The 115,011-nt window shown below is 60.7% G+C and carries 102 protein-coding genes, 9 tRNA genes, 2 pseudogenes and 1 riboswitch (1 of these 114 running past the window's edge); of the genes and pseudogenes, 33 read left to right on the forward strand and 80 right to left on the reverse strand.

Annotated elements, in window-relative coordinates:
* Positions 1-127: 127 nt before the first annotated feature.
* From gspD to NDJ82_RS01660, 12 genes are all read right to left on the reverse strand, one after another.
* The gene (gspD, locus tag NDJ82_RS01605; RefSeq protein WP_112196078.1) at positions 128-2,335 is read right to left on the reverse strand and encodes a type II secretion system secretin GspD; all 2,208 of its coding nucleotides are present in this window, start codon (positions 2,333-2,335) and stop codon (positions 128-130) included.
* Complete coding sequence (locus NDJ82_RS01610; protein ID WP_099586542.1) at positions 2,332-2,856, reverse strand: general secretion pathway protein GspN; 525 nt, start codon at positions 2,854-2,856, stop codon at positions 2,332-2,334. Before NDJ82_RS01610 ends, gspD begins: the two co-directional genes overlap by 4 nt.
* The gene (gene gspM, locus NDJ82_RS01615) at positions 2,853-3,464 is read right to left on the reverse strand and encodes a type II secretion system protein GspM (protein ID WP_112196079.1); all 612 of its coding nucleotides are present in this window, start codon (positions 3,462-3,464) and stop codon (positions 2,853-2,855) included. The genes NDJ82_RS01610 and gspM overlap by 4 nt, the downstream gene beginning before the upstream one ends.
* Positions 3,439-4,458, reverse strand: a complete 1,020-nt coding sequence (locus NDJ82_RS01620; protein WP_250924828.1) for a PilN domain-containing protein — start codon at positions 4,456-4,458, stop codon at positions 3,439-3,441. Before NDJ82_RS01620 ends, gspM begins: the two co-directional genes overlap by 26 nt.
* Complete coding sequence (locus NDJ82_RS01625; protein WP_112196081.1) at positions 4,455-5,180, reverse strand: general secretion pathway protein GspK; 726 nt, start codon at positions 5,178-5,180, stop codon at positions 4,455-4,457. Before NDJ82_RS01625 ends, NDJ82_RS01620 begins: the two co-directional genes overlap by 4 nt.
* Positions 5,177-5,806, reverse strand: a complete 630-nt coding sequence (locus NDJ82_RS01630; protein WP_099586539.1) for a prepilin-type N-terminal cleavage/methylation domain-containing protein — start codon at positions 5,804-5,806, stop codon at positions 5,177-5,179. The genes NDJ82_RS01625 and NDJ82_RS01630 overlap by 4 nt, the downstream gene beginning before the upstream one ends.
* Complete coding sequence (locus NDJ82_RS01635; protein ID WP_099586538.1) at positions 5,803-6,165, reverse strand: prepilin-type N-terminal cleavage/methylation domain-containing protein; 363 nt, start codon at positions 6,163-6,165, stop codon at positions 5,803-5,805. Before NDJ82_RS01635 ends, NDJ82_RS01630 begins: the two co-directional genes overlap by 4 nt.
* On the reverse strand, positions 6,162-6,593 hold the full coding sequence (locus tag NDJ82_RS01640) for a GspH/FimT family pseudopilin (RefSeq protein WP_099586537.1): 432 nt from the start codon (positions 6,591-6,593) through the stop codon (positions 6,162-6,164). The genes NDJ82_RS01635 and NDJ82_RS01640 overlap by 4 nt, the downstream gene beginning before the upstream one ends.
* Before the next feature lie 3 nt (positions 6,594-6,596).
* Entirely contained in the window at positions 6,597-7,013 is a 417-nt protein-coding gene (gspG, locus tag NDJ82_RS01645; protein WP_250924829.1) for a type II secretion system major pseudopilin GspG, read from the reverse strand.
* Between the two features lie 20 nt (positions 7,014-7,033).
* Positions 7,034-8,236, reverse strand: coding sequence for a type II secretion system inner membrane protein GspF (gene gspF / locus NDJ82_RS01650; protein WP_250924830.1), 1,203 nt, complete (start codon positions 8,234-8,236; stop codon positions 7,034-7,036).
* Positions 8,233-9,963 carry a type II secretion system ATPase GspE gene (gspE, locus tag NDJ82_RS01655; RefSeq protein ID WP_472978301.1) on the reverse strand — a complete coding sequence of 577 codons (1,731 nt, stop codon included), beginning with the start codon at positions 9,961-9,963 and terminating at the stop codon, positions 8,233-8,235. Before gspE ends, gspF begins: the two co-directional genes overlap by 4 nt.
* Before the next feature lie 156 nt (positions 9,964-10,119).
* Entirely contained in the window at positions 10,120-10,344 is a 225-nt protein-coding gene (locus NDJ82_RS01660; protein WP_099586534.1) for a hypothetical protein, read from the reverse strand.
* A 487-nt stretch (positions 10,345-10,831) separates the two neighbouring features.
* Here NDJ82_RS01660 and NDJ82_RS01665 point away from each other — a divergent pair, with 487 nt between their 5' ends.
* A complete protein-coding gene (locus NDJ82_RS01665; RefSeq protein WP_250924832.1) occupies positions 10,832-13,582 on the forward strand; it encodes a beta-glucosidase in 2,751 nt (916 codons plus the stop codon).
* 66 nt (positions 13,583-13,648) lie between these two features.
* On the opposite strand, the gene NDJ82_RS01670 is transcribed toward NDJ82_RS01665, so the two are convergent.
* Together NDJ82_RS01670 and NDJ82_RS01675 are read right to left on the reverse strand one after the other, a co-directional pair.
* A complete protein-coding gene (locus NDJ82_RS01670) occupies positions 13,649-14,263 on the reverse strand; it encodes a TetR/AcrR family transcriptional regulator (RefSeq protein WP_250924833.1) in 615 nt (204 codons plus the stop codon).
* A 29-nt stretch (positions 14,264-14,292) separates the two neighbouring features.
* A complete protein-coding gene (locus tag NDJ82_RS01675) occupies positions 14,293-15,315 on the reverse strand; it encodes a LacI family DNA-binding transcriptional regulator (protein ID WP_158878745.1) in 1,023 nt (340 codons plus the stop codon).
* A 208-nt stretch (positions 15,316-15,523) separates the two neighbouring features.
* On the opposite strand from NDJ82_RS01675, the gene NDJ82_RS01680 reads away from it, so the two are divergent.
* The 3 genes from NDJ82_RS01680 to NDJ82_RS01690 are packed head-to-tail and all read left to right on the forward strand — an operon-like array spanning position 15,524 to position 19,966.
* Positions 15,524-17,707 (forward strand): TonB-dependent receptor, encoded by a 2,184-nt coding sequence (locus NDJ82_RS01680; protein ID WP_250924834.1) that lies wholly within the window; start codon positions 15,524-15,526, stop codon positions 17,705-17,707.
* A gap of 1 nt (position 17,708) precedes the next feature.
* A complete protein-coding gene (locus NDJ82_RS01685) occupies positions 17,709-19,040 on the forward strand; it encodes an LLM class flavin-dependent oxidoreductase (protein ID WP_250924835.1) in 1,332 nt (443 codons plus the stop codon).
* Complete coding sequence (locus NDJ82_RS01690) at positions 19,037-19,966, forward strand: sulfonate ABC transporter substrate-binding protein (RefSeq protein WP_191960324.1); 930 nt, start codon at positions 19,037-19,039, stop codon at positions 19,964-19,966. The genes NDJ82_RS01685 and NDJ82_RS01690 overlap by 4 nt, the downstream gene beginning before the upstream one ends.
* Before the next feature lie 66 nt (positions 19,967-20,032).
* Here NDJ82_RS01690 and fecE read toward each other — a convergent pair whose 3' ends face one another.
* The 5 genes from fecE to NDJ82_RS01715 all read right to left on the reverse strand — a co-directional run bounded on the left by fecE (position 20,033) and on the right by NDJ82_RS01715 (position 26,289).
* Positions 20,033-20,824: a Fe(3+) dicitrate ABC transporter ATP-binding protein FecE gene (gene fecE / locus NDJ82_RS01695; protein WP_112196091.1), complete on the reverse strand. Its 792-nt coding sequence runs from the start codon at positions 20,822-20,824 to the stop codon at positions 20,033-20,035.
* Positions 20,825-20,828: 4 nt separating this feature from the next.
* The gene (locus NDJ82_RS01700; protein WP_250924836.1) at positions 20,829-21,797 is read right to left on the reverse strand and encodes an iron chelate uptake ABC transporter family permease subunit; all 969 of its coding nucleotides are present in this window, start codon (positions 21,795-21,797) and stop codon (positions 20,829-20,831) included.
* The gene (gene fecC, locus NDJ82_RS01705; RefSeq protein WP_250924837.1) at positions 21,794-22,783 is read right to left on the reverse strand and encodes an iron-dicitrate ABC transporter permease FecC; all 990 of its coding nucleotides are present in this window, start codon (positions 22,781-22,783) and stop codon (positions 21,794-21,796) included. Before fecC ends, NDJ82_RS01700 begins: the two co-directional genes overlap by 4 nt.
* 2 nt (positions 22,784-22,785) lie before the next feature.
* Positions 22,786-23,700: a Fe(3+) dicitrate ABC transporter substrate-binding protein FecB gene (locus NDJ82_RS01710; RefSeq protein ID WP_099586705.1), complete on the reverse strand. Its 915-nt coding sequence runs from the start codon at positions 23,698-23,700 to the stop codon at positions 22,786-22,788.
* A gap of 183 nt (positions 23,701-23,883) precedes the next feature.
* Positions 23,884-26,289 carry a TonB-dependent receptor gene (locus NDJ82_RS01715; RefSeq protein WP_250924838.1) on the reverse strand — a complete coding sequence of 802 codons (2,406 nt, stop codon included), beginning with the start codon at positions 26,287-26,289 and terminating at the stop codon, positions 23,884-23,886.
* 458 nt (positions 26,290-26,747) lie between these two features.
* On the opposite strand from NDJ82_RS01715, the gene NDJ82_RS01720 reads away from it, so the two are divergent.
* From NDJ82_RS01720 to NDJ82_RS01755, 8 genes are all read left to right on the forward strand, one after another.
* Positions 26,748-29,432 (forward strand): winged helix-turn-helix domain-containing protein, encoded by a 2,685-nt coding sequence (locus NDJ82_RS01720; RefSeq protein ID WP_250924839.1) that lies wholly within the window; start codon positions 26,748-26,750, stop codon positions 29,430-29,432.
* A 104-nt stretch (positions 29,433-29,536) separates the two neighbouring features.
* A complete protein-coding gene (locus NDJ82_RS01725) occupies positions 29,537-31,621 on the forward strand; it encodes a hydantoinase/oxoprolinase family protein (RefSeq protein WP_112196095.1) in 2,085 nt (694 codons plus the stop codon).
* Between the two features lie 13 nt (positions 31,622-31,634).
* On the forward strand, positions 31,635-33,293 hold the full coding sequence (locus tag NDJ82_RS01730) for a hydantoinase B/oxoprolinase family protein (protein ID WP_112196096.1): 1,659 nt from the start codon (positions 31,635-31,637) through the stop codon (positions 33,291-33,293).
* Between the two features lie 64 nt (positions 33,294-33,357).
* Positions 33,358-34,248, forward strand: a complete 891-nt coding sequence (locus NDJ82_RS01735) for a hypothetical protein (protein ID WP_250924840.1) — start codon at positions 33,358-33,360, stop codon at positions 34,246-34,248.
* A gap of 34 nt (positions 34,249-34,282) precedes the next feature.
* Positions 34,283-35,107 (forward strand): aspartate/glutamate racemase family protein, encoded by an 825-nt coding sequence (locus NDJ82_RS01740; RefSeq protein WP_158878737.1) that lies wholly within the window; start codon positions 34,283-34,285, stop codon positions 35,105-35,107.
* Between the two features lie 55 nt (positions 35,108-35,162).
* Complete coding sequence (locus NDJ82_RS01745) at positions 35,163-36,503, forward strand: MFS transporter (protein WP_099586519.1); 1,341 nt, start codon at positions 35,163-35,165, stop codon at positions 36,501-36,503.
* A 166-nt stretch (positions 36,504-36,669) separates the two neighbouring features.
* Complete coding sequence (locus NDJ82_RS01750; RefSeq protein WP_250924841.1) at positions 36,670-38,643, forward strand: avidin/streptavidin family protein; 1,974 nt, start codon at positions 36,670-36,672, stop codon at positions 38,641-38,643.
* Positions 38,644-38,831: 188 nt separating this feature from the next.
* A complete protein-coding gene (locus NDJ82_RS01755; protein WP_250924842.1) occupies positions 38,832-39,155 on the forward strand; it encodes a DUF2388 domain-containing protein in 324 nt (107 codons plus the stop codon).
* A gap of 257 nt (positions 39,156-39,412) precedes the next feature.
* On the opposite strand, the gene NDJ82_RS01760 is transcribed toward NDJ82_RS01755, so the two are convergent.
* The gene (locus tag NDJ82_RS01760) at positions 39,413-40,045 is read right to left on the reverse strand and encodes a hypothetical protein (protein WP_250924843.1); all 633 of its coding nucleotides are present in this window, start codon (positions 40,043-40,045) and stop codon (positions 39,413-39,415) included.
* Between the two features lie 215 nt (positions 40,046-40,260).
* Here NDJ82_RS01760 and NDJ82_RS01765 point away from each other — a divergent pair, with 215 nt between their 5' ends.
* Both NDJ82_RS01765 and NDJ82_RS01770 read left to right on the forward strand, forming a co-directional pair.
* Complete coding sequence (locus NDJ82_RS01765; RefSeq protein WP_250924844.1) at positions 40,261-40,683, forward strand: hypothetical protein; 423 nt, start codon at positions 40,261-40,263, stop codon at positions 40,681-40,683.
* A gap of 1,130 nt (positions 40,684-41,813) precedes the next feature.
* The gene (locus tag NDJ82_RS01770) at positions 41,814-41,990 is read left to right on the forward strand and encodes a hypothetical protein (RefSeq protein WP_250924845.1); all 177 of its coding nucleotides are present in this window, start codon (positions 41,814-41,816) and stop codon (positions 41,988-41,990) included.
* Here NDJ82_RS01770 and NDJ82_RS01775 read toward each other — a convergent pair.
* A complete protein-coding gene (locus NDJ82_RS01775) occupies positions 41,983-42,417 on the reverse strand; it encodes a hypothetical protein (RefSeq protein ID WP_158878631.1) in 435 nt (144 codons plus the stop codon). The genes NDJ82_RS01770 and NDJ82_RS01775 overlap by 8 nt on opposite strands.
* Before the next feature lie 73 nt (positions 42,418-42,490).
* Here NDJ82_RS01775 and yejK point away from each other — a divergent pair.
* Positions 42,491-43,543, forward strand: a pseudogene (gene yejK, locus NDJ82_RS01780) (nucleoid-associated protein YejK).
* A 358-nt stretch (positions 43,544-43,901) separates the two neighbouring features.
* Here the strand turns inward: yejK and NDJ82_RS01785 are convergent.
* Together NDJ82_RS01785 and NDJ82_RS01790 are read right to left on the reverse strand one after the other, a co-directional pair.
* A complete protein-coding gene (locus tag NDJ82_RS01785) occupies positions 43,902-44,462 on the reverse strand; it encodes a hypothetical protein (protein WP_250924846.1) in 561 nt (186 codons plus the stop codon).
* 7 nt (positions 44,463-44,469) lie between these two features.
* Positions 44,470-45,009 carry a PIN domain-containing protein gene (locus tag NDJ82_RS01790; RefSeq protein ID WP_158878629.1) on the reverse strand — a complete coding sequence of 180 codons (540 nt, stop codon included), beginning with the start codon at positions 45,007-45,009 and terminating at the stop codon, positions 44,470-44,472.
* A gap of 99 nt (positions 45,010-45,108) precedes the next feature.
* On the opposite strand from NDJ82_RS01790, the pseudogene NDJ82_RS01795 reads away from it, so the two are divergent.
* A pseudogene (locus NDJ82_RS01795) lies at positions 45,109-46,059 on the forward strand (tyrosine-type recombinase/integrase); the annotation flags it as partial.
* Positions 46,060-46,141: 82 nt separating this feature from the next.
* Here NDJ82_RS01795 and NDJ82_RS01800 read toward each other — a convergent pair.
* The 9 genes from NDJ82_RS01800 to thrS form a co-directional block, all read right to left on the reverse strand.
* Positions 46,142-46,218 (reverse strand) — tRNA-Pro (locus tag NDJ82_RS01800).
* Between the two features lie 90 nt (positions 46,219-46,308).
* Positions 46,309-46,665, reverse strand: a complete 357-nt coding sequence (locus NDJ82_RS01805) for a MerR family transcriptional regulator (protein WP_003219935.1) — start codon at positions 46,663-46,665, stop codon at positions 46,309-46,311.
* Entirely contained in the window at positions 46,646-46,948 is a 303-nt protein-coding gene (ihfA, locus tag NDJ82_RS01810) for an integration host factor subunit alpha (RefSeq protein WP_002553164.1), read from the reverse strand. The genes NDJ82_RS01805 and ihfA overlap by 20 nt, the downstream gene beginning before the upstream one ends.
* Before the next feature lie 3 nt (positions 46,949-46,951).
* Positions 46,952-49,330, reverse strand: a complete 2,379-nt coding sequence (gene pheT / locus NDJ82_RS01815) for a phenylalanine--tRNA ligase subunit beta (RefSeq protein ID WP_112196232.1) — start codon at positions 49,328-49,330, stop codon at positions 46,952-46,954.
* A gap of 26 nt (positions 49,331-49,356) precedes the next feature.
* On the reverse strand, positions 49,357-50,373 hold the full coding sequence (gene pheS / locus NDJ82_RS01820) for a phenylalanine--tRNA ligase subunit alpha (protein WP_250924847.1): 1,017 nt from the start codon (positions 50,371-50,373) through the stop codon (positions 49,357-49,359).
* 109 nt (positions 50,374-50,482) lie between these two features.
* Entirely contained in the window at positions 50,483-50,839 is a 357-nt protein-coding gene (gene rplT / locus NDJ82_RS01825) for a 50S ribosomal protein L20 (RefSeq protein ID WP_003234252.1), read from the reverse strand.
* A 30-nt stretch (positions 50,840-50,869) separates the two neighbouring features.
* Positions 50,870-51,064: a 50S ribosomal protein L35 gene (rpmI, locus tag NDJ82_RS01830; protein WP_002553160.1), complete on the reverse strand. Its 195-nt coding sequence runs from the start codon at positions 51,062-51,064 to the stop codon at positions 50,870-50,872.
* Between the two features lie 60 nt (positions 51,065-51,124).
* Positions 51,125-51,676, reverse strand: a complete 552-nt coding sequence (gene infC / locus NDJ82_RS01835) for a translation initiation factor IF-3 (RefSeq protein ID WP_015884933.1) — start codon at positions 51,674-51,676, stop codon at positions 51,125-51,127.
* Positions 51,676-53,598 carry a threonine--tRNA ligase gene (thrS, locus tag NDJ82_RS01840; protein WP_158878627.1) on the reverse strand — a complete coding sequence of 641 codons (1,923 nt, stop codon included), beginning with the start codon at positions 53,596-53,598 and terminating at the stop codon, positions 51,676-51,678. The genes infC and thrS overlap by 1 nt, the downstream gene beginning before the upstream one ends.
* A gap of 356 nt (positions 53,599-53,954) precedes the next feature.
* On the opposite strand from thrS, the gene NDJ82_RS01845 reads away from it, so the two are divergent.
* Together NDJ82_RS01845 and NDJ82_RS01850 are read left to right on the forward strand one after the other, a co-directional pair.
* The gene (locus NDJ82_RS01845; RefSeq protein WP_078825416.1) at positions 53,955-54,269 is read left to right on the forward strand and encodes a hypothetical protein; all 315 of its coding nucleotides are present in this window, start codon (positions 53,955-53,957) and stop codon (positions 54,267-54,269) included.
* A 289-nt stretch (positions 54,270-54,558) separates the two neighbouring features.
* Positions 54,559-54,771 (forward strand): cold-shock protein, encoded by a 213-nt coding sequence (locus tag NDJ82_RS01850; protein ID WP_003179963.1) that lies wholly within the window; start codon positions 54,559-54,561, stop codon positions 54,769-54,771.
* 68 nt (positions 54,772-54,839) lie between these two features.
* On the opposite strand, the gene NDJ82_RS01855 is transcribed toward NDJ82_RS01850, so the two are convergent.
* Positions 54,840-55,160, reverse strand: coding sequence for an I78 family peptidase inhibitor (locus NDJ82_RS01855; RefSeq protein ID WP_099586514.1), 321 nt, complete (start codon positions 55,158-55,160; stop codon positions 54,840-54,842).
* A 145-nt stretch (positions 55,161-55,305) separates the two neighbouring features.
* Positions 55,306-55,611, reverse strand: a complete 306-nt coding sequence (locus NDJ82_RS01860; protein ID WP_099586513.1) for a hypothetical protein — start codon at positions 55,609-55,611, stop codon at positions 55,306-55,308.
* Positions 55,612-55,764: 153 nt separating this feature from the next.
* Between NDJ82_RS01860 and NDJ82_RS01865 the strand changes: the two genes are divergently transcribed.
* Positions 55,765-55,977 carry a hypothetical protein gene (locus NDJ82_RS01865; RefSeq protein WP_032886978.1) on the forward strand — a complete coding sequence of 71 codons (213 nt, stop codon included), beginning with the start codon at positions 55,765-55,767 and terminating at the stop codon, positions 55,975-55,977.
* A 33-nt stretch (positions 55,978-56,010) separates the two neighbouring features.
* On the opposite strand, the gene NDJ82_RS01870 is transcribed toward NDJ82_RS01865, so the two are convergent.
* The 7 genes from NDJ82_RS01870 to NDJ82_RS01900 are packed head-to-tail and all read right to left on the reverse strand — an operon-like array spanning position 56,011 to position 62,975.
* Positions 56,011-57,039, reverse strand: a complete 1,029-nt coding sequence (locus tag NDJ82_RS01870; protein ID WP_158878626.1) for a nucleoside hydrolase — start codon at positions 57,037-57,039, stop codon at positions 56,011-56,013.
* A 26-nt stretch (positions 57,040-57,065) separates the two neighbouring features.
* The gene (gene rbsD, locus NDJ82_RS01875) at positions 57,066-57,470 is read right to left on the reverse strand and encodes a D-ribose pyranase (protein ID WP_250924848.1); all 405 of its coding nucleotides are present in this window, start codon (positions 57,468-57,470) and stop codon (positions 57,066-57,068) included.
* Positions 57,467-58,384 carry a ribokinase gene (gene rbsK, locus NDJ82_RS01880; protein WP_250924849.1) on the reverse strand — a complete coding sequence of 306 codons (918 nt, stop codon included), beginning with the start codon at positions 58,382-58,384 and terminating at the stop codon, positions 57,467-57,469. Before rbsK ends, rbsD begins: the two co-directional genes overlap by 4 nt.
* A 23-nt stretch (positions 58,385-58,407) precedes the next feature.
* Positions 58,408-59,430: a LacI family DNA-binding transcriptional regulator gene (locus NDJ82_RS01885; protein ID WP_099586509.1), complete on the reverse strand. Its 1,023-nt coding sequence runs from the start codon at positions 59,428-59,430 to the stop codon at positions 58,408-58,410.
* 3 nt (positions 59,431-59,433) lie between these two features.
* Positions 59,434-60,411, reverse strand: coding sequence for an ABC transporter permease (locus tag NDJ82_RS01890; protein WP_099586508.1), 978 nt, complete (start codon positions 60,409-60,411; stop codon positions 59,434-59,436).
* A complete protein-coding gene (locus NDJ82_RS01895) occupies positions 60,408-61,961 on the reverse strand; it encodes a sugar ABC transporter ATP-binding protein (RefSeq protein WP_250924850.1) in 1,554 nt (517 codons plus the stop codon). Before NDJ82_RS01895 ends, NDJ82_RS01890 begins: the two co-directional genes overlap by 4 nt.
* A gap of 57 nt (positions 61,962-62,018) precedes the next feature.
* The gene (locus tag NDJ82_RS01900) at positions 62,019-62,975 is read right to left on the reverse strand and encodes a sugar ABC transporter substrate-binding protein (RefSeq protein WP_250924851.1); all 957 of its coding nucleotides are present in this window, start codon (positions 62,973-62,975) and stop codon (positions 62,019-62,021) included.
* Positions 62,976-63,528: 553 nt separating this feature from the next.
* Between NDJ82_RS01900 and NDJ82_RS01905 the strand changes: the two genes are divergently transcribed.
* The 3 genes from NDJ82_RS01905 (at position 63,529) to NDJ82_RS01915 (ending at position 65,747) form a co-directional block, all read left to right on the forward strand.
* On the forward strand, positions 63,529-64,617 hold the full coding sequence (locus NDJ82_RS01905) for an asparaginase (protein ID WP_112196238.1): 1,089 nt from the start codon (positions 63,529-63,531) through the stop codon (positions 64,615-64,617).
* 184 nt (positions 64,618-64,801) lie between these two features.
* On the forward strand, positions 64,802-65,053 hold the full coding sequence (locus NDJ82_RS01910; protein ID WP_099586504.1) for a DUF1654 domain-containing protein: 252 nt from the start codon (positions 64,802-64,804) through the stop codon (positions 65,051-65,053).
* Between the two features lie 4 nt (positions 65,054-65,057).
* A complete protein-coding gene (locus NDJ82_RS01915; protein ID WP_191959853.1) occupies positions 65,058-65,747 on the forward strand; it encodes an endonuclease in 690 nt (229 codons plus the stop codon).
* A 31-nt stretch (positions 65,748-65,778) separates the two neighbouring features.
* On the opposite strand, the gene NDJ82_RS01920 is transcribed toward NDJ82_RS01915, so the two are convergent.
* Positions 65,779-66,159, reverse strand: coding sequence for an SPOR domain-containing protein (locus NDJ82_RS01920; protein ID WP_099586454.1), 381 nt, complete (start codon positions 66,157-66,159; stop codon positions 65,779-65,781).
* Positions 66,160-66,405: 246 nt separating this feature from the next.
* Between NDJ82_RS01920 and csrA the strand changes: the two genes are divergently transcribed.
* Positions 66,406-66,600: a carbon storage regulator CsrA gene (gene csrA / locus NDJ82_RS01925; protein WP_003192511.1), complete on the forward strand. Its 195-nt coding sequence runs from the start codon at positions 66,406-66,408 to the stop codon at positions 66,598-66,600.
* 95 nt (positions 66,601-66,695) lie between these two features.
* On the opposite strand, the gene NDJ82_RS01930 is transcribed toward csrA, so the two are convergent.
* Positions 66,696-67,373 carry an HAD-IA family hydrolase gene (locus NDJ82_RS01930; protein ID WP_158878622.1) on the reverse strand — a complete coding sequence of 226 codons (678 nt, stop codon included), beginning with the start codon at positions 67,371-67,373 and terminating at the stop codon, positions 66,696-66,698.
* A gap of 235 nt (positions 67,374-67,608) precedes the next feature.
* Between NDJ82_RS01930 and NDJ82_RS01935 the strand changes: the two genes are divergently transcribed.
* Complete coding sequence (locus NDJ82_RS01935) at positions 67,609-68,280, forward strand: heavy metal response regulator transcription factor (RefSeq protein WP_158878621.1); 672 nt, start codon at positions 67,609-67,611, stop codon at positions 68,278-68,280.
* Positions 68,277-69,692: a heavy metal sensor histidine kinase gene (locus NDJ82_RS01940; protein ID WP_191946497.1), complete on the forward strand. Its 1,416-nt coding sequence runs from the start codon at positions 68,277-68,279 to the stop codon at positions 69,690-69,692. The genes NDJ82_RS01935 and NDJ82_RS01940 overlap by 4 nt, the downstream gene beginning before the upstream one ends.
* On the opposite strand, the gene NDJ82_RS01945 is transcribed toward NDJ82_RS01940, so the two are convergent.
* The 3 genes from NDJ82_RS01945 to NDJ82_RS01955 form a co-directional block, all read right to left on the reverse strand.
* On the reverse strand, positions 69,673-70,119 hold the full coding sequence (locus tag NDJ82_RS01945) for an anti-virulence regulator CigR family protein (protein WP_158878619.1): 447 nt from the start codon (positions 70,117-70,119) through the stop codon (positions 69,673-69,675). The genes NDJ82_RS01940 and NDJ82_RS01945 overlap by 20 nt on opposite strands.
* A 224-nt stretch (positions 70,120-70,343) precedes the next feature.
* Positions 70,344-70,778: a hypothetical protein gene (locus NDJ82_RS01950; RefSeq protein ID WP_250924852.1), complete on the reverse strand. Its 435-nt coding sequence runs from the start codon at positions 70,776-70,778 to the stop codon at positions 70,344-70,346.
* 230 nt (positions 70,779-71,008) lie between these two features.
* Positions 71,009-71,085: transfer RNA gene (locus NDJ82_RS01955), tRNA-Val, on the reverse strand.
* A gap of 184 nt (positions 71,086-71,269) precedes the next feature.
* Between NDJ82_RS01955 and NDJ82_RS01960 the strand changes: the two genes are divergently transcribed.
* Entirely contained in the window at positions 71,270-72,553 is a 1,284-nt protein-coding gene (locus NDJ82_RS01960; protein WP_250924853.1) for an NAD(P)/FAD-dependent oxidoreductase, read from the forward strand.
* A 157-nt stretch (positions 72,554-72,710) separates the two neighbouring features.
* Here NDJ82_RS01960 and NDJ82_RS01965 read toward each other — a convergent pair.
* From NDJ82_RS01965 to leuC, 19 genes are all read right to left on the reverse strand, one after another.
* Positions 72,711-72,787: transfer RNA gene (locus tag NDJ82_RS01965), tRNA-Asp, on the reverse strand.
* A 106-nt stretch (positions 72,788-72,893) separates the two neighbouring features.
* Positions 72,894-72,970, reverse strand: a tRNA-Asp gene (locus tag NDJ82_RS01970).
* A 55-nt stretch (positions 72,971-73,025) separates the two neighbouring features.
* A tRNA-Val gene (locus NDJ82_RS01975) sits at positions 73,026-73,101 on the reverse strand.
* 100 nt (positions 73,102-73,201) lie between these two features.
* On the reverse strand, positions 73,202-73,966 hold the full coding sequence (locus NDJ82_RS01980) for an SDR family oxidoreductase (protein WP_099583997.1): 765 nt from the start codon (positions 73,964-73,966) through the stop codon (positions 73,202-73,204).
* Positions 73,967-73,977: 11 nt separating this feature from the next.
* Positions 73,978-75,189 (reverse strand): O-succinylhomoserine sulfhydrylase, encoded by a 1,212-nt coding sequence (locus NDJ82_RS01985; protein ID WP_099583998.1) that lies wholly within the window; start codon positions 75,187-75,189, stop codon positions 73,978-73,980.
* A 65-nt stretch (positions 75,190-75,254) separates the two neighbouring features.
* Positions 75,255-76,760 carry an amidophosphoribosyltransferase gene (gene purF, locus NDJ82_RS01990; protein WP_099583999.1) on the reverse strand — a complete coding sequence of 502 codons (1,506 nt, stop codon included), beginning with the start codon at positions 76,758-76,760 and terminating at the stop codon, positions 75,255-75,257.
* A gap of 41 nt (positions 76,761-76,801) precedes the next feature.
* Entirely contained in the window at positions 76,802-77,359 is a 558-nt protein-coding gene (locus tag NDJ82_RS01995; RefSeq protein WP_003192538.1) for a CvpA family protein, read from the reverse strand.
* Between the two features lie 195 nt (positions 77,360-77,554).
* Complete coding sequence (locus NDJ82_RS02000) at positions 77,555-78,205, reverse strand: SPOR domain-containing protein (RefSeq protein WP_191946499.1); 651 nt, start codon at positions 78,203-78,205, stop codon at positions 77,555-77,557.
* On the reverse strand, positions 78,189-79,496 hold the full coding sequence (gene folC / locus NDJ82_RS02005) for a bifunctional tetrahydrofolate synthase/dihydrofolate synthase (RefSeq protein WP_112196247.1): 1,308 nt from the start codon (positions 79,494-79,496) through the stop codon (positions 78,189-78,191). The genes NDJ82_RS02000 and folC overlap by 17 nt, the downstream gene beginning before the upstream one ends.
* Positions 79,493-80,413, reverse strand: coding sequence for an acetyl-CoA carboxylase, carboxyltransferase subunit beta (gene accD, locus NDJ82_RS02010; protein WP_099584002.1), 921 nt, complete (start codon positions 80,411-80,413; stop codon positions 79,493-79,495). Before accD ends, folC begins: the two co-directional genes overlap by 4 nt.
* Positions 80,414-80,656: 243 nt before the next feature.
* Positions 80,657-81,277 carry a phosphoribosylanthranilate isomerase gene (locus NDJ82_RS02015; protein WP_250924854.1) on the reverse strand — a complete coding sequence of 207 codons (621 nt, stop codon included), beginning with the start codon at positions 81,275-81,277 and terminating at the stop codon, positions 80,657-80,659.
* A gap of 63 nt (positions 81,278-81,340) precedes the next feature.
* Positions 81,341-82,165 (reverse strand): tRNA pseudouridine(38-40) synthase TruA, encoded by an 825-nt coding sequence (truA, locus tag NDJ82_RS02020; protein WP_099584004.1) that lies wholly within the window; start codon positions 82,163-82,165, stop codon positions 81,341-81,343.
* Positions 82,166-82,397: 232 nt separating this feature from the next.
* The gene (locus NDJ82_RS02025) at positions 82,398-84,968 is read right to left on the reverse strand and encodes a FimV/HubP family polar landmark protein (RefSeq protein ID WP_250924855.1); all 2,571 of its coding nucleotides are present in this window, start codon (positions 84,966-84,968) and stop codon (positions 82,398-82,400) included.
* A gap of 162 nt (positions 84,969-85,130) precedes the next feature.
* Positions 85,131-86,141, reverse strand: coding sequence for an aspartate-semialdehyde dehydrogenase (locus NDJ82_RS02030; protein WP_112196250.1), 1,011 nt, complete (start codon positions 86,139-86,141; stop codon positions 85,131-85,133).
* Positions 86,142-86,359: 218 nt separating this feature from the next.
* A complete protein-coding gene (gene asd, locus NDJ82_RS02035; protein WP_032888280.1) occupies positions 86,360-87,472 on the reverse strand; it encodes an aspartate-semialdehyde dehydrogenase in 1,113 nt (370 codons plus the stop codon).
* 64 nt (positions 87,473-87,536) lie between these two features.
* A complete protein-coding gene (gene leuB, locus NDJ82_RS02040; RefSeq protein ID WP_250924856.1) occupies positions 87,537-88,619 on the reverse strand; it encodes a 3-isopropylmalate dehydrogenase in 1,083 nt (360 codons plus the stop codon).
* A 52-nt stretch (positions 88,620-88,671) separates the two neighbouring features.
* The gene (locus NDJ82_RS02045; RefSeq protein WP_112196251.1) at positions 88,672-89,436 is read right to left on the reverse strand and encodes a class I SAM-dependent methyltransferase; all 765 of its coding nucleotides are present in this window, start codon (positions 89,434-89,436) and stop codon (positions 88,672-88,674) included.
* A 144-nt stretch (positions 89,437-89,580) separates the two neighbouring features.
* The gene (gene leuD, locus NDJ82_RS02050; RefSeq protein WP_032888286.1) at positions 89,581-90,225 is read right to left on the reverse strand and encodes a 3-isopropylmalate dehydratase small subunit; all 645 of its coding nucleotides are present in this window, start codon (positions 90,223-90,225) and stop codon (positions 89,581-89,583) included.
* Positions 90,226-90,235: 10 nt separating this feature from the next.
* On the reverse strand, positions 90,236-91,654 hold the full coding sequence (gene leuC, locus NDJ82_RS02055) for a 3-isopropylmalate dehydratase large subunit (RefSeq protein WP_112196252.1): 1,419 nt from the start codon (positions 91,652-91,654) through the stop codon (positions 90,236-90,238).
* Positions 91,655-91,793: 139 nt separating this feature from the next.
* Here leuC and NDJ82_RS02060 point away from each other — a divergent pair, with 139 nt between their 5' ends.
* On the forward strand, positions 91,794-92,684 hold the full coding sequence (locus tag NDJ82_RS02060; RefSeq protein ID WP_099584009.1) for a LysR family transcriptional regulator: 891 nt from the start codon (positions 91,794-91,796) through the stop codon (positions 92,682-92,684).
* Positions 92,685-92,749: 65 nt separating this feature from the next.
* Positions 92,750-96,028 carry a sensor domain-containing protein gene (locus tag NDJ82_RS02065; RefSeq protein WP_158878611.1) on the forward strand — a complete coding sequence of 1,093 codons (3,279 nt, stop codon included), beginning with the start codon at positions 92,750-92,752 and terminating at the stop codon, positions 96,026-96,028.
* Positions 96,029-96,031: 3 nt separating this feature from the next.
* Here NDJ82_RS02065 and NDJ82_RS02070 read toward each other — a convergent pair whose 3' ends face one another.
* The 12 genes from NDJ82_RS02070 to uvrB all read right to left on the reverse strand — a co-directional run bounded on the left by NDJ82_RS02070 (position 96,032) and on the right by uvrB (position 107,281).
* Positions 96,032-97,315, reverse strand: a complete 1,284-nt coding sequence (locus NDJ82_RS02070) for a hypothetical protein (RefSeq protein ID WP_250924857.1) — start codon at positions 97,313-97,315, stop codon at positions 96,032-96,034.
* Between the two features lie 114 nt (positions 97,316-97,429).
* A complete protein-coding gene (locus NDJ82_RS02075) occupies positions 97,430-98,389 on the reverse strand; it encodes a hypothetical protein (protein ID WP_250924858.1) in 960 nt (319 codons plus the stop codon).
* A 1,486-nt stretch (positions 98,390-99,875) separates the two neighbouring features.
* On the reverse strand, positions 99,876-100,835 hold the full coding sequence (locus NDJ82_RS02080; RefSeq protein WP_099584014.1) for a tRNA dihydrouridine synthase: 960 nt from the start codon (positions 100,833-100,835) through the stop codon (positions 99,876-99,878).
* 55 nt (positions 100,836-100,890) lie between these two features.
* On the reverse strand, positions 100,891-101,325 hold the full coding sequence (locus NDJ82_RS02085; RefSeq protein ID WP_033901813.1) for an acyl-CoA thioesterase: 435 nt from the start codon (positions 101,323-101,325) through the stop codon (positions 100,891-100,893).
* A 41-nt stretch (positions 101,326-101,366) separates the two neighbouring features.
* Positions 101,367-102,200 (reverse strand): alpha/beta hydrolase, encoded by an 834-nt coding sequence (locus tag NDJ82_RS02090; RefSeq protein ID WP_099584016.1) that lies wholly within the window; start codon positions 102,198-102,200, stop codon positions 101,367-101,369.
* Between the two features lie 16 nt (positions 102,201-102,216).
* On the reverse strand, positions 102,217-102,756 hold the full coding sequence (locus NDJ82_RS02095) for a TetR/AcrR family transcriptional regulator (protein WP_099584017.1): 540 nt from the start codon (positions 102,754-102,756) through the stop codon (positions 102,217-102,219).
* 183 nt (positions 102,757-102,939) lie between these two features.
* Positions 102,940-103,015 (reverse strand) — tRNA-Glu (locus tag NDJ82_RS02100).
* Between the two features lie 79 nt (positions 103,016-103,094).
* Positions 103,095-103,170: transfer RNA gene (locus NDJ82_RS02105), tRNA-Ala, on the reverse strand.
* Positions 103,171-103,220: 50 nt separating this feature from the next.
* Positions 103,221-103,296, reverse strand: a tRNA-Glu gene (locus NDJ82_RS02110).
* Positions 103,297-103,374: 78 nt separating this feature from the next.
* Positions 103,375-103,450, reverse strand: a tRNA-Ala gene (locus NDJ82_RS02115).
* 147 nt (positions 103,451-103,597) lie between these two features.
* Positions 103,598-105,079: a glutamate--tRNA ligase gene (gene gltX, locus NDJ82_RS02120; RefSeq protein ID WP_099586258.1), complete on the reverse strand. Its 1,482-nt coding sequence runs from the start codon at positions 105,077-105,079 to the stop codon at positions 103,598-103,600.
* 186 nt (positions 105,080-105,265) lie between these two features.
* Positions 105,266-107,281, reverse strand: a complete 2,016-nt coding sequence (gene uvrB / locus NDJ82_RS02125; protein WP_099586259.1) for an excinuclease ABC subunit UvrB — start codon at positions 107,279-107,281, stop codon at positions 105,266-105,268.
* A 342-nt stretch (positions 107,282-107,623) separates the two neighbouring features.
* Here uvrB and NDJ82_RS02130 point away from each other — a divergent pair, with 342 nt between their 5' ends.
* Both NDJ82_RS02130 and NDJ82_RS02135 read left to right on the forward strand, forming a co-directional pair.
* Positions 107,624-108,820: an amino acid aminotransferase gene (locus NDJ82_RS02130; protein ID WP_250924859.1), complete on the forward strand. Its 1,197-nt coding sequence runs from the start codon at positions 107,624-107,626 to the stop codon at positions 108,818-108,820.
* 100 nt (positions 108,821-108,920) lie between these two features.
* Complete coding sequence (locus NDJ82_RS02135) at positions 108,921-109,130, forward strand: hypothetical protein (RefSeq protein ID WP_016970937.1); 210 nt, start codon at positions 108,921-108,923, stop codon at positions 109,128-109,130.
* A 38-nt stretch (positions 109,131-109,168) separates the two neighbouring features.
* On the opposite strand, the gene ptrR is transcribed toward NDJ82_RS02135, so the two are convergent.
* Complete coding sequence (gene ptrR / locus NDJ82_RS02140; RefSeq protein WP_250924860.1) at positions 109,169-110,047, reverse strand: putrescine utilization regulator PtrR; 879 nt, start codon at positions 110,045-110,047, stop codon at positions 109,169-109,171.
* Positions 110,048-110,151: 104 nt separating this feature from the next.
* Between ptrR and NDJ82_RS02145 the strand changes: the two genes are divergently transcribed.
* On the forward strand, positions 110,152-111,534 hold the full coding sequence (locus NDJ82_RS02145) for an aldehyde dehydrogenase family protein (protein ID WP_112196259.1): 1,383 nt from the start codon (positions 110,152-110,154) through the stop codon (positions 111,532-111,534).
* Between the two features lie 11 nt (positions 111,535-111,545).
* Here the strand turns inward: NDJ82_RS02145 and NDJ82_RS02150 are convergent, their stop codons facing one another.
* A complete protein-coding gene (locus NDJ82_RS02150; RefSeq protein ID WP_112196260.1) occupies positions 111,546-111,851 on the reverse strand; it encodes a protealysin inhibitor emfourin in 306 nt (101 codons plus the stop codon).
* Between the two features lie 28 nt (positions 111,852-111,879).
* Complete coding sequence (locus tag NDJ82_RS02155; protein WP_158878603.1) at positions 111,880-112,944, reverse strand: M4 family metallopeptidase; 1,065 nt, start codon at positions 112,942-112,944, stop codon at positions 111,880-111,882.
* A gap of 133 nt (positions 112,945-113,077) precedes the next feature.
* On the opposite strand from NDJ82_RS02155, the gene NDJ82_RS02160 reads away from it, so the two are divergent.
* Positions 113,078-114,007, forward strand: a complete 930-nt coding sequence (locus tag NDJ82_RS02160) for a DNA/RNA non-specific endonuclease (protein ID WP_250924861.1) — start codon at positions 113,078-113,080, stop codon at positions 114,005-114,007.
* Positions 114,008-114,044: 37 nt separating this feature from the next.
* Positions 114,045-114,238, forward strand: a riboswitch (cobalamin riboswitch).
* Between the two features lie 115 nt (positions 114,239-114,353).
* Positions 114,354-115,011, forward strand: the 5' portion of a protein-coding gene (locus NDJ82_RS02165) for an ABC transporter substrate-binding protein (RefSeq protein WP_250924862.1). The gene runs 353 nt beyond the window's last position; 658 of the gene's 1,011 nt are visible here — the first part of the coding sequence; it begins with the start codon at positions 114,354-114,356; the stop codon falls past the right edge of the window.

Below are 115,011 nucleotides of genomic sequence, written 5' to 3' on the forward strand. Positions count from 1 at the left end.
CTGGTGTACTCGGTTAAAAATGTGGAAGGGGGCTTGCCCCCGATAGCGGTGGTTCAGTCACCGTCTGCATCAACTGACACACCGTTATCGGGGGCAAGCCCCCTCCCACACTTTTGACCACGTTCCTTCAGTTAGCCGGCTTCAACAGCTGCATCTGCTGCCGATAATCATCCGTCACCTGCCTGGCCTGGCTGCTGCTGGTAATCACCCTAGGTGTAATCAAAACGATCAGTTCGGTCCGATCCTTGGACTTGCTGGTATTCCCAAACAACCACCGCAACCCAGGAATCTTGCCCAGATACGGCACCGCACTCACCGACTCCGCGTTGTCCTGCTTGATCAACCCCCCCAACAACACCGTCTGCCCACTCTGCACCGCCACCTGGGTCGACACCGAGCGCGTGGAGATACGCGGGTTCGTCGGCGTATCGCTGCCAGTGGACGCCTGGTCCTGTGCATCACTGACCTGTTGTTGAATATCCATGTACACCAACCCACCCGGATTGATCCTCGGCACTACATCCAGGATCACCCCGGTCTGCACATATTCAACACTGCTCAACGTGGTGTCCGAGGTGCCCGTGTTGACCGTGGTCTGGCTGATGGGAATGTTGTCCCCCACCTGAATCTGCGCCGGCTGGTTGTTCATCACCACCAGCGACGGCGCAGACAGCACCTGGGTGCGGCCGTTGGTTTCCAGGGCATGCAGCGCCACTTGCAGGTTGGAGCTGACGAAGGAATAGAACAACGAATCCGCCGCCCCCAACCCGGCCCCGCCACCGCCCAGTGCACCTTGGCTGCCGGAGGCGTTGGCCACGGTGGTGCTGGTGGAATTGCCCGCCAGGCGTCCCAGGTACCACTGCACGCCGAGGTCCAGTTCACCGCTGAGTTTGACCTCAAGAATGCGCGTCTCGATCTGCACTTGCAGCGGCGGATTGTCGAGGCGTTTGATCGCCGATTCGATCTCTTTCCACTGCACCGGACGGGTGCGCACCAGCAGTTGGTTACTGCTTTTCTGCGCGGTAATGCGCGTGCCGGCGTCGAGGCTTTTGGCCGGGGCGCCTTCGGTGGTTTGCGGTTCGGCGCTGTCCTCGGCTTCGGGCTCCTGCGCTTCGTCATCGACCACCGGCTGGGTGGTGTTCAGCCCACCCGGTGTGCTGCCGGACGTGCTGTTGGTGCCCGGCGACGACAAGGTCGCGGTGCGCAAACCGGGGGCGACCTTGGCCGGGGTGTCGTCCTTGATCGCGCCGCTGCCGTAGATCTGCCGCAGGTACTTGGCGAGGTCGCTGGCCTTCATGTTGCGCACGTCGTACACGTACATTTGCGGCTCGTTGCCGCCGCCTTCGTCGATGGTGTGAATCCAGTCGCCGACTTCACTCAAGTATTGCGGTTGCGAAGAAATCGCTACCACCGAGTTGGTGCGCTCGATCGGCAGGAATCGCACCATGCCCGCCAACGGCATGCCGCTGTCGGGGCCGAACATCTTTTGCAGTTCGGGCATCAGCTCGGCCACCGAGGCCCGTTGCAGGCCGAACACGCCGACGGACATGCCTTTGAGCCAATCCACGTCAAAGGTGTCGATGGTGTCCTGGTAGTTGGCCAGTTCCTCGGGGGTACCGGCCAGGCTCAGCACATTGCGCGCCGGGTCCACCAGCAAGAATGCATTTTCCCGGGCGAACGGCTTGAGCAGTTTCTGCATTTCAGTGGCAGAGATGTAGCGCAGTGGAAACAGCCGCGCCGACAGGCCGCTGGACGGTTGCGACACACGCATTTCCGGCACCAGCTTGCCCGCCACCGCCTGGTTGGCCGGCAGGATCACATAACGACTGCCCTGCTTGATCATCGCGTTGTCGGTCCAGGACAGCAGGGTTTCCAGAATCGACAATGCCTGCTGTTTGTTCACCGGTTTGGAGGTGGAGAAGCTGACGTTGCCCTTCACGCCCTGGGCGATGCTGTAGTTCTCGTGCAGCAGATCGCCCATCACGCTGTTGATCACCGCTTCAATCGGCTGGTCGGCAAAGTTGAACACGATGTCGCCACCGCCCTCCTCCTTCGCAGACGCCGCCGCAACCGGTTGGCGCACGAACTGCTGGTTGCCGCGAATCAGTTGGCGCTGAGGCGGCGTTTTTGCCTGGGGCTGGCCGTTGTCGACCGGGGTTTGTTCACTGGCCGGGTCCACGGGCGGACGTTGTGAGCCGGTGCCCTGCATCGCTTCGTGCAACAGGGCGTCGTCCGGGTCGAGGTGCTCGGGGAATGTCCCGCAGCCACCGAGGGCGACGGCGGTGGCCAGGCAAAATGCGGTGGTGCGCAAGGCGCCAGGGAAAGTATCGATCAAGGGGTGGACTCGTGAGGAAGGGTAATCGGCGGTGTGCTGGACGGCGGCGGCAAACGCAGGGCCCGCAGGCTCAAGGTCTGGCTGCGGCCGTCAAGTACGAAACGGGCGTCGCGGGGGGTCAGGTGTTCCAGGCGCCAGCCGTTGGGCAGGGTCTGGTCCTGGTGGACTTTCAAGGGTGGGCCGTCGGCGCGCTTGAGCAACGCCACGCGCAGGTCACCGTCGAGGACGATACCGGTCAGCGTGAGGCTCGACAGGCTGGAGACAGCGCCTTGGCCCACCGCGCGGTCGGGGCTGCGGTCGGGGCTGAACAACGGCGCCTGCCACGTACCGGCCAGGCTGTCCAGGGTTGCGCTCGGGGCCACCAGCACCTTGGCCGAGGCATTGGCGCGGCTATCGGGCGCGGGCGGCGGTAACCACTGCGGCGCGTCGCCGAGGCTGCTGAGGATGCCGGCCATGAGCACACCCAACAGCCCGGCCACGCCGATCAAACCCCATTCCAGGGGACGCAAGGTGCTGATCATCGGCGCACCTGCGCGGCGGCGGCCGGTTGCAGGTAGCCGCGCACCAACAGGTGCACCACCAGCTTGCCGGCGCCGCCACTGGCGGGGGCGTTCGGGGCGCGGCGGATGCTCATTTCATCGACAAACAGAAACGGCCGCTGGTATTCCAGCTCATGCAGGATCGCGGTCAAGGGCTCGATGGCGCAGTTGAGGGTCAGGCTGACTTTGACTTGGCGATAGGGCTCGGCATCGTCTTGCTCAGGGGTGATGGGCATGCGCTGGGTCAGGCTGCAGCCGCCACCGAGGCCGGCGCGGCTGTTGATCAGGTCGGCGATGCGCTGCATCAAGTCGGCGGCCACGGCGCTGGGGTCATCGCCGGGCAACAGGCTGGTGCTGCTGGCCGGGTCCTGGCGCGCTTCTTCGAGTTGCTGGCGCAGGCTGTCGCCCTGGCGCAACACGCCGGCGTAGCGCTGTTGCTGTTCGCGCAGTTGCTCGGCCTGTTCGCCCAAGGTGCGCAACGGGCCGGCAAACCAGCTGTCGATCAACAGCCAATAGGCGGCGCCGAGCACCAGCGCGAGGGCGATCAACGCGGCGCCACGGCGTTCACGGGGTGTCAGTGGTCGGCGCATCGGCGGCCTCCTGGTGCAGGTGGGCGCGCAAGGAAAACTGATCCTTGCCGGTTTGCGCATCGGGTTGGATCACCCCTTCGAACTGGGCGTTTTCCAGGCTGCGGCAGTTCTTGATGCGGGTGATCAACGCGCTGGCCTTGGCGCTTTGCCCGGAGAAGGACACGTCGGCGCCGTCGTTGACTTCCAACTGGTCGATCCAGGTGTCGGGCGGCAGGCAGGCGGTCAGCTCGCTGAGCAGCGCGGCCAGGGGTGGCTGCGCGGCCTTGCGGCGGATCAAGTACTGCGCGGCGCCGCGGGTATTGAGCAGTTGCTGGCGCAGGGCCTGGACTTCGGCGACCTGGGCGCGCTGGGACTGCACGCTGTGTTGCATGGCGTCGAGTACGCGCTGGCGATCGTTGAGCCACAGCAGCATGGCGGCAATCAGCAAGGCGCCGCACAGCCACGGCAGGCTGCGTTGCAGGCCCTTGCCCGCCGGGCGCTGGCGCGGACGCAACGGCGCCGGCAGCAGGTCGATGCCCATGGGCACGCCCGCGCTGTCGTAGACATCCACGGCGTGGGGTTGCAAGCCAAGGGCCGCGCAGTCGTCGAGGATCTGGTCCAGGCGCTCGCGCAGGATTGCCACCAGCGTCACCTGCAGATGGGTGGTTGTGCGGCGTTCCTGGCGGGCGACAAAGTACAGCTGGGCGGCGTCGAACGGGGTGAAGCGGTCCAGTTCATAGCCGACCACCGTCGACAGGTTGCGCGCGGCGGCCACCGGCAATTGCAGGCTCTGCACCAGCACCGCGTCTGGTGCCAGCAACAACACCTGGCGTGCCTCGCCAGGGAGCTTTTGCACAGGCGCAGTGAGCGGCCACGGGTAGACGCGCTCGGGCATGTCATGGGGCAACAACCAGCCAGGCAGGCAGCCACGCAGCTCCTTGAGCCACAGGTCCCAGCCCTGTTGCAACAGGCTGCCTTGCCAACGCTGCACGGCGGGCTCCAGGTATTTATTCATTCTTGCCAACGTAGGACTCGATAAGGTTGTGCGCTGCCTTGCGCGGGGCTCAATAACACCGTGGCTTGCAGCTCGGCGTGGTAACCGCCGGGGCGTTGGGCGCGGCTGCTGACCACCAGCACATCACCGGGGTCGGCACCCACCGCGCTGGCGTGTGGCAGGTTGAGGGCGTGGCGCATCAACGGGCTGGCGAAGGCCGGGTCGGGCCGGTCCAGGCCACTCCACAGGCTGATTTCCGGCACCAGCGCGCTGTACAGCGCCTGGGTCATGCCCGGCAACTGCCGGACTTCTTCCACCACCCGAAACGGCGCCAGGCCTTGGTTGCGGCGCATCTCCAGGTCCCTGGCCAATTGCTTGGCCTGGGCCTGGGTGGCACCGCAGGCCAGGGCCAGGCGAGCAAAATCGCCCACCTCGGCGCTGTTGAGGTACAACTTGCCGCGCTCGCTGCGCAGGCTTACGTGCAACTGCGCGTCGTCAAACACCAGCGGGATTTCACGCCCGTCGGCAATCCATTGCTTGCGCTGCGACGGGTCGGCCACGGCTTGCATCGCCAGCGCCACGCCCGCCTCTGCCGCCAGCACCGCCTGGGTATGCTGGCGATGCCACGCGGCCTGGCGGGTTTCCAACTGCACCCAGCCGGCCAATCCGCCGAGCAACAGGCTGAGCAAGGCCAGCACCCACAGCACCAGCAACAGCGCCACACCGCGTTGATGCCTGATCATTCGGGCGCCCCGCCGGACAGGTTCAAGCGCAAGGCCACCACCTGGGTCACCCACGGCACCGGACCGTTGACCCGGGCGGCAATCCGCACCGCGTAGGGCAGGCGCTTGGGCCACGGCCACGCGCTGATCCAGCCGGTAGCCTGACCCTTGGGCGACAGGCCGCGATAGCTCAATTGCAGGTCTTCGACGCCCCTGAGCAACACCTGTGGCTCGCTGCGCGAGGCCGGTACGCTGACTTGCGCCAGGGACTCAAACCGGGCGAACGCCACCTGCAAATCACGCGGCGCCTCGGGCCCGGTCAGTTGCAGGGTGAAACGCTGAATGCCGCCGCCGAGCACACCGGGCAGGGTCGCGACAAACTGCATGCGCTGCGGCTCGCCTGTGAAAAAACCATCGACCTGGCTGTCGTCCTCGGTCACATCCAGCGGTAACGCCTCGCTGATGGCGGTGCGCAAAAACTGCTGGGCGGCACGCATTTCGTCCAGGCTGACCGTGTAACGCTGGGCCTTGAGCACCGCGCGATTGGCACCGAGCAACGCGCCGCCAACCAACGTCAGCAACACCCCCAGCAGGCTGAGCACAATCATGATTTCGAGCAGGGTAAAACCCTGCTGGCGAGGCTTCACAAACCGGCCCCGGCAGCACGCAGTTTCAAGGTGCTGAACTGCGCCTGGCGCGGGCCTTCGCTGACGCTCAGGTCCAGGCGAAACAGGTGCGCCTGACCGATGCGGCTCGGCTGTTGTGCAATGCGCAGTTGCCAGGCGACGCCGTCCATTTCGCCCTGGCGCGTGCCGCTCGCCAGCGGGCCCGTGCCCTCCTGATCCATCACGCTCAAGGCCGCATGGGTGAGGCGGTCGCTATGGGCCACCTGCAACAGCGAGCGCGCACTTTGGCCAAAGGCGACCAGCAGCACCGTGCTACAGATCGCCATCAGCGTCAGCGCGGCGAGCATTTCCAGCAGGGTGAAACCGCGCTGGTGCTTCATGGCAGGGCCCTGGACTGGACGCTGCCGGTCAGCCAGCCAATGTCGATGCGCCAACGCCGGCTGCCGTTGGCCAGTAGCAGGTTGCCGCCGGTGGAGCTGCCATCGGGATAGAAATCCACTGCCGAGCCCGCTTGCTCGGCGGTGTGCAGGGTCACTTGCAAACCGGCCGGCCAGTGCTGTTTCGGGCGACCGGGCGCCTGGACGCTCAAGTTGCGCAAATCGAAAACGGTACTTTCCGTGGTGCCACTGACAATCGCCCGCGCCCGCGTGCTGCGCAGCGCCTCGACGATCTGCCCCACCGCCTGGCGTTCTTTCGCTGCGCGCAGACCTTGTTGCAGGCCAAACCCGACCAACCCGGCCGCGATGCTGATCAAGACGACCACCACCAGCATCTCCAGCAGGGTAAAGCCGCGTTGGGCGCTGGCCACGGGTTATTCCCAGTTGCCCAGGTCGGCGCTGTAGCCTTCGCCGCCGGGTTGGCCGTCCTGGCCGTAGAAGATCAGGTCGAACGCGCCGTGCTCGCCGGGGAAGCGATAGCCGAAGGCATGGCCGAACGGGTCCTTGAGGTCCGACGGCTTGGCGTATGGCCCGGCCCAACCGGCGCCGTTGCCGGGTTTTTCGACCAGCTGCTGCAGGGTCTTGGGCGGTGAGCCGACATCCAGCCCGTAGCTTTCGATTTTCATCGACAGGCTGGCCAGTTGCGCTTTGCCCGCGCCGTATTTGCCCTTGTCGACGTTACCGCCGACCTGGCGCACCACAATGGTCGCGACGATGCCCAGCAGCACGATGACGGCAAGCATTTCCAACAGGGTGAAACCGCTTTGGCGGCGTGCAGGTTTTGAGCGCATGGGGGTGGGTCCTCGGGGGTTCATATATTGCTGGTCAGGCTCATCAGCGGCAGCATGATCGCCAGCATGATCACCGCCACCAGCACCGCCATGACCACGGTCAGGGACGGCACCAGCGCGGCGAGCAGGCGGTCGATGCCGCGTTTGGCTTCGACGTCGAACACGTCGGCGACCTTGAGCAGCATGCTGTCCAGTTCGCCGGCCTGTTCGCCGACTTCAATCATTTGCAGGGCCAGGTCCGGCAGCAGTGGCTGCGTGCCAAAGGCACTGGCCAGGGTGCCGCCGCCCTTGACCGACTCGGCGGCCTGGGCGACCTGCGCTTGCAGGGCACGGTTGGTGCAGACCTGGCGGGCAATGACCAGGGCTTGCAGCAGGGCCACGCCGTTACTGAGCAAGGTGCCGAGGGTGCGCGCCAGGCGGGCGGCTTCGACCCGTTGCAGCAGCGGGCCGATGAGGCGAATGCCCAGCACACGGCGGTCGTAGCGTTCACGCCGTTGGGGATCACGCAGGCGAGCGAGCAACCCCCAGATGCCGGCGATCAGCCCGGCCAACACCGCCAGGCCATAGGCGCCGAGGAACTGGCCCAGGCCGAGGATCACTTCGGTGATCAACGGGATCGGAACGCCTAGATCCTTGAAGATCGGCACGAACTGCGGCACGACATACGCCAGCAACAGCGCCAGGGAGCCGAGCACGCCGACCACCAGGAACGCCGGATAGATCAGCGCGTTGATCACCTCGCCCCTCAGCAGTTGGCTGCGTTCCAGGTAATCACTGAGCTGGCGCAACGTATTTTCCAACGCGCCACCCGCTTCCCCCGCACGCACCATGCTCAGGTACAGCGGCGAGAACTGGCTGCCCTCCTCTTCCAGGGCTTTGGACAAGGGCTGACCGGCCTTGACGTGTTCACGAATGCGCTCGATCAACGCACGGGTCTGGGGCTGGCCGGGCTGCTTGAGCAAGATGCCCAGGGAGCGTTCCAACGGCTGCCCGGCGCCCAGCAGCGTGGCCAGTTGCTGGGTAAAACTGACCAACGCCGCGCCGTTCAACTGCCCGCGCCCAAACGCGTTGCGCAGCCCTTGGGCGCCGGCCACATCAATGTGCAATAACAACAAGCCGCGCTTGTGCAGCGCGGCGACGGCGGCGTCCTGGTCCTTGGCTTCCAGGGTGCCGTTGTGCGGGGTGCCCTGGCTGTCGAGGGCGCGGTATTTGAACAGGCTCACGTGCCCTCCCCGCGTGTCACGCGCAGCACTTCTTCCAGGGACGTGACCCCGGCCACGGCCTGACGCAGGCCTTCTTCATGCAAGGTGCGCAGGCCACCACGACGGGCGGCCTGCTCCAGCGTGGCGGCGTCTGCCTGGCGCATCAGTAGGCTGCGCAGTTCCTCGTTCATCACCAGTAATTCGGTGATTGCACTGCGCCCGTGGTAGCCACCGCCCGGTGCGTCGGCGCGAGGGCGATAGAGCAGGATCGGACGCTGCTCGGTAAAGCGCTCCAGGCCGTGTTCGGCAATCAATTCCGCCGGCGCTTCGAAGGCTTCGCGGGTGGCCGGGTCGAGGCGGCGCACCAGGCGCTGGGCGAGGATGCCGTTGACGGTCGAGGCGATCAGGTAGCTCTCCACGCCCATGTCCAGCAGACGCGTGATACTCGCCGCCGCGCTGTTGGTGTGCAGGGTGGACAGCACCAGGTGGCCGGTGAGGGAGGACTGGATGGCGATGCGGCAGGTTTCCAGGTCGCGGATCTCGCCGATCATGATCACGTCCGGATCCTGACGCACGATCGAGCGCAGCGCGCCGGCAAAATCGAGTCCGATGGCGGGCTTGACCTGGATCTGGTTGATGCCTTCGAGCTGGTACTCCACCGGGTCTTCCACGGTGATGATCTTGCGCTCGGCGGTATTGAGCCGCGACAGCGCGGTGTACAGCGTAGTGGTCTTGCCCGAGCCGGTCGGGCCGGTGACCAGCAGGATGCCGTGGGGGCGTTCGAGTACTTCGAGGAAGGTTTCCAGGCGCTGCCCGTCGAAGCCCAGGCTCTGGAAATCGAACTGCACCGTCTGGCGATCCAGCAAACGCATCACCACCGATTCACCAAAACTGGTGGGCACCGTGGACACGCGCAAATCCAGTTCCTTGCCCTGGATGCGCAGCATGATCCGCCCGTCCTGGGGCAGGCGGCGTTCGGCGATGTCCAGCCGCGCCATGATCTTGACCCGCGAAATCACCGCCGCCGACGAGCTGGACGGCGGCGCCTCGGCCTCGTGCAGCACGCCGTCGATGCGGTAGCGCACCTTGAGCTGGTTTTCGAAAGGTTCGATATGAATGTCCGAGGCGCGATGTTCCACCGCGCGCTGCAGGATCAGATTGACCAGGCGAATCACCGGCGCTTCGGAGGCCATGTCCTTGAGGTGTTCGATGTCTTCCAGCGCACCGCCCTGCTCGTCGAGGTTTTCGATCAGGGTGCCCATGGCCGAGCGGCCCTGGCCGTAGTAGCGCTCGATCAGGCTGTCGACTTCGTTGCGCGGCCCCACCGCCAGCCACACCGGCACGCCGCAGGCATAGGCCATGGCCTGGAACGGATAGACCAGCGCCGGGTTGGCCGCCAGCACCCGCAAGCCGCCCTGGCTCCAGCCCACGGGCACCACCTGATAATGGCGCATGAAGCGCTCGGTCAAGGCAGGCAACGGGTCGAGCAACGGTGGCGCGGCGTCCGCCAGTAACAGCGGTGCGCCAAGCAGGTCGGCCCAGGCGCGGGCCAGTTCCACTTCAGAGACCAGCCCAAGCCGCGTGAGCAGGCCGAGCAATTCGGCGTCGTCCGACTCCTGGGACAGGCGCCGAGCGCGTTCCAGGTCAACGGTTTTCAAGCCGGCGTGCTGCATCAGCCATGCGCAGACCTGTTCGGTGTGCGGGATGTGCATGTCGCAGGCGTTTATGGGCGTTGAGGGGCTTGGCATGGGTGACTATCTGAGGGGCTATGTTCTGAAGGACTCTGGGAACCCCTGTGGGAGGGGGCTTGCCCCCGATAGCGGTGGACCAGCTGCCGCATACTCCGGCTGATACACCGCTATCGGGGGCAAGTCCCCTCCCACAAGGGGATGGCGTTTTTCCCGTTAGTTCGAGGTCTTCGGCGCGCTCTGGGTGCCATTCAACGGCCGCCCGCCTTTGGTGGTTTCGGCCTTCTGTTTTTTCGCGGCCTTGGCGTCATGGGTCTGGGTCAGCACGGTGGAATCGGCGGTGCCGGACTTGGCATCCGCGTCCGTGGCTTCAGCCGCAACGGCCGCGCCGCTCAATGCAACGCCCAGCACAAAACCGGCACCCAGCAGGGACTTCTTCATAAACATTCTCCAGATAAAAAAACGCGAACCGCTCAAGTGGCGCCTTGAATTGGTTCAAGACCCTACACCAAAGCGTTGTGTATGACAGCGTGTATAAAACATGGCCTTTTAGAACTACCGAGCAAAGCCACTAGTTCGCCATGCCAGCAACTATTTTCTTAAACCAATCGACTGGTAGGTTTAGCCTTAGTTCAAAATCGTAATGAAATATTTCTTATTTCACGCAAAAATTAGCTTTTGTTTGACTTATAACCGCAAGAATTGCCTTAATTATGCGGTTTTCGCGGTTCAAAATGCCATCTCGTGATATCGCCAAGACATCATCTATAACAATAACTAACACAATTATTAAACTTACAGAATCTGCAAAATCCGCCAAGTAATTGCAATTAGCCATCGGTTAAACATTGCGATCAAGGCGAACTATTGCCCACGAAAAAGTGACGAGCGTCGTCCTATTTTTACTAAAAATTTGTCGGAGAAACCCATGAATAAACGCAAAATGATCGGTGCACAGTCGGCATTTGCCCTGCTGGCGCTGGCCGTGTCCCAGGTGCATGCAGCCACCAGCCCCGCCCTGGACGAAGGCCGGGTGAACCGTGCGGAAAAGGCTGCGGACAAAACCCTGGCGAAGATGACCATGGAAGAAAAACTCGCCTACATCGGCGGCACCGGTGGCTGGGACGTCAAGCCGCTGAGCCAATACGGCATCCCGCAGATCCACGGTGCCGACGGCGGCGTTGGTGTGCGCTACACCAGTGAAGGCAACGCCCAGGGCGTGGTCTACCCTTCCGGCCCGAACCTGGCCGCCAGCTGGAACCCGCGCCGCGCCATCGACCTGGGCCGCGCCCTGGGCTACGACACCGCCAGCGGCGGTTATCAGTTCGTCACCGGCCCCGGCGTGAACCTGTACCGCATGCCCTACAGCGGCCGTGCGTTCGAGTACCTGTCCGGTGAAGACCCGTTCCTCGGCGCCAGCCTGGGGCCGGCGGTGATCAACGGCATCCAGTCCCGTGGCGTGTGGGCCAACGCCAAGCATTTCGCCGCCAACGACCAGGAAAGCAACCGCTTCCACCTCGACGAGATCATCAGCGAGCGGGTGCTGCGCGAGATGACCCTGCCGCCCTTCGAGTCCGCCTCGAAGAACAGCAAGGTGGCGATGATGATGTGTGCGTTCCAGAAGGTGAACGGCGAGTTCGCCTGCCAGAACAAACACTTGATGCGCGACATCCTGAAGACCGAATGGGGCTACCCAGGCTTCGTGCAGAGTGACTACAACGCCGTGGTCGACGGCTTGCCGGCGGCACAGGCCGGCACCGACCTGGACATGATGGGCTACCAGATGAACAGCACGGTGCTCAAGCCGTTCCTGGACAGCGGCGAGCTGAGCAGTGCGACCATCGATGACAAGGTGCGGCGCATCCTCAAGCAGATCTACCTGTACAAGTTCGACAGCAAAGCGCCGCTGACCAGCCACAACATGAACAGCGCCACCAGCAACCGCGTGGCCTTGAACGCCGCGCGCGAAGGCATCGTGCTGCTGAAAAACCAGAACAACCTGCTGCCCCTGGATGCCAAGAAGGTCAAGACCATCGCGGTGGTCGGCAACCTGGCCAAGTACGCACCGCCCACCGGTTTCGGCAGCGCGAATGTGATGGCGGCCAACTACATCAGCGAGCTGAGCGGCCTGCAGCAATTGGCGCCGGGCGCCAAGGTCGAGTTTATCGACGGCCTGTCCCTGGACCCGACGGCCTCCAATTGGACCCACACCGACAACGACGGCAGCAGCGTCAAGGGCGTGAAAACCGAGTTCTTCAGCAACACCAACTGGTCCGGCGACCCGGCGGCCAGCCGCACCGACCGCCATGTCGACCTCGACTGGTCCACCGACAGCCTGCAGGTCAACGGCGATACGGCGGCCACCTCGATCCGCTACAGCGGTCAGATCACCCCGACGGTCAGTGGCGAGCAAGTGTTCAAGGTCCGCGCCGACGGTGCCGTGCGCCTCTACGTCAACGGCAAGAAAGTGCTGGATAACGGTGACGGCAAGCCGCTGCCCAACAACAGCATCCCGCCGACCATTCCGGTATTCGCCAAGGTTAATCTGGAAGCCGGCAAAGCCGTCGACATCAAGCTCGAATACTCGCGCCGCAACGGCTACCTCTCGACCATGGGCGGTCTGGTGGGCGTGCAGATGAGCTGGGCGTCGCTGGTCGCACCTCAGGACCTGGCGAAGTACGACGCCGTGCTGGTGGCGGCGGGTAACAGCAATGAATACGAAGGTGAAGGCTTCGACCACAGCTTCGACCTGCCGGAGTTCCAAGGGCAACTGATCCAGAGCATCGCCAAGGTCAACCCGAACACCGTGGTCACCCTGCACGGCGGCACCGGGCTGAAGATGAGCGACTGGATCGATCAGGTACCGGCCGCCTTGCATGCGTTCTACCCTGGGCAGAACGGCGGCCAGGCGCTGGCGGAGATCCTGCTGGGCAAGGTCAACCCGTCGGCCAAGCTGCCGATCAGCATCGAGCGCAACATCGAAGACAACCCGATCTACGCGACTTTCCCCAAGTTCGACAACCAGGAAACCCTGGCCGAGATGAGCTACAAGGACGACCTGTTCCTGGGCTATCGCGGCTACGAGAAAAAAGGCATCAAGCCGCTCTACCCGTTCGGCTATGGCTTGTCGTACACCACCTTCGGCTACAGCAACATCAGCGTGACGCCGGGGGTGGCGGTTGCAGGGGCGCCGATCAAGGTGTCGTTCGACCTGGCCAACACCGGCAAGGTGGCAGGCGCCGAAGTCGCCGAGCTGTACGTGGGCCAGAACAACCCGAAAGTCGAGCGTGCGCTCAAGGAACTCAAGGGCTACAAGAAGGTGTTCCTGAAGCCGGGCGAGAGCAAGCGTGTGACCATCGAGCTTAACGACCGCTCGTTGGCCTACTACGACGTCAAGAGCAAGCAATGGGTGGTGGACGCTGACAGCTTCAACCTGTCGGTGGGCGCGTCGTCTCAGGACATCCGCCTGAACGCCAAGCTGGTCAACCCGTTCCGCCAGGAACTGTCGACCACCACCAGCAACCCGCTGCCGCGTTCGGCGCTTAATTCGACGCTGCGTGAATCGACGGTTAAAACCGGCGGTGTGCTGCATCAGAATGAAGGGGATGGCGGCACCAGCGATGGTGATGGCTATGACATGAGCGATGACACAACCCAGGGCAGCGCTGCCGGTAACTGACGGGTAAAAGAAGGTGCTTTTTGTGGGAGGGGGCTTGCTCCTCCCACATTTGGACCAGGTTTGGCCTCAGGTTCGGATGGCCGCTTCGACCCGCGCAATGTAGGTATCGAAGCGCGTCACCAAATCCACTTGCTCGGGAAACCGCAGCCATTGGATCTGCAGGCCATCCATCATGGCCAGGATCTCCTCCACCAGCCCGGCGATGTCCACATCACCGCGCACCTCCCCCGCCGCCACCAGGTCGGCAAACTGCCCTTGCATGCGTTGGTGAATCGCTGCGTAGCGCGCCTGGAACCACGCCCAGGCCGGCTGGGTGTCCAGCAGGCTTTCGGCATTCAGGATGGTAAACGCGCGCACCACGCCAGGCGCCGTGGCATTCGAGCGATTGATCGCCCGCAGGCTGCCGAGCAAACCATTCAGGGATTTCTCCGCACGCACTTCATCGGCAATTCGCTGGTTGACCTCATCGCGCCGCTGCAACACGCCCATCAACAGCGAGATCTTGCTGGGAAAATGATGCAGCAACCCGGCAACGGAAATCCCCACAATGCCCGCCACCTGGGCCATCGACGCACCGCTGTAGCCTTCCAGGGAAAACACTTGCAAGGCAGCGTCCAGCAGCTCTTCGCGGCGTTTTTCACCTTTGGGCGCACGGCGGGTCTTGGGGGCAGGTTCGGTCATGGGCAAATCCTTGTGGGCGGCAGAAAAGCTCAGGCGCTTTCCCGTTCGATCAAGTGGCAGTCCAACAGGTTCAAACGCTGTACGGCCTGCGGCAACACGCCCAGGCTTTGCAGCACGCGGGTTGCCGCGAGGACGCCGATCTCCAGGGCCGGCGGTTTGATCGTGCTCAGGCTCGGCAGCAGCATCTCGGCAAACGGGTAGTCACCGAACCCCAGCACCGCACACTTTAACCCGCAACGCTGCCCGGCCAGCAGACCACCGGCGGCCAGGTTGTCGTTGGCGAAGAAAATCGCGTCCGGCGGTGTGGCGCGGCCCATCAAGGTTTCCATGGCCTGCCTGCCCGCGTCGAACGCTGCGCGGTCGGCGTCCGGGACAAACGCCTCCGGCTGCACGCCCAGCTCGATCAGGGTCGCGGCAAAGCCTTCGCCACGCTCCTGGGCGCTGAAGTCACCCGCCACGCTGTTGTGCACAAAGGCCATGCGCCGATAGCCCTTGTCATGCAGGTAGCGTGCGGCGGTGACGCCGACCTGGTAGTGGGAAAAACCGATCTGCACCGGCGCGCGCTCGGGCACGTAGTCCCAGGTTTCCACCACGGGGATATCCGCGTCGGCGATCATCTTTTCAGTGGCCGCGCTGTGGAAGCGGCTGGTCAGCACCAACGCTGCCGGCGACCAGCCGAGAAACGCCCGCACCGCGTTTTCTTCCTGCTCGGCGCTGAAGTAACTCGACGCCAGCAACAGTTGATAGCCGTGCTGGCTGAGCGTGTCACTGAAGCCCTGGATCGTGTTGGCAAAAATCGGCCCGGAGATGTTCGGGATCACCATCGCCACGATCCGCCCACGCGCCGACGCCAACCCGCCAGCCACCAGGTTGGGCACATAACCCAGCTCGGCAACCACCTGGGCAATGCGTTCACGCCGTTCAGGCGACACCTGCTCGGGCTGGTTGAAGTAACGCGACACGGTGATCGCCGATACCCCGGCCTGGCGCGCCACCGTATTCAAGGTGACGCGCCCGGCGCCACGGCGTTTGCGCGGTTTGTCTTCGTTCACGGGAAAACCCTGTTAACAACCAAAAAGAATATAGGACTAATTTTTAAGTATTTGACGCTCTAAAGCAGAGCTCACAATAATGCCGATGTTAGCGCTAACAAAGCGCGCTGTCTGCTACTCGCTCAAGCGAATGCCCACGACAGTTTCACAGGCGCTGACGGTCGCAGAACCGCAGCGGACCAGGGCATTTCTTTTGAGCGGGCACAGCATGCACAAACACTCTCACTTATTGTTTCTTGCCGGTCTGACCGCGCTTCCAGTGGCCGGCACCGCTGCCGCCGACGAGCCGCAAGCCACCCTCAAAACGGTGACCGTCACCGCCACCCGGCGCGAAGAATCCCTGCAGAAAGTCCCGGTGGCGGTCTCGGTACTGGACGGCGAGCAACTGGAGCGTGACAACCGCAACGGCGTGGCAAGCATTGCGCAACAAGTGCCGTCGCTGAATTTCCGCACGGGAGCATCGAACAAGGACACCTCGCTGTTTGTGCGGGGCGTCGGCACCATTTCCACCTCCCCTGGCGTGGAGCCGACCGTGGCCACGGTGATCGACGGCGTGGTCTATGCGCGCCCCGGTCAGGCCACCCTCGACCTGCTCGACCTGGAGCGCATCGAAGTGCTGCGCGGTCCCCAAGGCACGCTGTTCGGCAAGAATGCCTCGGCCGGTGTGCTGAATATCACCAGCAAGGCGCCGACCGCCGAGACCCACGGCTATATCGACCAGTCCTACTACAGCGGCAATGAAAGCCGCACCCGCTTCGGCATCGGCGGCAGCCTGGTGCCGGACGTGCTCAAGGGCTCGGTCAGCACGCTGTTCGGCAGCTACGACGGCAACGTCGACAACCAGCACAACGGCCAGGAGGTCAACGGCTACAACCACAAGGGCATTCGCGGCAAGCTGGAATTCACCCCCAATGACGACATGACGCTGACCCTGATCGCCGACTACATGCAGTCCCACGACGACGCGCCGAACGGTGTCGTCAGCAAGTCGCTGAGCCCGGCCTTCAGCAACGCCTTGAGCCCGGTGCGCGCGTCCAGCGACAACCGCGACATCAACACCGACACCCGCAGCCATGTGCAGGACACCAACAAAGGTTTATCCGCCCAGTTGGACTGGAACCTCGGCGACTACACCCTGACCTCGATCACCGCCTGGCGCGGCTGGGACAACACCCAGTACCAGGACGGCGACCGCCTCGGCAGTGTGACCGCCGCGTTCCCCGGCACCGCCGACAAGGGTCAGCTGGACTTCGACCAATACTCCCAAGAGCTGCGCCTGGCCTCGCCCAAGGGTGAGTTCCTGGAATACGTCGGCGGCCTGTTCTACATGCATGGCAAGGATGAAGAGACCTACCAACGCACACTCACCACCACCACGCGCACCGAGCGTGGCATCGCCGACTACAGCACCACCAGCGACAGCTACGCGGTATTCGGCGAGACCACGCTGAACTTCACCTCGCGCTTTCGCGGCATCGCCGGCCTGCGCTACACCCATGACGATCTGAAATACGATCACCGCCGCGTGTCCACCTCGGCCACCACCGTCAGCGGGATTCAACCGGCCACCTCCAGCTCCGGCTCGGTGGACGAAGACGGCTGGTCCGGCCGCCTCGGCGTGCAGTACGACATCAGCGATAACGTCACCAGTTACCTGACCTATTCACGCGGCTACAAGGGCCCGGCCTACAACGTGTTCTTCAACATGCAGCCGCGCGACACCGATGCGCTCAAGCCCGAAACCTCCAATACCTGGGAAGCCGGGATCAAGGCCACCGCCTGGAACAACCGCCTGACCACCAACCTCGCGGTATTCCACAGCGACTACGACAACTACCAGGCCAACTTTTTCGACACGGTCGCCGGCCAAGTGGTGACCCGTTTGATCAACGCCGGCAGCGTCAGCACCGAAGGCGTCGAGCTGGATTACGCCTTGCAGGCTACCCAGCAACTCAAGCTCTCCGGCGCCCTGGCCTACACCCGTGCACGCATCGATGAATTCGCCTGCCCGGCGGGCGCGGCGGCCACCTGCAACGTCAATGGCAAACCGCTGCCCTACAGCCCGGACTGGAAAAGCTACGTACGCGCCGACTACACCATCCCGCTGGATAACGGCCTGGATATCGAACTGGGCACCGACTACAGCTGGCAAAGCGAAGTGCAGTACGACATCAGCCAGAACCTCGACACCAAGCAAGGCGCCTACGGCATCTGGAACGCCAGCGTGGCCCTGGCCGACTACAGCAACGGCTGGCGCGTGGCGCTGCTGGCGAAAAACCTCGCCGACAAATCCTACTCGCCGCTGCTGGCCAGCGGCGGCAACTACATCTACCGCGCCGTACCCCGTGACGATGAACGTTACTTCGGCGTGCAACTGCGCAAGGATTTCTGACATGAGCCGTCAACTCAAACTCGGCGCCTTTCTCATGGCCACCGGGCACCATGTGGCCGCCTGGCGCCATCCGGACGTGCCGGCCAATGCCGGGCTGGATTTCGCCCAGTACAAACACCTGGCGCGGGTGGCCGAAGCGGCCCGGTTCGATGCGCTGTTCGTGGCCGACAGCATTGCCGCGCCCACCGGCGAGATCGCCAGCCATATGGCGCGCTCGGATCATTTCGAGCCGCTGACCCTGCTCTCGGCGTTGAGTGCGGTGACCGAACATATCGGCCTGATCGCCACCGCAACCACCACCTATAACGAGCCCTACCACGTGGCGCGCAAATTCGCTTCGCTGGATCACCTGTCGGGAGGGCGCGCGGGTTGGAACCTGGTGACCTCGGACGCCGCTGCCGAGGCGCAGAATTTCGGCCGTGATGAACACGTGGGCCATGCCGAGCGCTACCGCCGCGCCCGTGAGTTTTATCAGGTGGTGACGGGCCTGTGGGACAGCTGGGAAGACGACGCCTTTGTGCGCGACAAAGCCAGCGGCAACTACTACGACCCGGCGAAGCTGCACGTGCTCGACCATGCAGGCGAACACTTCCGGGTCAAAGGCCCGTTGAACGTGGCGCGCTCGCCCCAGGGCCAGCCGGTGGTCGTGCAGGCGGGTTCGTCGGAAACCGGCCGCGATCTGGCGGCGCAAACCGCCGAGGTGGTGTTTACCGCGCAGACGTCGCTGGCCAATGCCCAGGCGTTTTATGCCGACCTCAAGGGGCGCCTGCCTCAATACGGGCGTGCGCCGGACTCGCTGAAAATCATGCCCGGCGTGTTTGTGGTGGTCGGGCATACCGAGGCCGAGGCCCAGGCAAAATTCGCGGCCTTCCAGGACTTGGTCGAACCCGAGGTCGGCGTGGCATTGCTCGGGCGCATGCTGGGCAATTTCGACCTGTCCGGCTACCCGCTGGACGGGCCGCTGCCGGAACTGCCATTGACCGACAGCGGGCAACGCAGCCGCCAGCAATTGCTCAGTGAACTGGCCCACCGCAAACAACTGACACTGGCGCAGTTGGGCCGGCGCATTGCCGGTGGGCGCGGGCATTACAGCCTGATCGGCACGCCGGTGCAGATCGCCGATGAACTGCAAAACTGGTTCGAAAACGGCGCGGCGGACGGCTTCAATATCCTGGTGCCCCATCTGCCCGGTGGGCTTGAAGATTTCGCCCAGTGGGTAGTGCCTGAACTGCAACGACGCGGACTGTTTCGCACCGAATACAGCGGCACGACCTTGCGCGAAAACCTCGGTCTGGCCCGCCCGGAAAATCGCTTCAAGGAGGCTCAAGCATGAAAGTCCCAGCCCTGTTATTGGCCCTGCTGCTGAGTCAGACCGCGTGGGCGGCCGAGCCCGCCGCCCTGCGCATCGGCTATCAGAAAGGCTCCATCGCCCTGGTTCTCGCCAAGGAACATGGCCTGTTGGAAAAACGCTTCCCGCAGACGGACGTGAAGTGGATCGAATTCCCCGCCGGCCCGCAGATGCTTGAAGCGCTGAACGTGGGGGCACTGGATGTGGGCTCCACCGGCGACATCCCGCCGCTGTTCGCCCAGGCCGCTGGCGCCGACCTGGTGTACATCGGTGCCGAACCACCCAAGCCCAGCGCCGAAACCATTCTGGTGCGCAATGACAGCCCACTGCATTCGGTGGCGGATCTGAAAGGCAAGAAGGTCGCCTTCCAGAAAGGCTCCAGCTCCCACAACCTGATCCTGCGCGCGCTGAATAAAGCAGGCCTGAGCTACAAGGACATCCAGCCGGTGTACCTGCCACCCGCCGATGCCCGCGCCGCGTTTGAGCAAGGTAGCGTGGATGCCTGGGCGATCTGGGAGCCCTACTCGTCCCTAGCGTTGAGCCAAAGCCCGAGCCATGTGCTGGCCAATGGTGAAGGGCTGGGGTTGTCGGGGCCGGTGTACACCGCACGGCGTGAGTACGCGCGGGACAATGCTGGGTTCGTGCATGACCTGCTGGGTGAGTTGACCGCCGCCGAAGCATTGACCCGCAGCCAGCGCGAGGACAGCCTTAACGTGCTGACCCACTTCATGGGCCTGCCCGCCGACGTGGTTGCGCGCTATATGGACAACCGCCCGCCTTCGCCGATTTTGCCGATTGATGAGGGGATCATTCAGGCGCAGCAGGCAACGGCGGATCTGTTTTTCCAGAACCGGTTGCTGCCCAAGGCGATCGAGGTGAAGCAGGCAGTGTGGAATCCCGAAGCCCACTGAGATCCAATGGCAAATGGGCTGTTGTGGTGAGCGGGGGCAAACGCCCTCCCACATTTTTTGACCGCGTCAGCCGTGAGTGCGGGTGCTTTTTTCCACGACGCACATCGGCGTACCGGAAACCGGCTCATTGATGATCTGCACCTGCACCTCAAACACCTCACGCATCAACTGCGCATTGATCACCGCCGCCGGCGTGCCAGCGGCCACCAGCCTGCCGCCGTGCATCACCGCCACATGCTCGGCATAACGACAGGCCTGGTTGATGTCGTGAAGCACGGTGATCACGGTCTTGCCTTCAGCGGCCAATTCGCACATCAGGTCCATGAGTTCGACCTGATGGCTGATGTCCAGGTAGGTCGTCGGTTCATCCAGCAATACCACCGGCGCGTTCTGCGCCAGCACCATGGCCAGCCATGCGCGTTGGCGCTGGCCGCCGGACAGGTCCGCCAGGGCGCGGTCGGCCAGGTTGTCCAGTTCCAGGCGCTGCATGGCCTGGGTGACCTGGGTTTGATCGCTGCCACTGAGGCGTCCCCACAGCGAGTTGTGCGGACTGCGGCCATAGGCAACCAACTGGCGCACGCTGACGCCTTCCGGCACGGGCAATACCTGCGGCAGAAACGCGATCTGCCGCGCCAACTGGCGGGCGGACAAGGCGCTGTACGCCTGGCCGTCAAGCGTCAGTTCACCCTGCGTAGGTTTGAGAATCCGCGCAAAGGCCTTGAGCAAGGTGGACTTGCCGCAGCCGTTGGGCCCGATCAGCGCGGTAACTTTGCCCGTCGGTGGCGCAAACGAAAGGCCCTGCACGATACGTGTGCCGCCGTAGCCGATATCGAGCTGGCTGGCCTGGAGAATACTCATGTCATCAACCCTTGAACCGTGCCAGCAACCAAAGAAAATACGGTGCGCCAATCACCGCTGTAAGTACCCCGGCGGGGATTTCGCTGGGCGCGATCAACGTGCGCCCGAGCGTATCGGCCAGCACCAGTAAAAGCGCACCGATCAGCATCGCCGCCGGCAGCAGGTACTGGTGATGCCCACCCACCAGCCGTCGCGCCATGTGCGGTGCGACCAGCCCGATAAAGCCAATCGGCCCGATCACCCCCACGCCCAGGCTGGTGAGCAGTACCGCGCAGGCCATCGCCAGCCAGCGCGTGCGGCTCAGCGCTGTGCCGAGGCTGTGGGCGGCTTCATCGCCGAGGGCGATCAGGTTCAGCGGTTTGGCCAGGCACAGCCCCAGCGGAATCAGCAGCATAAACGGCAGCACCAGCGCCACATGGTGCCAGTTGCGGCTCCACAGGCTGCCGGTAAGAGCGAGCAGCGCGGTGTTGATGTCCAGCGGGTGGGACAGGATCAGAAACTCGGTGACGCTGGACAAGGTCACCGCAATCGCCACCCCGGACAGCGCAAAACGCACCCCGGAAAAACTCACGCCGGTGTTGTACAGCGCCAGCAGCAAAGCGCCGCCGGCACCGCCCAGGCAGGCCACCAGCGGCAGCCAGGCAATTGGTAAGTGCGGCCAACTGATGATCGCCACGGTCAGCGCCAGCCCGGCGCCTTGGGTCACGCCGAGGATTTCCGGCGAGGCCAGCGGGTTGCGGATCACGCCCTGCACAATCGCCCCGGCCAAGCCAAAGGCGGCGCCGGCGAGGATCGCGATCAGGCTGCGCGGCAGGCGGTGGTTCCACACTTCGAAGTCGAGGGCGTCGTGGGCCAGCAGGCGGTCGAGGACGGTCACAGGCTTGAGCCACAGCGTGCCGGCGCTGAGGCTGACGAAGGTCGCCAGCAGCAACAGGCCGAGCAGCAACCACAGGCGAAAACGGGGGCGGATCATAGGGCGCGCCTGGCAAGGAATAGAAAGAACGGTGCGCCGATCAACGCGGTGACCACACCGGCCGGGGTTTCCACCGGAAAGGCCACGGCGCGGCTGAGCAGGTCGGCACCGAGCACGATCACCGCGCCCAGCGCCGCACTCAGCGGGATCAGCCAGCGGTAGTCGTTACCGAGAAACTGACGCAGGATGTTCGGCGCAATCAACCCGACAAAACCAATCGGCCCCACCGCGCAGACACTGGCGCCCACCAGCAACAGGCTGGCGACAAACACCTGCAAACGCAGGCTGGCGATGCCCACGCCCAACGAGCGGGCGGCGTCTTCGCCGAGGTTGATCAGGTTCAGGCGTGGCGCGCACCACAGTGCCCACAGGCCGCCGATCAAGGTGCACGGCCACAGCAGTTGCACCTGGGCCGCGCCCACATTGGCGAGGGAGCCGGCCAGCCAGTTCAATACGCTTTGCGCTTGCGCCTCGACCAGAATCACCGTGAGCCGGGTCAACGCAGCGCACAACGCGGCCACCGCAACACCGGCCAAGACCAGGCGGCCTTGGGCCGTGGTCGGCGACCATGCGCCACCGAGACTGAACACCGTGACCCAGGCCAGCGCACCGCCCAGGCAGGTCATCAACAAGGCGCCACCGGCAAACGGCGGCGCGACCAAGCCTGTCGAAAACAACGCCAACCCCAACGCCGCGCCCGCCGTCACGCCGAATAACGACGGCGAGGCCAGGCGGTTGCGGGTGATGCCTTGCATCAATGCCCCGGCGAGTCCCAGACAGGCACCGACCAGCGCCGCGCACACCGCCCTTGGCACACGCAGTTGGGCGACGATATAGGCCATATTGCCGCCGACAGCACCTTGATGAACCAAGCCATTCCAGGCATCCGTCGCGGTCAGGGTGAACGGCGACCAGCTGTACAACGACAACCAGAACAGCACCGCGCCGAGCAGCACAATGCCCGCCGCCGCGAGACTACGCGTCATGCTTATTGGCTCAGTACGGCGTTGCCGCCCTTGAGAATCGCCAGGGCGTCTTCGGCGATCTGCTCCGAGGCCAGCACCCCACGGTTGCGCGCCCAGCTGTCGCCATCCACTTCGGCCACGTGTTGATTACGTACGGCGCCGAGCACTTGCCACAGCGGTTGTTTGCTCCAGCTGTCGACGATGCTCGGGCGGCGGTAATGGCCGACCAATAACCAACCAGGATCCAACGCCAGCAGTTGCTCCAGGCTGACGAATTCGGTAGGGGCGGCATTGGCGCGCACCGACGGCACTTTCAGGCCAATGGCCTGGAGCACGCTGCCGGCGTAGGAGTCCGGGCCGTGCACGGAAAAGCTGTCTTCGCGGGCGACGCCGAACAGCACACTTGCACCGGCGGGGATCTGCTGGGCAATCTTGTTCAGGTTCGTGCGGTTCTGGGCGATGCGCGCTTGCATCTGCGGGCTCTTGCCCAGCGCCTTGCCGATCAGCTCGGCGGACTTGAGGCTGCCCTCGTAGTCTTCTCCACGGGACGGCAACAGCAGGGTCGGCGCGATGCTGGCCAAGTCGCTGTACAGCGCTTGATGGCGATTGAGGTCGGCGACGATCAGGTCCGGCTTGAGCCGGGCGATTTCCTCGATGCTCGGCTGCGAGCGCAGGCCCACGGATTTCCACTGGCCGATGGCCTGGCGCACGCGGGGCAGCACGCGATTGGCGTCGCCATCATCGGCGGCACCGACCGGCGTGACGTCAACGGCGGCGAGGCTATCGAGAAAGGAGAACTCCAGCACCACCACGCGCTTGGGCGCATCGGGCAGATGCACTGCGTGCTGGCCGTCGTTGAGGTCGATGGGGGCAGCGTTCAATACGCTGGAGGAGAACGCCAGGACGCAGGCGGCAAGGATCGGGATGGAGCGCAGCATTGGCATGACAGGTACCTCGGCGTTAAAACACCCCAGCTGGACAGGCTGGGGAAAACGGCGGGTACTATTCCATATCAGGGCAGCGTGATCAAAAAACATTCTCATTAACTGATGCGTTTCCACCTGTGGCAAGCGGGCTTGCTACAGGTGAGAAGGCATCAACCCACACAGGATGCACAGGTATCAGAAGTCGACAGTGGCCGACAGCAGGTAAGTGCGCGGGGTCGACAAGGTCAGGCCCGGCTCGCTGTCATCCGATGCGCCCGCCGAACTCCAGTAGCGCTTGTCGGCGACGTTTTCCACATTGGCCCGCAGGGTGATGTGTTTGTCGTCGACCTTGAACCCGTAGCGTGCACCCACGTCGATGCGATTCCAGGCATCGATTTCCTTGACGTTGGACTGGTCCAGGTACTGCGAGCTGGAATGGATGCCACGGCTGGTCAGGGTCAGGCCTTCGAGCATCGGCACGTCCCATTCGGCGCCCACGTTGACGTTGTACTTGGGCGTGGCCGGAGCGCGGTTGCCGTCCCAGGTGCCGTTGGTGGTGTCCTTGAGTTTGCTGTCGATGTACATCACACCGCCGAGCAGGCGCACACCCTTGAGCGGTTCGCCGAAGACACTCAGCTCGGCGCCGGTGTTCTCACGCTTGCCGTTAGGCCCGAACAACCGCGTGGTCGCGTTGGTCTCGTAGGCCGGTTGCTTGATGCGGAACACGGCGGCCGTCACGGCGAAGGCACCGGCGTCGTACTTGGCGCCCACTTCCACCTGGCGACTGACAAACGGCGGGAAGATCTCGTCTTCGTTGCGCGAGGTGGACGGCGCGATCTTGCCCTGGCTCAGGCCTTCCATGTAGTTGGCGTACAGCGACAGTTTGTCGGTGGCCTTGAACAGCAAGCCGCCGGAGGGCGAGAGCTTTTCTTCGTCGTAGTTGGTTTTGCCTTTGACGCCATCGCTCCAGTCGTCAACTTTTACCCGCTGCCAGCGCGCACCGAGGGTCAGCAACAGGCGGTCTTCGAAGAAGCCCAAGGTGTCGGAGAGGGCCACGCCGCTGAAACGGTTTTCGGTGTAGACCTTCGCATCCTGACGCGTGGCCACGGACGGCGTCGCGGTTTGCACCGGGTTGTAGAGATTGCTCGTGCCTTCCGGATAACGCGCGCCACCGTTGGTGAAGTCCATGTAGAAATCGCTGACGGCCAGGTTGACCTCATGGCTTACCGGTCCGGTATGGAACCAGTTGCGCACGCCCACCGTGGCCGTACGCACGTTTTCGTCACGGGTAAAATTGCGGGGCTGCACACGGAAGTCGCCGGCCGCATTGCTCACCGACACTGCATGGCGCAGAAATTCGTGATTACTTTTACGCGCCCCCACGCCGCCGTAAAGCATCACCGAGTCACTCAGGTCATATTCGGCATTCACCGTGCCGAAGGTGTCCTTGGTGCGGGCCTTGCTCCAGGATTGCGCGTAGTTGCGGCGCACATCGTTGGCGCTTGGCACCGGCGCGGCGACGGCGACCTGCACACGCTCTTGCGGTGCATCGGTGTCACGCTCGGTGCGGCCGATGTCGGTGGACAGGCGCAGGCGCTCGCCACGGAAATCCAGGCCCAGCACGGCCATCTCGCGGTCGACGCTCTGGTGATCCCATTCGGTATCGCCGGACTGCTTCACGCCGTTGAAGCGCAGGCCGAACTTGTTGTCCTCGCCAAAACGCCGGCCCACGTCCACCGCGCCGCCGGCCTGGCTATCCGAGGCCCAACTGCCGGTGAACGAGGTGATGTCCTTGTCGGTGGCGCGCTTGGGCACCACGTTGATCCCGCCGCCCACACTGCCACGCGGCGAGATGCCGTTGATCAACTGGGTCGGGCCTTTGAAGATGTCGACGCGGTCGGCCATTTCCATGTCGATGGTGTAGGTCGGCAGCACGCCGTAGAGGCCGTTGTACGACACATCACTGTTGAACAGGCTGAACCCGCGAATGGTGAACTGCTCATAACGCCCACCGGCCGGGTTGGTAGCGCGTACCGACGGGTCGCTGTTGATCAGGTCACCGAGGGTGCGCGCCTGCTGGTTCTTCACCGCATCGGCGGTGTAGGTGGTCATGCTGAACGGCGTTTCCATGAAGTCGCGCGTGCCCAGCAACCCTTGGGAACCACGGCGCGCCACTTGGCCACCGGCGTAGGTGTCGCCGTCGTACAGGCCGGTGGTGCCGAGGATGGAAGTCGGCGCCAGTTCCAGGGTGCTGCCCTCCGGCACCGGCATCAGCATATAGGCCTGTTCACCCATGGGTTGCAATTGCAGGCCGGAGCCTTGCAGCAAGCGTGCGAAGCCCTCTTCCACGCCGTACTCGCCGGACAAACCGCTGCTGCTGCGCCCGCTGACCAGCGCCGGGTCCACCGACAGGTTGACGCCCGACAACCCGGCAAAACGGGTCAGCGCCGCGCTCAGGCTGCCGGCCGGCACTTGGTAGCTGCGGCGGGCAACGCTGTCTTCGGCAAAGCTGGTGGGGACGAACAGCGGGCTGGCACTGAGGCTCAGCATCAGGCTCAGTTTGAGCAACGGGCGCAAGCGCAAGGGTAGGACTGCGGGCATGGGGAGAAGCTCTCGATTTTGTTCACTTACCTGCAATGACAGGCGAGGTGAGAAAAAGGGACAGGCTTCGACATTTATTTTTCAGCCTATGGGTATATCCAGCCCCACTTTGACCCGGTCCAGCGTGGAAGAAGCGGGTTTGGCCATTCGGAGCGTGCTCGACAGGGTGAGGAAATTTATCGAAAACAGCCTCGATTCATCTTCAGGGCAGGCCAGAGAATTGGGGCGGCCAACGAAGTGTCCGTTCTCGCACAGGACACCGATAAGCTCAGCATGCTGACGCTCGCACTCCATGAACGCCTACGACAAAAAATAGCGCCCACTGAATGCAAAGGCTGTAACACAGTTAACCAACGCCTCCCCAGGATTGCTGCTACAAAAGCGCCAAAGCCTCTTCACCAGTGACGCTTACCATGAATCAAAAGCCCCCCTCCCATTCATCAAGCGCAGGGTACTGGATGGGCAAGCTGACGCCGCCGCAGGTGCTGCCGACGTCTGTTGCACGAGAAGCACTCCTGGCTTCCATGAAGGAGAACGCACTTGTCCCCCTGACGCTGTTGACGGCTCCAGCCGGCTACGGCAAAACCACCCTGCTGATGCAATGGCATGCAGCACTGCGGCAACAAGCACCCGATACCGTATCGGCTTGGCTGTCGTTGGATGACGCTGATGTCGAACCCAACCGCTTTCTTGCCTACCTGATCCTGGCCTTGGACCAGGCTGGCGTTGAACTGGCGCACTTGCCCCACCTTGCGGCCTCGCAGGCATTGGACGTGCAGCCCCGACGTACACTCAATGCTTTATTGCAGGCACTTGCCCGGGAAAACCGTGTAATCACCCTGTTTCTGGATGACTACCATCTCGCTGCCAATCCCGAGGTAAGCGCCCTCTTGAGCCATTTGCTGGAGCACGCGGCGCCTTGGCTGCACTGGGTGGTGGCCAGCCGCACACCTCCAGACTGGCCATTGTCACGCTGGAAAGCCAAGGGCTGGGTACACGAAGTCTGTGCGCAGGCGTTGACCCTGTCCCTTGAGGAAGCCCGCGACATTCTCGGCGCTGATCTGGACGCCACTGCCTTGTGCCAGATACACAAGGCCACCGAAGGCTGGGCCGTAGCGGTGCAACTGGCTCGTTTATGGCGCACGAGTAATGACGGCTCGACTTACGGTTTGAGCGCCTTCTCCGGTGGTGTGGCTGATGTTGCCAACTACCTCACCACGCACATCTTCACCCGCCTGTCCGAAGACTGCCAATCACTGCTGCTGCAGACGTGCCTGCTGCAACGCTTCAATGCCGACCTGGCAGACGCGGTGCGTGGTCGTCATGACAGTGCCGAACAGCTGCGCCAGCTTGCGCACCTGGACACCTTGCTGATCCCGCTCGATCCGGAGCGCCAATGGTTCCGCTACCACACCCTTCTGCGTGACTTTCTGCGTCTGCGTGTCAACAGCCGGCAGCGCCAGTCTATTCATCGTGCGGCGGCACACTGGCTCGCGGGCCAGAGGGATTGGAGCCAGGCCGTTCACCATGCGCTCAAGGCTGACGACATCCCCTTGGCAGTGAACCTGGTGGTCAGCGCGGGTGGGTGGGAGCTTGTGCTGCACCATGGCATCCGCTACGCCCAAAGTTTGCTGCAACAGTTCGATGCCGCCACATGCAGCGACCATCCCGATCTCCTGCTGCTCCAGGCCTATCTGCACGCCAAGCTGGGTGATCACGCGCTGTCGACGCAATTGTTGCAACGCGCCAGCGGCAAGGTCGTCGGGAACGCGCGATTAGCCCGCGACCTTCACGTCATCCAGACCCTCGCCGCAGCCTATCAGGATCGTCTGGACACTCTTGATGCCAAAACCCTGACCGTCCACGCCCACTCATCCCCACTCGACCAGACACTCGCACAAGCGACCCTGGAGTGCGTGCTTGCCCTGGCCGCCCTGACGCGCGGAGAACTGGACGCGAGCCTGCGCAGCATCAGAGACGCGCACGTCAAAATGCGCGTCATTGCCAGCCCACGCGGCGAAAACTATTGCCGCATTCACGAAGCGCAAGCCCTGGCACTCGCTGGACGTGTCGACGCCGCCGGTGTGTTGCTGGAGCAGGCCCTGACCTTTGCCACCCAGCAATTCGGCCAGGAAAGTTCGTTGCGGGCGCTGGTGGGCTGTTTCAAGGCCAGGCATCTGTATTGGCAAGGTGAATGGGCGCAGACCCCGCCTTGGCTTGAGGACGGCTGGGCCGCGCTGGAGCATGCCGACGGCTGGCTGGATATTGTCGCCGTAACGGCTGAAGTCACCTGGCGCACACGCTTGCGTAGCCATGGCCTGCACGCGGCGCTATTGGAACTGAACCATGTGGAACAGTTGGCCAATGCCCGCCAATGGCCACGTCTGTCAGGGTTGGTGCAGGCCTGGCGTATCGATGCGTGGGTGCAAGGCGGACAATTGCCGACAGCGCGCCAAGCGCTCTTGCAGATGGATCTGGAGCGCACCGCCAACTGTGCCCAAGACTGGCGTAGCCAAGAAGCCGCCACGCTGGCGTTGGCTCGCATGCAGTTGCAGAGCGGTTTTTCGGCTGCGGCGCTGACCCGCTTGCGACGTGCCGCGACAGAGCTAGAGACAAAAGGGCTACTGCTGCCGGCCTGGCGCCTGAGGTTGATGGCCTTGGCCGCCAGCAGCAAGGTGCGAACACTTGATGCCAAGGACACCGCACAGGCCCTGGCCCCGATCATCCAATATGGACTGCCAGGGTTGCTTCTGGAAGTGGGGCCTTGCCTGCTGCCGGCGTTGTTGGAGTATCCGACGCCGCCGCCCATGCTCACCTCGGTGATCAAGCGGTTGCGTGGCTGGCGGGCGCATCCCATGCCTGCCCATAGCGTGTTGAGTGCAAAAGAACGCCAGGTACTGAGCCTGCTCTCCCACGGTCAATCCAACAAAGCCATCGCGCTCGCATTGGACATCTCGGAAAACACCGTGAAGTTTCACCTCAAGCACCTGTTCGCCAAGCTGGGGGTGGACAAACCGCACAGCCGCAATCAGCGCGGCACTGCGCCAAGGCTATCTCGACGCCTCGCTCTAAGCCGCCAGCCTACCCAACCGGGTAGGTGCAACGGGCAATCGCTCGTCCCCTACCCGCCCCACCCGTGGTAACTCGCCCCCTGCACTGCCTAGCATCGTGACCATCCGCAGAGGATGGTCGCGACGGCGGTCATCTCCTGTGCCTGACAAGAACAACAAACTTCAGGAGATGCACTGTGCAATCAAACCGCAAGACTGTGCGCGTCGCGACCGATGTGGGGGGCACCTTCACCGACTTGGTGTATTTCGAGAACGACCCCGTCACCGGTCAGCAGACGATCCGTACCGCCAAGGTGGATACCACCCCGCCGAATTTTGCCCAGGGCATTCTGAACGTGATCCGAAAGGCTCGGGTGACCCTGTCGGAGGTCGACTTTCTCGCCCACGGCACCACGGTGGTCATCAACGCCTTGACCGAACGCCGTGGGGTCAAAACCGCCCTGATTACCACCCGGGGTTTTCGCGACATCCTGGAAATCGCACGTGCTAACCGGCCCGACTATTTCAACTTGAAGTGGGTCAAGCCTGCACCGTTTGTTCCGCGCTACCTGCGCCTGGAGATTGCCGGACGCCTCTGCACCGATGGGCGCGAACGCGAGCCGTTGGCGCTGGATGAACTGCCGGCCATGATTGAGGGCTTGCGCGCCAATGGTGTTCAAGCCATTGCCATCTGCCTGCTGCATGCCTATGCCAATCCCAGCCACGAACAAGCGGTGCTGAACGAGGTAAAACGCTTATGGCCCGAGGTCTCGGTGGTTGCCTCGCACCAGATCACCCGAGAATGGCGCGAATACGAACGCTCCAGCACCACGGCCCTCTCGGCCTATGTGCAACCGATCGCCGCGCGCTACCTTGATGAGCTGGAAGCCGGCCTGCGCAGCGAGGGCTATCAGGCGCCTCTGTACATCATGCAGTCCAATTGCGGTGTCGACAGCGTGGCCCATGCACGCGATATCCCCATCACCATGGTCGAATCGGGGCCGGCCAGTGGTTTCTGGGCGGCGGCCGAACTGGGCCGGTTGATCGACGAGCCCAACCTGCTAGGGCTGGACATCGGCGGCACCACCGCCAAATGCGCGCTGATCCGCAACGGCCAGGTCGCGATCAAGACGGACTATTGGATCGAACGCGACCGAATCAACGCCGGCTACCCGATCATGGTTCCGGTGGTGGACCTGGTGGAAATCGGCAATGGCGGCGGTTCAATCGCCTGGGTCGACGCCTTCGACAAACTGCATGTCGGCCCACAGTCCGCCGGCGCCGTGCCCGGCCCGGCCGCCTATGGCCATGGCGGCAGCGACATCACCACCACCGACGCCAATCTGGCGCTGGGCCGTATCAATGCGCAGTACTTCTGCGGCGGCGAAGTAAGCGCCGACCTCACGGCCGTCGCCCACGGCTTCAACGCGCTGAGCGAACGCCTGCAACTGCCTGCCGATGAGATCGCACGCGGCGTGATACGCCTGGCCAACAACAATATGGTCAACGCCTTGAAGCTGGTGTCATTGAGCCGTGGCCACGACCCACGCGAGCTGACCCTGATGGCCTTTGGCGGCGGCGGTGCGCTGCATGCAGTGGCCCTGGCCCAGGAACTGGGCGTTAAAAAGGTCATCGTCCCCCGTGGGGCCTCGGTGTTCTCGGCATGGGGCATGACGCTTTCGGATCTGCGTCGTGATTTGTTCATCAATCGCTTTGTTGACGCCACACAGTCACAGGCCCTTGAGCACACCCAAGCGTTCCTGGAGGAGCTGATGGCCAGCGCCCGCGAGCAGTTCACGGCCGAGGCGGTGCCCCCGGAGCGGGTCGAACTTCAGGTGCATTGCAAGCTGCGTTACCAGAACCAGGAGCATTCGGTGGAAGTACCGCTGGGCCTCGATGAACGCCTGGACAGTGACTGGCTGCATATCGCACAGCGCTTCCACACGCTTTATGAACAGCACTACACCTATCGCCTCGAAGCGCCGCTGGAGATTGTCGGTTTCCATCTGGTCGCTGTCGCCCAAATCGACAAGCTGATCCCCCAGGCTCTGCCCATCACCGGGCGCACGATTGACGCCGCCCGCAAAGGCCAACGCCTCGTCGACTATGCCACGGAGGGCATCCACGAAGCGGCCATTTATGACTACGCCCTGCTGGAGCCGCAGATGTGCTTTGACGGCCCTGCCGTGATTGAGGACGCCGGCACCACCGTCGTGGTTCACCCGCACAACCACGTGCTCGTGGACCGCCTCGGCAACCTGCACATCACGCTCAACGGCTGACGGGATTATCACCATGCATACACTCGACATCTTCACCCGCGACATTATCCAGAACTCGCTGCAAGCCATTGCCGACGAGATGTTCGCCGCCATGCGCAAAGCGGCAATGAGCCCGGTGATCTATGAGGTGCTGGACATGGGCACCGGCATCACCGACGCCAACGGTGAGATCGCCAGTTCCGGGGCCGGCATCCCGGCCTTTGTCGGCGTGCTGGACAAGGCGGTCAAACAGATACTGCTCCAACATAGCGGCCCCGACGATATCCAGGACGGCGATGTCTTCATCTGCAACGACCCTCACAGCGGCGCGGTGACCCACCTCAATGATGTGGTGCTGGCCATGCCGGTGTTCGCCGAGGGACGCCGTGTGGCCTGGACCGCCAACATTGCGCACTGGAACGATGTCGGCGGCATGGTGCCTGGGTCACTGTCGACCCAGGCCACCGATATCTTCCAGGAAGGTCTACGCCTGTGCTCGGTCAAGCTGATCAGCCGCGGCCAACCGATCCGCTCCGTATTGCAGATCCTGCGTGCGAATACACGCATGCCGGACTTCATGGAGGGCGACCTGTGGGCGGGTGTGGCCGCAGTACGAGGCGGCGCCCTGCGCCTACGTGAGCTGACCGCCAAATACGGCACGGACCTGTTCCTGCTGGCCATGCAGGACTTCATGGACTTGGGCGAAAAGGTGTCGCGCAAGGCCCTGATAGAGCTGCCCAATGCCTGCCTGTTTCTGGAGGAACCGCAGGACGATGGCAGCCTCTTCAAGGTTACCGTGCAGATCCATGACCACACGCTGACCATCGACCTGCGCGACAACCCCGATCAGTGCGCAGGGCCGACCAACCTGAGCCGGGACGGAACCGTAGTGGCGGCGCAGATGGCCTTCAAGGCGCTGACGGCACCGCAGGGCATCACCAACGGCGGCACCTTTCGTCCGCTCACCGTGCTGACGCGTCCCGGTTCGCTGTTCGATGCCCAGTCGCCGGCGGCTGAAGGCTTCTATTTCGAGAACCTGATCCGCGTGCATGACCTGATCCTGCGCTGCCTGGCGCAGCAGTTCCCCAACCGCCTGCCCGCCGGCAACTTCGCCTCGGTCTGCGCCACCATTATCGGCGGTCGGCATCCGGACACCGGCCGCGTCTTTACCCTGGTGGAGCCAGAGATCGGTGGCTGGGGCGCAGAGCCCGGGCGCGATGGCAACAACGCGGTTTATTCCGGGCTGCACGGCGAAACCTACAACTGCCCGGTTGAGGTCTGCGAGGCCCGCTATGGCCTGTACGTGGAGCGCATGGCGCTGAACGACGAACCGGGCGGACATGGGCAGTTCCGGGGCGGTCGCGGTATTTGCATCGACTACCGCGTGCGGGCCGACGGCAGCTTCCTGACCTGCGGTTACACCCGCTCGGTTGTGCCGCCGTGGGGCCTGCAAGAGGGTCTGGACGGCACGCCCAACTACGTCGAAGTCCTGCGTGGTGACCACCCGCCGGAACGCTACGCCATGGCCAGCGGTGTGCCTCTGAATGCGGGCGACCTGGTGCGCGTACGCACCGGTGCCGGCGGGGGCTACGGGCCACCTGCCGCACGTGACCCCGCAGCCGTGCGCGACGACCTGAAGAATGGCTACCTCGACGAGCCAACCGCCTACGCCGTGTACGGCGTCATGCCCTGATCAAACCGGCCGCCAAGCGGCGGCCTTCCCATGCGTTCACCTACAACAATAAGAGGGAACCGTCATGTTGCAACATCCGTTATCGCGCTGCGGCGCTGTGGTTTCGCTGGCCCTGGCGTTGGGCAACAGCCCTTCGGCCCACGCCGAACAGTTCATTGGCTTTGGCCAGCCAGGGTTACCTGGGCGCTGGGCCTTGGAAACCTTTCCCGTGTTCAACCGCAACGTCGACGGCACTGTACGTGCCGGGGGCAATACGGTGCTGGCGTACTTTTCCGAAACCGGCTTTACCGACACTACCCGCGATCAATTGCAGTTCTGGGTCGGCGCCGTACCGGGTTACGCCAGTACCCAAAGTGCGAAGAACACCAGCCCATGGGGAATTGCCTCCCCCAATCTCGGTTTAGCCTACTACTACAACGTGCTTGAACCCACCAGTGCCTACGGCGCGGCGGACTACACCACGTTCTGGATCAACCCGACGCTGATGGTCGAGTTCCCCAACGGCAACGACAATGTCGCCGGCCACGGTGCCTTTGCCAACCGTTACGCGGTCAGTTTCAGCGTGGCCAACTATTGGCGGCAGGGCAACTTCGCCGCCACCTTCACTCCCGTCGGCGTGCATTACGCCGCACGCAATCGCAACGCCACCGACCTGGGTGACGGCGATCCGCGCCAATTACGTGGTGGCATCAGCTACTGGTTCGCCGACATCGCCGCAGGCTACCTGGTGCGCGACGACCTGTGGCTGGGCCTGCACCACGTCTACCACGTCAACAACCGTGCGGCCTCCAGCTTTGCACCATCGCGGGTGGGAAAGATTGGTCCCTCCATGACCTACACCGGGTTTGCCCAACAAGAGCTCTACCTGTCCGCCAACATAAATGTCGATTACTACCACAGCGCCAACCTGCCGCGTTCCACTGAGCTGACCATGGCGCTGGTGAAGTTCTTCTAGCCCTGGCAACCCATTTAAATTGAGGACATCCCGCATGGATACTGCAACAACCCCTCCCCTCCAGCCCCACGATGTACCGGTTTCGGTACGCTGGCTCAATCCGATTGGCTGCCCCACCTTTGATGCGCCGATTGCAGACTTACTGCACGGCATCAAACAACCGTCGACCCACGTTGAGGTGGTGTCGTTTGATATGACGTCCAGTCCGACACACCTGGAATACCGGGCCTATGAGGCTCTGACCTATGAGCGCACCGTCCGCATCGCCCGCGATTGCGCCCAGCAAAACATTGATGCCTTGGTGATCGGCTGCTTCTACGACCCGGCGCTGGAAGACGCACGGGAAATTTCCGGCAACTGCCTGGTCGTCGCTCCCTGCCAGGCGAGCCTGCAGGTGGCCGCACAACTGGCCAACCGCTACTCGATTATTGTCGGGCGTGACAAATGGATGGAGCAGATGCGCGAGCGAGTACGTGGCTACGGCGCAGGGGATCGGCTCGCGTCGATGCGCGCGTTGGGAATGGGGGTCGATGAGTTTCAAAAAGATCCCACCCTTACCCGGCGACGCATCATTGAACAAGCCTTACTGGCCGTCGAAGAAGACGGCGCCGAAGCCATTATTCTGGGCTGCACCATTGAGTTCGGCTTCTTTGAGCAAGTGCAGCGTGAGGTGGGCGTGCCGGTCATCGACCCCGTCGTGGCCGCATTCAAGATGGCCGAAGCCATGGCCGGCATGAAGCAACGTTTCGGCTGGTCGCCCAGTCGCGTTGGCAGCTGCGAGCCGCCGCCTGAAAGCGAAATCAAAACCTTTGGCCTGTTCCAGGGCCCTGTGCCCATCGGCAATCGCGTGGACGCCTAGCCCCTCAACCTTGAGATGGCCGAGTGGCCATCTCCCTCACAGGGACCTCCCCCTTATGAGCGAAGCTATTGCAATGCCCGAGCACCAAGCACGTTCCACCCGGCAAGTGGGCGATGTTTTCCACGATGTGCCCTTGACCCGCGAGCACCTCAAGTGCTGCCTCGCGTTGTTCTTCGTCTTCGCCATCGAGGCGTGGGAGATGATGATCATTGTCTACACCGCGCCGCTGATCGCCCAGGACTTTGCGCTGGATGCTTTAGCCCTGGGCCACCTGATTGGCGCCATGTTCATCGGCATGCTGCTGGGCTCGTTGATCTGGGGCAAGCTGGCCGAGCGCATCGGGCGCAAAGGAGCGGTGATCTGGAGCCTGGCCAGTTACGGCGTGATCTCGCTGGCCAGCGCCTTCGCGCCAGACTACACCACCCTGTACGTGTTGCGACTGCTGTCCGGCGTGGCGGCTGTGGGCATGATGGTGGTCACCTTCGCCCACTACCAGGAGTTGTTGCCTGTGCGCCAGCGGGGCGCCTTGACGGTGTACCTGGCGTCGGGTTGGCCCATCGGCATGCTCCTGGCGCTGGGAGCTACGGTGTGGCTGATGCCCTATGGCTGGCGCACGGTCATTGCGGTGAGTTCCCTCGGCGGCCTGTGGGCGCTGGTGGTGGCGCGCTGGGTGCCGGAGTCGCCGTACTGGCTGGCCAGTGTCGGGCGCCAGCCGCAAGCCCGCGCAGTGCTCGCCCGCCTGAGCCGAGGTGCCGTGCAGGTGCCGCAGGACTGCCAGCTGCAGGTGGACCCCGTCAGCCGTGGCCGGCAACGGGAGCTGTTCGCCCCGGCGCTGTTGAAAATCAGCACCTTGCAAATCCTGGTCAACTTCACGTTTTCCTGGGGCTATTGGGGCCTGCAAACCTGGCTGCCGACGTTGCTGCAACAACGCGGCCTGACCCTGCCGCAGAGCTATGGGTTCATCGCGCTGTCAGCCCTGTGCATGATCCCCGGTTACATGGCCGCGTCATGGTTGACCCATCGCTATGGCCGCAAGAAGATCATCGTCGGTTTTATCAGCGCCTCGGTGATCGCCGGCTATGGTTTTGCCAATTCACAAACGCTGGAGATGCTGTACCTGAGCAACTTTGCGCTGGCCTTCTTCAGCCTGGGTGCCTGGGGTGTCTGGGGCACCTGGATCGCCGAGCTGTATCCCACCCAGCTACGCACCATCGGTTACGCCTGGGCGATTCTGGCCCAGCGCATCGCCAACATCCTGGCACCCTCCTTGATCGGTGCGCTGGTGGCCTATGGCGCATCGTTCAACATCACCACCACCTTCATCAACGCCTTCATGCTGGCCACCGTGGTGCTGACGCTGTTCATTCCCGAAACCGAAGGCAAGACGCTGGACTGACGTGCAACGCATCGCGCTTTCACACGAGCCCCTCGGCGGTCACCGACATCCGCCCGCCAGTAACTGCGCTTGAATAGCGGTATGCCCATGGCTGCGACCCTCACCGGTCGCTTCCATCGCCCTTCTACACCCGCGTCAAACACCATTATCAGAAACGGAATTCACCATGAACAATGAACATCAGGTCGGGGGCATTACCCTCGCCATGGATCGTGGCCCCTACCAGAACAACGGTGCCGCCCCCTGGTACTCATCCCTGTACGTAGGCACCCCGAAGCAACCCTTGAAACTCTCCCTGGACACGGGCACCAACATCACTTGGGTCACTTCCAGCCTCTGCGCAGCGGATCGGTGCCAACACTACAGCGCAGGCCGGTTTGACTATCAGGCGTCCAGCAGTTTCACCTTCACGGACTGTCTGCAACGGCCCTACAGCTTTGGCCCATGGGGAACCATGCAGGTCGAGTCGGGCGCGGACGTATTGCACATTAACCAAACGACGCTGCCCACCCAGCTGCTACTGGCAGCGGACTACGACGGTGCACAGTTTCACCAGTTGGATTGGGACGGCGGCATTGGCTTGCCCAGCAGCAGCGCCTATGTCGACGGCCGTAGCTCGTTCGTGTTTCAGGCGTTAATGAACAGCGGCAAGGTGGATCCCACACACCCCTTCATCGCCTTCGATTGGGATGCCGCATCACGGCGCGGCAGTTGTCAGTTGGGTGGCATTGATGTCAGCAAGACCCGAGGCCCGCACCTATTTCTGCCTTGGTCGCTCTACAACAAGGTCGCTGGAGTGGAGTACATCTGGTCCACGCAGCTCACCTCCTACGCCGTCGGCGGCGAAGTGTTGGCCAACGACCTGAACTTTGCCCTGGACTCCGGTTCGTCTCGGTTCAAGGGAGACGACCGGCTGATGCGCCAAACCCTGGCGCGCATTGCCCAAGGTGGCTCCCCCGACGTGGTCCTCGGCTTTGCCGATGGCGAGATCACGCTCGGGGCCAATCTCTACAACGTATTGATTGAGGAAGGCCCCAGCAAAGGCAAAATCCTGCCTCAATTTGAGCCTCTCGGGTTGGCCGACCTGGTGTTGGTGGGTTCATTGGTGATGGAACATTGCTACACCGTCTGTGAGTACCGCGTGGTCCAATGTCGCCCGGGAACCTACTCATTGGCACCCGCTGGCGTGTGGCTCTTCAATCGCCCCGGCAGCCCGCAGATCATCACGCGCTCGTCCTCGCAACCGTTCGACACGGCACCGAGACCACTCAGCCACGCAAAGCTCATCTTCAGCGCCACGGCCAAAGCCGAAGCGCCTTCGCGGCCGATGTCGGCCGCCGGCACCTGGCAGAATGACTATGGTTCGGTCATGACACTGACGGTTGAAGGGAACCGGATCTGCGGCACCTACCAATCCTCGACGGGTTCGACAGGCAAATATGCCGTGGTCGGCTATCAAGCACCCGCCACCATCCACGCAGAACAAGGCCTTCCTGTAGCACTGGCCATCGAATGGCATTCCTTGGGTGATGAATCCTCTGATCCCAGCTGGAACTGGTCTTCTGGGCTAAGCGGACAAATTCTGCGCGTGAAGGACGAAGACAGGCTGACGCTATCGCATTTGCTGGTAGCCACCAGCGACTTCCCAGGGCTTGCTGACCAAGGCACCTACGTCGACAAGTTGCTGTACCACAGAGTGGCCTCCGAGCCGGAACATCCACCGGTTACCGCTCCCTCATCAAAGCCAGACATTCAAGACGCCCTAAGCGGCACCTGGGCTGCCGCTGATGGAAGCCGCTTGAACCTGCGTGTGCATGCAGGCCAGCGCCATGCATTTGGCTATGTCAGCGGCACACTGTCAGCCGACACCGGCGAAGCGGAAGTGTCCGGCTTCACCGACATCAATGCCCAAGCCAGTGGGCTACCGCTGCAATCGGTTAGCCTGACGGCAACAGGAGTCGAAGGCGCTACGACACTGTGCCTATCCGGCTCAGTCGACTTGAAGGATCACAGTTTGAATGTCCTGGTCATGGCCAGCTCGCCAAACACCGTTGCGCGCAGCTATGTACAGACGCGGGTGAAGTCACTGACGTTTTATCGGCAAGATGCGCGAACGCTGCATCAATTGGGTCAGGTCTGAATAATCGGAAATGTACCTGAGGGATGAAAAAAGACATGCGGTGAGTCTAAAACGTTATTGGTTAAACGCCTGGCAAGGACGGGCGTGTATCGCTCGTCTATCAGCCTGCCAGCGACCTTGGCTTTTTGTCCTGGCGCCCTACCCTCTGCTATCTTGGCGCACTCTGATCGCAATGGAAGCATCGCAGCATGGACTCATGGAAGATTGTAGCCGCAGCCCTCATGGTATCGATCAACGCTAATGCCTCCGAGGAGTCCGATGACTCCTATAACAACTCGGTGCTGTCTGTACTGATGGCTCCAAGTTACACCGTTGCAGGAACTACCGGGCTCACTATGCTGGCCGCCAATAACTTCAAGCCTGCAAAGGCTGACGCCCTTGCGTTCATTGGCTCAGAAGGCCGGATTCGCGGCGCCCAATTTGAACAGGCAGTGCGCTATTACCGCACGACATACGGCCCTCCCCTGATGACGGACCAGCAACTCGCCCAGGCAATCGTTACCTCTTACTGAGCGCGACCTTTCACGACCTTTTCACAGGCGAGCGCTTATGGTTACCCCAGCTCCTAGCGATCATCCCTTTCAGCCCGCCCTCCCCATCGCGGGCTTTTCTTTGCCTGCAATTTGCCGAGCCCGCCCGCTTTTGGGTGGGGTAGGCTCATCGCACCAACGAATGGGAGCACGCCGCGAGGATCTTCGAAGCCGTCGGCGTATGGCGCCAGGTGAAGGTCGATTCATGCACCGCATAGCGCGTATCACGATGTAATAGTTCATTTGTCCAGATTCAGTAGTTCCTGCATCCGTGAGCCAATTATTCCTCGCAACCACGCAGCATGAAACTCCATTTCTTCCAGAGAAGTACCCTCAGCCAATCGATATACGAACTCCTTGTCCCTCGGCCCCTGACACACGACGCTAAAATGGCCATCGCGGTCGTAACTGGCGAGCACGTAAGGGCAGATACAAATAATGTCGCTAAATGGCACCTGAACTTCGGTGGGCTTACGACCGCGACGGGTGACCGTGAGTGTTAGCAGTTGCTGGTTTTCGTCGAACGTGAAGGCGAGCACTCTAGCCGCCGAGGAGATCCATGCGAAGACCAGCCCCATGAGCCCAACAGAACCACACAGGAACTGGATGAGCAACGACGTGGTGAGGCTAGACCCATCGCTGCCAGGTTCACCTGGCATCGCTTCGAACCCGAGAAGGAGCAGTATCGCCAGCACTAAGCCCGGCAACAACGCAATCACCACAAAGCAGAAACCAAAAAGGGCCGCACCCGTGCTGCCAACGGTCAGTAAGTCCGGCCCGCGATGCCAAATAGGGGGGTGGGCGGCGGGGCTTTCAGTGCTTGAAGCGACTAGAGGCGTTGCGATGCGGTGCTGCTGGGTGACCGGTGGCACGCCGACCACCTCGCTCCAGTGGTGCGCGAGCTGCTTTCAAAGCAGACCACCGCCGGCACCTGGAAGCTGGTGTCTGGCAAGCCACTGCGACCCGAGCATGACGTGCTGGAGAACATGATGCCGGCCTGCGCTGGAACATCAGCAAAGGCGGCCAAACCCTGGAAGGCTGGCGCAGCTGGATCGCCGGTAGTGTTCCACTTCGAAAAGGTGACCCCATGATCAGCCTGCAGGCCCTGATGGAAGCCTTCGTCGAGGACCATAAAGAGTCCGCCGCCGAGGAGCACTGGGAGCATCCAGACATTCGCTTCCAGCCATCTGACTACGGGGGCCTGCATATCTACTTCGATAAGACGCCCAAAGATCACAGTGCTTCGAGCTACTCCAGAAGCTCTGAGCGCAGCGAATACATGCTCGACAACGCCATCCACATCAGCTTCGACCGTAACGGCAAGGATCGTGACGAAAAGGGGCGTGAGGTTGGCACTGTGTACTCCGCCAAAATCGACGGCGAGAAGATCAGCCAGACCCTGCGATTCCGCTCTCCATTCGAGAAGATGGTCGCAGCGCTCTACTTCGGTTCATCGAAGATCATCGTCGACTGTGATGAGGATGAGTTCAGCTACGGCATCTACGGCTGAACAACCAGCGCCACGACAGCCTGTCGTTAATTGCCCGGTCACCTGCGCGCCGAAGCGCAGGTTATATCGGGGGATGATCTGAATGCGACTGCGTTCCTTGCAAGGACCGCAAGAAAATTCACTTCGGCGTGAGTATCTTATTTTCGGGCGTAAGGGCCGCACAGTTCCTTCTGAAGGACCTGAAAGGGTGGAGCGCTTAGCGTGTTTACCATCGCTGCCACTTCAGCTTTATAAGCGGGGTCTGATTGCACTTTTCTAACTTCAGGCTTTATTCGTTCCATTGACGGTTCGTTGGCGAAAGCATTTTCGATGCTTGCGTTCATACCCGGGTTTGCCTTATCGCAGACTTGCTCCATTGCAATGGCAGTGAGAGCGGTTTGATGCAGCTCCTCATTCTCGTTTGCAATAGAGCGACCAGCGAAGCAAAGGCATGCCAAACATAGTGACAACCTGCAAATCCTTACCGACATTCAAAACTCCTTATTTATAGACGCTGAGGCCAGCAAGCTCCTGGTCAAAGCCCTATCAGCTTAACACTTACCCATCTCCGCCTCTATTGCGTCAGCACTCCTCCCCCGTGCCCATCGGCAACCAGCGGGAGGCATGAGTGTTGACGAATACAGGTGAACAACCCGCCACCTTGGAGGCGACCATGAACGCAGCATTGAATATTTGCCATGGGTGTTACGACGCTCAGTTGCCTCCAGAGGTCAGCGAGAGCGACGAGGTAATGACTGGCTGGAGCATCGGCGGAGCGACTGGTGTGCGGCGTCGACATCAAGTGGAAGCGCCGCTACGGCCAGCCGCAGGTCGTGACGTTCGACCGGTTCTGCACGGTGCTGCAAGGCCACCTGAATCAGCGCCAGATGGACGGCCTGGGCCAGCGTGATTCGTTTGCGGGAGCAAATTCGGCCCCCCGAACTTTGATGATGGTCGCTACTACTGCGGCAGCCAGTGGTGTATGCCATGACCGCCCACCAGCAGCACCGGCGCCGGGCCATCCACGCCCTGTCGGCCATCCTCGGCCTGACCTTCCTCACCATCGTTTTCTTGGGCCCCGCCATCGGCGGCCTGATCACCCAATAAATCATTCCGCACAGCGCCCAGGCATTACTGAGCAGGGCGAGGCGATGACGCTGATGATTCATCACCTGCATGCGATGGGTTCCGCAAAGTGCCAGCCGCTGCTGAATCCGCCGCGCCACGTTTTCGAACCTACGGAAAGTGTGGCGCGGGAATTCCGAAATAAAAGCCTGCTCGCCATTAAGAAAGACCTCGGCGACGAGGTTATCGGGCCAACTATTTAAGCGATGCAGGAGATATTGCATTGACAACAGGGTCTGCGACATCAGCTGGCTGCCCAGTCTCAACGTCACGAATTTCATACCTCCACCATGTCAACGATGATATTCCGTAAAGTCCATAGGTACGGCCGCCCACCAGATCAACCGTCATTTCAATCGGAGCAGTTTGCTGTTGCGCGGTAATAAACTTACGAACTTGAATCTTATGCCTTCCTGCACCCAGTCGGTACTCGCTCTGGCGGCTCAACCAATAAAGGGTTTGATCGTCGTCGATCTTAAATATTGTTAATGATTTGTCGAACTGTTGGATCGTAGCGATTTGGGAGCTTGATTTTCCTTCCGCACTTTTGTGCTCGTAATGAATACATCCGGTCAGCGTGAAGCTGAACATAATCATCGCTATAAAACGCCAAAAAATATGGTGTCGCATCAGTGTCCCTCCTAGGCTCAAATCCAAGGTGCGGATTGATACCTTATCCTTTTCCAAAATTCCACCCTACTCGCTGCATCCGGTAACCGGAGGGCGGCGCTTACCTGAGGTAAACGAAAGGCCTGTACGCCATAGCGTCATCCACAAGATCGACAAGAAGCCCGACGGCAGCCCGGCCGTTCTGTTCCTGGGCGCATCCGAGCAGGTTGAAAGCCAGGCACGCGACGACCTGATGAGCCAGCTCAACGAAAGCTATAATGCCGCTGCCGACAAGGGCTGGGGGTTCTTCCACCAAGAGTCAGGCGCTTTCCCTTTCAGCGGCTGGCTCCGCAAGCACCTGGCCGACGTCACCGACTTCCTGGCGTTCAGCACCACCGCCGTCGAACACCTGACCAAGTTGATGGAAGAATCAAACCTCACCACCGGTGGGCACGCCCTCTTCTGCCACTACCAGCAAGGCCTGACCGAATAACTGGTCATCGCCCTGGTGCAGGAAACCGAAGCGGTGACCATGACCGAGGATCTGGCCCTGATGACGGTGAAGCGCCTGGATCTGGATCACATCCGCCTGGCAACGCCCATCAACATCAGCGAATGGCAGACCAGCCGGCAGTCGAAGCATTACATCTCCTACCTGAAGGGCAAGCAGGGCCGGCGCCTCAACGACTACTTCCGCGACTTTATCGGCTGCCAGGAAGGGATCGACGGCCCGAGCGAAACCCGGACTTTGCTCAAGGTGTTCAGCGACTTTGTCGAAAGCGAGGATCTGCCAGAAGAGTCAGCCCGCGAGAAGACGCACACGCTGGTCAGCTACTCCATGGCCCAGGCCAAGCTGGGCGAGCCGATCACCCTCGACGAGCTGTCCAGTCTGATCGATGAAGACCGGCCGAAGAACTTCTACGAATTCATCAAGGCGAAGGACTACGGGCTTTCCGAGGCTCTGCCGCCGGAAAAGAAGACCCTCAATAAATTCCGGCGTTTCACCGGCAGGGGCGAGGGGATGTCGATCAGCTTCGAGGCGCACCTGCTCGGCGACAAGATCGAGTTCGACGAAGCCGGCGGCACTCTGACGCTACGAGGGCTGCCAACGCAGCTCACTGAACAGCTCAAGCGCGCCTCTTCCTGAGACGTTACTTACCGCTGGGATTTCACCAGCTTGTCAATAAGGCTCCAGGCTTACTCTCGTGCGTGCTGCCTGGCCTTATCCAAAGAGGCGAACAGTTGGTCGCCAGGTCGGATTGGTGGCAGACCTGGAATGCTGAGCTGATAGGTAAAGCCGTTAGTGTGGTGCCGAACCTCGGTGTCGAACTGGTGGCCTTGGCTTACATCAATGAATGTCTCAACGCTTGGCATATCCGCTCCTTGATCCGGCTCCATGCCGGTCACCCGTAATACCCCATATCAACGAATCACGCCAGCAGGCACGGCGGCTGATAGCCCCGCCAGGTCGCGCCACCGAACCAGACCAGCGATCAATTGAAACCTCATTCGCCGTTTATATCGAGATATTTAACCTCTTCATTATAAGGGGCTGACAATTTCAGTGTTACTGGTGGCTCGTAATCACATAGCTCAACAGCATCAAGTAATTTATCTTGATAAGAGATTTTAATTTGAAGATTGGCTTCACCGTCAAACGTTCTTTCAAATACATTCTCAAGCACGAATGGATAATTACCATCTTCGTGATCGAACGGACTTCTATCGTAGTCCTTCTCAACTTCAATGGTATCAGCTGTAAATGTGAACTCTAAATCATAGGTGCACTCTACATCGCCGACCGAAATCAAGTTAGCCTTAACCAGCTCGATATCGTATACATCAACATCTTCTAACTCCGAGTCCCAGCCGCCTATTTTGAAATCAGTATCAATCGCTTGTATGCACTCGTGGATTACGTTCATGAAATCTCCACGAACAACCTCCAGCGCCTTGGCAGCGAACTCGGATGGTTCTATGGAAACACTCTTAATGACGGCATCGATGAATTCGTCAACCGAGTCACTGCAAATCAAACGCGGATGTTCTTCCGCATACCTATGCATGTCCTTGTCACTGGACTGAGTGTCCTCGACCTGCTGAAAGGTCGTCTAAAGCCTTCAACACAAAAGCATCTGCAAATTCTTTTTCTTTCTCGCCCAAAGCAAATAGTGCGAGTGAAGAAAAATACCTCTCGAACACATAACTTGGTTTTACATCATCAATTGAAACATATTCAACGTTTTGGGAGTCGAGGAATGTTTCAAAATCCAGGGAGATCAACCGTGATATTTCATCCGCCGAAACCTTGGAAAATATTCCATGCGCCGGAATGCCTGGAACATTCCTCAAAATCATCGCATTCTTCTTGATTGCCTTGAGCTCGGAAACAGCAGCTAAAGACTTCTTCTTTATATGCGATAAAACCTCACCCTTTGTTACATCTGTAATTAACAAGCGGACTTCGCCATCGTCTATCAGATCTTTCAACCCGCCAAGACTATGGGTCAGAAACTGGAAGTTTTTGCCTTCATATATATTGGTATCTAAAAAAACCAAGCGTGACCTGAGCTCCATAAGCACCTTTCCCTTTTCTCTGATCATACGGAGCATTACTCGGAACGCCTACAGAAAGCTAAAGTCCGGCAATCAGCCTGGCCCCGACTTCACGCCCAGCCACCTGCGCCAGGCCACGGTCAACATAGGTTCGCTCAGGCGTCCATCCACATTTCGGCGACCTACATGGAGCAGTTGGACCCGTTCATTGGCGATATGCCGCTGCCCCACATCGATGACGATGCGCTTGCGCCCTACGTGCGGTTGAAGCTGAGCCCGGCGACAGGAAAGCCGGTAACGAACAGGACGGTGAATATCGCGCTGCAGCGGGTTATCCGGGTTTTGAACCTCTGTGCGCGAAAGTGGCGGGACGAAGAGCGCCGGCCATTGCTTGACGTGGTGCCGATGATTTCCCTGTTGGATGAGAAGACGAATAGCCGAAAGCCCTACCCACTTTCCTGGGAGGAGCAATCGATCCTGTTCGCCGAGCTACCGGCACACCTTCAGACCATGGCCATGTTCAAGGTCAACACAGGTTGCCGGGAGCAGGAAGTTTGCAAGCTTCAGTGGAATTGGGAGATTGCGGTACCGGAACTTGGAACGAGTGTGTTCCTGATCCCGGCTGGATTTGGGGGGAGGAGTGCCAGGTCTGGCGTGAAGAACCGGGACGAGCGCTTGGTGGTGATGAATGACGTTGCCAAGTCAGTGATCGAGAAGCAGCGCGGCAAACATCCGCTCTACGTTTTCCCATTTGGCAAGCCAGATGGTGAAGGGAATGAAACGACGGTTCACCGCATGAACGACTCGGCCTGGAAGAAGGCGCGGGGTCGGGCGGCAAAGAAGTGGCAGGAGAAGTTCTTGCGGCCGGCACACGACGGCTTTGACAGAATCCGCATTCACGACTTGAAGCACACCTTTGGGAGAAGGTTGCGTGCTGCTGGCGTGGCTGAGGAGGATCGCAAAGCGCTGCTCGGCCACAAGAACGGAAGCATCACCAGTCACTACTCGGCGGCAGAACTGGATCAGCTGATTGCGGCGGCAAACAAGGTATCAGCAACCGACTCACGCGCACCAGCGTTGACGATTCTGAAAAGGAGGGAAGCATGATGAAAAGCGCCAGGGTCACTCGGAAAGTCACTATGGCAAAAACAACAAAGCCGCTCGAAAGCGGCTAAGTCATTGAATAATATGGTCGGGACGGAGTGATTCGAACACTCGACCCCTAGCACCCCATGCTAGTGCGCTACCGGACTGCGCTACGCCCCGACTAGGCGTGTTACTGGATTTGCTTCGCAACGAAGCGATCAGGAATATACCGCAAGCTTTTGAAATGTGGAAGTATTTTAAAAGCCTGTATCACTTCTTCAAAACCACCAGCACATCTTCGAGTTCGGAGATCATCTGGCGGATCATTTGCTTGTATTGGGTGGTGTCGTCTTTGGCTTCATCACCGGACATGCGCTGGCGCGCGCCGCTGATGGTGAACCCCTGGTCGTACAGCAACGCACGGATCTGTCGGATCATCAGCACATCCTGGCGCTGATAATACCGACGGTTCCCGGTGCGTTTGACGGGGTTGAGTTGAGGAAACTCCTGCTCCCAATAGCGCAGCACGTGCGGTTTTACCGCACAGAGCTCGCTGACTTCACCGATGGTGAAGTAGCGCTTGCCTGGGATGACGGGTAGCTCGTCGTTATGACTTGGTTCCAGCATAAGCCTCAACTCGGGCCTTCAACTTCTGCCCTGGACGAAAGGTGACCACACGGCGAGCCGTGATCGGGATTTCTTCTCCCGTTTTTGGATTGCGGCCAGGCCGCTGGCGTTTGTCCCGCAGGTCAAAATTGCCGAAACCGGACAATTTGACCTGTTCGTTGTCTTCCAGAGCGTGTCTGATTTCTTCAAAAAACAGCTCGACCAATTCCTTGGCCTCGCGCTTGTTCAGACCCAACTCTTCGTACAGACGTTCCGCCATCTCAGCTTTCGTCAAAGCCCCCATACGTCACTTCCTTAACGTGGCGTTCAACCTTTGTTCGAGCGAGGTGAGGATATTTTGTGTCGTGGTATTCACCTCATCGTCATTAAGAGTGCGCGATGGATGCTGCCAGGTCAAGCCAACTGCAAGGCTTTTTCTATGCGGATCAATGCCTTTACCCTGATAGACGTCAAATAGCCTGAGGTCTGTCAGCCATTCCCCTGCATTTTCACGGATTACATCCAGAACAGCAGTGGCGGCGACTTCACGGTCGGCGATCAGGGCCAGGTCGCGGCGCACTTCGGGGAAGCGCGACAGCTCGCTGAATTTAGGCATCTTGCCCGAGGCCACTTCAGCCAGGACCAGCTCGAAAACGAAGACCGGACGGTCAAGGCCGAGGGTTTTCGACAGTTCTGGATGGATAGCGCCAACGAAGCCGACCAGGCGACCGTCACGTTCAATACGTGCGGTTTGGCCCGGATGCAACGCCGGGTGGCTGCCTGGAACGAAGGTGAACGCATCCAAGGCACCGGCAAAGCCCAGCACCGCTTCCACGTCAGCCTTGACGTCGAAGAAGTCCACGGCGTCGCGGCCCTGTGCCCAACCTTCAGGCAAACGGCTGCCACAAACCACACCGGCCAGCATCGGTTCTTGCTTCAAGCCATCGAGCTGACCCACGAAACGCAGGCCGCTTTCAAACATGCGCACGCGGTCTTGCTGGCGGTTCAAGTTATGGGAAAGCGCTTTCACCAGACCCGGCCACAGCGACGAGCGCATGGCGGCCATGTCGTTGGAGATCGGGTTGGCCAGCAGCAGCGGCTCGACGCCAGGGTTGAACAGTTCGAACTGTCTCGGGTCGATGAAGCTGTAGGTCACCGCCTCCTGATAACCACGGGCAACCAGCAGACGACGCAACTCAGGCAGGTGCGCACGCGCCTCGGCTTTGGGTTGCGGTGCCAGGCGAGCTTGCGGGTAACGAACCGGCAGCCGGTTGTAGCCGTACAGGCGAGCCAGCTCCTCGATCAGGTCGACTTCCAAGCTGATATCGAAGCGATGGCTTGGCACTTCAACCTGCCACTGCCCTTCCCCACCTGCAGAAATACCGAGGCCGAGGGCCGACAACAGCTGCTCGATCTCAGCAGGCTCGATAACCAGGCCGAGCATTTGCTCGACGCTCTTGGCGCGCAGGGTGATCGGTGCCACCGACGGCAGATACTGTTCGCTGACCGTCTCAGTGATAGGGCCGGCTTCGCCACCCGTGATATCCAGCAGCAGGCCAGTGGCGCGCTCCATGGCTTCACGGGCCAGTTGCCAGTCCACGCCACGCTCGTAACGGTGCGATGCATCGGTGTGCAGGCCATAGGAACGGGCCTTGCCAGCGATAGCGATTTGATCGAAGAACGCGCTTTCGAGGAAGATATCGCGCGTGGTCGCGGACACACCACTGTGCTCACCACCCATCACGCCGGCAATCGCCAGAGCGCGGGAATGGTCAGCAATTACCAGAGTATCGGCGCGCAGAGCCACTTCCTGACCGTCGAGCAATACCAGCTTCTCGCCTTCTTCAGCCATGCGCACGCGGATGCCGCCGTTGATCTCGGCGAGATCGAATGCGTGCAGCGGCTGGCCCAGCTCCAGCATCACGTAGTTAGTGATGTCGACGGCAGCGTCGATGCTACGCACGTCGGCGCGGCGTAGGCGTTCAACCATCCACAGCGGGGTTGGCTTGGACAGGTCAACGTTGCGGATCACGCGGCCCAGGTAACGCGGGCAGGCGTTTGGCGCCAGCACCTCAATCGGCCGCACTTCATCATGTACGGCAGGCACAGTGGCCACCACTGGACGGGTAACCGGGGCGTTGTACAGCGCGCCCACTTCACGGGCCAGACCGGCCAGGGAAAGGCAGTCGCCACGGTTCGGGGTCAGGTCGACCTCGATGCTGGCGTCTTCCAGTTCCAGGTAAATGCGGATGTCCTGGCCCACTGGCGCATCGGCCGGCAGCTCCATCAAGCCATCGTTACCTTCGCCTACCTGCAGCTCGGCCTGGGAGCACAGCATGCCGTTGGACTCAACGCCGCGCAGCTTGGCCTTCTTGATCTTGAAGTCGCCCGGCAGTTCGGCGCCGATCATGGCAAACGGGATCTTCAGGCCCGGGCGCACGTTGGGCGCTCCGCACACGACCTGGAACGTTTGCGCGCCGTTGCTGACCTGGCACACACGTAGCTTGTCGGCGTCCGGGTGCTGCTCGGTGCTCAGCACCTCACCCACGACCACGCCACTGAAAACACCGGCGGCCGGCGTAACGCTATCGACCTCAAGACCGGCCATCGACAGACGAGCTACCAGCTCGTCGCGATCTACCTGCGGGCTTACCCAGCCACGCAGCCATTGTTCACTGAATTTCATCCTGCTCTCCTAATGATTCGTTACGACTAGCGAAATTGCGCGAGGAACCGCAAGTCGTTGTCGAAGAACAGACGCAAGTCGTTCACGCCGTAACGCAGCATGGCCAGACGCTCAACGCCCATGCCGAAGGCAAAGCCCGAGAACTCTTCCGGGTCGATCCCGGACATGCGCAGCACGTTAGGGTGAACCATGCCGCAGCCCATCACTTCCAGCCAACCGGTCTGCTTGCAGACGCGGCAGCCTTTACCGCTGCACATCACGCATTCCATGTCGACTTCAGCGGAAGGCTCGGTGAACGGGAAGAACGATGGACGGAAACGCACCGCCAGTTCTTTCTCGAAGAACACCCGCAGGAACTCTTCGATGGTGCCTTTGAGGTCGGCGAAATTGATATCGCGATCCACCAGCAGGCCTTCGACCTGGTGGAACATCGGCGAGTGGGTGATATCCGAGTCGCTGCGATACACACGGCCAGGGCAGACGATGCGGATCGGCGGCTTGTTCGCTTCCATGGTGCGGACCTGTACTGGCGAGGTATGGGTGCGCAACAGCATGTTGGCGTTGAAATAGAAGGTGTCGTGCATCGACCGGGCCGGGTGATGGCCTGGGATGTTGAGCGCCTCGAAGTTGTGATAGTCGTCTTCGACCTCTGGGCCTTCGGCAATGCCGTAGCCGATATGGATGAAGAACTGCTCGATACGTTCCAGAGTCCGAGTGATCGGGTGCAGACCGCCCGAGGCCTGGCCACGGCCAGGCAAGGTTACGTCAATGGACTCGGCGGCGAGTTTGGCCGCAAGATCGGCCTCCTCCATCGTCGCCTTGCGTGCATTGAGCACCTCTGTGACGCGCTCCTTGGCGACGTTGATCAGCGCACCGACTTGCGGACGCTCTTCAGCCGGCAAATTCCCCAGGGTCTTCATCACCTGAGTCAATTCACCCTTTTTGCCAAGGTAGTGAACCCGGATTTGCTCCAGGGCATTGATATCTTCAGCGCTTTGCACAGCCTCAAGAGCTTGAGCGACGAGCGCGTCCAGGTTTTCCATGTACAGACTCCAGATACAAAATAGGGGAAGAGCTTGAAGGCTCTTCCCCTATTTATGACGTTTACCACCCTGGGCTACAGGAGCAACCCAGGGTGACTGTCGGGGGTACTTAAGCCAAGGTGGCTTTAGCTTTCTCGACAATCGCAGCAAACACCGCTTTTTCGTTCACGGCCAGTTCAGCCAGAACCTTACGGTCGATTTCGATGGACGCTTTTTTCAGGCCAGCGATGAAACGGCTGTAGGACAGACCGTTAACACGTGCACCGGCGTTGATACGAGCGATCCACAGAGCGCGGAACTGACGTTTTTTCTGACGACGGTCACGGTAGGCGTATTGGCCTGCCTTGATTACCGCTTGCTTGGCAACACGGAATACGCGTGAACGCGCGCCGTAGTAGCCTTTAGCAAGTTTCAGAATTTTTTTGTGACGCTTACGGGCCATGACGCCACGCTTAACACGAGCCATGAGTTACTTCCTCTAGTCTTGATCCAAAAATTAACGAAGGCGCAGCATGCGCTCGACTTTTGCCACGTCAGACGGATGCAGCAAGCTGCTACCGCGCAGTTGACGCTTACGCTTGGTCGACATTTTGGTCAGGATGTGGCTCTTGAAAGCGTGCTTGTGCTTGATACCGTTAGCGGTTTTCAGAAACCGCTTAGCAGCACCACTTTTAGTCTTCATCTTTGGCATGTTCGGATACTCCGCATTCAGTTGATAAACATAATCAGAAGGCCTGCCGTGCCCTGTTGATTACTTCTTCTTTTTCGGGGCGATGACCATGATCAGTTGGCGTCCTTCCATCTTAGGATGCTGTTCGACCGAACCGTACTCGAGCAGGTCAGCTTCAACCCGCTTGAGGAGTTCCATCCCCAGCTCCTGGTGGGCCATCTCACGGCCGCGGAATCGCAAGGATACCTTGGCCCTGTCCCCATCACTCAGGAAACGTACCAGGTTGCGCAGTTTTACCTGGTAATCCCCTTCCTCCGTCCCTGGACGAAACTTGATTTCTTTTACTTGAATCTGCTTCTGGTTCTTCTTCGCCGCGGCAACCTGCTTCTTCTTTTCGAAGATAGACTTGCCGTAGTCCATCACCCGGCAAACGGGTGGGATTGCATCGGCGGAGATTTCCACCAGGTCCAGTTTGGACTCTTCTGCAATACGAAGCGCTTCATCAATCGAGACGATGCCAATCTGCTCGCCGTCAGCGCCAATTAACCGAACCTCGCGTGCCGAGATATTCTCGTTGATCGGGGCTTTCGGTGCAGCTCGTTTATCTTGTCTCATTTCACGCTTAATAATAATTACTCCGAATCTGGGCGACCACGCCGGGAAACCGCTTGCGCGAGGAACTCAGCGAACTGGGCGACGGGCATCGAGCCCAGGTCAGCACCTTCACGAGTACGCACAGCGACAGTCTGCATCTCGACTTCCCGATCTCCGATAACCAAAAGATAGGGAACCTTGAGCAAAGTATGCTCGCGGATTTTAAAGCCGATCTTTTCATTTCTCAAGTCGGACTTGGCACGAAATCCGCTTTCGTTGAGTGTTTTTTCAACTTCAGCGGCAAAATCTGCCTGTTTATCAGTGATATTCATGATCACTGCCTGGGTCGGCGCCAGCCACGCGGGGAATGCACCCTCGTAGTGCTCGATCAGGATCCCGACGAACCGTTCGAACGAGCCGAGGATCGCCCGGTGCAGCATAACCGGGTGTTTACGGCTGTTGTCTTCGGAGACGTATTCGGCTCCCAGACGGATCGGCAGGTTAAAATCGAGCTGCAGGGTACCACACTGCCAGACGCGGCCAAGGCAATCTTTCAGCGAGAACTCGATCTTCGGACCGTAGAACGCACCTTCACCCGGCTGCAGGTCGTACGCAAGCCCCGCACTGTCGAGTGCTGCGGCCAGTGCCGCTTCGGCGCGATCCCAAAGCTCATCGGAACCGACGCGTTTTTCCGGACGAGTGGACAGTTTCATTTCGACGTCGGTGAAACCGAAATCGCGATAGACGTCCATGGTCAGCTTGATAAACGCAGCGGATTCGGCCTGCATCTGCTCTTCGGTGCAGAAGATATGAGCATCGTCCTGAGTGAAGCCGCGTACACGCATGATGCCGTGCAGCGCACCCGATGGCTCGTTACGGTGGCAGGCACCGAACTCGGCCAGGCGCATCGGCAACTCGCGGTAGCTCTTCAGGCCCTGGTTGAACACCTGCACGTGGCACGGGCAGTTCATTGGCTTGATGGCGTAATCGCGGTTTTCCGACTGGGTGGTGAACATGTTGTCGGCGTAGTTGGCCCAGTGCCCGGATTTCTCCCACAGGCTGCGATCAACGACCTGCGGGGTCTTGATCTCCAGGTAACCATTGTCACGCTGAACCTTGCGCATGTATTGCTCAAGCACTTGGTACAGGGTCCAGCCATTCGGGTGCCAGAACACCATGCCCGGCGCTTCTTCCTGAAGGTGGAACAGGTTCAGGCGCTTGCCGATCTTACGGTGGTCGCGTTTTTCAGCTTCTTCGATGCGCTGGACATAGGCGGCCAGCTGCTTCTTGTCAGCCCAGGCGGTGCCGTAGATACGTTGCAGTTGCTCGTTCTTGGCGTCGCCGCGCCAGTAGGCACCGGACAGCTTGGTCAGCTTGAACGACTTGAGGAAGCGCGTGTTCGGCACGTGCGGGCCACGGCACATGTCGACGTATTCTTCGTGGTAATACAGGCCCATGGCCTGCTCGTCCGGCATGTCTTCCACCAGACGCAGCTTGTAGTCCTCGCCACGAGCATTGAACACGTCGATCACTTCGGCGCGCGGCGTGACTTTCTTGATGACGTCGTAATCTTTTTCGATCAGCGCGTGCATGCGCTGCTCGATGGCCGCCATGTCGTCCGGCGTGAAAGGACGCTCGTAGGCGATGTCGTAATAGAAGCCTTCTTCGATAACCGGACCGATCACCATCTTCGCCGTTGGGTACAGCTGCTTGACCGCATGGCCAATCAGGTGCGCGCAAGAGTGGCGAATGATCTCCAGCCCCTCTTGATCCTTGGGCGTGATGATTTGCAAGGTGGCATCGGAGGTGATCAGGTCACTGGCGTCAACCAGTTTGCCGTCGACCTTGCCTGCTACGGTGGCCTTGGCCAGACCGGCACCAATGGATGCGGCGACCTCGGCTACGGAAACCGCATGATCGAATGAACGTTGACTGCCATCGGGAAGAGTAATAGTTGGCATGGCGCCTCCTCTCCTAGTGGTGACCCCTACCAAAGGTCACGTGGGTTGGGATGAGCCAGTACAAGATCCAACACCAGGCCGTTCAGTGATGAACGCCTGCCTTACAGCGGCAGGAGCCTTTCGGCCAACCGATAATCGAACCAGAGTGACTGGAGTGAACTAAAAAGAAACTGGCAAGACGGCAAATGGCGCGCCTGGAAATGGCCAGGGCATCGATGCTAGCACAGATGAACGGTCATCGCGCCCACGCCTTCTCACGCAAAGACAAAATAGCGGCGAAAGTGAACTTGGGCTGTACGCATGCCCTCAAACCCACTGAGAATCGCCGTTCGTCCTCGACCCAAAGGAGCATCCTCATGATGCGTTTTACCTCTACCCTCGCTCTAGCCGCTTCCCTGACCCTGCTTTCCCTCGGCGCACATGCTGCGGCCCCGTCGAACTGGCCTGCCGGTGCCCGCGACAGTTTCGTCAGCGATTGCAGCGCGGCCGCCAGCCAGAACGTGGACGCCAAGACCGCCAAAGCCCACTGCGAATGCGGCGCCGACAAGATCAACGCCGAATTGAGCACCGCCGAAATCAAGGAGCTGATGACCAACCAGAACGCCAGCCCTGAGCTCAAAAACAAAGCCGTGGCGGCTATTTCTTCCTGCAAAGTCGTGAAGAAAAAGTAAGTATGCCCCGCGATCAGACGGATTTTCAGCCGTAAAAACAGCCTGAAAACTGCCATTTCTCACAAATTACGCAGCTTTTACGGCTTTTTTTACCAGCTGATATTTCGTGCGAAAGCCCCGTAAATCGGGGCTTTCAGCCAACACAGCGCCTAAACGCAACGCTATTGATTAGCAAACAGTGCCTAGGGGGGGCTCCCAAGTCGAACATTTCGACTATGATAGCCCGGTGTGCCCAGTTGGCCTGAGCAGCACAGCACTACTGAAAATATATGTTTCTTGGAGATACACCATGTCTAATCGCCAAACCGGCACCGTTAAATGGTTCAACGATGAAAAAGGCTTCGGCTTCATCACTCCTCAAGGTGGCGGTGACGACCTGTTCGTACACTTCAAAGCTATCGAAAGCGACGGTTTCAAAAGCCTGAAAGAAGGCCAGACTGTTTCCTTCGTGGCTGAGAAAGGCCAAAAGGGTATGCAAGCTGCACAGGTTCGCCCAGAGTAATTTCTGCGCCGATCAAAAAAACCCCGTCCATGTGACGGGGTTTTTTATGGGCGCTGCAAAAGCAGCGATCAGCCGCAATTGACGCGCGTGATCACCAGGTTGTCGTCGGTGTTCAGATTCAAGCGGTCGGAGCGGTATTCAAGCGTGATCATGTCGTTGGGCTTGAGGATCCGCGCATTCTGCGCACCGGCGCGACTACGGGCCTGCTCCAGCAACTGGGGCGAAGCTTTCTGGCCGATTGTGAACTCGGCAGCCTTTGACTCACAGCGGCTATGACCGGCATCGGTCACGGCGGTGTCTTTGGCTGGCTCAGAGGTACCTGGGGTGCTGCAACCCGCCAACGCGAGTGCTGCCAACAAAGTACCGAATGATGCGAGCTTCCAAGGCATGAAGCCTCCTATGATTAAAAAATGGACAGAGATCGTGCGACAGTGGTCTGGCGGATTGGTTTCAAGACGTAAACCGTCGTTGGGCAAGTCTGCCTGACTCTCAAGCAGCGTTCGCCCGGACAATCGTGACCAGATATGAACGCAATCAGTAGATGTCGATATAGTCAAACGGTGGATTAGGCCAGTTCTGCAGCAGGGCATTGAAAATCTGCATGACCCAGACCTCGTCGTTCGCCGCGACATTGCCGACGTAACCGGAGCCCTTGGCCCAGGTCTCCAGGCGAAACAGCAGGCCCTCCGTGTCAGTGCCCGCCACCACGCCAGAAGACAGGTAGGCAATCCCGGCCTTGGTCACACGCAGTTGGGTGTGTTCGTCGTCACTGGCGCTGGCGATCAATTGCTTTACGGCGGCCAGCGTGAGGTTATCGGGGTTATTCAAATCGATTTGCACACGGTTTCCCCGGCAATTAAACAAAGGGACAGTGTCGCACAGCACTCGCGTCATGCCTAAGTAGCAGTGCCAAACACCGCGCAAAATGCTTAACTGCGCCCGGTAGAACCGCGCGCCAGCGCATTGCCCCGTATTTCAGCCCGTGAGATTTCAATGACCACCGTAACGCTGCAAGCCGACATCAAAGCCAAGTGGCCACAAGGACAAAGCTCCTACAGCCCCGGAAGCCCGGAGGAACTGGCAATCATCGGTATCGACCTGCTGGTCAAGGAACTCGGCACCCAGGCGGCACAAGCCTTCATCGGCCAGGTATTCGAGAAATACCCGGCCGATCACATGGGGGCACACAACCCCGAGCGCGAATAAGAACCGGCCGACGAACGTCGACCGGCAAGCGGTTTACTTCAGACGCGCCAGGCGCTCGGTCAATAGATCGAAAAAGCCCTGGGCGTCGCCGCTCTCAACCCAGAACGCGTTCTTCGGTTGTTTCAGGCCGTCGTACCAATCGACGATGGTCTGGCCGAAAGTCGGGCCTTCGCGACTGTCCACCACCACATTGACCTCACGGCCACTGAACAGCGAAGGCTTGAGCAGGTAGGCCACAACGGTGGCGTCATGCACCGGGCCGCCGGGGATGCCGTAGTGTTCCATATCGCCTTTGACGTATTCGTTGAGAATATCGCTGACGACCTTGCTGGCATTGTTCTTGAGGTCGGCGATCTTTTTCAGACGCGCTTCACTGGTCAGCACCTTGTGGGTCACATCCAGCGGCAGGTAAGTCAGTTTGACGCCACTCTTGAGCACAATCTCCGCCGCAATCGGGTCGGCAAACAGGTTGAACTCGGCAACCGGCGTGATATTGCCGCCATTGAAGTGCGCGCCCCCCATCACTACGACTTCCTTGATGCCCTGGGTAATTTCCGGGTCCTGGGTCAATGCCAGCGCCAGGTTGGTCTGTGGGCCAAGCATGGCAATCGTGATGCTGTGAGGCTTCGCGGCGCGCAAGGTCTTGATCAGGTAATCAACGGCATTGCCCTCGGCGAGGCCCTTTTTAGGCTCATGCACGGTGACGCCGGAAATGCCTTCCTTGCCATGAATGTTTTCGGCATAGATCGGCTTGCGCAGCAGCGGCGCTGGCGCACCGGCGTAGACCGGGATGTCCTCGCGCCCTGCCCACTCGCGGGCCAGGCGAGCGTTGCGCGAAGTCTTGTCCAGGCGCACGTTGCCGGCGACGGTGGTCAAGGCACGGATGTTCAATTCGTCCGGGGAGGCCATGGCAAAGAGCAAAGCCACCACATCGTCGGCACCTGGGTCGGTATCGATGATCAGGTCGATTTTCTCCGCCGCGTGGGCGCTTGCAGCAGTGAGCGCGGACAAAAGCAGGACACTCCGAAACAGATTTCTCAGGATTGGAATACCACGTTGCATAAAACACTCCTTGTCGTTGGGGAACTCTAGAAAGTTACGCCGGACACCAGCGCGATATTGCAGTAAGGCTGGCATTCGCCAGTGCGTACAACGGCCCGCGCCTGGCGGCTCAGTTGCTTGAAGGCTTCATGACTGAGCAAACGTTGCTCGCCAATAGCGGCCTGCTCATTCAGCACATTCAGTTCAGACAGAGCGGGCGGCTGCTTGAGCAGGATTTCCTCCGCCAGCACGTGGCTTTCCACCTGCATCTCACTGAGCACGATACGCAAGGTGCTGATGAAATCAGGAATACCTTTGGTCAATGCCAGGTCGATCAACTCGACGCCCGGCGGCACCGGCAAGCCCGCATCACCGATCACCAGAATGTCGCCATGGCCCAGGGAGGCGATCACCCGCGACAGTGCGATATTGAGCAGAGGGGTCTTTTTCATAAAGGTACAAAACCTTGAACGTCATGCAGCGTAGGAATGGAGGGTTGCGCACCGGCACGGGTGACTGACAATGCTGCCGCGACCTGGCCAAAACGGATGGCCTCGGCTTCACTTTTACCGCTGGCCAGGGCTGCTGCGAAACCACCGACAAAGGTATCGCCGGCAGCCGTGGTATCCAACGCCTTGACCCTGGGCGCGACCAAGTGCTCAAAGCCTTTGCCATTCGCAAACAATGCGCCTTGGGCGCCGAGGGTGATAATGACTTTGCCCGCCCCGGCCTTGATGAGTTGTGTGGCAGCCACTTTGGCGCTGTCCAGAGAATCGACTGTGATACCGCTCAGGGCGGTGGCTTCGCTTTCGTTGGGAATCAGATAGTCGACCGAGGCGTACCAATCGGCAGGCAACGGCGCGCTGGCCGGCGCCGGATTGAGGATCACCGTCTTGCCCAGCTCACGGCCGCGCTTGAGGGCATACGCCACGGTATCCATCGGCACTTCAAGCTGGCAGATGATCACATCGGCGGCCTGCAACACCGCATCAGACGCCTGCAGTGATGCGGGCGTCAGTTCGCCGTTGCTGCCGGCGACAATCACAATCGCGTTCTGGCTGCTGTCATCCACCACGATCAACGCCACGCCGCTGGAACCGTCCACGGTGCTGACGGCCTGGCAATCGATACCTTCCACCAGCAATGCACCACGCAACTCAGTGCCGTAGGCGTCGGAGCCAACACAGCCGATCATCGCCACGCTTGCCCCCAGTCGCGCCGATGCCACGGCCTGGTTGGCGCCCTTGCCGCCCGGCACCGTGGAAAACGTTTGGCCGATCAGTGTCTCACCGGCGCGGGGCAGCCGGCTGGCGCGGGTGACCAGGTCCATGTTCAAGCTGCCTACTACCACTACTTTTGCTGGCATACATCAGTACTCATCAATTCGGTTCAGCGGTATTGCGCGAATACACCGGCGACGGGCGCCGTCGACTCGCGCAATACGATGCTCGGCGTCACGATGCGTTGATCGATCGGCAGTTGGGGTGTTGCAATACGTCGCAGTAAAAGCTCGGCGGCCATCTCGCCCAGTTGCAGGATCGACTGGCCGACCGTGGTCAGCGCCGGGTAAACGTAGCGGCCCATTTGAATGTCATCGAAACCGATCACCGACAGCTCGCCCGGCACGCGGATATTGCGTTCGGCTGCGGCACGCAACACGCCGAAGCCGATCATGTCGTTACTGGCAAAAATCGCACTGGGCGGGTTTTCCGCAAGCAATTGCACGGCAGCAGCATAACCGCCGGTGCTGGTGAAGTCGCTTTCCTGCGTGCGATTGGCCAGTACTTCCACGCCTGCCTCATGGAGCGCGCGGTGGTATCCCGCCAGGCGCATTTGCGCGACACGGGTATGGGCCGGGCCGCCGATGCAGGCGATGTCGCGGTGCCCCAGTTCCAGCAAGTGCCGGGTCGCCAGGTAAGCGCCCTCCTCATGGTCGATACGCACCAAGTCGACATCAATGCCGTCCAGCGCCCGGTCGACAATTACCATGGGCGTGCGCACCGCGCTCAACCCGGCGGCGAGGCCGCTGTCATCGCCGCCCACTGAAGTCACGATCAAGCCGTCGATGCGTTTTTCCAGCAACACCCGCAAATAGCTGCGCTGCTTTTCTGCGTTGTCGTCGGAGTTGCACAAAATTACGCAGTAGCCGTTGCGCTCGCAGTAGTCCTCGATGCCCCGCGCCAGCTCGGCAAAGTACGGGTTGAGGCTATTGGGCACCAGCAAACCAATGGTGGCCGTGGTCTTGGCCTTGAGCGAGCGTGCGACGGCGCTGGGCACATAGTCGAGCTGCTTGATAGCGGCTTCGACCTTGACCCGTACCGGTTCGCTCACTGGGCGCGTCTTGTTCACCACGTGGGACACAGTGGTGTAGGAAATTCCCGCAAGCGCCGCCACATCCTTGATCGTTGCCATGGCTCAGGCGCGCCGACTGGCGCGTTGGCTGCGGTACGTATCGAGGACCACCGCAATCACGATCACGGCACCAGTAATGATGCGCTTGGTGGGCTCGGTGGCGCCGATCTGTGCCAGGCCGGCGGCCAATACCGAGATAATCAACACACCAAAAAAGGTACTGATTACCGAACCACGCCCGCCCATCAGACTGGTGCCGCCGATCACCACGGCGGCGATCACTTGCAGCTCCAGGCCGGAGCCGGCGTTCGGATCTGCGGCTTCCAGGCGCGAAATCTGGAACAACGCGGCCACGCCGGCCAGCAGGCCCATCAGGCTGAACACCAGGATCTTGTAGGGCTTTGGATTAATCCCCGCCAGCCGCACGGCTTCCTCATTGGTGCCGATACCGATCAGGTAACGGCCAAACACGGTACGCGTCAGTACAAGCTGCGCAACGATGATCACCAGCAGGGCAATGATGAAGGACGGTGAAATACCGAATGCAATCGGGTTGGACAGCCAGGCAAACGAATCACCGATGTAGGCCGTACGCGAACCGGTCATCTGGTACGCCACGCCGCGAGCCATTTCCAACACACCGAGGGACACGATAAACGACGGGATTCGCCAGGCCACGGTGATCGAGCCAGTGATAGTGCCGGCCAACGCGGCGCAGCCCATGCCGAGCAGCGCGGCGGGCAATACGCTCCAGCCCCATCCAAGAATCGCCACGCTGACGGCCGACGCCGCCAACGCCAGGACCGAACCTACCGACAGGTCGATACCGCCGATGATCAGGATGAACGTCATGCCCACCGCCAGCACCATCAGGTCCGGGATCTGGTTGGCCAGGGTGCTGAAGGTGTCATAGGACAGGAAGTGGTCGCTGAGCACCGAAAACAGCGCAATCATCGCGAGCAAGGCACCCGCCAGCCCCAGATAGGTACCCAGGCCGTAGAAGTTGCCGCCAGTTTTACCGGGGGTCGTTGTGGTTTTCATGGGGTATCCCTAAGCACTGCATCGTTGAGCAGCGCATCACGTTTCTGATAGCCGGCAAAGGCGGCGGCGAGCAATTCGTCCTGGGTCCAGCTGTCGCGCTCGAAGGTCTCGATCAAGCGCCCGGCAGAGAGCACGCCGATGCGGTCGCAGATGAGCATGAGTTCACGCAAGTCGCTCGATACCACCACCAGCGCTTTGCCCTGGCGGGTCAATTCACCGAGCAAGGCATAAATGTCGAACTTGGCACCCACGTCGATGCCGCGCGTGGGCTCGTCGAACAACATCACCGAGCAATCGCGCTCCAGCCAGCGGCCAATTACCACTTTCTGCTGGTTACCGCCGGACAGTTCCGACACCAATTGCGCCGGGCTGGAACTGCGGATACGCATGGCGTCAATCTGGCGCTTGGCCAACGCGGTTTCGTCGCGGCTGTTTACCACACCGCCGCCAGAGATCTCCGGCATGTTGCCCAGAGCAATATTGGCGCTGATGGACTGGGTCAGCAGCAGGCCTTCGCCCTTGCGGTCTTCCGTGATCAGGGCGATGCCGTGCCTCACTGCATCCACCGGCGAGCGAATGCTCACCACCTGGGCCGGTGAGCCCAAGGCCACGGTGCCGCTGTCGGCCAGGTCAGCACCGAAGATCAAACGCAGCAATTCGGTACGGCCAGCGCCGATCAGGCCGGAAATGCCATAGATCTCGCCCGCACGCACCTCAAAGGACACGTCGCGGACTTTGTCCGAGCGGCTCAGACCTTTGACGGTCAGGGCCGGGCCACCAATGCTGCGCGGCCCCAGGTCGATGTGTTCACCCAGCTCGCGACCGACCATCAAAGTGACCAGTTGCTCGCTGTTGTAATTGGCCATCGGCTCGACGCAGACCAGTTTGCCGTCGCGCAATACCGCAATGCGTTGGGCGACGCGGGCCAACTCTTCCAGCCGGTGCGAAATGTAGATAATCGCCACGCCCCGAGCCTGCAGGCGGGTGATTTGTTCAAACAGCATCTCGACTTCACGGGCCGTGAGCATGGCCGTGGGTTCGTCGAGGATCAGTACGTGGCAGTCGCCAATCAGGTTGCGGGCAATCTCGACCATTTGCTGATGGCCGATACCCAGGCTACCGACCAGCGTGTCCGGGTCGATGGCATCCAGGCCGACCTGGGCCATCGCCTCGATCGCCGCTTTGCGCAGTTGCTTGCGGCTGATCCAGCCACAGTGGCTGGGCAGGTTATCCAGGAACAGGTTTTCGGCCACGGTCAGCGTCGGCAGCAGGTTGAGTTCCTGCATGACCATGCGCACGCCCAGCGCCTCAGCCTGGGTACGGCTGGCGGGACAGTAATCCTGACCATTGAATTGCATGTGCCCGGTGGTCGGCGTGACCAACCCGCCGATGATCTTCGACAAGGTGCTTTTGCCTGCGCCATTCTCACCGGTCAGCGCCAGCACCTCCCCTCGGTTGAGCGTAAGGGTGATGCCGGACAGAACCGGTTGGGCATAGGTCTTACCGATACCGCTGACCGAGAGGACAGCGTTCGGGGCGGAAGATGACATAGGAAAATCTCCAGGCGCCCGCTCAGAGCGAGCGGGCGCTGTTGGGTGCCGCCAGGATTACTTCTTGAGGACGAGTTCGACCGGGGTTTCGATCACGCCGTCTTTGGCATCGACTTTCTCACCCTTGACCAGCTTGAGCGCATTCTGGATACCGAACACTGCTTGCTGGGCAGCCGCCTGGTCGGCAGTCGCCAGGACGCGGTCGTCCTCCAGCATCGGCTTGATCGCTTCGATATTGTCGTAACCCACGACCTTTACCTTGCCCGCCTTGCCTGCCGCACGTACGGCGGAGACGGCGCCCAGGGCCATGTTGTCGTTACCGGCCAACAAGGCCTTGAGGTCCGGGTATTCGCTCAGCATGGCCGAGGCGACTTTCTGGCCCTGGTCAATTTCCCAGTTGCCGGATTGGGTGGAAACGATCTTCATACCGGCAGCGTCCATCGCATCCTTGTAGCCGGCGGTGCGCTGCTGGGCGTTGGTGGTGGTCGGTACGCCTTCAATGATGCCGACCTTGTCGCCTGCCGTCAGTTGCTTGGCCAGGTAGTCGCCCACCAGTTTGGAGCCTTTGCGGTTGTCTGGGCCGACGAAGGGAATCTCGAGATTTTTGCTTTTCAACACGCCCGGGTCCAGGCGGTTATCGATGTTGACGATCTTGATACCGGCGTCAGAGGCTTTTTTCAGCACGGTGACCAGCGCCTTGGAGTCAGCAGGCGCGATGACGATGGCGTTGACCTTGGCAAGGATCATTTGATTGACAATGTCGATCTGCGCGCTGGTATCGGTTTCGTTCTTGATGCCGTTGGTGATCATGTCGAAATCGGCGGCGTGGTCTTTCTGGTACGTCTTGGCACCGTCTTGCATGGTAACGAAGAATTCGTTGGCGAGGGACTTCATCACCAGGCCAACCTTGGGTTTGGCGGCGGTGTCAGCGAATGCGGAGGACAGGGGTAAAGCGGCGGATGCGGCAGCAAGCACAGCGACAGCAAGAAGACGTCCAGCAAATGGCAGCTTCATGGGTTCACTCCGATCTTATGATTATTGTGAGCAACGCTTGCACCGAAGAATGCTTCGGCAACCCTCCCACCCGGGTGGCTGATAAGAGCCTTCACAGCGCTCTTGAAGTACGCCGTGAAACATCTCGCAAACGTTTGCGTTGGTCGAACTATGAGAACCTTGTCGAGATTTGTCAACGGTAGAACACTCCCTTTCATGCAAGGCCTCTAGCTCCTGGCCTCCCGTGCGGCGAAAGGACGTTATTAAACATTTCCCCCACCGTTTCGTCCTCTGAAACAACAGACTTCAACAGGCGACCCAGGATTTTCTGGTGATCATTTTCGGACAACCGAACGCAATCGCGCAGCTTGTTCGGAAAGCCGGACAGCCGCATCGCCCCACCTGTCAGGATCCCAATAATAATCTTTATAAATCAATAAGTTATTTTATATCCGCAAACACAATCAGCCTGGTACAGATCCTGCTCCTACCCAGCACCTCGTGGCATTCAGAATCGCCCGGGCGCTCTAGATGAACCTGCTACAGCACTCATCAAAAACCAGAGAGAAAAATAATGAAATCTGCACTGAAGAATTTTGTTCCGGGCGCGTTAGCCCTGCTGCTGCTGTTCCCCGTTGCCGCTCAGGCAAAAGAAGTCGAATCCAAGGCCAAGCTGGCCAACGTGGTGATCCTCGCCACTGGTGGGACCATTGCCGGCGCTGGCGCCAGCGCCGCCAACAGTGCCACTTACCAGGCGGCCAAAGTCGGTATCGAGCAATTGATCGCCGGTGTTCCTGAGCTTAGCCAGATCGCCAATGTGCGTGGCGAGCAAGTGATGCAAATTGCGTCCGAAAGCATCAACAACGAAAACCTGCTGCAACTGGGTCGCCGGGTCGCCGAACTGGCCGACAACAAAGACGTGGATGGCATCGTGATCACCCACGGTACCGACACCCTGGAAGAGACGGCCTACTTCCTGAACCTGGTAGAAAAAACCGACAAGCCAATCGTAGTGGTCGGCTCCATGCGTCCGGGCACCGCCATGTCGGCCGACGGCATGCTCAACCTGTACAACGCCGTGGCTGTAGCCGGCAGCAAAGACGCGCGCGGTAAAGGCGTGCTGGTCACCATGAACGACGAGATCCAATCGGGTCGCGACGTCAGCAAGATGATCAATATCAAGACCGAAGCCTTCAAGAGCCCTTGGGGCCCGCTGGGCATGGTGGTCGAAGGCAAGTCCTACTGGTTCCGCTTGCCTGCCAAGCGCCACACCATGGATTCGGAATTCGACATCAAGACCATCAAAAGCCTGCCCGATGTGGAAATCGCCTACGGCTACGGCAACGTAAGCGACACCGCCTACAAAGCCCTGGCCCAGGCTGGTGCCAAAGCCATCATCCACGCCGGTACCGGTAATGGTTCGGTGTCGTCCAAAGTGGTACCTGCGCTGGTGGAACTGCGCAAGCAAGGCGTGCAGATCATTCGCTCTTCCCACGTGAATGCCGGCGGCATGGTGTTGCGTAATGCCGAGCAGCCAGACGACAAGTATGACTGGGTTGCTGCCCTCGACCTGAACCCGCAGAAAGCGCGGATTCTGGCGATGGTTGCCATGACCAAGACCCAGGACAGCAAAGAACTGCAACGAATCTTCTGGGAATATTGATTCCTGACTGTACAGGTGGCGAGGGAGCAAACTCCCTCGCCACAACAACCTCGCTATTCCTCTCTCCCCGCCCTACACCTAACTCCCTAATTCGTTGTCAGACGAACTTCTTGAATTTTAAGCAGTTGCGAAATTGCCCACAGTTAAATACTGTATGCACATACAGCTTACCAAGGAGTATTCCGTGGCAAAATCCTCTTCCGCAGCGCCCACCCCGCCTGATGCCTACACACGCCTGGCAACTCGCGTGCAAAAAATCATCAATTCCACCAACGCGCAAAAAGCCAAGGCAGCCTTGCTCTTCCGTTTGCCGGAAGAACCGGAAGACGAGTGGCAGCGTTTGCTGGAAGAAATCGCGGAGAACGACAACGTCACTCTCGCCTATCGAGATGACGGTGGCGTACAGATTTTCTGGGTTGTGCCGAAGGAAGATTGATTGAATGAGTGCCCGTTTTATTGCTGTGTGTTGCCTGCTTTTTGCCGTTACCGCTCATGCGCAGGCACCCAGAACCTTCAGTGAAGCCAAGAAAGTCGCCTGGACACTCTACGCCCCGCAATCCACCGAGTTCTATTGCGGCTGCAAGTACAGCGGCAACCGCGTGGACTTGAAAGCCTGCGGCTATATCCCACGCAAAAACGCCAGCCGCGCCGCACGCATCGAGTGGGAGCACATTGTTCCGGCCTGGCAGATTGGGCACCAGCGTCAGTGCTGGCAGGATGGCGGGCGCAAGAACTGCACGCGCCATGACGACGTGTTCAAGCGTGCCGAAGCAGACCTGCACAATTTGGTACCGAGTATCGGCGAGGTCAACGGCGACCGAAGCAACTTCAGTTTTGGCTGGCTGCCGGTGCAAAACGGGCAGTACGGTTCATGCCTGACCCAAGTGGATTTCAAGGCAAAGAAGGTGATGCCGCGCCCGTCCGTTCGCGGGATGATCGCGCGCACCTACTTCTACATGAGCAAACAATACGGCTTGCGCTTGTCGAAACAGGATCGCCAGTTGTACGAAGCCTGGAACAAGACCTACCCGGTACAAACCTGGGAACGCCAGCGTAACCAGACGGTGGCGTGCGTGATGGGGCGTGGCAATGAGTTTGTCGGCCCGGTCAATCTGAAAGCCTGCGGTTGAACAGGGGCGGCACTGCCGCCCAAGCGGCCCGTTACTGCGCGGGCTGGTGCTCGATGATCTCGGACACCGTGTCGGTTTTCTTGGCACGGGCCATCTTTTCGTTAAGCAGCGTCTGCTTTGCCTCAGCTTCGGCCCTGGTTGCAAACGGCCCCAGCAGCACGTCGTCCTTGCCGTCGACTTTCACGATATAAAAATTGAAACCATGTTCGAGCAACCAGGCGGTCAGGTCGGTGATCGCCTGGAGTTTGTGGTCAGGCGGACCGACTCGCAGGTCCCACTCCTGAGCAGCAATCGCGCCGGTCTGTGGCTGACTTTCGGTAACGGCGGGCTTGGCCTTGGGGGCGTCGACAGGTTTACCCTCACCGCAGCCGGCCAACGCCAACACCGCAATTGCCATCGCTACTTTACGCACTGCCCTGCTCCTTTAAGGATAAAGAGGCGACTTTATCATTCACTGTCTATTCTGGCCGTCATAAACGTTGGCTTAAACAATGCGAATGATGTATCCCAGACCTGTATGATGCCGCCATGGGAATTAATGTCGCCTCTATGCGTCCTAAAAGAGGCAGTCACAGGGAAGCGCTTAGCAGTAAGCTACACACATCCGACACCTGCCCTGTTTGAAACATGTGTCCTAAAAGCAATCAAGGAGAAGTCCATGCTTATACTCACCCGCAAAGTCGGTGAAAGCATAAACATCGGTGATGACATTACGATCACCATCCTCGGCGTCAGCGGCCAGCAAGTACGAATCGGCATCAACGCGCCCAAGGATGTTGCCGTGCATCGCGAGGAGATCTACCAGCGCATCCAGGCCGGCCTGACTGCTCCGGACAAAAACCAGACGCCTTGAAGCACCCTCAGTAGCCAGCCCTTTCGTTCAGGTAACGGCTGGCGAAAACCTCTTTGAACTGTTCTTGGGTTAAGGGCACGACCCGTTTTTTAGTGTCAGCCCACCGCGCTCTGCAAGTACAACAAGCCATCAGCGCCGCGTTGCACCTGCACCTGTTCATACCCTTCAATCGATGGATGCTCAGTGAGCATGGGCTTGAGGTGCGTCGACGTGACGACCAGCACATCTGCTCCAGCCGCCTCCCCCGCACGAATCCCCACCGTCGCATCTTCAAACACCAGGCAGTCCTGCACCGACACACCCAGGCGTTGCGCACCCAGCACATAACAGGCGGGGTTCGGCTTGCCGATGGCCACGTCTTCAGCCGTGACCAGCACCGCCGGCGGCGTAATGCCCGCAGCCTTCAACCGACGTAATGCCAACGCCTTCGGTGCAGAGGTGACCAGCGCCCACTGATCACCGGGCACGTTATTAAGAAACTCGACAGCACCGGAAATCGCCACAACGCCGTCCACGTCATTGATTTCCGCCTCGGTAATCCACTGCGCTTCAACCTGTGGATCGACACCGGGCAATGCCTGGCGCGTGATCGTGTCAATTGCCCGCGCACCATGAATGGTGGTCAGGAAGGCCGCTACATCCAGCCGATGGCGTTCAGCCCAGGTGCTCCAAACGCGCTCGGCGGCGGCGATGGAGTTGAGCAGGGTTCCGTCCATATCGAACAAGAAGGCGTGGTAAGGGCGGGCAAGTACGGCTGAACCTCGGATAGACACTGCAGGGCTTCCTCGTGAGCTGAAACGAATAATCGGCCCGTTGCAATCTACGGATCACCTCCTGAGTTGTAAACGCTGATGCCAGCACCGCGAGGCAATCATTACGAACTTGTCATCATTCTGTTGGTTGGCTGTACGCGGCCGCGGGTTACCGTGAACGCACTGGCACGACTCAATGCGCCAACGACAATTGATCCGGCTACACTGGCGCCAGTATTGAATCAGGGCATTTCCCATGAACATCCTCGTTATCGAAGACGAACCCAAGGCCGGCAATTACCTGCTCAACGGCCTTCAGGAGTTGGGCCACTCCGTCAGCCTGGCCCGGGATGGCGTGGACGGCCTGCACCAAGCGCTGGAAACACCGTTCGACGTGATTGTGCTCGATGTAATGATGCCGAAAATGGACGGCTGGGAAGTACTGCGTCGCCTGCGTAAGAACGCCGATACTCCAGTGATTTTTCTGACGGCGCGCGACGATATTGCCGACCGCATCAAAGGCCTGGAACTGGGTGCCGATGACTACCTGATCAAGCCCTTCTCCTTCGCCGAGCTGGTAGCACGCCTGCGCACCCTGAACCGTCGCGGCCCGAGCCGGGAAGAAGAGCACCTGCAGATCGCTGACCTGCACATCGACGTGATGAAACGCCGCGTCACACGCGCCGGTACACGCATCACCCTGACCAATAAAGAGTTCGCCCTGTTGCACCTGTTTGCCACTCACCAGGACCAGGTACTGTCGCGTTCGTTGATTGCCTCGCGGGTGTGGGACATGAACTTCGACAGCGATACCAACGTGGTGGACGTGGCCGTGCGGCGCCTGCGCCTGAAAATCGACGACCCGTTCCCGCTCAAGTTGATCCACAGCGTGCGGGGCATTGGCTACCGTTTCGATACCCAGCCATGACCCACCGCCGTCATTATTCCCTGACCCTGCGCCTGGCCGTGATCTTCGCCCTGCTCGCCTTTGCCCTGCTCGCCACCCTCGGCGTGGTGCTGTACCGGGAGCTGGAGCGCGAGCTGATCCTGAGCGACGACGTGCAATTGATTTCCCGGGTGAATCAACTGCGCAACCTGCTCAACGACAGCAACACACTGGACCTGATCAGGACCAAGCCGGAACTGTTCCAGAACATGCTGGGCAACCGCGAATCCGTGCTGAGCATCGCCGCGCCCGGCCAAAAGCCGCTGCTGCTGGTGAACCCCGGCAACATCGAGCTGCCAGCCATCAAGCCAGTCCCCAAAGACCACATCCTCACACTGAACGACGTGCAACACCTGCCCGGCGTGAATGGCGTGCCCTTCTCCACCCTGGCCGCGTCCATCGACTCCGGCGACCTGGGCAGCCTGCAAGTCACCAGCGGGCGCCTGATGACCGAGCGGACCGCCCTGCTCGCCAGCTACCGGCTGAGCGTGTATCTCCTGGCGAGCGTTGCCGCGATCCTCCTCGCACTGGCCGGCTACCTGTTGGTGCATCGCGGCCTGCTGCCCTTGCGTCGGCTGGCTCGACACGCTCAAGGCATCGGCGTCGGCAACCTGGCCGAACGCCTCGACAGCCAGGGAGTACCGAAAGAACTGCTGCCGATGATCGACTCGTTCAACACCATGCTTGAGCGCCTCGCCAAGGGCTTTGCGCAACTGGGGCAAGTGTCTACCGACATGGCCCACGAACTGCGCACGCCGATCAACAATCTCCTGGGGGAAACCCAGGTCGCCCTGCAACAGAACCGCAGCATCGAAAGTTATCAGCAGCTTTTGGCCTCCAATGTCGAAGAGCTTGAGCGCCTGGCGCGGATGCTCGACAACATGCTGTTCCTGGCCCGCACCGACCCGGCCAGCGCCCTGCGCCAGCGCCAGGAACTGAGCGCGGCGGATGAAGTGGCGCGCATCGCCGATTACTTTGAAGGCGTGGCAGGCGACGCGAATATCAGTATTCGTGCCGAGGGCGAAGGTGTGATCTGGGCCGAACCGATGCTGCTGCGCCGTGCCCTGGCGAACCTGTGCGCCAATGCCATCAAATACGGCGCACCAGCGTCCGAGTTAGTGATCCAGACAATTGCGGACGCCGAAGGCATCTACCTTAAGGTCACAAATCAGGGTGAAACCATTGCGACGGAACATTTATCGCGGCTGTTCGAACGGTTTTACCGGGTGGATGAGTCACGGGAGCGTTCGGCCCAGTCCAATGGCCTGGGCCTGTCGATTGTGGCGACCATCATGCAGCTGCATAACGGTCGGTACAGCGTCAGCAGCGAGGCAGGCGAGACCTGTTTCGAACTGTTTTTCCCGGCCCGCGAGTTCAATCAAGGGCGCCATTGAGGACTTCATAGATGATGCCCGTCGCAATGGCGACCAATATCAGGTCGGTGCCTGCCTGCTGCCACTCGTACCCATCGTAACGGGGCAAGTGGCCCAGTAAGCGGCCATCCAGTTTCTTCGCAATGCCCGGCGGCAGCGGCTTGCCCCGTGCCAGGTTTTTCTGGATGCCAGGGGGCAACGCCGGCCCAGGGCGCCAGTAGTCGCGATAGCCACCCAACACATTCAGCACGCTTCCACGATCGACACTGGGGCCATGGTTGCCCGACCCACCTTTGCCTTTGGGTTTGTCATGCCCCTGGCCGCCTTGGTTATTGCCTTTATTGTTACCTTGCCCCTTGCCATTGCCGGGATCCGCCAGCGCCATGCCGCCACCGGCAAACAGGACCAGCGACAGCGCGACTGACACAAACTTGGAAGACTTGATCATGGCGATTACCCAAGGCTGAAACGTAGTTGAACTGTAGTCGAAGTTGCCAAAGCACGCGCACCGTTGCGAACCCGTAAACCTCGTAACCATGACCGTTCAAGGGCATGGGGTTCAGGCGCAGGAGGGGGATTGGCGCTGGTGGCTGTGTATCGATTGCCCGAGGGTGCGGGAGCAAGTGTGTTGAACCGCTGATAAATACAGCGGCTCAACCCACTTTGCGGCAATCAGGCGGTGGTGCTGACCATCGAGCCCGACGTGCTGCTACCCTCTGCGGTGACGGCTTGCAATAGCGCCGAAGTCACCGTCTGCAACGCGGCAGAAGTGCCTGCAATTTGCGTTTGAGCCGCCGCCACAGCGGCAGCCTTGGCGTCTGCGCTCTGGTTGCTGGACTGGGCTTTCTGCAAGGCTTGCTGCTCTGCTTGAAGTTGCTTCTGCAACTGTTCGATCTGCTTTTTCAACTCCTTGACGGTATCTGACTCCGTCGAACTGGATGACGCCTGACTACCGCCGCCTGCACCCGCCGCACTTTTAGTCTCAGTGCTTGCGCCAGCAGTGGCGCTGCTGGAGGTAGCCGTCCTTTCGGTGGTCGCGGCATCCATCGAGCTGACAGTGCTTGGAGTGCTTGCTACGGAAGCGGTAGTGCTAATGTTGATAAGCATGCCAAATGTCCGAGTGTTGGAGGTTTGCGCCCTTTATCGGCCTGGCATTCAAATACTTTAGACAGCCCTTGATGCTTAGTCGCAACCGCCGAAAACAGCCAACATGGAGTAAGCGCAGAATTGCCGTACTGAGCTGGAGGTTTTACAAACGTTTTGCAAATCGCAGACAACAAAAAAGGGCTCACCTTTCGGTGAGCCCTTCTAGACCGCCCAGCAGAGCGGATTTTGTTTGGTAGGCGCGATTGGACTCGAACCAACGACCCCCACCATGTCAAGGTGGTGCTCTAACCAACTGAGCTACGTGCCTGCTGTGAGGCGGCATTCTACGGAATTGTGGAGGGGTGTCAACATCTTTTTTGCAGCTAACCCTATGAATATGCGAATTTTTTATTTGCGACCGACATACCGGCATTTTTCGCGTGGCTGGCAGGCAATTTTCAACTCAGGTAGGATCGGCGCACTCGTAAAAAATATAAAACAGAGGTTCCAGGATGGCGAACACCCCCTACCCCCAGTCGTATTACGCCGCTTCCGCGAATGCCGCTCCGCCGCGCCCGATGCTGCAGGGTGAAGTCGAAACCGACGTGTGTGTAATTGGTGCCGGCTATACCGGCCTCTCCAGTGCGCTGTTTCTGCTGGAAAACGGCTTTCGCGTGACGGTGCTGGAAGCCGCCAAGGTGGGCTTTGGTGCGTCAGGCCGTAATGGCGGGCAAATCGTCAACAGCTACAGCCGCGATATCGATGTGATCGAGCGCAGCGTCGGCCCTCAACAGGCACAGTTACTGGGGCAGATGGCGTTCGAAGGTGGCAGGATCATTCGCGAGCGGGTCGCCAAGTACCAGATCCAGTGTGATTTAAAGGACGGCGGCGTGTTCGCAGCACTCAACAGCAAACACATGGGCCATCTGGAGTCACAGAAGCGCCTGTGGGAACGCTATGGCCACACTCAACTGGAGTTGCTGCACGAGCGCCGCATCCGCGAGGTGGTTGCCTGCGACAACTATGTGGGCGGCCTGCTGGACATGAGTGGCGGTCACATCCACCCGCTCAACCTGGCACTCGGCGAAGCAGCGGCCGTGGAATCCCTTGGCGGCACAATCTATGAGCAATCGGCGGCAGTGCGTATCGAGCGCGGCGCCAACCCGGTAGTGCATACAGCCCAGGGCAAGGTGAGGGCCAAGTTCATCATCGTCGCGGGCAATGCCTATCTAGGCAATTTGGTGCCGGAGCTGGCCGCCAAGTCGATGCCCTGCGGTACGCAAGTCATCACCACGGCGCCGCTGGGAGATGAGCTGGCCAAGACCCTCCTCCCGCAGGATTACTGTGTGGAAGACTGCAACTACCTGCTCGACTACTACCGCCTGACAAGCGACAAGCGCCTGATCTTCGGCGGCGGCGTGGTATATGGCGCGCGCGACCCGGCAAATATCGAGGCAATCATCCGCCCGAAGATGCTCAAGGCATTCCCTCAGCTCAAGGATGTGAAGATCGACTATGCCTGGACCGGAAATTTCCTGCTGACCCTCTCGCGCCTGCCCCAGGTGGGGCGCCTGGGCGACAACATCTACTACTCACAGGGCTGCAGCGGCCATGGCGTGACGTACACCCATCTGGCAGGCAAAGTACTGGCTGAGGCACTGAGAGGCCAGGCAGAGCGTTTTGATGCGTTTGCCGACCTGCCGCACTACCCGTTCCCAGGCGGGCAACTGTTGCGCACGCCGTTTGCGGCGCTGGGGGCCTGGTACTACGGCTTGCGGGACAAACTGGGATTCTGACACTGCCACGGGAGCCGGCGCGCCGGCTCTTGCAACACGCCATCAAATCGCAGACACAAAAAACCCCGGTCTTTCGACCAGGGTCTTTGCTATCGGATCAAAGTAGCCAGAGGCTTGCTTTGTGCTCCAAGGCGTTCAGTGTGCCTTGAAGCAGATATGGCGCAGCGGACGGGACTCGAACCCGCGACCCCCGGCGTGACAGGCCGGTATTCTAACCGACTGAACTACCGCTGCGTATCGCTTGACCAGTTGAGCAAAACACCTCAACCGTCTTTTAAACATCTCATCAATCAGCCTTGGCTGTTCAATCTCAAGCCCGACAAGTCAGACCTGGAAAATATGGCGCAGCGGACGGGACTCGAACCCGCGACCCCCGGCGTGACAGGCCGGTATTCTAACCGACTGAACTACCGCTGCGCGTCGGTGCAACCTTTAACGTTGCGTCTTACCCGAAGGTAAAACTCTCAAGAAGTGGTGGGTGATGACGGGATCGAACCGCCGACCCTCTGCTTGTAAGGCAGATGCTCTCCCAGCTGAGCTAATCACCCTTTGCTTCGTTGAGGCCGCGAAATTTACGCAGGTAGCGGACCTAAGTCAATAGCCTGCTTGAAGTTTTTCTGAAAAAGACAAAATTGCTTCAAGACTGCACTACTCGCTGTAGATCATCTTCTTGCTCATGCCGCCGTCCACCACGAACTCTTGCCCGGTGACAAACCCGGCCTGGCGCGACAGCAGCCACGCCACCATTGCCGCAACGTCCTCGACCGTACCCACCCTGCCCGCCGGATGCTGGGCATGATCGGCATCAGTCAACGGCTCGGCACGCCGCGCCGCAGGATCACGGGCATCGATCCAGCCAGGGCTGACCGCGTTCACCCGCACCTCCGGCCCCAGGCTCATGGCCAAGGCATGAGTCAGGGCCAACAAGCCGCCCTTGCTCGCTGCGTAAGCCTCGGTATCGGGTTCAGATTGACGAGCCCGAGTCGACGCCAGGTTGACGATGGCCCCGCCGTGAGCGCGCAGGTACGGCGCACAGTGCTTGGCCAGCAACATCGGCCCGCTGAGATTCACCGCCAGCACGCGATTCCAGTAAGCCAGGTCGAGGCTTTCCAGAGTGATATTGCGCGGGTCAGCCACCGCCGCGTTACACACCAACGCGTCCAGGCGGCCGAATTGTCCGAGCACTTCAGCAACGCCCTGAGCGACCTGCTTCTCGTCGGCCACGTCCATGCTGATAAACCAGGCGTTCTCGCCCAGCACCTTGGACACCTTGGAGCCGCGCTCGCGGTCCAGGTCGGTCAACACCACTTGCCAGCCTTCACTGATCAGCCACGCGGCAATCCCAAGACCAATGCCCCGCGCAGCCCCTGTGACGAGCGCGACGCGGCCGTTAGTGGCCGCTGCAGCCTCCATGGACCACTCGATCACAAGGCAGCCAGCCCGCGGGCCAGGTCTGCCTGCAAGTCGGCGACATCTTCCAGACCGACCGCGATGCGGATCAGGCTGTCGCGGATACCGGCCGCTTCACGCTCCTGCGGCGCCAGGCGCCCGTGGGAGGTGGTGCTCGGGTGCGTGATGGTGGTCTTGCTGTCACCCAGGTTGGCGGTGATGGAGATCAAGCGCGTCGCATCGATAAAGCGCCAGGCACCCTCTTTGCCGCCCTTCACCTCAAAGCTCACCACGGCACCGAAACCACGCTGCTGGCGCTGGGCCAATTCGTGCTGCGGATGGCTCTTCAGGCCGGCGTAGTGCACTTTCTCGATACCGTCCTGCTGCTCCAGCCACTCGGCCAGGGCCTGGGCGTTGGCGCAATGAGCCTTCATGCGCAGGCTGAGGGTTTCCAGGCCCTTGAGGAAGATCCAGGCGTTGAACGGGCTCAACGTCGGGCCGGCAGTGCGCAAGAAGCCCACTACTTCCTTCATCTGCTCGCCGCGACCGGCAACCACGCCGCCCATGCAACGGCCTTGACCATCGATGAACTTGGTGGCCGAGTGCACAACGATATCGGCACCCAGCTTCAGCGGCTGCTGCAACGCCGGCGTACAGAAGCAATTGTCGACAACCAGCATCGCGCCCTTGGCGTGAGCCACTTCGGACAGCGCGGCGATATCCACCAGTTCGGCCAGCGGGTTGGATGGCGACTCGACGAACAGCAATTTGGTGTTGGCCTTGATTGCTGCGTCCCAGCCGGACAGATCCGCCAGAGGCACGTAGTCCACTTCGATACCGAAGCGCTTGAAGTACTTCTCGAACAGGCTGATGGTCGAACCAAACACGCTACGGGACACCAGCACGTGGTCGCCAGCACTGCACAGGCTCATCACCACCGCCAGGATCGCCGCCATGCCGGTGGCGGTGGCAACGGCTTGCTCAGCACCTTCCAGGGCCGCGATGCGCTCTTCGAACGCGCGCACGGTTGGATTGGTGTAGCGCGAATACACGTTGCCCGGCACTTCACCAGCAAAGCGCGCAGCGGCGTCAGCCGCGGTACGGAACACATAGCTGGAAGTGAAGAACATCGGATCACCGTGCTCACCTTCCGGAGTGCGGTGCTGGCCGGCACGCACAGCCAGGGTATCGAAAGCTACGCCATCGAGGTCGCTGTCCAACCGACCGGCATCCCATTCCTGACTCATGCTGCCACTCCTTACTCAATTCTTTATTTAAGATACAAAACCGGCCCCTCAGGGCCGGTGTTTACTCAGTTGTTGTACAGATCGATGATCGCGCTGACCGCTTGGGTCTTGATCTTCGACGAGTCATTACGCGCCTGCTCGATCTTGTTCAGGTAGGCCTCGTCGACGTCACCGGTCACGTACTTGCCGTCGAACACGGCGCAGTCGAACTCAGCGATCTTTATCTTGCCACCGCCGACCGCTTCGATCAGATCCGGCAGGTCCTGATAGATCAGCCAGTCGGCGCCGATCAGGTCAGCCACGTCCTGGGTAGTACGGTTGTGGGCGATCAGTTCGTGGGCGCTCGGCATGTCGATACCGTACACGTTCGGGTAACGCACGGCGGGCGCTGCGGAACAGAAGTACACGTTCTTCGCACCGGCTTCGCGGGCCATCTGGATGATCTGCTTGCAGGTGGTGCCACGTACGATGGAGTCATCCACCAGCATCACGTTCTTGCCGCGGAACTCCAGCTCGATGGCGTTGAGCTTCTGGCGCACCGACTTCTTGCGTGCAGCCTGGCCCGGCATGATGAAGGTACGGCCGATGTAGCGGTTCTTCACGAAGCCTTCGCGAAACTTGACGCCCAGGTGGTTGGCCAGTTCCAGCGCAGCGGTACGGCTGGTGTCCGGGATCGGGATCACCACGTCGATGTCGTGCTCAGGACGCTCGCGCAAGATCTTGTCGGCCAGCTTCTCGCCCATGCGCAGACGCGCCTTGTAGACCGAAACGCCGTCGATGATCGAATCCGGACGCGCCAGGTAGACGTGTTCGAAGATGCACGGGGTGAGCTTCGGCGCCACCGCGCACTGACGGGTGTGCAGCTTGCCGTCTTCAGTGATGTACACCGCTTCGCCCGGCGCGAGGTCGCGGATCAGGGTGAAGCCCAGCACGTCCAGGGACACGCTTTCGGACGCGATCATGTACTCGACGCCTTCGTCGGTGTGACGCTGGCCGAACACAATCGGGCGGATGCCGTGCGGGTCACGGAAGCCGACGATGCCATAGCCGGTGATCATCGCAACCACGGCATAACCACCGACGCAGCGGTTGTGCACGTCGATCACGGCGGCGAAGACGTCTTCTTCGGTCGGCTGCAGCTTGCCACGCTGTGCCAGCTCGTGGGCGAACACGTTAAGCAGTACTTCCGAATCGGAGCTGGTGTTGACGTGGCGCAGGTCAGATTCGTAAATCTCCTTGGCCAGTTGCTCAACGTTGGTCAGGTTGCCGTTGTGCGCCAGGGTGATGCCGTAAGGCGAGTTGACGTAAAACGGCTGAGCTTCGGCCGAAGTCGAGCTACCGGCAGTCGGATAACGCACATGGCCAATGCCCATGTGCCCGACCAGACGCTGCATGTGACGCTGATGGAACACGTCACGCACGAGCCCATTGTCCTTGCGCAGGAATAACCGGCCGTCGTGGCTGGTCACAATACCGGCAGCATCCTGGCCGCGGTGCTGGAGGACGGTTAGCGCGTCATACAGCGCCTGATTGACGTTCGACTTACCGACGATACCGACGATGCCACACATGCGACGCAACCCCTACTTAATGAATCTTGACTGAACACAGCTTACTGCGGCGTTTTGGCCGGCAAGAGGTGTTCCTTGAACGGAAGATCAGCGGGTACGCTGATTCCGCTGGCCAGCCACTGACTGCTCCACCCCAATATGAGGTTCTTGGACCAATCTGCAACCAATAGAAATTTTGGCACGAGTACCGACTCCTGCCACCACGAATCCTGCTGTACCGGCCCCAGGCTCAACAGCCCGACCGCCACGACCACCAGCAACGCGCCACGCGCGGCGCCGAAGGCCATGCCGAGAAATCGATCGGTCCCGGAGAGGCCAGTGACACGTATCAATTCGCCAATAAGATAATTGACCATTGCCCCCACCAGCAGCGTGGCGATGAACATGATGGCGCAGCCCGCGATGACGCGAGCCGAAGGTGTCTCTATGTATCCGGCCAGGTAGACAGACAGTGATCCACCGAACATCCAGGCTACGACTCCTGCGATGATCCACGTCAGCAACGACAGTGCTTCTTTAACGAAGCCGCGGCTTAGACTGATCAAAGCGGAGATGGCGACGATTGCAACAATCGCCCAGTCAACCCAGGTAAATGGCACGTTTGAGCCTACGGACGGATGAGGCGGCGCATTTTAGCAGAGCGCCGGGCTATCGGTAAGCGGTGATTGCGGCTGCTTTGCAAATCAATAGTTTGTGGTGAGCCAGCCCGATTTCAACCCCACCACAAAACCAATGTGGGAGGAGGCTTGCCCCCTCCCACATTTGATTGCATTCCAGGCTGACACCCTGCGAACTCAGCCGCGCTCAGGCTGAAACCGGGTAACAAATCCCTTCAGGTTCTGCTGACGATCCAGCAAGTCGCGCAGGCGATCCGCCTCGGCACGCTCGATCAACGGCCCGATGAATACGCGATTCTTGCCATCGGCACTGCGGATATAGGCGTTATAGCCCTGGGCACGCAGCTTCTTCTGCAAGGCATCGGCACCCTCGCGATTGCCCAGGCTGGCCACCTGGATCGACCAGCTGATCGGCAGGCCATTCGGGTCGATACGGCTCTGACCCACGTCCGGCTTGCCCGGCGCAGCGGGTTGCGGCGCCACCGGCTTGGGCGCAGGCACCGGAGCGGCCGGCTTGGCGGCTACAACAGGCGCCGGAGCGGGCTTGACCACTGGCACGCTCGGCTGCACAGGCGTGGACGGCGCTGCAATCTCTTCATCCACAGGCACAGGCGCTTCCTCGGGCAAGGCCTGAGGCTCAGGCACCACCACCGGCTCAACCTGCACCTGTGGCAACGCCGGCGCCTCGGGCGCAGCCGGGGCCTCGACAACTACCTGGCGCTGTTCGTCCTGACGGGAAAACAGCATCGGCAGGAAAATCACCGCCAGTGCCACCAGCACCAGGGCGCCGACCATTCGCTGCTTGTATGCGCTATCCAGTAATGCCATCTGCAGCTTCCTCCGTGGAGCGCCGGGCCAACCACTCAAGCGCCTCGGCAACACAATAAAATGATCCGAACAACAGAATCTCGTCCTCGGCCGTCGCTACCGCGCACTGCGCCTCCAGGGCGGCAGTTACGCTTGCATACGACGTCACGGGCGCACCAAGGTTCTGCAACGCCACTTCAAGCTCAACAGCCGGACGGCTGCGCGGAGTGTCCAGCGGTGCTACGGCCCACGCCTGCACATTGCCCAGCAACGGCGCAACCACGCCACCCAGATCCTTATCGGCAAGCAAACCAAAAACAGCAAGACGACGCCCCGCCGGCGGCGTGCGCGCCAGGCGTTGCGCCAGGTACTCGGCCGCATGGGGGTTATGGCCCACATCCAGCAGCAGGTTCAGGCGCTTGCCTTCCCACTCGAACGCACGACGATCCAAACGCCCCACCATACGGGTCGCCAGCAACGTCGCGGCAATCTGTTCAGCCTGCCAAGGCAGATCCAGCAGCAGATAGGCTTGCAGCGCCAGCGCGGCGTTTTCCATTGGCAGGTTCAGCAGCGGCAAGTCACGCAGCTCTACTGCCTGGCCGCGAGCATCGTGACCACGCCATTGCCAGTGTTGCGCACCAATTTCGAGATTGAAGTCGCGACCGCGTAGGAAAAACGGGCAATCCAGCTCGCGCACCTTGTCGAGCAAGGGTTGCGGCGGATCCAGGTCACCACACAATGCGGGCCTGCTCTGACGGAAAATCCCGGCCTTTTCGTAGGACACCGACTCGCGGGTATCACCCAAATAGTCAGCATGGTCCACACCAATGCTGGTAACCAACGCCAGGTCAGCATCCACCACGTTGACCGTGTCGAGACGCCCACCCAAGCCAACTTCCAGAACGACCACATCCAACCGCGCACGCTCGAACAGCCAGAACGCCGCCAGGGTGCCCATCTCGAAATAAGTCAGGGAGGTCTCGCCCCGGCCCGCATCCAGTGCGGCGAAGGCTTCGCAGAGCTGCTCATCAGTGGCTTCGACGCCATTGAGCTGCACCCGCTCGTTATAGCGCAGCAGGTGCGGTGAGCTGTACACGCCCACTTTCAGCCCTTGGGCTTGCAGCAGCGCGGCGACAAAGGCGCAGGTAGAGCCTTTGCCGTTGGTGCCGGTCACCGTGATCACACGCGGTGCCGGCCGGCCCAACCCGAGGCGGGCCGCTACCTGTTGCGAGCGCTCCAGGCCCATGTCGATGGCGGAAGGATGCAACTGCTCAAGGTAGGCGAGCCATTCGCCAAGGGTACGCTGGGTCATAGGTTCGCAGGCACCGGCGGCACGACGATCGGCTCGACTTTAGGCGCGACGTACACCGGCGTCGGCAGGCCCATCATTTGCGCCAGCAGGTTACCCAGACGCGGACGCAGTTCGCCGCGCGGGATGATCAGGTCGATAGCGCCGTGCTCCAGCAGGAACTCGCTGCGCTGGAAACCTTCCGGCAGTTTTTCGCGAACGGTCTGCTCGATCACGCGCGGACCGGCAAAGCCGATCAGGGCTTTTGGCTCGCCGACGATCACATCACCCAGCATTGCCAGGCTGGCGGAAACGCCACCGTAGACCGGGTCGGTCAGCACGGAGATGAACGGAATGCCTTCTTCACGCAGACGCGCCAGCACCGCAGAGGTCTTGGCCATTTGCATCAGGGAGATCAGGGCTTCCTGCATACGCGCACCACCGGAGGCGGCGAAGCAGATCATCGGGCAACGGTTTTCCAGGGCGTAGTTGGCGGCGCGAACAAAGCGCTCACCGACGATGGCCCCCATGGAGCCGCCCATGAAGGAAAACTCGAACGCCGAGACCACAACCGGCATGCCCAGCAACTTGCCACTGATGGAGATCAGTGCGTCTTTCTCACCGGTCTGCTTTTGCGCGCCGGTCAGGCGATCCTTGTACTTCTTGCCGTCGCGGAACTTGAGACGGTCCACCGGCTCCAGGTCAGCGCCCAGCTCGTTACGGCCGTCGGCGTCCAGGAAGATGTCGATGCGGGCGCGGGCGCCGATACGCATGTGGTGGTTGCACTTGGGGCAAACGTCCAGGGTCTTTTCCAGCTCCGGACGGTACAGCACCGCGTCGCAGGATGGGCATTTGTGCCACAGACCTTCAGGAACCGAGCTTTTTTTCACCTCGGAACGCATGATCGAAGGGATCAGTTTGTCTACTAACCAGTTGCTCATGCTTTCTTTCTCCAGTACCGGTGGCTTGAACACAGCCCCGCGTATGCCCTTGAGCTAAATTCATATGTGGCGATGACGCCAGCTGGACGGGGTCAGACGTTCGACCTGCCATTTCCAGCCTGCACCCTCAGCCTTCCAGACAACCTGCCCGTGCAGGTTTGCCACTTCATTTCCGGGCCACCTCAGGCGGCACCGGGCTGTTTTACACAGTGGTAGTTATGGACGGCGGCAGACTGCCAGCCGTCACATCCCGCGCACAGCCTGCATAAATGCGCGAATCTTGTCGTGATCCTTGATGCCCTTGCCCTGCTCCACCCCACCGCTGACGTCCACGGCATACGGGCGAACCTGTTCGATGGCCGCCGCGACATTCGCGGGGTTGAGCCCACCGGCCAGAATGATCGGCTTGCTCATTCCCTCGGGGATCAGCGACCAGTCGAACGCTTCGCCGGTACCACCGGGTACGCCTTCGACATAGGTGTCCAGCAAAATCCCGCGCGCGCCACCATAAGCTGCACACGCACCGGCGATATCGTCCCCGGCCTTGACGCGCAGCGCCTTGATGTACGGGCGTTGATAGCTTTCACATTCAACCGGGGTTTCGTCGCCATGAAACTGCAACATGTCCAACGGTACGGCGCCCAGGGTTTCATTGAGTTCGCAACGACTGGCATTGACGAACAAACCCACGGTGGTCACGAAGGGCGGCAATGCGGCGATGATCGCCCGCGCCTGCAACACATTCACCGCTCGCGGGCTCCTGGCATAAAACACGAAACCAATGGCATCCGCTCCCGCCTCGACTGCCGCCAGCGCATCTTCTATGCGGGTAATCCCGCAAATCTTGCTGCGAACGACGGACATAGCGCAGAAACTCCAGGGTTGGATCGAGAAAGTCCCGGATGGTAACAAAAGCTTTTCCGGGCGTCAGCCGCCAAGTTCGCTGAAACCCGTGAGGAAGTGTGGCCCGATAAATCGCTGGGGCAGTTCGAACTCGTCGCGATACTCCACATCCACCAGGTAAAGGCCAAATGGATGCGCCGTCACGCCGCCGGTCCGGCGAACCCTGCTCTCCAGCACTTCCTTCGCCCACTCGACCGGGCGCTCGCCGGTGCCGATGGTCATCAGCACTCCTGCGATATTGCGCACCATATGGTGCAGAAAAGCGCCGGCGCGGATATCCAGCACGATCATCTTGCCGTGGCGGGTCACCCGCAGGTGATGGACTTCCTTGATCGGCGACTTGGCCTGGCACTGACCGGCCCGGAACGCGCTGAAGTCATGCACCCCCACCAGATGCTGCGCGGCCTCGGCCATGCGCTCGGCGTCCAGCGGGCGATGGTTCCAGGTGATTTCTTCGTTGAGGTGCGCCGGGCGGATCTGGTCGTTGTAGATCACATAGCGGTAACGCCGGGCGATGGCCTTGAACCGCGCATGAAAATGCGCCGGCATGACCTTGGCCCAACTGACGCTGACGTCATGGGGCAAATTGATATTGGCGCCCATCACCCAAGCCTTCATGGTCCGCTCGGCCTGGGTATCGAAATGCACCACCTGGCCGCAGGCATGCACCCCTGCGTCGGTACGCCCGGCGCACATCAACGACACCGGCGAATCGGCGACTTTGGACAGGGCCTTTTCCAGGGTTTCCTGCACCGTCAGCACGCCCGACGCCTGGCGCTGCCAGCCGCGATAGCGTGAACCTTTGTATTCAACGCCCAGGGCGATGCGGTAAAAGCCTGCGGCCGCCATTTCGGCGGCTGCGTTATCTATATTTGCCAAGAACTGAGAGCCTGATGAGTTGCGCAAAGGCGGCCATTATAAATGCGGCGGCCGTGTGACGTGCGCTTTTGTTCAGGATTGACGCGGACCGAATGCCAGAGGGGGCTTGCTCCCGATAGCTGTGGGGTCAGCAACTAGCTGTGCTGAATGGCCCGGCGCTATCGGGGGCAAGCCCCCTCCCACCTGTGTGTTGTATCAGCCTTCAAATTCTACCGAGCATTTCCTTGGCCTCGCCGCGCTGAATCTCATCGCCTTCGGTGAGCACTTCGGAAAGGATATCCCGCGCTCCGTCCGCATCGCCCATGTCGATATAGGCTTGGGCCAGGTCCAGCTTGGTAGCGACCTCATTGGTGCCAGACAGGAAGTCGAACTCAGGCTCATCACCGCCAAGCGCCGCATCTTCAGCCGTGAAAGAAGGCTCGATGGAGGGATGTTCCAGGCTCTGGGACAGGCGATCCAGCTCGGCGTTGACATCGTCCAGCTCCGAGGCGAAAGCATCAGGCTTGGCCGCCGTTTGCGGCTCGTCCGCCAGGGACAGATCAAAATCTTCCGGCAGATCGAAGTCATCCAACGCTGCAGGCTTCAGCGTTGGCGGTTCGACAGCTGGAACGTCGTTCATCTGATCTTCAAGGCCAGACAGGAAGTCATCGTCGGACTGCGTTGACGACGGCGCATCCAACTGCAGGTCCAGGTCAAAGTCAGACAGGTCATCCGAGGCCGGCTTGGCGGCGGTTTGCTCTTTCAGAAGCGACTCGAACGTCTGTTGATCGTCCTTTATCTCGGCCGGTGAGGCAGCCTCCAGATCGTCCAGGCTCAGATCAAAATCACTGTCAAAAGCCTCCGGCTCTGGTGCAGCCGGCTTGTCTTCGAGCAGATCCTTGACGTACTGAGCATCCAGTGCCGCCGCAGCAACCGCCGCACTGACACCTGCCGCCAATACGGCCATCGCCGGGAAGCGCGCTTTGAGCTGCTCGACCTGGGCATGGTTTTCACCATTGGCCACGAGTTGGCGCTCCTGGGTTACGAAGCCGTCCTTGTCGCTTTGCAGGCCATAGACTTCCATCAGCTTCAAACGCAAGTCGCTGCGCTTGGGCTCGTGCTTGATCGCTTGCTCCAACACATCGGCAGCCTGGTTCAGGTGACCACGGTCGATATGGGACTGGGCTTGCGCCAAGGCATCGTTGGCATTCTGCGGGGCCACGGCAACAGCCAGTGGCGCGAGCACGGAGGCGACCGTTGGTACAACCACAGCAGGCTCAGCCACTGGCGCGGGCGCCGGAGCAGCGGCCAGCTTGACGTTCGGTGGCGGCACCTCAAGGCCCTCGAAACTGTCCGACGGCAGGTCGTGCTCGATATCCGAGGTGAATTCCGGTTCTTCGGCCAGCGCTCGCGCCATGCGCAGGTGCTTTTCCTCTTCGCGACGGGCGTTGCGATGGCGCGCCCACAGCAGCAGGAGCAACAAGACCACCAGGCCCGCTGCCCCCCCGATAACAGAGAGGACAACCGGGTTGGTCAGCAGGTCGTTGAACTTGCCTTCCGGGGCCTCGGCCTCGGTGGTGGCGACCGGTTTGGCCGCTTCCGGCGCGGGTGCCGGAGCGTCCGGTGTCGGCGCTGGCGCAGCGGTCTGTGCGGGGGCTGCCGGAGTGGACGCCGGGCCGCTGGCCAGCTGTGCAGGCATCGCTGTCACCGCCGTCGCCGGGTCGCCTTTCTCCGCCTGCAAACGAGCCAGTTGATCGTTCTTCAGTTGAATCAGCTTTTGCAGTTTATCCAGCTGGCTTTGCAGGTCCGCCGCACGACTCTTGAGTTCCTCGTTATCACGGCGAGTGGTATCCAACTGCTCCTGGGTCATCGCCAGCTTGTCGCTCAGGCCCTGGCTGTCGCCGGCCTTGCTCTTGCCGCCCTTCTTGGCGGCTTCTGCCGAGACCAGGCTCAGCTTGTCCTGGGCATTGGTGGTCGATGGCGCATTACCGGCCTGGGTACGCTTGGTGGCGTCCAGTTGTTGCTTGCCTGCGGCCTGATTGGAGGCCGTGCGACGCCCCTGGCGCCAGGCATCATTCTGCGCCCGGACTTCGGCAATCGCCTGGGGTTGCGGCAGTGCGGTGCTTTGTACGGTGTCCGGCAGGCGTAGCACCTGGCCGGTTTTCAAGCGGTTGATATTGCCGTCGATGAAGGCGCCGGGGTTCAGCGCCTGGATAGCCAGCATGGTCTGCTGCACCGAACCGCCATTGCGGTGCTTCTCGGCGATTTCCCAAAGGGTGTCGCGGGAGGTCGTGGTGTGCTGGGCCGGCTTGCTCGCGACAGGCGCGGCGCTGGCAGGTGCGCCCAAGCGTGGGGCTGGCGCCGCTGCGACCGGGCCCGGGGCAGACTGGTCAAATTTGGCCGGATCGAGCAGCACACTGTAGTCGCGCATCAATCGACCGTTTGGCCATTGCACCTGCAGCAGGAAACGCACATAGGAATCAGGCAGCGGCTTGCTGGAGGTGACACGCACCACGCTGCGACCATTGGCGTTGATCACCGGGGTAAATGTCAGGTCATTGAGGAATGCCTGGCGATCGACGCCAGCATCCACAAACGCCTGGGAGGACGCCAGGCTAGGCGTGATCTCGGACGCTGTGAGGCCGCCGACATCGAGCAATTCGATTTCCACCGACAAGGGCTGGTTCAACTTCGACTTGAGGGTCATTTCCCCCAGCTGCAGCGCCTGCGCCATACCGGAGGACAGCGCCGAGGCGGCCGCTATTGCTAACACCAGTTTGCGAACTTGAACCATAGCCTCATCCTTTGTCTGAACACTCCCCGGCCTGCGAGAAGGTTGGTAACCGCTTGCCATAAGGCATGGCGAGCCGATAGGTTACCGACACGCTTCTGTTGCACTTCGGACCAAGCATAGCGCCTGGCTAGAATCAATCTACAAATTGACGCCAAGTATCTTTTACGCAAGGCCTTTTATCAACAACTGCGCCAGCTGCACCGCGTTAAGTGCGGCACCTTTGCGTACGTTATCTGACGTCAGCCACAGATTTAGTTCCGCCGGGTCGTCCACGCCAGCACGAACCCGGCCGACATAGACCACATCCTGGCCGACCGCATCGCCCACGGCTGTCGGGTAATCGCCCTCCTCCACCAGCTCTACACCCGCAGCGGCATCAAGGGCCAGGTTGACCGCAGCCAGGTCGACCGGTGCGGCCAATTGCAACGACACCGTCAGGCTATCGCCAAAAAACACCGGAGCTTGAACGCAGGTTGCTGAAATCTTCAGCGACGGTAATTCAAGCACTGTGCGCAGTTCGTGTACGAGACGCTTCTCCAAGGCTGTATGACCTTGCGCATCTGGCGTGCCGACTTGTGCCAATAGGTTGAAGGCCATTTGCCGGTCGAAGAACTTCGGCTCCAGCGGGCGTACGTTCAACAACTCGGCGGTCTGACGGGCCAGTTCGCTCACGGCTTCACGCCCTTGAGCAGACACCGCCAGGTTGGCCGTGACGCTGACACGCTGGATATCCAGCAAGCCACGCAGCGGCGCCAGCACCACCGCAAGGTTAGTCGCGGACGGGCTTGGGCTGCCGAGTTGGAACGGTTTTTTCAATCCCTTCAGGACATGGGCATTGGCTTCCGGCACCACCTGTGGCGCCTGCTCGGCGGGCAAGGCACCGGACAGATCGATCACCGAACAGCCGGCCGCCGTCGCACGTGGTGCGAAACTCAGGGTGACGGCGGGGCCGGCGGCGAAGAACGCCAGTTGCACCTTGCTGAAATCGAACTCATCAACCTCCTTGACCCGCACATTCTTGCCGCGAAAGGGCACCGAGGCACCGGCGGAATTATTGCCGGCCAGCAGGTACAGGGTGCCCACCGGGAATGCCAGTTCTTCGAGAATCTGCACCAGGGTTTCGCCAACAGTACCGGTGGCGCCGATCACGGCGATTTCAAAGGTCTGGGTCATGGGGGCTGCCTCGGGCATTGCGGGGGGAGCGGCACTTTACCGGGTGGCCGGGGGTGAGGCAATTAACCTGGGTTTTATGGTGTGGCTGATGGCCCTATCGGGGGCAAGCCCCCTCCCACCGAAATGTGGGAGGGGGCTTGCCCCCGATAGGGCCGAAAGAACAACAAAAAACCCGCGCCTGTCACCAGAGCGCGGGTTTCTCTTACTGCCTCAAGCGATCAACGCTCCAGCAAAATCCGCAGCATGCGACGCAACGGCTCAGCCGCGCCCCACAGCAGCTGGTCGCCAACCGTAAAGGCGCCGAGGAACTGACTGCCCATGTTCAGCTTGCGCAGACGGCCAACCGGTACATTCAGGGTGCCGGTGACCTTGGTCGGGCTCAGCTCCTGCATGCTGATATCGCGGTTGTTCGGCACCAGCTTGACCCACGGGTTGTGCTGGCTGATCAGCCCTTCGATATCGGCGATCGGCACGTCTTTGTTCAGCTTGATGGTCAGCGCCTGGCTGTGGCAGCGCATCGCGCCGATGCGCACGCAGATGCCGTCGACCGGGATCGGGCTCTTGAAACGACCGAGGATCTTGTTGGTTTCGGCCTGGGCCTTCCACTCTTCGCGGCTCTGACCGTTCGGCAGTTCCTTGTCGATCCACGGAATCAGGCTGCCAGCCAATGGCACACCGAAGTTCTCGGTCGGGTAGGCGTCGCTGCGCATGGCTTCGGCCACACGGCGATCGATGTCGAGGATCGCGCTGGCCGGGTCGGCCAGTTGATCGGCGACTGCAGCGTGGGTCGCGCCCATCTGCTTGATCAGCTCACGCATGTTCTGCGCGCCGGCACCGGAGGCCGCCTGATAGGTCATGGCGCTCATCCACTCGACCAGACCCGCTTCGAACAGGCCACCGAGGCCCATCAGCATCAGGCTGACGGTGCAGTTGCCGCCGACGTAGTTCTTGGTGCCCGCATCCAGCTGCTGGTCGATGACCTTGCGGTTTACCGGGTCGAGGATGATCACCGCATCGTCCTGCATACGCAGGCTCGACGCGGCGTCGATCCAGTAACCCTGCCAGCCGGCTTCGCGCAGTTTCGGGAAGACTTCGCTGGTGTAGTCGCCACCCTGGCAGGTCACGATCACGTCGAGTGTCTTCAACTCGTCAATGCTGTAGGCATCCTTGAGCGGGGCAATATCCTTGCCCACGGACGGCCCTTGGCCACCCACGTTCGACGTGGTGAAAAACACCGGCTCAATAAGATCGAAATCCTGCTCTTCCAGCATCCGCTGCATGAGCACGGAACCGACCATACCGCGCCAACCGATCAGACCTACACGTTTCATCGCAACTACACCTTGTTAAAAAGTGGGCCGCCTTGCAGCAACAACTGCAAGCGGGCCCGAGAGATTACAGATTCCGCAGCGCGGCGACTACTGCGTCGCCCATTTCTTGCGTACCGACTTTGGTGCAACCCTGCGACCAGATGTCGCCAGTGCGCAAACCCTGGTCCAGCACCAGGCTCACGGCCTTCTCGATCGCGTCCGCCGCATTGCTCAGGTTGAAGCTGTAGCGCAGCATCATCGAGACCGACAAGATGGTCGCCAGCGGGTTGGCAATGCCCTGGCCCGCGATGTCCGGCGCCGAACCGTGGCAAGGCTCGTACATGCCCTTGTTGTTAGTGTCCAGGGACGCCGACGGCAGCATGCCGATGGAGCCAGTGAGCATCGACGCCTGGTCGGACAGGATGTCGCCGAACAGGTTGTCGGTCACGATCACGTCGAACTGCTTCGGCGCACGCACCAGTTGCATCGCGGCGTTGTCGACGTACATGTGGCTCAGTTCGACGTCCGGGTAGTCCTTGGCCACTTCTTCGACGATTTCGCGCCACAGTTGGCTGGACGCCAGTACGTTGGCTTTATCCACCGAGCAGACCTTTTTGCCACGCACGCGGGCCATGTCGAAACCGACACGGGCGATACGACGGATTTCGCTCTCGCTGTATGGCAGGGTGTCGTAGGCCTGGCGCTCGCCATTCTCCAACTCACGCACACCGCGTGGCGAGCCGAAATAGATACCGCCGGTCAGTTCCCGCACGATCAGGATATCCAGGCCCGCGACCACTTCGGGCTTGAGGCTCGACGCATCAGCCAGTTGCGGGTAAAGGATCGCCGGTCGCAGGTTGCCGAACAGGCCCAGTTGCGCGCGGATTTTCAGCAGGCCGCGCTCAGGACGGATGTCACGTTCGATCTTGTCCCACTTCGGACCACCCACGGCGCCGAGCAGCACGGCGTCGGCGGCGCGGGCGCGGTCCAGGGTTTCGTCGGCCAGGGGCACGCCGTGCTTGTCGATGGCTGCGCCGCCGATCACGTCGTGGCTCAGTTCGAAGCCCAGGCTGTACTTGCTGTTGGCAAGTTCCAGGACCTTGACCGCTTCGGCCATGATTTCCGGACCAATACCGTCGCCAGGGAGAATCAGAATCTGCTTGCTCATGGGTTCCTCATTTCATCAAGCGACCCGCCCGTGGGCAGGTCGGGAAAAATAACTAGCGCTCGGCCCAGACCACCAGCACGTCGGTGCTGAAGGTGCCGTCGGCTTGAATCTCGTAATAGTCACGCACTTCCTGGCCCATCGCCTGTTGCAGCTCCAGGATCGCGGCGCGCAGGACTTGCGGCGTGCGCATACGCTCGACCCATGAGGTGTATTCCAGGCGCAGGCGCTGGCGACTGCTGTTGCGCACATGCAGACCGGCCTCGCTGAGCTGACGCATCCACTCGGCAGCAGAGTAATCGCGCACGTGGCTGGTGTCCCTCAGCACTTCGACGGTTTGCAGGTAAGTGTCCAACAGCGGGCTGCCCGGTGACAACACATCAACGAAGGCCGCCACGCCGCCCGGTTTGAGCACGCGACGCACTTCACGCAGGGCCAGGCCGAGGTCGCTCCAGTGGTGGGCCGAGTAGCGGCTGAACACAAAGTCGAACTCGCCGTCGGCAAACGGCAGGCGTTCTGCGGCGCCGTTGACAGTGCTGATATTGGTGAAGCCGCGATCTTGCGCAGCGGCGGCCACCACGTCGAGCATCTGCTGGGACAGGTCGTAGGCCACCACTTCTTTAACCAGCGGTGCCACATGAAAGCTGACATGACCGGCGCCGCAGCCCAGGTCCAGCAGGCGTGCACCGCCCTGCCCGGCCAGTTCGGCCTGGAGCAGCGCAAATTCGCTGCCTTGGGCGTGCACGGCACTGCTGAGGTAGGCAGAGGCCTGTTCGCCGAATTGTTTTTGCACGACTTGGGTGTGGGCGGTGCTGGTCATGGTGGTTTTCCTTGGGTTTTGGGGTGGCTGTACGGGCGCTATCGCAGGCAAGCCAGCTCCCACATCGATCGGTGTTCTCCTGAACAACTCGGTCAACTGTGGAAGCGGGCTTGCCCGCGATGGGGCCCGCACGGTTACCGCAAATCAGGCATCGCGAAACAACCAAGGCTGGCTAGCCCGGTGCTTGGCCTCAAACGCTGCAATCGCATCGCCGTCCTGCAAGGTCAGGCCGATATCATCCAGGCCGTTGATCAGGCAGTGCTTACGGAACGCATCCACTTCAAAGTGATACACCTTGCCATCCGGACGGGTCACGGTTTGCGCGGCCAGGTCGACAGTCAGCTGGTAGCCCACGTCGGCTTCGACTTGCTTGAACAGCTCGTCGACTTCTTCGTCGGTCAAGATGATCGGCAACAGGCCATTCTTGAAGCTGTTGTTGAAGAAGATATCGGCGTAGCTCGGCGCGATGATGCTGCGAAAGCCATATTCTTCCAGGGCCCACGGCGCGTGCTCACGGCTGGAGCCGCAACCGAAGTTTTCCCGGGCCAGCAGCACGCTGGCGCCCTGGTAACGTTCGGCGTTGAGCACGAAGTCCTTGTTCAGCGGGCGCTTGGAGTTGTCCTGGTAGGCATAGCCCACGTCCAGGTAGCGCCACTCGTCGAACAGGTTGGGGCCAAAACCGGTGCGCTTGATCGACTTCAAGAACTGCTTGGGGATGATCTGGTCGGTGTCCACGTTGGCACGGTCCAACGGCGCGACAAGACCTGTGTGTTGGGTAAAAGCTCTCATCGGGTATTCCTCAGATCAATTCGCGAACGTCGATGAAACGACCGTTGACGGCAGCGGCAGCGGCCATGGCCGGGCTGACCAGGTGGGTACGCCCACCAGCGCCCTGACGCCCTTCGAAGTTACGGTTGGAGGTCGACGCGCAATGCTCGCCCGACTCCAGGCGGTCCGGGTTCATCGCCAGGCACATCGAACAGCCCGGCTCACGCCATTCAAAACCGGCTTCGAGGAAGATTTTGTCCAGGCCTTCGGCTTCGGCTTGCGCTTTGACCAAGCCAGAACCCGGCACCACGATGGCTTGCTTGATGGTCGAGGCTACCTTGCGGCCCTTGGCGATCACCGCGGCGGCGCGCAGGTCTTCGATCCGCGAGTTGGTGCAGGAACCGATGAACACACGATCCAACTGGATGTCGGTGATTGCCTGGTTGGCTTTCAACCCCATGTACTTCAAGGCGCGCTCGATGGAGCCGCGCTTGACCAAATCGGCCTCTTGGGCCGGGTCCGGCACGTTCTGGTCGACGGCCAGGACCATTTCCGGGGAAGTGCCCCAACTGACTTGCGGCTTGATCTGGGCTGCGTCGAGCTCGACCACGGTATCGAACACCGCGTCGGCGTCGGAGACCAGGTCCTTCCAGGCCTCAACGGCGGCATCCCAATCGGCGCCGGCCGGGGCGAAAGGACGACCCTTGACGTATTCGACGGTCTTTTCGTCCGCCGCCACCATGCCCACACGGGCACCGGCTTCGATGGACATGTTGCAGATGGTCATGCGGCCTTCGATGGACAGGTCGCGAATCGCACTGCCGGCGAATTCGATGGCATGGCCGTTACCGCCGGCGGTGCCGATCTTGCCGATCACGGCGAGCACGATGTCCTTGGCGGTCACGCCAAACGGCAAGGTGCCTTCGACCGAGACCAGCATGTTCTTCATTTTCTTGGCGACCAGGCACTGGGTGGCGAACACGTGTTCGACCTCCGAGGTGCCGATGCCGTGGGCCAAAGCGCCGAAGGCACCGTGGGTGGACGTGTGGGAGTCGCCGCAGACCACGGTCATGCCCGGCAAGGTGGCACCCTGCTCCGGGCCGATCACGTGGACGATGCCTTGACGCACGTCATTCATCTTGAATTCGGTGATGCCATATTCGTCGCAATAGTCGTCGAGGGTCTGTACCTGCAAGCGCGACACGGTGTCGACGATGGCGTCGATACCGCCCTTGCGCTCAGGGGTGGTCGGCACGTTGTGGTCCGGGGTGGCAATGATCGAGTCGACGCGCCAAGGCTTGCGCCCCGCCAGTCGCAGGCCTTCGAACGCTTGGGGCGAGGTCACTTCATGGATGATGTGACGGTCGATATAGATCAGCGACGACCCATCATCGCGCCGTTTCACTTCATGGGAATCCCAAAGCTTGTCGTAAAGCGTTTTGCCGGCCATCAGTCGGTCCTCATCAGCGGTATTTCATGCGCCGGGCTTTTCAATAACCCTTTGGCTTGTGAGGCTGATGGTATGGCGCTACATTAAATAACTCAAATTCATATTTTTTATGCTTTGGATTACCAACTGGAATACCACCATGGACTTGGCCAATCTTAATGCCTTTATCGCCATCGCCGAGATCGGCAGCTTTTCCGGCGCCGGTGAACGCCTGCACCTGACCCAACCAGCCATCAGCAAACGCATCGCCGGCCTGGAGCAGCAATTGAAGGTGCGCTTGTTTGATCGCCTGGGCCGCGAAGTCGGCCTGACCGAGGCCGGGCGCGCCCTGCTGCCCCGCGCTTACCAGATTCTCAACGTGCTCGACGACACCCGCCGTGCCCTCACCAACCTCACCGGCGAAGTCAGCGGGCGGCTCACATTGGCCACCAGCCACCATATCGGCCTGCACCGCTTGCCGCCGATCCTGCGCACGTTCACCCGCGAATACCCGAACGTGGCGCTGGATATTCAGTTTCTCGATTCGGAAGTGGCCTACGAAGAAATCCTCCACGGGCGCGCCGAAGTGGCGGTGATCACCCTCGCACCGGACCCTCACAACCTGGTACGCGCAACGCCGGTGTGGGACGACCCGCTGGATTTTGTGGTGGCGCCCGAACATAGCCTGATCAGTAACGGCTCTATCAGCCTGGCGGATATTGCCGGCCACCCGGCGGTTTTCCCTGGCGGCAACACCTTTACCCACCATATTGTCAGCCGGCTGTTCGAGGCCCAGGGCCTGACGCCAAACATCGCGATGAGCACTAACTACCTGGAAACCATCAAGATGATGGTGTCCATCGGCCTGGCCTGGAGCGTGTTGCCGCGCACCATGCTCGATGATCAGGTGGCAAGTATCGCTTTGCCGGGCATACAACTCAGTCGCCAGCTAGGCTATATCGTGCACACCGAAAGGACGCTGTCGAACGCTGCGCGGGCTTTCATGAGCCTATTGGATGCACAGGTGGATCTGCCAGGAATGCCGGCATGACGCCGTGCGGCCTGGGTTCTGAATAAAACCGTGCTGTTTGCCCATCGAATCAAGGCCCGATGATAATGCGCAACCCCGTCGATTCCGTGCCACCCCTGCCCCGCATTTACGCCCTCGATCCCCAGGCGGCGGAAGAGAGCTGGGACAGCGCCCCACAGCTGCTGGCCGCCCTCAATGCGGCCCGCCTGGGCGCATGGTGCTGGGAAATCGACACCGGACGAATCAGTTGGTCACGGGGCACCCAGGCGCTGTTTGGGTTTGACCCGCGCCAACCGTTGCCCAAGGATCTGGATTACCTCGACCTGCTCGCCCAATCGGATCGCGCCCGCGTGGTACGGGCCTTTCACGCCGTATTGGCCGGCGAGCCGTTCGAGCAGGCCATGCATCACCGCATCCAATGGCCCGACGGCAGTTTTCACTGGCTGGAAATCAACGGCAGCCTGCAGCCGGACAAAGCCGGTCGACGCCGCATGATCGGGGTGATCCGCGAGATCACCCACCAGCGCGAACGTGAGAACGCCCTGGGGCACTCCGAAAAACGCTTCGCCACGCTGTTCCACCTGTGCCCGAACATGGTGCTGCTGACCCGTCAGGCCGACGGCCTGATCAGCGAAGCCAACCAGTATTTCGAGATGCTCTTCGGCTGGCCCCTGGGCGACGCCATCGGCCGCACCACCCTGGACCTGGGCCTGTGGTGCGATCCGGAGCAGCGCGCTGAACTGATCAAGGCGACCCAGCGCAAGGGCGAGCCCATCAGCATGGAGGTGCAGTTTTGCGCCAGCAACGGCCAGGTCCACGATGGCACCCTCAGCGCGCAAAAAATCGAGTTGGAGGGTGAGGCGTACCTGATCAGCACTTTCCTCGACACCACCGAACGCAAGAATGCCGAACAGGCACTCAAGGACAGCCAGGAACGCCTCGACCTGGCGCTGGACTCGGCGCAACTGGGCACTTGGGACTGGCACATTCCCAGCGGCATGCTCTACGGCTCGGCACGCGCCGCCCAACTGCACGGCCTGCCGTTCGAACCGTTCCACGAATCCTTCGATGCTTTTTTCGAAGGCATGCCCGATGAGGAACGGGACAATATGCGCAGCGCCTACCGCACCCTGCGAGAAGGGCCGGCCGGCAACTACCAATTGACCTATCGGGTGCCTATGGAAGACGGCAGCTCACGCTACCTGGAAAGCCGTGCGCGCCTGTACCGCAACGAGCAAGGCGCGCCGCTGCGCATGGCCGGGACGTTGCTCGACATCACCGACCAGGTCGAGCGCGAGCAACGCCTGAGCGCCTCCGAAGAGAAATTCGCCAGCCTGTTCCAGGCCAGCCCCGACCCGATTTGCGTCACCGGCATGGACAGCGGCGCGTTTATCGAGATCAACCCGGCCTTTACCCAGACCTTTGGCTGGACCGCCGCCGAGGTCATCGACAAGAGCGCCGACCAGATCGGCCTGTGGGACGATCCCAGCCAGCGTCTGGAGCGTATCGAACGGGTGATTCGCGAGCAGGCGTTGAGCAACGTGGCCGTGGTGGTGCATCACAAGAATGGCCAGAGCCTGACCTGTATGATTTCCAGCCGCTTGATCAAGGTCGGCGATCAACCGTGCATTGTCACCACCTTGCGCGATATCACCCAACAACAACGCTCTGAAGCCGCGCTGAAGGCCAGCGAGGAAAAATTCGCCAAGGCCTTCCATTCCAGCCCTGACGCAATTTCCATCACCGAGCGCGACACCGGCCGCTATGTGGAGGTCAACGACGGCTTCTGCCGCCTCACCGGCTACCGCGCTGAAGACGCCATCGGCCTGACGTTGTATCAGATCGGCATCTGGGCCGACGAAAACCAACGCTCGGCGCTATTGGCCGAGTTGCAGATCAAGGGCCGTATCACCCACCTGGAAATGCTCTGGCACAACAAACGCGGCGACGTGCTGGCAGTGGAAGTCTCCGTTGAGCCCATCACCCTGAACGAGACTCCGTGCCTGCTGCTGACCGCGCGGGATGTGAGCCTGCTGAAAAACGCACAGGCGCAGATCCGCCACCTGGCCTACCACGACCCGCTGACCAACCTGCCCAACCGAGCGCTGCTGATGGATCGCCTGAGCCAGCAGATCGCCCTGCTCAAGCGCCATAATTTACGCGGCGCGCTGCTGTTCCTGGACCTTGACCACTTCAAGCACATCAACGACTCCCTTGGTCACCCGGTGGGCGATACCGTGCTGAAAATCGTCACCGCGCGCCTGGAAGCCAGCGTGCGCATGGAGGACACCGTGGCACGCCTGGGTGGTGATGAATTCGTGGTACTGCTCAGCGGCCTGAATGGCTCGCGCATGGAGGTCAGCAAACAGGTGCAGGCGTTGGCCGACACCCTGCGCGAGTTGCTTTCGGAGCCGATGTTCCTGGACGGGCACCGCCTGCAGGTCACGCCGAGCATTGGTGTGGCGTTGATTCCCGATCACGGCACCACCCCGGCGGATCTGCTCAAGCGCGCCGACATTGCCCTGTACCGCGCCAAGGATTCAGGGCGCAATACCACGCAGATGTTCCACAACAGCATGCAAAAAACCGCCAGCGAACGCCTGCGCATGGAAACCGACCTGCGCCTGGCCCTGGCGCGTGGCGAGTTCAGTGTGCATTACCAACCCCAGGTGGATGCGCGCGGCAACAAGATCGTCGGCGCAGAGGCACTGGTGCGCTGGCAGCACCCACAATTGGGCGCGCAGTCACCGTCGGAATTTATCAAGGTGCTGGAAGACAGCGGCCTGATCCTTGAAGTGGGCACCTGGATCCTCGATGAAGCCTGTGCCGCTTTCGAACAATTGATCAAAGACGGCAAGGTCGACCCGCTGAACTTCAGCCTGTGCGTAAACATCAGCCCTCGGCAGTTTCGTCAGAACGACTTCGTGGAGCGGGTGGAGCACAGCCTCAAGCAGCACTCGTTGCCCTATAGCCTGCTGAAACTGGAAATCACCGAAGGCATCGTGATCCAGAACCTGGACGACACCGTGAACAAGATGCGCCGCCTGAAAAAGCTCGGCGTGAGCTTTGCGATGGATGACTTTGGTACCGGCTACTCATCTCTGACCTACCTTAAGCGTTTGCCAGTGGATGCGCTGAAAATCGATCAATCGTTCGTGCGCGATGCAACCCACGACCCCAACGATGCCGAAATCATTCGCGCCATCGTGGCGATGGCTCGCAGTTTGAATCTGGAGGTGATTGCCGAGGGTGTGGAAACCCCGGAGCAACTGGCGTTCCTGCAAAAACTGGGCTGCCATTTGTTCCAGGGGTATTTGCACAGCCGTCCGTTGCCGATAGAGGGGTTCAGACGGCTGCTGGAGTAACCCTCAGGCCAGCTTCAATGCCCGCATCCCCGCAGACATCCAGCGAGAGGAAGCCAGGGCCAGTTTTCGCCCATAGTCATCAAGCGCGCCATTGATCACTGCAACCGAATGTGCACTGTCCGCCAGGGTGCCGATCGCGCCGTCAGCCAGCTCTTTTACCGTGCTTTCACGGATGTAACCAAACAGACCCAGCCGGCGAAGTGCCTCGCCGGGGTATTCGCCGTCATTGAGGGTCTGCAGCGCCACCTCATAACTCTCGCGAGCCCGAAAGTCGTTGTTCTCTATCTGCGCGCGCTTGGCACTGACCGCGTAGAGAAAGTTGGCGTAACTGAGCAACTGGGGATCACTGCCATAGAAGTTCGAGGCCGCCGTGGCCTGGCGCAGCTCAGCATGGGTCAACTTAAGCGGGAAAGAATCCCGCATCGTCACCTCAAAGCCGTCCGGCGTGACCTGGATGTGCTTATAGATCCCCACGGGGTCCTGCGCGAACCGGATAATGGCTGCCTTGATCGCCGACACGGTGACGCAATTGCCTTGCGCGCCTTGATAAAAGCCACTCCAGATTTGCTCAGGCGCCGCGTCGGTGGCCACATGAGACACCGCCCTGGCGTCGCTGCGGGGCGCAGATTTATCGTTGAACAACACGTAGCCATACCCCCCATCGACCGACTGCCGTTCACCGTAATTATGTTTGACCCCCTCCACCACCAAGGCGGAGCCGTGGTTATGGGTCCCCATGACTCCGATCGCGCCCTTGGCCGCCATGTCAGCCGACGACACAAACTGAGAAAGCCCGAAAACCCCCATGCCCTGCAGGCACCGCTGGGTCGTCTCCCCTTCGAGTGTCTTTGCCAGAGCGGCCTCGAACGTCGAGTAACCCCCTTCCAGTTGCTTGCGTTTCACAAAGGCCGCAAACACAAAGTTGGCGTCCTTTACGGCGCCGGCATCCGCCCCCTGAAATCGCGAAGCCTTCGACGCCTGCGCCAACTCGCTGGCAGACAGGTGAACCTTGAATTCATCCTTCATGGTGACGTGATAGCCGTCACCGGCGCGAATCAACTCACTGAACATGGCAGCAGGGTGGCGACCGAACGTCATCATCATCAATTTGATGACTGCGGCATGCGTGCTGCTATCAAAGTTCTCGCCAAACCGTCGCTCAGTCGCGTTGAACGCCGGGGCAATATCCGCAGGCGGTCCCTCGCTGCGCGCCGCAGCAACAGGTGCAAAGGCCTCATGCCCCATATCAACCGGAAAAACCGGCTGATCAGCCATTGAAATATTCATTTTCGGGATTCCTGACACTCAAAGAATTGTCTGTCGCTCATGCGGCCAGGGCTACACGGAGCAGCCTAGGCTGAACCGACGCCTGAGGCCCTGACCACATCGACGCACTCAAGATCAAACCAGGGCAACAGCGTGCCCCTGGGTGGGCGCCCTCCCTTGTCGTCCCCATAGTTCTTCGCGACCATTGATAACTGCCACCGAATGCCCGGTGCGGTTACACATGCCCAATTGCCCAGCGGCAAGTTCGCGTACAGACACCCTCTTCATGTGCTGCCTCAGCCCCAGTCGCAGGAACCCCTCACCGGGTCCGGACTCATCCTCACCGTCATTCAAGCTACGCACCGCCGCCTGATAACTCCTGCCCGCCGTGCGATCGTTATTCTCCATTTGTGCGCGCTTGGCACTCACGGCAAAAAGGAACTGCGCATCCTTGAGCATCCCTTGATCGCCTCCGACAAAGCGCGAACCGCGTGCACCTTCGATCAGTTCGCGGTCTGTCAGGGTGAGTTGAAAGCCATCACGCATGACAACTCGATAACCTTCACTGACTTTGGTTACCTGCCTGAAAATATCCGTGGGACTTTGCCCAAACCGATACATGGCGGCCTTGATGGCCGATACCGTCACACAGTTGCCATCGGGCCCCTGGCGAAACCCGCTCCAGATATTGTCCGGCTTGGCGCCGTTTCGTTTGTTTGACAGGCCAGGAATATTCTCAGCGGGCCTTGGCGCCACGGGTTCGGGGACTACCCTTGGGGCGACTTGCGGGCGTGGCGGTGGGACCGGAGTAGGTGTATCAGGAACTGTTTTGGCCTTATTACCTGAAATCAAGTTGATTAATTGCGTGAAAAAAGAGCTAAAAAGAGCAGTCAGTGTGGCCAAGACTTCTGAAGGGTCACCTACACCTGCATCGCTCTTGTGTGTGGCAGGTGCGGCATGAGAACTTGGACTTGCAATACCCTCAAGAGGCTCCGGCTGATAACTTTTATCATTACTGACACCCAAGTCGTCAACGGGACCGAACTGTCTTACATCAACGACGTACGCAACATTTATAATTGAGCAACAGGACATTCTTGTTCTCCTAGAGCACGCACTTCTCCAGACCTTGCATTCCGAAGAAGTACATGCCTCAGCCAAAAAGTTTAACCAGGGAAATTAACGTCAGGACTTAAGCTTGGGTCGGGGACTGAATCGCCAGTCTCTTGGATCAAATCGATTATCAGCAGGACCCGGGCTGGTTAAATCCGGGACAGGTGTAGCCGGTCGCGGTGTGGGCTTGATATCCGGAGTAACAGACGGGGTCGGCTGTGGCGTAACCTCAGATTTCAAGGTTGGTAGCACTTGTGCCTTGGGCGTGGGGATTGCGTCAGGCCTGGGAAATACGTCAACTGTGTGCCGCCCTTTCGTATCAGGGCAATGACAATGACTGAGACTAACGTTTACCTGCACGTTAGCCTTGGCATCGTTGGTGACGGAAACCTCTGGTTTTGGCGTTGCCGGCATGACTTGCAACGAATCCGGTTTACGGCCATCAAGCCGAACTGTGCGGGGGTCAGCTGGCTGCGGATTCACTGGTAACCCAGGTGTGCCCGGCCTTACCGGCTGTTTGCCCACATCCGGCTTTACAGGCTGCTCGCGGGCCTCAGGTTTGCTCCCTGGCAGCTTTGTCTTGTCAGGGGACAGGTCAGCGTTCATGGCTCTGCCGGACAGCATTTCGCGCATTGCCCTGAACACCATATCCAGCATGTCGAACAACTTTGCGAACGCCGCGGAGGTCAGCATGGCCTCACCCTGCGGCGCTCGCGAATTGTCGTGGCGTAGGAGCGTGGGACTCGTATTGTTATTGGAAGTACCCGGAGACGGGTTCACGCCTATTTTAGGCGTCACAGAGGAGGACTGCTCCAAGAGCGTTGTGCCAACTTTGGCGAAAGGCGAGTTATTAATCGATAGAGACATAAGTAAGTTCCTTACTCAGCACAACCCGACACTTTTAACGACCGGGATGGCGATGGATTTATGGACTTAGAACAACAGCACTACTTTGCTGCCGATATATTCGTGGGCAGCAGCGCCATTGGGTTCCAAAAATCGCGACTCATATAAAGAAATCAAACCAAACTTTCGGAATTTGCCTCATGACCTTCGCACAAAGCCCCTGAATTAAGCGGTTCGCATGCACAACCTATTGACACACACGCTAATAAACAGTCCGCCAGGCAACTCAGCGACATAAATCCACACGGCGTAAAGCGGCCGATTGTGATATTTCGCGCACGAAGTGATAACCGTCCGAACCGACAACGTACTTAATATTAATAAAATGTCAGAAGATAATTAAATTTACATAAACAATTATTCTGCAAACTAAAAACAGCCCCTTATCTGTTTATGTAATCCAAGAAAGAAACAGGTAGAACCCCCAATAAAAATCCGCTCTGCCCCCCATAAACGCAAAATGCCCCGCCTCTTTCGATACGGAGCATTTTTTTGCAACACCCAACAGAGGGCTCGGCGCTTGAAGCACCCTCCGACTCACCCCCAAGCGTTACAACATGACTCAGTGACGACCGGGATGAGGCATGCCGAGCAAACGGCTGACCTGCTCCAGATCGGTCTCGCGACGCAGGGCGGTAAAAAGCTCCACCGCCTCCGGATAATTACGTGTCAGCATCGCCAACCATTGCTTCAAACGGCCGGGCGCCTGCTTCTCGGTGAGCTGCGCTACCGACTGGGTCCAGAACTCGCGGAGCATGGGCTGCATCTCCACCCACGTCATTTGCACGACTTCCTCGCCCGCCCGCGCAGCCGCAATCTGCCGCGCCAGGTCAGGGCGCGCCACCAGGCCACGGCCGAGCATGATGTCTTCTACGCCGCTGATCTCGCGGCATCGGCGCCAGTCTTCGACGCTCCAGATATCGCCATTGGCAAACACGGGCACCTTGACCACGTCCTGCACCCGCGGGATCCATTCCCAATGAGCTGGCGGCTTGTAGCCATCGGTCTTGGTCCGCGCATGCACCACGATATGCGCCGCACCGCCTTCGGCCAGGGCCGTGGCGCACACCAGCGCGCCGTCGGGGCTATCGAAGCCCAGGCGCATCTTGGCGGTCACCGGGATATGCGCGGGAACTGCTCGGCGAACGTGCTCGACGATCTGGTTGAGCAACTCCGGCTCCTTGAGCAGCACGGCACCGCCTCGGGACTTGTTGACAGTCTTGGCCGGACAGCCGAAGTTCAGGTCGATCACTTGTGAACCCAGCTCGCAGGCCAGGGCGGCGTTTTCCGCCAGGCACACAGGATCGGAGCCGAGCAGCTGCACGCGCAAGGGCACCCCCGCCGCGGTGTGGGCACCGTGCAGCAACTCAGGAGCAAGCTTGTGGAAATAGGCCGGGGTGAGCAGGCGGTCGTTGACGCGGATGAATTCGGTCACGCACCAGTCAATACCGCCCACGCGGGTCAACACGTCCCGCAGGATGTTGTCGACCAACCCCTCCATGGGCGCCAAAGCAATTTGCATGGGAAACACTCAACAAAAATCGTGGCGCAGTTTACTGGGTTTCCTACGGCAACCGTTAACCCCCTGTCAGGGCGGGGCCATAGCCATCGAGAAACTCGGCGGGCATGCGCTTAGGCTTGCCCGTGGACAGTTCGATGCAGACGAAGGTGGTTTGCGCGCGCAGCAGGGTTGCACCGTCACGCGGGCGGACCAGTTGAAAGCGGCGGGTCATCTTCAGGCGCTGGTCCCAGTCGACAATCCACGTGGCCAGTTGCAGCTCGTCGCCTTCGTAACCGGCCGCCAGGTAATCGATCTCGTGGCGCACCACTGCCATCGCGCGATCCAGGCGGCGATACTCGGTCAGGTCCAGCCCCAGTCGTTGGGAGTGGCGCCAGGCGCAACGCTCCAGCCAAGACACGTATACCGCGTTATTGGCGTGCCCCAGGCCGTCGATGTCTTCAGGCGCAACCTGCAGATCAATGATAAACGGCGTTGCCAAATCCCAGCCCATGCGGTGCTCCCAGTCGATTAATGTCGGCGGGGGGCAGTGTATCAGGCGCTTTGCCGCTCCTGTAGACAGCAGCCGGCCAACAGCGTAAGCACGGCCTCGATCACGCGAGGATCGGCCAGTACTTTCTGGTGGCCGCCTTGTTCCAGGCGCAGCAGACGGCTGTCGAACCAGGCGTCGTGAATGGCTTGAGAGGCTTTGACGGGGACGAAGGTGTCGTCTTCGGCGTGCACGATCAGGCCGGGGATATTCATCTGGTAATGGGCCACATCCAAGTACTTGAGCGGCATGCCGAACGTCATCTCCACCTCCTGGATAAACGCCGAACGTGCCCGCGCCGGCAAACCGACCATCCGGGTAAAACCACGCAGCGCATCCAGGAAGCGCGACGGGGCGGCAATGCTCACCAGCGCCTGGGTACGCAACCCCAATTGCACCGCCAGCATCGCACTGGCGCCGCCCATGGAATGACCAACCACCGCATGCAGCGGCGGCAACTCGGCAGCCGCCTCCAGCATGGCGCGAGCGAACAACAGCACATGGGCTTCACGCCCTGGTGAGCGGCCATGGGCAGGTCCATCCAGGGCTATCACGCAGTAGCCGTTGTCGACCAAGGCCTTGATCAGACTGGCGAACTGGGTTGGACGGCCTTCCCAGCCGTGCATCAACAAAACGGCAGGACCTTGCCCCCAGCGCAGGGCCGACAAGCCAAAGCGCAAGGTGATGCGCTCCGATTGCGCCAGCAGCGGTAATTCCCAGTCACGGGGCGGCAGCTTGCGCGGGGTCATGAAGGCGCGACGCATCTTGTTGGCCACCGTGTGCGGTGCCACATGCCCCAGCGTGCCGTTGAAACGACGAATCCAGGTTAACGCGCCCATTCTGCGAGCCCTCTTCCTATCGCACAGCCGACTTGGCAGCGCGTATCACACGATCCGACAACTCGCCCGGCCCGAGCGCCCGCGCCAAGGTCAGCCCGCCGACCATCAAGGCCATGTCCGCCAGGGCCTTGTCAGTGTCTTCCGGGCTGCCGGCCAACTGCGCAGCCATCAACTCGACGTGCTCGTTCAATACCTCGCGAAAGGCGTCCGGCAGACGGCCCATCTCGCCCACCGTTGCAGGTAACGGGCATGCCTGGGAGGTTGAATCGCGGTGCTTGCGCGACAGATAAAAGGCCGCCACCAGCGTACGACGCTCCTCGCCGGTGAGCTGGGTGTCCATATCGTCGATTGAAGCGCGACGCTGCGCCAGCAATTGGCTGAACGCCTCCAGCATCAGCGCATCCTTGCTTTCAAAGTGCGCGTAGAAACCACCAACGGTCAGCCCAGCCGCGCCCATGACTTCACCGACACTCGGCTCGGCCGGGCCGCGCTGGATCAACGCCGCGCTGGCGGCCTGCAGAATGCGTTCGCGGGTTTGCGCTTTTTTATCGTTCATCAAAGCCTCCGACTCTCATGGGTTGAATATTATTACCATAATAATATTTAGCAAGCGACAGCCACGACCACTGGTCAGAACAGGAAGAAAGGAAGTGAAGGGAAAATTGGCCAAACGCCAGACAAACAAAAGGGCCATTCAATAATTGAATGACCCTTAAAAATCCCGCAGAGCGGGTAATCGTGGCGTCCCCTAGGGGACTCGAACCCCTGTTACCGCCGTGAAAGGGCGGTGTCCTAGGCCACTAGACGAAGGGGACACAAACCTTCTGTACAACTGATCAGCGCTGAGAACTGATCGATTCAAGGACGGTGTGGCCAGACCTTGAACCTGTAAATTGGTGGAGCTAAACGGGATCGAACCGTTGACCTCTTGCATGCCATGCAAGCGCTCTCCCAGCTGAGCTATAGCCCCGGATTTTTCGCCTCGCGGCGCAGCAGACCTTTCGAGCTGCTTGTTGAAACTGGCGTCCCCTAGGGGACTCGAACCCCTGTTACCGCCGTGAAAGGGCGGTGTCCTAGGCCACTAGACGAAGGGGACAAAACCTTCTGTACAACTGATCAGAGCTGAGTTCTGATCGATTCAAGGACGGTGTGGCCAGACCTTGAACCTGTAAATTGGTGGAGCTAAACGGGATCGAACCGTTGACCTCTTGCATGCCATGCAAGCGCTCTCCCAGCTGAGCTATAGCCCCTCATCGGTGAGGACGGGGCGAATCTTAATGGCGGTTTGGAAGTGTGTCAAATTTATTTTCAACATTTTCCAAAGTTTTTTGCCGGGATAACAATCACTTACCGACGAAACCCCGGAAAACCGGGGTTTCGTCGCTGCAACGGCCTGCTTACGCGATAGCGCCCAGCAGCTTTTCCCACTCTTTGTTTTCTTTCTTCGACACACCACCAAGCAAATCAAGGGCTTGGCGCAGACGGAAACGAGTGAGGTCCGGACCGAGAATTTCCATCGCATCCAGCACCGACACCGAACTGGCCTGCCCGGTGATCGCAGCAAACATCAGCGGCATGGCGTCACGCAACTTCAACTCCAGGGATTCCACCACCGCCTGGATCGTCGCGGTGATCGCGTCCTTCTCCCACTGGCGCAGGCTTTCGAGTTTCCACAGGATCAACTGCATCAACTGGCGAACCTGGTCGCCCGAGAGCTTTTTGGACTCGAACAGCTTGGCATCCGGGTTCACGCCTCCGGCAAAGAAGAAGCTGGCCAACGGGGCGACCTGGCTGAACGTCTCCACCCTGCCCTGCACCAGTGGCGCGATCTTCATCATGTACTCAGGGTTCAACGCCCACTGCTGCAGACGGCTGGCGAACTCTTCCACCGGCAGATCGCGCAACCACTGGCCGTTGAGCCACGACAACTTCTCGACATCGAAAATCGGACCGCCCAGAGAAACGCGCGACAGGTCGAAGTTGTCGACCATTTCCTGCAACGAGAATTTCTCGCGCTCGTCCGGCATCGACCAACCCATGCGCCCCAAATAGTTGAGCATCGCTTCGGGCATGAAGCCCATGCGCTCGTAGAAGGTCACCGAAGTCGGGTTCTTGCGCTTGGACAGCTTGCTCTTGTCCGGGTTACGCAGCAGCGGCATGTAGCACAACTGCGGCTGTTCCCAACCGAAGTATTCGTAGAGCAGGATCAGTTTCGGCGCCGACGGCAGCCACTCTTCGCCACGCAGTACGTGGGTGATGCCCATCAGGTGGTCGTCGACCACGTTGGCCAGGAAGTACGTCGGCAAGCCGTCGGTCTTCATCAGCACCTGCATGTCCATGCGGTCCCACGGGATCTCGACGTCACCGCGCAGCATGTCCGGCACCACGCACACGCCTTCGCTCGGCACTTTCATGCGGATAACGTGCGGCTCGCCGGCAGCCAGGCGCTGGGCCACTTCCTCCTTGGACAGCAGCAACGCGCGGCCATCGTAGCGCGGGGTTTCGCCACGGGCCTGTTGTTCGGCGCGCATCTGGTCCAGTTCTTCGGCGGTGCAGAAGCACGGGAACGCATGGCCCATATCGACCAGTTGCTGGGTGTACTGCTTGTAGATGTCGCTGCGCTCGCTCTGGCGATATGGGCCGTGCGGGCCGCCAACGTCCGGGCCTTCTGCCCAGGTGATGCCCAGCCAGCGCAAGGCATCGAAAATCTGCTGTTCCGACTCGCGGGTGGAGCGCAGTTGGTCGGTGTCCTCGATCCGCAGGATGAATTCACCGCCGTGCTGCTTGGCAAAGCAGTAGTTGAACAAGGCGATGTAGGCAGTGCCGACGTGGGGATCCCCAGTAGGCGATGGCGCGATGCGCGTGCGGACGGTGGTCATGGCAGGTCTCGAATGGGCGATAAAACTAAAAATTGAAACAAGGGGCGAATGGTAACAGCCTGGGTGATTTCTGGAAAACCGAGGCGCGGCCATCGGGGGCAAGCCCCCTCCCACATTTGACGGTGTTCACAAGTCAAAGTGTGGGAGGGGGCTTGCACCCGAAGAGGCCAGTCCAGCCACCGCAGATCAGACAGCCAGCAACCGCTCACGCAACTTGCCAATCTCATCCCGAGTCTGCGCCGCAGCCTCAAACTCCAGGTCCCGCGCCAACTGGTACATCTTCTCTTCCAACTGGCGGATCCGCTTGGTGATCTCACTCGGCGAGCGCAGTTCGTTCTCGTACTTGGCGCTTTCCTCGGCGGCCTTGGCCATGCCCTTGCGCTTCTTGCTGCGCGAGCCGGGCACCACGGCGCCTTCCATGATGTCGGCGACATCCTTGAACACACCTTTAGGCGTAATACCGTGCTCCAGGTTGAACGCGATCTGCTTGTCGCGCCGACGCTGGGTCTCGCCAATCGCACGCTCCATGGAGCCGGTGATGCGGTCCGCGTAGAGAATCGCCCGGCCATTGAGGTTACGCGCCGCCCGGCCGATGGTCTGGATCAGCGAGCGCTCGGAACGCAGAAAGCCTTCCTTGTCGGCATCGAGGATCGCCACCAGCGACACTTCCGGCATGTCCAACCCTTCGCGCAGCAGGTTGATCCCCACCAACACATCAAACACACCCAGGCGCAGGTCGCGGATGATCTCCACGCGCTCCACGGTGTCGATGTCCGAGTGCAAGTAGCGCACGCGCACGCCGTGGTCGGCCAGGTAGTCGGTCAAGTCTTCGGACATGCGCTTGGTCAGCGTGGTGACCAGCACCCGCTCTTCCAGCGCGACGCGCTTAGTGATCTCGGACAGCAGGTCATCCACCTGGGTCAGCGCCGGGCGGATTTCGATTTCCGGGTCCACCAGCCCCGTCGGGCGCACCAACTGCTCGATCACGCGGCCGGCATGCTCGGCCTCGTAGTTGCCCGGCGTGGCCGAGACAAAGATGGTCTGCGGGCTGATCGCCTCCCATTCATCGAAACGCATCGGCCGGTTATCCAGCGCCGACGGCAGGCGAAAGCCGTACTCCACCAAGGTTTCTTTACGCGAGCGGTCGCCCTTATACATCGCGCCCACTTGCGGCACGCTGACGTGGGATTCGTCGATCACCAGCAGCGCGTCATCAGGCAGGTAGTCGTAGAGCGTCGGTGGCGGCGCGCCGGAATCACGGCCCGAAAGGTAGCGCGAGTAGTTTTCGATGCCGTTGCAGTAGCCCAGCTCCAGGATCATCTCCAGGTCAAAGCGCGTGCGCTGCTCCAGGCGCTGGGCTTCCACCAGCTTGTTGTTGGCGCGCAGGTATTCCAGACGCTCGGCCAACTCCACCTTGATGCCCTCGATGGCGCCCATCAGGGTTTCACGCGGGGTCACGTAGTGGCTTTTCGGATAGAAGGTGAAGCGCGGCAGCTTGCGGATCACCTCGCCGGTCAACGGGTCGAAAGCCGACAGGCTCTCGACTTCATCGTCGAACAACTCGATGCGGATCGCTTCCAGGTCGGACTCAGCCGGATAGATGTCGATCACATCGCCGCGCACCCGGAAAGTGGCGCGGGCAAAATCCATGTCGTTGCGGGTGTACTGCAGGCTCGTCAGGCGGCGCAGCAACTCGCGCTGGTCGAGTTTGTCGCCACGGTCCACGTGCAGCACCATCTTCAAATAGGCTTCGGGGCTGCCCAGGCCATAGATGCACGACACGGTGGTGACGATGATCGCGTCCTTGCGCTCCAACAGCGCCTTGGTCGCCGACAGCCGCATCTGCTCGATGTGGTCGTTGATCGACGCATCCTTCTCGATAAAGGTATCGGAGGACGGCACATAGGCTTCGGGCTGGTAGTAGTCGTAGTAGGAAACGAAGTATTCGACTGCGTTATTCGGGAAGAACGCCTTGAATTCGCCGTAAAGCTGCGCAGCCAGGGTCTTGTTGGGCGCCAGCACCAGCGTTGGGCGGTTGATCTGCGCGATCACGTTGGCGATGCTGAACGTCTTGCCTGAACCGGTCACCCCGAGCAACGTCTGGTGCGCCAGGCCGGCCTCGATGCCTTCGACCATCTGGCGAATGGCTTCCGGCTGATCGCCGGCGGGTTCAAAGCGGGTGACTAGTTGGAAATCCGACATAACGTACCTCTTGAAGTCACCCCGGACTGTAAACCCGCCGAGGACGAAATAGACCACCCCTCGCGAATATTCAGAGCGAGCGGTAGGAAAAAACCATGATAGCCATACAAGTGGTGGCGAATGTGACGGGTTTCAAGGCAATCGTCCTATCTGCCGTCCAGGATCAATGTTGCAATAAGACTAACGGTCAGCAAATAAACCGAAAAACTTGGCCGAAAAGCCGTTTCGGTTGTCGCCCTCAGCCGTGATGGCCTCTATACTAGCTCCCCGTTTGTGCACCGCTCTAGTGCATTCGGCTGGAGCGCGACACGTCCCTCCTTTCCCCCATAGAGCTGCCGCAAAATGAGCCTGTTCTCCGCTGTCGAAATGGCACCACGCGATCCTATCCTGGGCCTCAACGAAGCATTCAACGCCGACACACGAACCACCAAGGTCAACCTTGGCGTAGGCGTTTACTGCAACGAGGAGGGGAAGATTCCACTCTTGCGTGCCGTTGCCGAAGCGGAAGCCATTCGCGTGGCGCAACACGCCGCCCGTGGCTACTTGCCGATCGACGGCATTGCCGCCTACGACAAGGCCGTGCAAACCCTGCTGTTCGGTAACGATTCGCCATTGCTCGAAGCCGGTCGTGTCGTGACCGTCCAGGCCGTGGGTGGCACCGGCGCCCTGAAGATCGGCGCGGACTTCCTCAAGCAACTGCTGCCAGACGCCGTCGTCGCCATCAGCGACCCGAGCTGGGAAAACCACCGCGCCCTGTTCGAAACCGCCGGTTTCCCGGTGCAGAACTACCGTTACTACGACGCCGCCACCCACGACGTAAACCGCGCCGGCCTGCTCGAAGACCTCAACGCCCTGCCGCCGCAGTCCATCGTGGTGCTGCACGCCTGCTGCCACAACCCGACCGGCGTCGACCTGAGCCCGGCCGACTGGCAAAACGTGCTGGACGTGGTCAAGGCCAAGAACCTGGTGCCGTTCCTCGACATGGCCTACCAGGGCTTCGGCGACGGCATCCACGAAGACGCCGCTGCGGTGCGCCTGTTCGCGGAATCGGGCCTGACCTTCTTTGTCTCCAGCTCGTTCTCCAAGTCGTTCTCGCTGTACGGCGAACGTGTGGGCGCGCTGTCCATCGTTGGCGATTCCAAAGAAGAAAGCGCGCGCATCCTGTCCCAGGTCAAGCGCGTGATCCGCACCAACTACTCCAACCCGCCGACCCACGGCGCCGCGATTGTGGCCGCTGTGCTGAACAGCCCTGAGCTGCGCGCCCAGTGGGAAGCCGAACTGGCCGAAATGCGCCTGCGCATCCGCGGCATGCGCGAGCAGATGGTCGCCGAACTGGCCAAGGCTGCACCGGGCCACGACTTCAGCTTCGTCGGCCGCCAGAGTGGGATGTTCTCCTACTCCGGCCTGACCGTTGAGCAAGTCACCCGTCTGCGCAGCGAGTTTGGCATCTACGCGCTGGATACCGGGCGTATCTGTGTGGCGGCGCTGAACCAGTCGAACATTGGTGCGGTCACACAGGCAATCGTCCAGGTGCTGTAAACCTGTAGCCGTTGCACAAGGAGGGGAAGCCGATGGCTTCCCCTTTTTTGTCTCCAGCCCCTAGACTGAACCCCGACCGCCCCTTTGCTGTGAGAGCCCTATGCGAAACGATGACCTGGACCTGCGCGCCGACCGCGACGAGTTGCACGACTACACCCCGCGAGCGCCGCAAGCCAAACGCCAGAAAAGCCTGGTGCTGCAAGTGGCACTGGGGGTGTTCCTGGGTGGATTGGCGTTGTGGCTGGTGCAGTTGGGCGCGACAGCAATAATGGCCAAACTGGCCATGGGCACCTTCCAGTTCGGCGGCTGAAACCGGTCAATGTGGGAGGGGGCAAGCCCCCTCCCACATTAAGACACCGACGCTTCCAGATTGCGTTCCTCCAACAACTTCACAAAGCTGCTCAAACTCTGCGACACCGTGCCCCGCCGCCAGATCAGCCACGTATTCAGCAAGCGAAAACTGTCCATCAACGGCCACACACTCACCGCCGCAAACCCCGGCATGCTTTCCAGCATGCTGCGCGGCATCAGCGCCAGCCCGGCCCCGGCGCTGACGCAGGCGAGCATGCCGTGGTAGGACTCGATCTCGAAGATCTTGCCTGGCACCGCGCCATCCTGTGAAAACCAGCGTTCGAAGTGATGGCGATACGAGCAGTTCGAGCGAAACGTATAGATGTTCTCGCCATTCACGTCCTGCCCTCGGGTGATCGGCCCGTGGTGCAGGGGCGCGATCACTACCATCTCCTCTTCAAATACCGCCACGCCTTCCAGGGTCGAATGCAGCACCGGCCCGTCGACAAAGGCGGCGGCCAGGCGCCCCGACAGCACGCCTTCGATCATGGTGCCCGACGGGCCGGTGCTCAGGTCCAGCTCGACCTTGGTGTGTTTCTGGTTGTACGCCGCGAGCAACGCCGGGATACGTACCGCCGCCGTGCTCTCCAGCGAGCCAAGGGCAAACGCGCCCTGGGGCTCTTCCCCCGCCACGGTCGCACGGGCCTCTTGCACCAGGTCGAGGATGCGCCGGGCATAACCGAGGAAGTTCCAACCGGCCGGTGACAGGCGCAAGCGGCTCTTCTCGCGGATAAACAGCTCCACGCCAAGATCCTGCTCCAACTGCTTGATCCGCGTGGTCAGGTTCGACGGCACGCGATGAATCAACTGCGCGGCGGCGCTGATGCTGCCTTGCTCGGCAACGGCCTTGAAGATTTCCAGCTGCACCAGGTCCAAGTCATTCTCCATTCGTGAATGTATTGCTTAATATTATTCAGTTTCCAGAAAAGAGCCAGCCCCGTACGCTGACCTCCATTCCAACGTACACGCAGGACGGTGCCATGAACGCGACTACCCACGCTTTATCGATCAACCCCGCCAACGGCGAAACCGTCGGCAGCTACCCGTACGAAACCACAGCGCAACTGGACGCCGCCCTCGACCGCGCCACCAGCGCCTTCCGCACCTGGCGCCGCCAGCCGGTCAGCCAGCGCGCCGAGTTGCTGCTGGCCCTGGCCGCTGCCCTGCGCGAGCAAGCCGAAGCCATGGCGCAGATGATCACCCTGGAAATGGGCAAACCCATCGCCCAGGCCCGTGCCGAAGTGGAAAAATGCGCGCAACTGAGCGAATGGTACGCGGCCCAAGGCCCGGCCATGCTCGCCCCGGAGCCGACCCTCGTCGACAACGGCACCGCCCATATCGAATACCGCCCGCTGGGCCCGATCCTCGCGGTGATGCCGTGGAACTTCCCGGTGTGGCAAGTGCTGCGCGGCGCCGTGCCGACCATGCTGGCCGGCAACACCTACGTGCTCAAACACGCGCCAAACGTGATGGGCAGCGCCTACCTGATCCAGCAAGCCTTTCAGAAAGCCGGCTTCGCTGAAGGCCTGTTCGAAGTGATCAACGTCACCACCGAAGGCGTGTCCAAGGCCATCGCCGACCCACGCATCGCCGCCGTGACCCTCACCGGCAGCGTGCGCGCCGGTATCGCCATCGGCTCTCAGGCTGGTGCCGCGCTGAAAAAATGCGTGCTGGAACTGGGTGGCTCCGACCCGTTCATCGTGCTCAATGACGCCGACCTCGATGCCGCCGTACAGGCCGCGCTGATCGGCCGCTTCCAGAACAGCGGCCAGGTCTGCGCCGCCGCCAAGCGCCTGATCATCGAAGAAGGCGTGGTTGAAGCCTTCACCACCAAGTTCGTCGAAGCCAGCCGCGCCCTGGTCATGGGCGACCCGACGTCAGCGGCCACCTACATCGGCCCAATGGCCCGTTTCGACCTGCGCGACGAGCTGCACGGCCAGGTCCAGGCCACTCTGGAAGAAGGCGCGACCCTGCTGCTGGGTGGCGATAAAGTCGCAGGCAACGGCAACTACTACGCGCCGACCGTTTTGGCCAACGTCACCGACCAGATGACCTCGTTCAAACAGGAGCTGTTCGGCCCGGTAGCCTCGATCATCACCGCCCGCGACGCCGACCACGCCGTGGCCCTGGCCAACGACAGCGAGTTCGGCCTTACCGCGAGCATCTTCACCACTGACGCGGCGAAGGCGCGGGACATCGCCAATCAACTGGAAACCGGCGGGATCTTTGTCAACGCCTTCAGCGTCTCCGACCCACGGGTGGCGTTTGGTGGCGTGAAGAAAAGTGGATTCGGCCGCGAGCTGTCGCACTTTGGTGTGCGCGAGTTCTGCAACGCGCAGACGGTATGGCTGGATCGCAAGTAACCCCTTGGGGTTCAACAGCGAACATGCCGCCGCACGCACTGCACCAACCCATCCAGGGCCTGGGACTTCACCGGCGCGAGCACACACACTGTGTGTTCGCGCTCACCCTCGCTGACCGTCAGGGTGTAATGCACCTGGCCCGGTTTGCCAGGCTCAGGCGCCGTGCTTTGCGGCAACTTGAAGAAGTCTGAAGCTTCGATCAGTTGCCGCAACTCCTGCTGTTGCGGCTCAGGCAGTTTCTCCAGCTCCACACTGTTCGGTTTCGCCAGGCCCGGAAAAAATGCCGGGCCGCCGTTTTCCTTGATCGAAATTCGCATGGCTGTTCCTCACCGCCCTGGCGGCTTGTCAGACGTTGATGCCCACGGCTTTCCAGCCTGCCTTGACGGCCTTCTGCTCATCCTTGTTCGCCCCGTACAAACGACCGGCGACGTCGTAGGTGATGCGCGCAAAACGCAAGAACCCCGAGTTCGGCCGCAACCGTGCATCGCGCAGGGCGTCATACCAGATGCGCCCTGCCCGCTCCCAGGCAAACCCGCCGATCTTCGTCGCCACCTGATAGAACGCATGGTTGGGAATCCCGGAATTGATATGTACGCCGCCATTGTCGTCATAGGTTTGCACAAAATCATCCATATGCCCCGGCTGCGGGTCCTTGCCCAGCAGCTTGTCATCAAACGCGGTGCCCGGTGCCTTCATCGAGCGCAAGGCAGTGCCTTTGATTTTCTTGGTGAACAACCCTTTGCCGATCAGCCAGTCGGCGTCCTCGGCCTTTTGCTGCAACGCGTACTGCTTGATGAGTGAGCCGAACACATCCGACAGCGACTCGTTCAACGCACCGGATTGATTGAAGTACATCAACTTGGCCTCATCCTCAGTCACGCCGTGGGCCAGTTCATGGCCGATCACGTCCAGAGCCACGGTGAAGCGGTTGAACAACTGCGCATCACCGTCCCCGAACACCATCTGCGTCGAATTCCAGAACGCATTGTTGTAGTCCTGGCCAAAATGAACGGTGGCGTCCAGCGCCATCCCGGCATCGTCGATGGAGTTGCGGTCGAACACCTGGTCGAAAAAGTCGAAGGTGGCGCCCAACCCATCATAGGCTTCGTCCACTGCGGCATCACCACTGGCAGGCTGGCCTTCAGCGCGGATCAGCTTGCCAGGCAGGCTGTCGGAGCCTTCGGCACTGTAGATCGAGCGGCGTTTTTCGGCGCCGATGGCCAGGGCCATATGCGCGGGGCCCTTGGCGGGCACCGCGACCATGCGCAGCGAACGGAACGTGCTGTCCTTGGCCCGCGTACGCAACGCGACGTCGCGCTGGGCTTTATCACCGTGGCGCGCGATCTGGTCGAGCATGTACGGTGGGATCAGGCAAAAAATCGGATTGCGATGAGGCTGGCGAACACACATTGGCTGGCTCCTTTTGCGAGGGGTGAGCGTCTGGACGACCGTTTTCAGGATAGCCGCCATGGCTTGACTCGACATCAATTGTCATCAACCTATGTTGCAGTCATGTTGATCCAACACCCGTGAGGACCGCCCGATGCCAGCACGTAAAGCCAACGCCGACCTGACCTATCGCCCCCGGCTCGCCGACCTGCGGCCGCTGCTCGCGGCGAGCCCAACCCTGTTGGAAGCCCGGGCCGCGACGCCGCGTGTCACCCCGGCCAAAGACCTGAAAAACCGCCAGGGGTATGCCGACGATTTCCTCGGTAGCTTCGAGGTGCCCTGGCCCACCGTGGCGCAGGCCCTGGCGCCTGATGCGCAGCCAAAGCGCCTGGACTACACGCATTTCTCCATCACGATGTCACGCGCCCGACGACTGGCACTCTACGTGGGCGTCAATATCGACGGCGGGAAACACGTGGATATCGTGCGCAGCAACGACACCTGGGCCTACGACGGCCGCCTGCCCACCGACGCCCAGATAGGCGAAGACCTCTACGCCGGCAATGGCCTGGATCGCGGCCACTTGGTGCGGCGCCAGGATCCCAATTGGGGCGACGAGGCAAAAACCGCCAACCTCGATACGTTCCATTTCACCAACTGCTCACCGCAGATGAGCGGCTTTAACCAGAAAACCTGGCTGGAGCTTGAAGACTACATCCTCGACAACACGCAACGCTGGAAAGCACGGGCCACGGTGTTTACCGGGCCGGTGTTCGGCGACGATGACCGCGTGTACCGGGGCGTCAAAATCCCCAAGGCGTTCTGGAAAGTGGTCGCCTACCTCAGCGACGACGGTAAGCCGTCGGCCAGTGCCTACATGATCGACCAAAGCCGCGAATTGGGTCAGCTTGAGCTGGTATTTGGCCAACTGCGGACCTACCAGCGCAGCGTGATCCAGATCGAGCAATTGACCGGCATCCGTTTCGGCAACCTGGCCGACCACGACGGGTTCAGCAACGAAGAGCGCGCCACCGGCACGCGAATTGAAGCGCTGATCCAGGGCCCCCAAGACATTCGTCTGTGAGCCACTGAACTTCAGCCTCCCTCTGCGAGGCTGAATCAACTACCATACCGCCGCCGGTTCCCCCACGGGACTAATAGGGAATTCGAAACGCCGCCCGCGGCGCCAATCGAAACTGCCCCCGCAACTGTAGGTGCCGAGCCTGCTCCTTAACGCCACTGGACCTCGTCCGGGAAGGTCGGAGCGTGGCGACGACGCATCAGTCAGGAGACCTGCCGGCCCAGCACAATCACTAACCGGCGGGGTGTCCGGGAAGGACATCCTTGCCTGCCCGACCGGCAGCGTTCGAGGGCGTATTTCCGAGCCGTACTGCCCCTGTTTCAACTACGGTTCACACGGAGATCGCCCGATGCTGCCACGCGTTATTGCCCTGATCACCGGCCTGGGTTTCTGTGCCCTGGCCCAAGCGGCGCCCACTCACTACCCGCTGACGGTCGAAAACTGCGGCAATGCCGTGACCTTCCCGCAAGCTCCTGCGCGCAGCGTGACCATCGGCCAGGCCGCCACCGAAATGCTGTATGCCTTGGGCGTCGGCGATAAAGTGGTCGGCACCTCGCTGTGGTTCAACCGTGTGCTGCCCCAGTACCAGGCGCAGAACGACAAGATCGAACGCCTGGCCAACAACGAGCCGAGCTTCGAAGCCGTGATCGCCAAGCGCCCGCAACTGGTGGCTGCCGAGCTGGAATGGGTGGTCGGCCCGCAAGGTGTGGTGGGCACCCGCGAGCAATTCCATGAACTGAAGATCCCGACCTACCTGCTGCCCTCCGACTGCGAAGGCAAGGACAACCTGGTGGGCGCCGACGGCACGCGGCTGGAGCCGTTCCGCATCGAGAGCATCTACAAAAGCATCAGCCAGCTGGCCGAGATTTTCGACGTACAGGCGCGCGGCCAACAGCTCAACGATGACCTCAAGGCGCGCCTGGCCAAGTCCGTCGCCACCGTGCAGAGCAAGGGCCTCAAGCACGCCAGCGCGCTGGTGTGGTTCTCCAGCTCCGAGATGGCCAGCG

The sequence above is a fragment of the Pseudomonas sp. SR18 genome, assembly GCF_023701505.1.
In the GTDB taxonomy this organism is placed as follows: Bacteria; Pseudomonadota; Gammaproteobacteria; order Pseudomonadales; family Pseudomonadaceae; genus Aquipseudomonas; species Aquipseudomonas cyclaminis.

Coding starts and splice junctions, on each gene's coding strand:
- NDJ82_RS01610 (WP_099586542.1), bottom strand. CDS start 2,856: ATGATCAGCACCTTGCGTCCCCTGGAATGGGGTTTGATCGGCGTGGCC.
- gspM (WP_112196079.1), bottom strand. CDS start 3,464: ATGCGCCGACCACTGACACCCCGTGAACGCCGTGGCGCCGCGTTGATC.
- NDJ82_RS01620 (WP_250924828.1), bottom strand. CDS start 4,458: ATGAATAAATACCTGGAGCCCGCCGTGCAGCGTTGGCAAGGCAGCCTG.
- NDJ82_RS01625 (WP_112196081.1), bottom strand. CDS start 5,180: ATGATCAGGCATCAACGCGGTGTGGCGCTGTTGCTGGTGCTGTGGGTG.
- NDJ82_RS01635 (WP_099586538.1), bottom strand. CDS start 6,165: ATGAAGCACCAGCGCGGTTTCACCCTGCTGGAAATGCTCGCCGCGCTG.
- gspG (WP_250924829.1), bottom strand. CDS start 7,013: ATGCGCTCAAAACCTGCACGCCGCCAAAGCGGTTTCACCCTGTTGGAA.
- gspE (WP_472978301.1), bottom strand. CDS start 9,963: ATGCCAAGCCCCTCAACGCCCATAAACGCCTGCGACATGCACATCCCG.
- NDJ82_RS01660 (WP_099586534.1), bottom strand. CDS start 10,344: ATGAAGAAGTCCCTGCTGGGTGCCGGTTTTGTGCTGGGCGTTGCATTG.
- NDJ82_RS01665 (WP_250924832.1), top strand. CDS start 10,832: ATGAATAAACGCAAAATGATCGGTGCACAGTCGGCATTTGCCCTGCTG.
- NDJ82_RS01670 (WP_250924833.1), bottom strand. CDS start 14,263: ATGACCGAACCTGCCCCCAAGACCCGCCGTGCGCCCAAAGGTGAAAAA.
- NDJ82_RS01680 (WP_250924834.1), top strand. CDS start 15,524: ATGCACAAACACTCTCACTTATTGTTTCTTGCCGGTCTGACCGCGCTT.
- NDJ82_RS01685 (WP_250924835.1), top strand. CDS start 17,709: ATGAGCCGTCAACTCAAACTCGGCGCCTTTCTCATGGCCACCGGGCAC.
- NDJ82_RS01690 (WP_191960324.1), top strand. CDS start 19,037: ATGAAAGTCCCAGCCCTGTTATTGGCCCTGCTGCTGAGTCAGACCGCG.
- fecE (WP_112196091.1), bottom strand. CDS start 20,824: ATGAGTATTCTCCAGGCCAGCCAGCTCGATATCGGCTACGGCGGCACA.
- NDJ82_RS01700 (WP_250924836.1), bottom strand. CDS start 21,797: ATGATCCGCCCCCGTTTTCGCCTGTGGTTGCTGCTCGGCCTGTTGCTG.
- fecC (WP_250924837.1), bottom strand. CDS start 22,783: ATGACGCGTAGTCTCGCGGCGGCGGGCATTGTGCTGCTCGGCGCGGTG.
- NDJ82_RS01710 (WP_099586705.1), bottom strand. CDS start 23,700: ATGCTGCGCTCCATCCCGATCCTTGCCGCCTGCGTCCTGGCGTTCTCC.
- NDJ82_RS01715 (WP_250924838.1), bottom strand. CDS start 26,289: ATGCCCGCAGTCCTACCCTTGCGCTTGCGCCCGTTGCTCAAACTGAGC.
- NDJ82_RS01720 (WP_250924839.1), top strand. CDS start 26,748: ATGGGCAAGCTGACGCCGCCGCAGGTGCTGCCGACGTCTGTTGCACGA.
- NDJ82_RS01730 (WP_112196096.1), top strand. CDS start 31,635: ATGCATACACTCGACATCTTCACCCGCGACATTATCCAGAACTCGCTG.
- NDJ82_RS01735 (WP_250924840.1), top strand. CDS start 33,358: ATGTTGCAACATCCGTTATCGCGCTGCGGCGCTGTGGTTTCGCTGGCC.
- NDJ82_RS01740 (WP_158878737.1), top strand. CDS start 34,283: ATGGATACTGCAACAACCCCTCCCCTCCAGCCCCACGATGTACCGGTT.
- NDJ82_RS01745 (WP_099586519.1), top strand. CDS start 35,163: ATGAGCGAAGCTATTGCAATGCCCGAGCACCAAGCACGTTCCACCCGG.
- NDJ82_RS01750 (WP_250924841.1), top strand. CDS start 36,670: ATGAACAATGAACATCAGGTCGGGGGCATTACCCTCGCCATGGATCGT.
- NDJ82_RS01755 (WP_250924842.1), top strand. CDS start 38,832: ATGGACTCATGGAAGATTGTAGCCGCAGCCCTCATGGTATCGATCAAC.
- NDJ82_RS01765 (WP_250924844.1), top strand. CDS start 40,261: ATGATCAGCCTGCAGGCCCTGATGGAAGCCTTCGTCGAGGACCATAAA.
- NDJ82_RS01770 (WP_250924845.1), top strand. CDS start 41,814: ATGACGCTGATGATTCATCACCTGCATGCGATGGGTTCCGCAAAGTGC.
- NDJ82_RS01775 (WP_158878631.1), bottom strand. CDS start 42,417: ATGCGACACCATATTTTTTGGCGTTTTATAGCGATGATTATGTTCAGC.
- NDJ82_RS01785 (WP_250924846.1), bottom strand. CDS start 44,462: ATGCATAGGTATGCGGAAGAACATCCGCGTTTGATTTGCAGTGACTCG.
- NDJ82_RS01790 (WP_158878629.1), bottom strand. CDS start 45,009: ATGCTCCGTATGATCAGAGAAAAGGGAAAGGTGCTTATGGAGCTCAGG.
- NDJ82_RS01805 (WP_003219935.1), bottom strand. CDS start 46,665: ATGCTGGAACCAAGTCATAACGACGAGCTACCCGTCATCCCAGGCAAG.
- ihfA (WP_002553164.1), bottom strand. CDS start 46,948: ATGGGGGCTTTGACGAAAGCTGAGATGGCGGAACGTCTGTACGAAGAG.
- pheT (WP_112196232.1), bottom strand. CDS start 49,330: ATGAAATTCAGTGAACAATGGCTGCGTGGCTGGGTAAGCCCGCAGGTA.
- pheS (WP_250924847.1), bottom strand. CDS start 50,373: ATGGAAAACCTGGACGCGCTCGTCGCTCAAGCTCTTGAGGCTGTGCAA.
- rplT (WP_003234252.1), bottom strand. CDS start 50,839: ATGGCTCGTGTTAAGCGTGGCGTCATGGCCCGTAAGCGTCACAAAAAA.
- rpmI (WP_002553160.1), bottom strand. CDS start 51,064: ATGCCAAAGATGAAGACTAAAAGTGGTGCTGCTAAGCGGTTTCTGAAA.
- thrS (WP_158878627.1), bottom strand. CDS start 53,598: ATGCCAACTATTACTCTTCCCGATGGCAGTCAACGTTCATTCGATCAT.
- NDJ82_RS01845 (WP_078825416.1), top strand. CDS start 53,955: ATGATGCGTTTTACCTCTACCCTCGCTCTAGCCGCTTCCCTGACCCTG.
- NDJ82_RS01850 (WP_003179963.1), top strand. CDS start 54,559: ATGTCTAATCGCCAAACCGGCACCGTTAAATGGTTCAACGATGAAAAA.
- NDJ82_RS01855 (WP_099586514.1), bottom strand. CDS start 55,160: ATGCCTTGGAAGCTCGCATCATTCGGTACTTTGTTGGCAGCACTCGCG.
- NDJ82_RS01865 (WP_032886978.1), top strand. CDS start 55,765: ATGACCACCGTAACGCTGCAAGCCGACATCAAAGCCAAGTGGCCACAA.
- NDJ82_RS01870 (WP_158878626.1), bottom strand. CDS start 57,039: ATGCAACGTGGTATTCCAATCCTGAGAAATCTGTTTCGGAGTGTCCTG.
- rbsD (WP_250924848.1), bottom strand. CDS start 57,470: ATGAAAAAGACCCCTCTGCTCAATATCGCACTGTCGCGGGTGATCGCC.
- rbsK (WP_250924849.1), bottom strand. CDS start 58,384: ATGCCAGCAAAAGTAGTGGTAGTAGGCAGCTTGAACATGGACCTGGTC.
- NDJ82_RS01885 (WP_099586509.1), bottom strand. CDS start 59,430: ATGGCAACGATCAAGGATGTGGCGGCGCTTGCGGGAATTTCCTACACC.
- NDJ82_RS01890 (WP_099586508.1), bottom strand. CDS start 60,411: ATGAAAACCACAACGACCCCCGGTAAAACTGGCGGCAACTTCTACGGC.
- NDJ82_RS01895 (WP_250924850.1), bottom strand. CDS start 61,961: ATGTCATCTTCCGCCCCGAACGCTGTCCTCTCGGTCAGCGGTATCGGT.
- NDJ82_RS01900 (WP_250924851.1), bottom strand. CDS start 62,975: ATGAAGCTGCCATTTGCTGGACGTCTTCTTGCTGTCGCTGTGCTTGCT.
- NDJ82_RS01905 (WP_112196238.1), top strand. CDS start 63,529: ATGAAATCTGCACTGAAGAATTTTGTTCCGGGCGCGTTAGCCCTGCTG.
- NDJ82_RS01915 (WP_191959853.1), top strand. CDS start 65,058: ATGAGTGCCCGTTTTATTGCTGTGTGTTGCCTGCTTTTTGCCGTTACC.
- csrA (WP_003192511.1), top strand. CDS start 66,406: ATGCTTATACTCACCCGCAAAGTCGGTGAAAGCATAAACATCGGTGAT.
- NDJ82_RS01935 (WP_158878621.1), top strand. CDS start 67,609: ATGAACATCCTCGTTATCGAAGACGAACCCAAGGCCGGCAATTACCTG.
- NDJ82_RS01940 (WP_191946497.1), top strand. CDS start 68,277: ATGACCCACCGCCGTCATTATTCCCTGACCCTGCGCCTGGCCGTGATC.
- NDJ82_RS01945 (WP_158878619.1), bottom strand. CDS start 70,119: ATGATCAAGTCTTCCAAGTTTGTGTCAGTCGCGCTGTCGCTGGTCCTG.
- NDJ82_RS01950 (WP_250924852.1), bottom strand. CDS start 70,778: ATGCTTATCAACATTAGCACTACCGCTTCCGTAGCAAGCACTCCAAGC.
- NDJ82_RS01960 (WP_250924853.1), top strand. CDS start 71,270: ATGGCGAACACCCCCTACCCCCAGTCGTATTACGCCGCTTCCGCGAAT.
- NDJ82_RS01980 (WP_099583997.1), bottom strand. CDS start 73,966: ATGGAGGCTGCAGCGGCCACTAACGGCCGCGTCGCGCTCGTCACAGGG.
- NDJ82_RS01985 (WP_099583998.1), bottom strand. CDS start 75,189: ATGAGTCAGGAATGGGATGCCGGTCGGTTGGACAGCGACCTCGATGGC.
- purF (WP_099583999.1), bottom strand. CDS start 76,760: ATGTGTGGCATCGTCGGTATCGTCGGTAAGTCGAACGTCAATCAGGCG.
- NDJ82_RS02000 (WP_191946499.1), bottom strand. CDS start 78,205: ATGGCATTACTGGATAGCGCATACAAGCAGCGAATGGTCGGCGCCCTG.
- folC (WP_112196247.1), bottom strand. CDS start 79,496: ATGACCCAGCGTACCCTTGGCGAATGGCTCGCCTACCTTGAGCAGTTG.
- accD (WP_099584002.1), bottom strand. CDS start 80,413: ATGAGCAACTGGTTAGTAGACAAACTGATCCCTTCGATCATGCGTTCC.
- NDJ82_RS02015 (WP_250924854.1), bottom strand. CDS start 81,277: ATGTCCGTCGTTCGCAGCAAGATTTGCGGGATTACCCGCATAGAAGAT.
- truA (WP_099584004.1), bottom strand. CDS start 82,165: ATGGCGGCCGCAGGCTTTTACCGCATCGCCCTGGGCGTTGAATACAAA.
- NDJ82_RS02025 (WP_250924855.1), bottom strand. CDS start 84,968: ATGGTTCAAGTTCGCAAACTGGTGTTAGCAATAGCGGCCGCCTCGGCG.
- NDJ82_RS02030 (WP_112196250.1), bottom strand. CDS start 86,141: ATGACCCAGACCTTTGAAATCGCCGTGATCGGCGCCACCGGTACTGTT.
- asd (WP_032888280.1), bottom strand. CDS start 87,472: ATGAAACGTGTAGGTCTGATCGGTTGGCGCGGTATGGTCGGTTCCGTG.
- leuB (WP_250924856.1), bottom strand. CDS start 88,619: ATGAGCAAGCAGATTCTGATTCTCCCTGGCGACGGTATTGGTCCGGAA.
- NDJ82_RS02045 (WP_112196251.1), bottom strand. CDS start 89,436: ATGACCAGCACCGCCCACACCCAAGTCGTGCAAAAACAATTCGGCGAA.
- leuD (WP_032888286.1), bottom strand. CDS start 90,225: ATGAGAGCTTTTACCCAACACACAGGTCTTGTCGCGCCGTTGGACCGT.
- leuC (WP_112196252.1), bottom strand. CDS start 91,654: ATGGCCGGCAAAACGCTTTACGACAAGCTTTGGGATTCCCATGAAGTG.
- NDJ82_RS02060 (WP_099584009.1), top strand. CDS start 91,794: ATGGACTTGGCCAATCTTAATGCCTTTATCGCCATCGCCGAGATCGGC.
- NDJ82_RS02065 (WP_158878611.1), top strand. CDS start 92,750: ATGCGCAACCCCGTCGATTCCGTGCCACCCCTGCCCCGCATTTACGCC.
- NDJ82_RS02070 (WP_250924857.1), bottom strand. CDS start 97,315: ATGAATATTTCAATGGCTGATCAGCCGGTTTTTCCGGTTGATATGGGG.
- NDJ82_RS02075 (WP_250924858.1), bottom strand. CDS start 98,389: ATGTCCTGTTGCTCAATTATAAATGTTGCGTACGTCGTTGATGTAAGA.
- NDJ82_RS02080 (WP_099584014.1), bottom strand. CDS start 100,835: ATGCAAATTGCTTTGGCGCCCATGGAGGGGTTGGTCGACAACATCCTG.
- NDJ82_RS02085 (WP_033901813.1), bottom strand. CDS start 101,325: ATGGGCTGGGATTTGGCAACGCCGTTTATCATTGATCTGCAGGTTGCG.
- NDJ82_RS02090 (WP_099584016.1), bottom strand. CDS start 102,200: ATGGGCGCGTTAACCTGGATTCGTCGTTTCAACGGCACGCTGGGGCAT.
- NDJ82_RS02095 (WP_099584017.1), bottom strand. CDS start 102,756: ATGAACGATAAAAAAGCGCAAACCCGCGAACGCATTCTGCAGGCCGCC.
- gltX (WP_099586258.1), bottom strand. CDS start 105,079: ATGACCACCGTCCGCACGCGCATCGCGCCATCGCCTACTGGGGATCCC.
- uvrB (WP_099586259.1), bottom strand. CDS start 107,281: ATGTCGGATTTCCAACTAGTCACCCGCTTTGAACCCGCCGGCGATCAG.
- NDJ82_RS02130 (WP_250924859.1), top strand. CDS start 107,624: ATGAGCCTGTTCTCCGCTGTCGAAATGGCACCACGCGATCCTATCCTG.
- NDJ82_RS02135 (WP_016970937.1), top strand. CDS start 108,921: ATGCGAAACGATGACCTGGACCTGCGCGCCGACCGCGACGAGTTGCAC.
- NDJ82_RS02145 (WP_112196259.1), top strand. CDS start 110,152: ATGAACGCGACTACCCACGCTTTATCGATCAACCCCGCCAACGGCGAA.
- NDJ82_RS02150 (WP_112196260.1), bottom strand. CDS start 111,851: ATGCGAATTTCGATCAAGGAAAACGGCGGCCCGGCATTTTTTCCGGGC.
- NDJ82_RS02155 (WP_158878603.1), bottom strand. CDS start 112,944: ATGTGTGTTCGCCAGCCTCATCGCAATCCGATTTTTTGCCTGATCCCA.
- NDJ82_RS02160 (WP_250924861.1), top strand. CDS start 113,078: ATGCCAGCACGTAAAGCCAACGCCGACCTGACCTATCGCCCCCGGCTC.